The sequence below is a fragment of the Streptomyces sp. NPDC028298 genome (assembly GCF_055565895.1).
In genome coordinates this window covers 627,479-740,743 of record NZ_JBVHTL010000004.1, presented here as the reverse complement: position 1 = coordinate 740,743, position 113,265 = coordinate 627,479, and the positions used below count along the sequence as shown (strand labels likewise).

The window sequence follows — 113,265 nt, the reverse complement described above, 5'->3', positions numbered from 1 at the left end:
GCACGATGTCGCCCTCGGTGAACCGCAGCACCTCGATGCGGTCGGTGCCCAGGAAGGTGACCGCGGCCCGCGCGTCGGGTTCGCCCAGCGCGGAGCGCAAACGGGCCTCGACCAGAGGAAGAACATCAGCCATGAACCGAGCATAGGCGGCGTCAATTGCGCCACGGCGCACCGGACCCCGGTCAACAACGCGCAAAGCGGGGCCTTGACGTATCGGTGCGCTGATACTCTTGGCCGCTGGTCGGAGCAGTGCATGACTGAGGGCCCCCAGACCCTCTTGGCACTGCGGGAGTTGCTCCCGTACTCCGGCGCACTGAGACTGATCCGACTCCCCTTCGGAGGGAGCCGGACTCCCCCGCGGGGGATGGACCGTCCCTCACGGGGGACCGACCGGAGGAGGTGGGGCTGCAATGGATCGAAGTCGATCGTGCAGTACCACCCGCTCTTCCGGTCGCTGAGTACGTAGCTGGTTCAGCCGGGCCTTCGGCCCTGCCGGCTGCCGCCCCCCGCAATCGTGTGCACACGTGTCAGCGTCGCCCGGTGCACCACGGAAGAGCGCTTCGTTTCCGCCTGATCTGTCCGATCTGAACCCCTGATCTGTCCGATCTGAATCAACAGCGAAGCTGCCACCGCGACGGTGCGGTGCTCCCCGCTTTGTGGACGTGCCAAACATCCGCAGTCAGGACGTCCCCATTCCGGGTAGTTCCAACCGTCGCCGGCCGCCTCCGCCGCGAGAAGGAGCCTGCCATGTCGATGATCCGTGACCTGCGTGCCGCGGTCCGCCCCCGTCCCTCCCTGCGCAAGGACAGTGGCTCGTACGACACCACCCGCGACCCCGCCACTCCGTCGGCCGTGGTCGACTGCGCCGTCTACCGCGACGGCGCCCGGGTCGAGACGCGCACACCGCTCACGCCGCAGGAGGCCATGCGCCAGGTGCGGCGCGACGGCGGCTTCGTGTGGATCGGCCTGCACGAGCCCACCGAGGACGAATTCGCCGGTATCGCCCGCGAGTTCGGGCTGCACCCGCTGGCCGTCGAGGACGCCGTCCAGGCCCACCAGCGGCCCAAGCTGGAGCGCTACGACGACTCCCTGTTCACCGTCTTCAAGACCATCCACTACGTCGAGCACGACCGGCTGACGGCGACCAGCGAGATCGTCGAGACCGGCGAGGTCATGTGCTTCACCGGCGGGGACTTCTTCATCACCGTCCGGCACGGCGGGCAGGGCTCGCTGCGCGCGCTGCGGCACCGCCTCCAGGACGACCCCGAGCTGCTCGCCAAGGGCCCCTCGGCGGTGCTGCACGCGATCGCCGACCATGTCGTCGACGGCTACATCGCGGTCGCGGACGCCGTCCAGGACGACATCGACGAGGTCGAGACCGAGGTGTTCTCGCCGGGCCGCAAGGGCACCCCGCGCGGCACCGACGCCGGGCAGATCTACCAGCTCAAGCGCGAGGTGCTGGAGTTCAAGCGGGCGGTGTCGCCGCTGCTGCGGCCCATGCAGCTCCTGAGCGAGCGCCCGATGCGGCTCATCGACCCCGACATCCAGAAGTACTTCCGTGACGTCGCCGACCACCTCGCGCGCGTCCAGGAGCAGGTCCTCGGCTTCGACGAACTGCTCAACTCGATCCTCCAGGCGAACCTCGCCCAGGCCTCCGTGGCGCAGAACGAGGACATGCGCAAGATCACCTCGTGGGCCGCGATCGTCGCCGTACCGACGATGGTGTGCGGTGTGTACGGCATGAACTTCGAGCACATGCCCGAGCTGCACGCGCGCTACGGCTACCCGGTGGTCATGGGCATCACGGTCGGCCTGTGTCTGTCCATCCACCGCATCCTGAAGCGCAACGGCTGGCTGTAGCGGGGGCCGGCCGTGGCGGGGGCTGGATAGTCTGGGCGCCATGACGCAAGAGCTGCTCGACCAGGCCCTCGTCGAGGAGGCCACCAAGAAGTCCGGGCTGATCTGGGTGCGGGGCGACGGTGAGCCCTCGGCGGCCGGTCCGGGCCAGGAGGTGCCCACCCGCGCCCTGTGGCACGTGTGGCACGACGGCGCGGCCTGCCTGGTCGGCGACGGGCCCGGCGAGCAGCCGCTGCCGGGGCTGGCCGACGGAGGCCACGCCGTCGTCACCGTACGCAGCAAGGACAAGGGCGGGCGGCTCGTCACCTGGTCCGCCACGGTCGTGGAGCTCGCCGCGCACAGCCCCGCGTGGGAGGCGGCCGTCGGGGAGCTCAAGGGCAAGCGGCTGAACGCCCCGGACGGCGAGGCGATGCCGGAGCGGTGGGCGCGCGAATGCCGGGTGGTGCGTCTGGAACCGACGGGCGCGACCGCCGGTCTGCCCGAGGGCTCGCTCGCCGAGCCGCCGCTGCCGACCCCGGCGACGACCCGCCTGCCGGTTCCGGCGGCGCTGCCCCGCCTCCTGCTGAAGCGGCGCCGGCGCGGATAGCCGCACCGCCCGGCCTCCAGGTCACCTCCCGCTCGCGCGACGCGAGCGGCCGGAGCCTGTCGCCCGGCCGGGCCGGGTCACGACGAGGGGAGCTGCTGCCCGTAGTCGACCGTGTCCTTCTTCGGCGGTTCCGCGAGCGGGAAGTCCTTGCCCCAGTCGGTCAGCCGGAGGGTGCCCGCGTTGCCCGCGCGCCCGAGCAGGACCGGGTACGGGGTGCCCTTGAGGGAGACGTCCAGGGTGCCGCCCGCGCCCTTGTCGCCGGAGATGCGGATCGTGCGGACGCCCTCCTGCTCGTGGTGTCCGTCCTTGGCGAGCGTGCCGTGCAGCGCGAGCAGCCCGTCGAGCAGGACGTCCTTGTCGGTGAAGCCGCTGAAGCGCTTGTACACGGGATCGCCGGTCGGCACCTTCACGTACATGCCCTCCAGCTTGTCCGCCGCCGCGGTGTCCGACGACTTGCCGTCGCTCTCGCCGTCCTCGTGGGCCCAGAACTCGGCGTCCGCCTTGAGGAAGAGGTGCTTGCCGACCCGCAGCAGCCGGAACCCGGCCCCCTTGGAGGTGACCGAACCGGTGCCGCCGTCGGGCTTCAGGCGCATGTCGAGGGTGTACGTGGTGCCGCCCGAGACGACGGTCCCGGAGAGCCGCACGGTCGACGCCTTCCCGGCCGCCGACTTCGCCTTCGCCTGGATGGCGGCGGCGGACAATTTGCCGACCCCGTTCGTGCCCGCGTCCGGATCCTCGCTGCCGCACCCCGTCAGACCCGTCGCTGTCACGGCCAGTGCGCACATCGCGGCCACCGTCAGGGCTCTGCGGGAACGGCCCTGGGGAATTGCGGTCACAGGTGGGGCTGCCTCTCGTGCGCGGTCCTCAAACGGCGTACGGCAGCGTACCGGTGCGGCACCCGTCCGGCGGAGGCAGTCCGTCCGGACCGCCCACCAGGGCGTACCCGACCGGGACGGGCTAGCCTGAAGCCCACCCGAGCGGACAGACCGGCACAGAACGCATCGAAGCGAAGGAGGCCCGGGCATGGCCGCAGCCGCCCCCCGGATCTTCGTCTCGCACCTGTCCGGCGTCGCCGTCTTCGACCCGAACGGCGACCAGGTGGGCCGTGTGCGGGACCTCGTCGCCATGCTCCGCGTCGGACGCCGGCCGCCGCGCATGCTCGGCCTCGTCGTCGAGCTGTCCACGCGCCGCCGCATCTTCCTGCCCATGACCCGGGTGACCGGCATCGAGTCCGGCCAGGTCATCACGACCGGCGTCCTGAACGTGCGCCGCTTCGAACAGCGGCCCACCGAACGGCTCGTGTTCGGCGAGCTGCTCGACCGGCTCGTGACCCTGGTCGAGACGGGTGAGGAGGTGACGGTCCTGGACGTGTCGATCCAGCAGCTCCCGGCCCGCAGGGAGTGGGAGATCGGCCGGGTCTTCGTGCGCAAGGGCCGCGCCGGCGCCTTCCGGCGCGCCAAGGGCGAGACGATGACGGTCGACTGGTCCTCCGTCACCGGCTTCTCCCTGGAGGAGCACGGACAGGGCGCGGAGAGCCTCCTCGCCACCTTCGAGCAGCTCCGGCCCGCCGACCTCGCGAACGTCCTGCACCACCTGTCGCCCAAGCGGCGCGGCGAGGTGGCCGCGGCGCTCGACGACGACCGTCTCGCCGACGTGCTGGAGGAACTGCCCGAGGACGACCAGATCGAGATCCTCGGCAAGCTCAAGGAGGAGCGGGCGGCGGACGTCCTGGAGGCGATGGACCCCGACGACGCGGCCGACCTGCTGGCCGAGCTGCCCACCGAGGACGTCGAGCGGCTGCTGACGCTGATGCGGCCCGGCGAGGCGGCGGACGTCCGGCGGCTCATGGCCTACGCGGAGCGGACGGCGGGCGGGCTGATGACCACCGAGCCCATCGTGCTGCGCCCCGACGCGACCATCGCCGACGCGCTCGCCCGGGTCCGCAACCCCGACCTCTCCCCCGCGCTCGCCGCCCAGGTGTACGTGTGCCGCCCGCCGGACGAGACACCGACGGGCAAGTACCTGGGGGCGGTCCACTTCCAGCGGCTGCTGCGCGATCCGCCTCCCACCCTGGTCGGCTCGCTCGTCGACGACGACCTCCAGCCGCTGGCCCCGGAGGACGAGCTGCCGGTGGTCGCCGGGTTCTTCGCCACGTACGACATGGTCGCGGCCCCCGTCGTCGACGAGAGCGGCTCACTGCTCGGGGCGGTGACCGTGGACGACGTACTGGACCACATGCTCCCCGAGGACTGGCGGGAGACGGAGTTCCACCTCGACGAGGGCGTGCACGAGAGCATGCACGCGGAGACCCACGAGGACCACCACCACGAGGACCACCACGAGGGACGCCATGGCGCCCGACCGTGAGACCCGTGAGCGGGCCGCCACGGGGGCGACGGCCGCCCCACGCCCGCGCACCCGGCTCGACCAGCCGAAGCCGCAGCGGCTGAGACTGCTGCCCGAGTGGGACCCGGAGGCCTTCGGGCGGCTCTCCGAGCGCATCGCCCGCTTCCTCGGCACCGGACGGTTCATCGTCTGGATGACGGTCGTCATCATCGTGTGGGTCGTCTGGAACATCTTCGCGCCGAGCGACCTGCGCTTCGACAACTACCCGTTCATCTTCCTGACCCTGATGCTGTCGCTCCAGGCCTCCTACGCCGCCCCGCTGATCCTGCTCGCGCAGAACCGGCAGGACGACCGCGACCGGGTCAACCTCGAACAGGACCGCAAGCAGAACGAGCGGTCCATCGCCGACACCGAATACCTCACCCGCGAGATCGCCGCCCTGCGGATGGGCCTGGGCGAGGTCGCCACCCGCGACTGGATCCGCAACGAACTCCAGGACCTGGTCAAGGAGCTGGAGGACCGCCATTCCGACGGCCACGGGGACGAGCGGGTCGTATTCCCGGCGGATCGGTCGCAGGGACGTGACGTAGACGACCGGTGACAGGGCTTTCCGGGGCACATGGGTCGCGCCGTACCATCGTCCCTATGGCTACGGAAGACGCGGTGCGTGAAGCACTGGCGACGGTGAACGACCCCGAGATCAACCGACCCATCACCGAACTGGGGATGGTCAAATCGGTGGAGATCGGTGCGGATGGCGTGGTCGCGGTCGCCGTGTACCTGACGGTCTCCGGCTGCCCCATGCGCGACACGATCACCCAGCGGGTGACGGAGGCGGTCTCGCGGGTCGAGGGCGTCACGCGGGTCGACGTCGAACTCGACGTGATGAGCGACGAACAGCGCCGTGAGCTGGCGACCGCGCTGAAGGGCGGTACCGCCGAGCGCGAGGTGCCCTTCGCCAAGCCCGGCTCGCTCACCCGCGTCTACGCCGTCGCCTCCGGCAAGGGAGGCGTCGGCAAGTCCTCGGTCACGGTGAACCTGGCGGCCGCGATGGCCGCCGACGGGCTCAAGGTCGGTGTCGTGGACGCCGACATCTACGGCCACTCGGTGCCGCGCATGCTCGGCGCGGAGGGCCGGCCGACCCAGGTCGAGAACATGATCATGCCGCCGTCCGCGCACGGCGTGAAGGTCATCTCCATCGGCATGTTCACCCCGGGCAACGCGCCGGTGGTCTGGCGCGGCCCGATGCTCCACCGCGCGCTCCAGCAATTCCTGGCGGACGTGTACTGGGGCGACCTGGACGTCCTGCTCCTGGACCTCCCGCCGGGCACCGGCGACATCGCGATCTCCGTCGCCCAGCTCGTCCCGAACGCCGAGATCCTGGTCGTCACGACCCCGCAGCAGGCGGCGGCCGAGGTGGCGGAGCGGGCCGGCTCCATCGCCGTGCAGACCCACCAGAAGATCGTGGGCGTGGTCGAGAACATGTCGGGGCTGCCCTGCCCGCACTGCGACGAGATGGTCGACGTGTTCGGCACCGGTGGCGGCCAGTCGGTCGCCGACGGTCTGACCCGCACCACCGGAGCGACCGTCCCGGTCCTCGGCTCCATCCCGATCGACGTGCGGCTGCGCGAGGGCGGCGACGAGGGCAAGCCGGTCGTCCTGACCGACCCCGACTCCCCCGCCGGCTCGGCCCTGCGCGCCATCGCGGGCAAGCTGGGCGGCCGCCAGCGCGGCCTGTCGGGCATGTCGCTGGGCATCACCCCGCGCAACAAGTTCTAGGGTTCCCGGGCTTCTCGTACGAGGGAGGGGGCGCCGTCCGACACGGACGGCGCCCCCTCCCTCGTACGGACCCGAGGTCCTAGGCGTAGGACCCGATGTCCTTGATCACCGCGAAGCCGAGCCCGTACGCGCTCATCCCCCGCCCGTAGGCGCCCACGTGGACGCCTTCCTGGGTGGAACCCGCGAGGACCCAGCCGAACTCGGACTCGCGGTAGTGGAAGGGCGTGGGAACGCCGTCCACGGGCAGCGACAGGGTCGACCAGTCCGGGCCGTCCAGGTCGTCGGCCAGCACCCACGCGGTCTCGGTCTGCTGGTCGAGCCAGTCGTCGCGCAGGGTGTGGTCCATCTGGCCGGGCCAGGTGAAGGACAGCAGCCCCACACCGGCCAGCCACGCCGCCGAGGACACCGAGGTGGCCTCCAGCAGCCCTGTACCGTCCGCGCTGCGCCGTACGGGGCTGGCGGCGACGGTGACGACCACCGCGAACCGCTCCTTGTCCTCGCCCGGCTCGGGGCGCACCGAGGGCTCGTCCCCGTGTCCGACGGAACCGTGCTCGACCATTCCGTCCGCGGAGGTGCCCACCTGCATCAGCCAGCGCGGCCCCGTGAAGGCCTCGTCGAGGCCGTACCAGGGGAAGGGCGCCAGCAGGTAGCCGTCGACCGTACGCCGGGCGGAGGGGACCTGTTGGCCACCCTCCGCGGCCGGCGCCTGCGCGCCTACCCGACTTGTCGTCTCCATTGCCGGACGCCTCCTCGCTCTCGTCGGACCGGGCGGCCCACCCCCCTCGGGCGACCTTGTCGGTCCGCACAACAACTGGGCAGCATAGCCACCCTGCTCGGAGCAGCGCTGAAAGCGCCCGGCGCGTAAGGCGCCCGAACGGCGTATTCGGACCGCGCGGGGCCCGTCCGCGGCCGGTGGAGGAACACGTTCCGGGGCCGCGTGCGCCCGCCTCCGGGCAGGGCTTCGCACCTCAGGAAGGTCATGGGTGCCCGGCCGCCGGCGCTCCCGCGCGACGGGCCGCCCCGCGGTACTCCGTACGGATCAGACGGTGCCGTACGGGGGTCGGGGGGCGTCCTACGGGGGCCGGACGGGGTCGTACAAGGATCAGGTGGCGTCGGCGTCGTACGGCGGGCGCTCGTCGCCGTCGAGCTTCTCGCGCTTCTTCGTCATGTCGACGGAGCCGCCGGAGGCGGACGCCGAGGAGTCGGACTCGCGGCTGTGCACCGCGTCCGTGACCTCGGCCATCTCCTTCTTCAGGTCGAAGCCGTTGCGGATCTCCTTGAGCCCCAGCTCGTCGTTGTCGAGCTGCTTGCGTATGAACGTCTTGGGGTTGAGATCCTCGAACTCGAAGTCCTTGAACTCCGGACCGAGTTCGTCGCGGATGTCCGCCTTGGCGCTCTCCGAGAACTCGCGGATCTTGCGGATCGTGCGCGAGACGTCCTGAATCATCTTCGGGAGCTTGTCGGGACCGAAGACGAGCACGGCCAGGACGACGAGCGTCACCAGCTCAAGCGGTCCTACGTCATTGAACACCTGTAGCTCCTCGCGATGCCCTCGGTCCTCGGCCCTCGGGAGTCTTCCGTGGTCCGGGCCGCCTCCAACCGTACCCGTCGATCCCGTCCGTCCGGAACTGTCCCGGGGCTCCCGCCTTCGGGTACGGCGCGGGTTTTCCTCGATGTTTGCCGTCCGGAGCTGGGACGTCGTGCTCGACTGTGAGGTTCGTGTCACTCGCGGGCCGGACGCCGGCGCCCCTCAGCCGCCGTCCGCCGAACCGAGGACCAGGGTGATCGTCCGGTCCGCGCCGCCGCGCCTGACGGTCAGCCGGAGGTGGTCCCCGGGCCGGTGGGCGCGGGTCTTCACGATGAGTTCCTCACCGGAGTGGACCCGCGTGCCGTCGACCTCGGTGATGACGTCACCGGCCCTGATGCCCGCCTTGGCGCCGGGGCCGCCGGCCGTGACGGGAGCACCGCCCCCGGCGGCCTTCGTGCCGACCCGGGCTCCGTCGCCCGAGTAGTTCATGTCGAGCGTGACACCGATCACAGGGTGGGTGGCCCTGCCGGTGTTGATGAGCTCCTCGGCGACCCGCTTGGCCTGGTTCACGGGGATGGCGAAGCCGAGCCCTATGGAACCCGCCTGGCCGGTCCCCAGGTCGGAGCCGCTGTCGGCGGAACGGATGGCGCTGTTGATGCCGATGACACGGGCCCGGGAGTCGAGCAGCGGGCCGCCCGAGTTGCCGGGGTTGATCGGCGCGTCGGTCTGGAGCGCGTCCACGTACGAGACGTCGCTGCCGTCGCCCTTCTCGCCGCCCGCCGTGATGGGCCGGTCCTTGGCGCTGATGATCCCGGAGGTGACCGTGTTGGCGAGGTCGAAGGGCGCGCCGATGGCGACGACGGGGTCGCCGACCTGGACGCTGTCGGAGTTGCCGAGCGGCATCGGGGCCAGGCCGCGGACTCCGGAAACCTTGACCACGGCGAGGTCGTAGCCGCTGTCGTGTCCGACGACCCGGGCCTTCGCGGTCTGGCCGCCGCTGAACGTCACGGTGATCGTGCCGTTGCCGCCGGCGGGGGCGATCACGTGGTTGTTGGTGAGGATGTGTCCCTCGCCGTCGAGCACGAAGCCGGTACCGGTGCCGTCCTCCTCGCTGCCGTGCACGTGCAGGGTGACGACGCTGGGCAGCGCGTGGGCCGCGATCCCGGCGACGCTGTCCGGGGCGCGCCCCGGGGCCTCCTTGGTGGCCTGCGGCAGCTCGATGTCCGTCAGCCCCCCGTTCCGCTCCAGATAGGCCCCCACGACGCCGCCCACGCCGCCGGAGGCCAGCGCGAGCACGACGGCGGCGAGCGTCAGGGACTTCCTCGCCCTCCCGCGCCGCTGCGCCACGGTGGACACGGCGGCACCGGTCTGCTGGAAGGGTCCGCTCCGCTGGAGATGCCCGTACTGCTCCGGGGACCCGGGCGGGACGGCCCAGGGGTCGTAGTTCCGCCAGGGATCGGGGGTGTCGGCCTCGACCGGCTCGACGGGCACGTCGGAGCCGAGCGGGGCCGGAGGGACCGCGGGTTCGGCGGGGTGCTGGACCGGTGGGGCGGACTCGGCCCCGTCCTGGGCGCCGGCTCGGGACACGGGGACAGGGACGGTGGGCGGCCCGGCCTGGGCGGGAACGGGAACGCGCGCGGGCCGCTCCAGCTCGTAGTCGCCCCCGGCGTCACCACCACGGGCCTCTCCCGCCTGCGGCTGCGACTCCTGCACACTCGACGTGTCGTCGGTGACCGCCCGGGGGGCGTCTCCCCCGTACGGCTGCGGCTCCGGCGCGCTCGGCGTGGCGCCCGCCTCGTCCGCCCCGTGGGCGCCTTGCGGGTGCGGTGCGGGGGTGGGCGGCTTCGTGTCGGTCGCGGGCGGCGGGGCGGTGGGGTGCGGATCTGTGGGGTGAGCCGGTGCGGTGTCCGTTTCCTCGGCCTCGGGCCGGGGTCGACTCCACCACTTCGTCTTCGTGGGCCTGCCCTCGTTCATGCTCTCCCCACACCCGGCCCGCGGCACGACACGCCGACGGCCACCACAAAGTCGTCGCCTCCGCGTCCGTGATCCCTCCCGCGGACGCGGCTCACCCCGGATTCAACCAGGTTCCCGGGCCGACGCGCAGAGGACGGTGTCAGTGGGCGTTACGAGGGGTGGGGGACGGGGACGAAGTGGGGGACGGTGTCGCGGCGGGCGCGGCGAGCAGCCCCGGCGCCCGGGTCGGCGTGAGCGGCTGGACGTCGGTGAGGGGACGTATGAGCGGGGACATCGCGGCGGCACCGGCGACCACCGGTGTCGTCAGTGTGTGCACGGCGTCCTGGGCGCGGCCCGCCGGAGCGGGGACTCCGGGCAGCAGCGGGGCGGACACCGAGGTCGGCGCCACCTGACCGGTCCCGAGCGACCGCTCGCCCTGGGCGAGCAGCGGTCCGGTGGACCGGCGGCGCTGCGACTCGGGAGTCGAGGTCGCGCCCGCGCCCTGGGACCGGGACGGCGTGACGTTGCTCCCGGCGCCGGCTCCTCCGCGCGCGTCCGTGTCCCCGGGCATGCCGGTGGTCACGCCGCCGAGCGCGACGGCCGCGAGCGAGACCGCGCCCGCGGCGACGAACGCGAACCGCAGCCCGCGCGACGCGGACCGGTCGGCCTCGTGACGGCTGACGTCGTGGATGCGGAAGCCGCGCCCCGGAGCGGGAGGCAGTACGTCGGCGTGCGGTCCGCCCGGCACGTACCCGAAGGTCCCGCCGCGCAGTCCGAAGCCGCCGGGCAGTCCTGAGCCCGTGGAGCCGCCGGGCAGTCCGCCGCCGAAGCTGCCGCCGTTCAGGCGCGGGCTGTCGGAGTCGCCTCCCCCGGGGAGTCCCTGGAGGCGGGCGAGGAAGCTCTCGGAGGGCGGCGGCGGGGCCACTTCCGCGAAGACGTTCTTCAGTCGGCGCTGGGCGTCGGCCTCGGCCTTGCACTTGGCGCAGGTGGCGAGGTGGGCCAGGACGCGGTCGCGCGACTCATGACCGAGCTCTCCGTCCACCAGGGCGGAAAGTCGGTCTCCGAGGTGCTGCTCGGCAGGGGTGGGACGGGTTCCACTCACGCGGTCGCGCCCCCTCCCCCCAGCACGGGCACTCGGGCCGCGAACGAGCGACGCTCGGCGCGGGCCTCGGGAGACCGGTGTGCCAGGGCCTTGCGAAGCTGGGAGCGGCCGCGGTGGATCCGGGAACGGACCGTGCCGAGCTTGACGCCCAGGGTCGCGGCGATCTCCTCGTAGGACAGTCCCTCGATGTCGCAGAGGACGACGGCGGCGCGGAACTCCGGCGCGAGGGTGTCCAGCGCCTGCTGGACGTCGGCGTCGAAGTGCGCGTCGTTGAAGACCTGCTGCGGGGAGGGCTCACGGCTGGGCAGCCGCTCGGCCGCGTCGTCGCCGAGGGCGTCGAAGCGGATGCGCTGCTTGCGCCGGACCATGTCGAGGAAGAGGTTCGTGGTGATGCGGTGGAGCCAGCCCTCGAAGGTGCCGGGCGTGTAGGTCGACAGCGAGCGGAAGACGCGGACGAAGACCTCCTGGGTGAGGTCCTCCGCGTCGTGCTGGTTGCCCGTGAGGCGGTAGGCGAGACGGTAGACGCGACCGCTGTGCGTGCTGACGATCTCCTCCCAGGTGGGCGGAGTCCACGCCTGCGCCTCCGCGTCGGTGGTGAACGTCGCGGTCTGCGCGGGGGCAGCAACGGGGAGCTGGTCGGCGTTGTCGGTCACGGATTTCGGCTCACCGGTCGATCTGAGCAGGCGCCGCAGCATTCCTCCCCGATCCACAGGCGCAGCCGCACCTCCCCTGTCGGCTCTGGTGGTGTCCAGTGGAGCCCCTACCATAGCCACCTCGCCCGTTAGCTCCGGATAAGCGGTTTTACGGGAATTTGATACGGGCTCATATGGGTGCGCCGGTGTCCGCCCGCGTCCCCGCTCCGTGTACCGACTCATCGACTTCCCCCCGCTCGGTTCTCCCACCCCTCTAAACGCCCGGTCCCATCCGCAGGTTCCCAACACCAACGGATACAGTCACGCCCAGGCAACCACGGGGACAGGAGAGGGTCATTACCGGCAACCGGCAGACGAGCTGGGCGGCGTTCGCCGACGCCTTTGTCGCCGAGGACGAGGCGCTGCGCTGGGCCCGGGACCGGGCCCACGAGGTCGGCCTGCGCTCGGTGACACCCGGCACGGGTGCCGCGCTGCGCATGCTCGCCGCCACCCTGGACGCGAAGGCGGTCGCCGAGATCGGTACCGGGACCGGCGTCTCCGGGATTCATCTTCTGCACGGCATGCGGCCGGACGGGGTACTGACCACCGTGGATCCGGAGCCGGAGCGCCAGCAGTTCGCCCGCCAGGCCTTCCGCGCCGCCGGGTTCGCCAGCAACCGGGCGCGCTTCATCCCGGGCCGCGCGCTGGACGTCCTGCCCCGTCTCGCGGACGCCGGATACGACCTGGTGTTCTGCGACGGCGACCGGCTGGAGAGCCTGGACTACCTCGCTGAATCGTTGCGCCTGCTGCGCCCGGGCGGGCTCGTCGCCTTCGAGGGCGTCTTCGCGGACGGCCGCACCGTGGACTCGGGGCCGCAGCCGGTCGAGGTGAGCCGGCTGCGCGAACTGCTGCGCGCGGTGCGCGAGAGCCAGGAGCTGGTGCCCTCCCTGCTGCCGGTGGGCGACGGCCTGCTGTGCGCGGTCAAGCGCTGACCCGCCCGTTCCCGCCGAGCGCCGACCAGCCTGCTCTCGCAGAGCGCTGACCTGCGTTTTCTCGCGGGTCGGGGCTGTGCGGCGGTCTCGTACGACCGTGGAAATGCGGCTTCCCCGGCACCATGTGCGGTACCGGGGAAGCCGAAAGAGCTAAGGGTCGCGTTCCGCGTCAGCCGACGACCTTCTTGAGGGCGTCGCCGAGCGCGTCGGCCTCGTCAGGGGTCAGCTCGACGACGAGCCGACCGCCGCCTTCGAGCGGAACGCGCATGACGATGCCCCGCCCCTCCTTGGTCACCTCGAGCGGGCCATCGCCCGTCCGCGGCTTCATGGCCGCCATGCTCGTTCCCCTTCCTGAAACCAGCTCATCGTCGCCGACGGCCCCCTCGGAGGGCACGCACGTCCTCTCATAGGACACACGTCACCGGCATCGAACACATTGCTTCCAGGCCATTATCTCGCATCTCAGGACCCGATGACCAACATCAGTCGGCATCGCTTGCGCAACGCGCTTGAGCAAAACCACCCAATTCGGCGATGTGGCTGCGATACTGCGCCGCCGCATCGGCCTTCGTGGCACGGAATTCTTTGATGCAGGTCACATGCATGCCCCGCGCCACGGCCGGTGATCTCCGCCATGCTGTCATCGGACACAGGACGTACCGGCCGGTACGACGAGCCGCGACCCCCGGAAGGGACCCACCATGGCCGACACCGTGCTCTACGAGGTGAGCGACGGACTCGCGACGATCACACTGAACCGCCCCGAGGCGATGAACGCGATGAACGTCGAGACCAAGGTCGCCTTCCGGGACGCGGCGCAGGCGGCCGCGGGGGACGACGCCGTACGGGCCATCCTGCTGACCGCGGCCGGTGACCGGGCGTTCTGCGTCGGCCAGGACCTCAAGGAGCACATCGGGCTGCTGGCCGCCGACCGGGAGTCGGGGTCGGGCGGGACGATGAGTACCGTCCGCGAGCACTACAACCCCATCGTGCGGGCGCTGGTCGGCGCCGCGAAGCCCGTGGTGGCCGGGGTCAACGGAGTCGCCGCCGGGGCCGGGTTCGGGTTCGCGCTGGCCGCGGACTACCGCGTCGTCGCCGACACGGCCGCCTTCAACACGTCCTTCGCCGGTGTCGCGCTGACCGCCGACTCGGGCATCTCCTGGACGCTGCCGCGGGTGATCGGCCCGAGCCGTGCCGCCGATCTGCTCCTCTTCCCGCGCAGCATCAGCGCCCAGGAGGCGTACGAGCTGGGCATCGCGAACCGGCTGGTTCCGGCCGCCGAGGTGCGGGCCGAGGCGGAGAAGGTGGCGCGGGCCCTGGCCTCCGGGCCGACGCTGGCCTATGCCGCCCTCAAGGAGTCCCTCGCGTTCGGGCTGACCCACTCGCTGGAGGAGACCCTGGAGAAGGAGGACGAGCTCCAGGGGCGGGCCGGTGCCTCCGAGGACCACGCCATCGCGGTCCAGGCGTTCGTGAACAAGGAGAAGCCCAAGTACCTGGGGCGCTGAACCTCCGGGGGTTCGCCGCGGACCGCGCGTGCGGCCCGCGGCGGCCGCCTCCGCGCCCGTGCGGGCGTCACGTGGTCAGCGGGCGTCGCGCACCGCGCAGTCGGCCAGGTGGTCGTTCACCAGGCCGCACGCCTGCATCAGCGCGTACGCCGTCGTCGGGCCCACGAAGCGGATGCCGCGCTTCTTGAGCGCCTTGGACAGCGCGGTCGACTCGTCGGTGACCGCCGGCACGTCGGAGAGGTTCTCGGGGGCCGGACGCGAGGTGTGGTCGGGGGCGAAGGACCAGACGAGCTCGTCCAGCTCGCCCGGGGCCCACGCGGCCAGCACGCGCGCGTTGGCGACGGTCGCCCGGATCTTGGCGCCGTTGCGGATGATCCCCGGGTCGGCGAGCAGGCGCTCCTCGTCGGCCTCCGTGAACATCGCGACCTTGGCGATCTCGAAGTCCGCGAAGGCCGCGCGGAAGCCGGAGCGGCGGCGCAGGATCGTGATCCACGACAGCCCCGACTGGAAGGCCTCCAGGCACAGCCGCTCGTACAGGGCGTCGTCGCCGCGGACGGGCCTGCCCCACTCCTCGTCGTGATACGCCACGTAGTCCTCGGTGGACAGCGCCCAGGGGCAGCGCAGCAGTCCGTCGGGGCCGGCCAGCGCGCCGCTCACCGCTCGTCCTCGGGGTGCTTGCGCAGCGAGGTGGTGCCGCCCGCCGCGCGGGCCCCGGCGAGCGCCGCCTCCAGATCGGCGATCCGGGCGTCCCGCTCGCCGATCTCGGCCCCGAGACGGCCCAGGGCGTCGTCCACGTCCGCCATGCGGTAGCCGCGCACGGTGACGGCGAAACGCAGGGCGTCCACGTCGCCCTTGTGCACCGGGCGGTCGTACGGCAGCGGATCGTGCAGCCGCTCGGGCTCGGCGTCGGGAAGGGGCGCGTTCTCACCGCCGCCCACCACGGACAGGGTCACCGCGGCGACCACGACGGCGAGGGCGACGACCAGGAACAAGAACATGAACATCGCTGAGGTCCCCACGCTCTGAGGCCGGCGCGGGTCGCGTCGGCGCGAAAGTACTGGTGCTGGCGAAAGCAGTCTGACGCTGGAAGTGTCAGGCTCCGATCGTGCCATGCGAGTGTGACAGTTAAGGTCGCAGGCGGCTTATCGGTGCGACTGACTGGGAGAGGTCACAGGGGATGCTCAGGCTGGGCAGGCGCGAATTCGACGCGCACGAGCCGGTGATCATGGCGATCGTGAACCGGACCCCGGACTCCTTCTACGACCAGGGGGCCACCTTCCGCGACGAGCCGGCTCTCGCGCGCGTGGAGCAGGCGGTGTCCGAGGGGGCCGCGATCATCGACATCGGCGGGGTCAAGGCCGGTCCGGGCGAGGAGGTCACCGCCGAGGAGGAGGCGCGGCGGACGGTCGGCTTCGTCGCCGAGGTGCGCCGCCGCTTCCCGGACGTGGTCATCAGCGTCGACACCTGGCGGCACGAGGTCGGCGAGGCGGTCTGCGAGGCCGGCGCCGACCTGCTCAACGACGCCTGGGGCGGGGTCGATCCCCGGCTGGCCGAGGTGGCCGCCCGGTACGGGGTCGGGCTCGTGTGCACGCACGCCGGGGAGTCCGAGCCGCGCACGCGTCCGCACCGGATCGCCTACGGGGACGTGATGGCCGACATCCTGCGGGTCACGCTCGGCCTGGCGGAGCGGGCGGTCGCCCTCGGCGTGCCGCGCGAGTCGGTGCTCATCGATCCCGGACACGACTTCGGGAAGAACACCCGGCACAGCCTGGAGGCGACGCGGCGGCTCGGGGAGATGGTCTCCACCGGGTGGCCGGTTCTGGTCTCCCTCTCCAACAAGGACTTCGTCGGCGAGACGCTCGACAAGCCGGTCAAGGAGCGGGTCGTCGGGACCCTGGCGACGACCGCGGTCTCGGCGTGGCTGGGGGCGCAGGTGTACCGCGTCCACGAGGTCGCGGAGACCCGTCAGGTGCTGGACATGGTGGCGTCGATCGCCGGACACCGGCCGCCGGCGGTGGCCCGGCGCGGGCTGGCGTAGCGGACGGGGTGGGGGTACGGCTGCCGTACCCCCACCCCGTGAACGGCTAGGGCGTGTCCGCGTCGCCGGGCAGGCGAGACTTTGCGGACACGACCTAGCGGCCGGCTTCCTTCGACATGAGGGCCACCGCTTCGTCCACGTCGTCGGTCACGTGGAACAGCATCAGGTCCTTCTCCGCCGCCTTGCCCTGGGCGACGAGGGTGTTCCTGAGCCAGTCCACCAGGCCGCCCCAGTACTCCGTGCCGAACAGCACGATGGGGAAGCGGGTGACCTTCTGGGTCTGGACCAGGGTGAGCGCCTCGAAGAGCTCGTCCAGGGTGCCGAGGCCGCCGGGCAGGACCACGAACCCCTGCGCGTACTTGACGAACATCATCTTGCGCACGAAGAAGTAGCGGAAGTTCAGGCCGATGTCGACGTACGGGTTCAGCCCCTGCTCGAAGGGCAGCTCGATGCCCAGCCCGACGGAGATGCCCTTCGCCTCCAGGGCACCCTTGTTCGCCGCCTCCATGGCACCCGGACCGCCACCGGTGATCACCGCGAACCCGGCGTCCACCAGGCCGCGGCCGAGCGCGACCCCCGCCTCGTACTCGGCCGAGTCGACCGGGGTCCGCGCCGAGCCGAACACGCTGATCGCGGCCGGGAGTTCGGCGAGGGTGCCGAAGCCTTCGATGAACTCCGACTGGATGCGCAGAACACGCCAGGGATCGGTGTGCACCCAGTCCGAAGGACCGCCCGCGTCCAGCAGCCGCTGATCCGTGGTGCTCGCCTGCACCTGGTCCCGCCTGCGCAGCACCGGGCCCAGCCGCTGCTCCTCAGGTGGCCGCTTCTTGCCCCTCGGGTCTCCAGTAGCCATGTCCACTCCCTCCGCGTACGGATCTCCCCCGCCCCGGCCGAAACCGGTGCGGGGGAAGGTCGTTCCGCCCCAGCGTAGATCTCCGCTGGTTACGGCGGGGGGACGTGGGCATGTCCGCCGTGAACAGCCGACGGGTACGGGGCGCTCCTCAGGCGGTGAGCCAGTCGCGCAGCCGCTGTTCGCCCGCCAGGATCTTGGCCGTGTCCACGCGCTCGTCCCGCTTGTGGGCCAGGTGCGGATTGCCGGGGCCGTAGTTGACCGCCGGGATGCCGAGACCGCTGAAACGGGAGACGTCCGTCCAGCCGTACTTGGGCTGCGGGGTGCCCCCCACCGCCTCGATGAACGCGGCGGCGGCCGGGTGGGACAGGCCGGGCAGGGCGGCACCGCTGTGGTCGTCGACGACGAACTCCGCCACGCCGCAGTCGGCGAAGACCTCGCGGACGTGCTCGATCGCCTCCTCCTCGGTGCGGTCGGGCGCGTAGCGGAAGTTGACGGTGACGACGCACTCGTCGGGGATGACGTTGCCGGCGACCCCGCCGGAGATGTTCACCGCGTTCAGGCCCTCGCGGTACTCCAGACCGTCGATCACCGGGTAGCGCGGCTCGTACGCGGCCAGCGCGGCCAGGATCGGGGAGGCCGCGTGGATCGCGTTCGAACCCATCCAGCTCCGGGCCGAGTGGGCCCGTTCGCCCTTGGTCTTCAGCAGGACCCGCAGCGTGCCCTGGCAGCCGCCCTCGACCTGTCCGTCCGAGGGCTCCAGGAGGACCGCGAAGTCGCCCCGCAGCCACTCGGGGTGCGCCTCGGCCACGTGCTTCAGCCCGTTCAGATCGGCCGCGACCTCCTCGTTGTCGTAGAAGACGAAGGTGAGGTCCCGGTTCGGCTCGGGGACGGTGGCCGCGATACGGAGCTGGACGGCGACGCCCGACTTCATGTCGCAGGTGCCGCAGCCCCACAGCACGCCGTCCTCGTCGAGGCGGGAGGGCACGTTGCCGGCGATCGGCACGGTGTCGATGTGACCGGCCAGGACGACCCGCTCGGCGCGGCCCAGGTTCGTGCGGGCCACGACGTTGTTGCCGTGGCGGTCGACCGTCAGGTGCGGCAGCGCGCGCAGGGCCGTCTCGACGGCGTCCGCGAGCGGCTTCTCGGCGCCGCTCTCCGAGCGGAAGTCGACGAGCCGGGCGGTGAGCTCCGCCGCGTCCAGGGTGAGGTCAAGAGGGGTGTCGGCCATGGCCTCGACCCTAGCGCGCCCGGTCCTGGGGTACCGAAAGCAGCCGGATGCGGTCGTATCCCCCGGCGCCGCCGACGTTGTCCACAGCCCCAGGGTCCGCCCACAGCGCTCTCCAGTACCTTGTACGCGTGTCTGAGCCGTCCCCCACTCCTGTCCGGCGACGCCGCCGTCGCCTCCTGCGTTACGGCGGGGCCCTCGTGGTCCTCCTCGCGGTCGCCGGTTACCTCGGCGTGCAGTACCTCACCGGCGGCGTGGGCGCGCCGCGGTGCAAGGTCGTCTCCGCGAACGGCGACGGCGCGTCGTACGAGTTCACTCCCGAACAGGCGGTGAACGCGGCGACGATCTCGGCGATCGGCACCTCGCGCGGCATGCCCGAGCGCGCGGTGGCCATCGCCCTCGCGACGGCGCTCCAGGAGTCGGGGCTGCGCAACATCCGGCACGGCGACCGGGACTCCCTCGGTCTGTTCCAGCAGCGCCCGTCGCAGGGCTGGGGCACGGAGAAACAGATCATGGACCCGACGTACGCGGCGGGCATCTTCTACGAGCATCTGGCCAAGGTGCCCGGGTACTCCCGGCTGCCGCTCACGGTGGCCGCGCAGCGGGTGCAGCACAGCGGCTTCCCGCAGGCGTACGCCAAGCACGAGCCGGACGCCACGCTGCTCGCCGCCGCCCTGACCGGCCGCGCGGCGGCCACGCTGACCTGTCAGGGGCGCCCGGCCGCGACCACTCCGGCGGGCGGCCCGGAGCCGGTGCGCGCCGCGCTGGCACGGGACTTCGGGCGGGACGTGTTCCAGGAGGCGGGTGCCACGGTGGACGCCGCGGGTTCCTCCGCCGCACCGGCACCGGCCGCGTCACGGTCCGCGGTCGCCTCGGACTCCCCGGTCTCCACGGCTTCCGCCGCCGCCTCGGCCTCTCCGGCCCCCGTCGCCACAAAGACCGCCGACCGCACGGTGACCGTCCCCGTGCGCGAGGGGTCCGGATCCGGGACCACGGCGCTCCGCCGCGGCTGGGAGGTGGCGCACTGGGCCGTCGCCAACTCCTCGGCCCTGCACATCGACCGGGTGTCGTACGCGGGGCGCGAGTGGACCGCGGGGACCGCGGAGGGCTCGTGGCGCACGGCCGACGACAAGAGCGGCGCGGAGGCGGAGGACGCCGCCGCCGAGGTCCGGATCGTCACCGGGCAGTAGTGCGGTCCCTCACCCCTGGGGAGGACGCGGACTCCGGGGGCCGGCGATGTGCGCGCGCTTTCGGGCACTCACTCCCCGGCGCGTGGAAACCCTTGGGAGCAAAGGGCCGTGGCGACTCCACGAGCCCTTGGGCCGGGCATCGTTTGCCCGTTTTTATCCACAACCGATAATGCGACGCATTACCAACTCTTTGCGGCGGGCCACCGCAACCTTCGCGGACTTCGAGCGGTAGTCACTGCGTCCGAGCCCGGAACGATCACCTCCCGATCGACCCGGCCGATCGACCCGGCCGATCGACTCGGCCGATCGGCTCCGGCCGGACGCTTCCCGTTCCCTTCCGTCTAAGGAGCACCATGTCCCTCTCCCTGACCCACCGGATCGCCCGTGTCGCGCTGCTCGTCGCGGCCGGAGCGGCACCCGTGGTCGGCGCGGCCGGCTCCGCGAGCGCGGCCGTCGACCTGCCGGCCGCCCCCGGCCTCGGCGGGCTGACCGCCCTGGACGGGGCGAACGTCAGCCACACCCTCGACGGAGCCACGCACCACGTCACCGGGATCGCCGACACGTCCGGCGGTGCGGCGGTCAAGAAGTCCCTCCCGGCCGCGGGCAAGGCCGGCGGCAAGGCCGCCAAGAAGGCGACGCCCGCCGCGCAGAAGGTGGCCGGTGACGTCGCGGGGCAGGCCGGCGGCCTGCTCGGTGACACCACGAAGGCCGCGTCCGGCGGCGGCCTGCCGACGGACGCCGTCACGAAGGGCGGCCTGCCGACGGACGCCGTGACCAAGGGCGGCCTGCCGACGGGACAGCTCCCGCTGAAGGGCCTGCCGCTCGGCTAGATCCCGCCGCCGGGCCGCGGTCAGCGGTCCGGACGGGCCGTACGGCCACGGGGGTCCGGGGAACACGCTTCCCCGGACCCCCGTTCCGCTGTCCGCGACGGTGCGCGGCAGGACGGCCGGACTACCGCAGCCGCTCCACGGCCGCCGCCACCCGCTCGTCCGAGGCCGTGAGCGCCACGCGGACGAACCGCTCGCCCGCCTCGCCGTAGAAGTCGCCGGGGGCCACCAGGATGCCCAGCTCGGCCAGGTGGGCCACCGTGGACCAGCAGGACTCGTCCCGGGTCGCCCACAGGTACAGGCTCGCCTCGCTGTGCTCGATCCGGAAGCCGTGGCCCAGGAGGGCGTCACGCAGGACGGTGCGGCGGGCCGCGTAGCGCTCGCGCTGCTCCCGGACGTGCGTGTCGTCCGACAGCGCGGCGACCACGGCGGCCTGGGTCGGCGCGGAGGTCATCATGCCGCCGTGCTTGCGGATCGCGAGGAGCTCGCCCAGCACGGCCGGGTCGCCCGCGAGGAACGCGGCGCGGTAGCCGGCCAGGTTCGAGCGCTTGGACAGCGAGTGGACCGAGACGATCCCCTCGTAGGAGCCGCCGCACACGTCGGGGTGCAGCACCGAGACCGGGTCGGCCTCCCAGCCCAGCTCGATGTAGCACTCGTCGGAGAAGACGAGGACACCGTGCTCGCGGGCCCAGGCGACGATCCGGGTGAGCTCCGCGGCGGACAGCACCCTGCCGGTCGGGTTCGACGGGGAGTTCAGCCACAGCAGCTTCAGGCCCGTCGGGTCCAGCTCGGTCGGGTCGTCGTAGACCACGTGCTCCGCCCGCGCGAGCCGCGCGCCGACCTCGTACGTCGGATAGGCCAGGCGGGGGTAGGCGACCTTGTCTCCGGGGCCGAGGCCGAGCTGGGTCGGCAGCCAGGCGACCAGTTCCTTGGAGCCGACGATCGGCAGGACATGGCGGTGGGTGACGTCCCGCGCGCCGAGCCGTCGCTCCACCCAGCCCGTGAGCGCGTCCCGCAGCTCGGGCGTGCCCCACACCGTGGGATAACCGGGCGAGTCCGCGGCCGCGACCAGAGCTTTCTGGATCAGCTCGGGCACCGGGTCGACCGGCGTGCCGACGGACAGGTCGACGATGCCGCCCGGGTGAGCTGCGGCGGTCGCCTTGAAGGGCTCCAGCTTGTCCCAGGGGAAGACGGGAAGCCGGTCGGAGACTGCGGACACGGGATCAGGCTCACTTTCTCGTACGGACGCCCCGTACACGCGGGTACGGGCCGCGGCACGGACGCTTCACGTGGCGGGCACCGCAAACGCCTCGGTCCCGTACGGCGACCGGAGTGATCAGGCCGTACGGGACCGAGGCGGCGCGCATGCGGGCCGCTTACTGGTTCTGCGGCGGCAGCGCGGCGACGAAGGGGTGGTCGCGCTCGATCAGGCCGAGCTTGCTGGCGCCGCCGGGCGAGCCGAGCTCGTCGAAGAACTCGACGTTCGCCTTGTAGTAGTCCTTCCACTCCTCCGGAGTGTCGTCCTCGTAGAAGATCGCCTCGACCGGGCACACCGGCTCACAGGCTCCGCAGTCGACGCATTCGTCCGGGTGGATGTACAAGGACCGGGAGCCCTCGTAGATGCAGTCGACCGGGCACTCCTCGATGCACGCCTTGTCCTTGACGTCGACACAAGGCTGCGCGATGACGTAGGTCACGCTGTCGTTCCTCCTCGATAGGGCGCTGGCGGGCCTGTCGTAGGCTCCGCCGCCTGGCGCGCGGGAGCGCGGCGTAGTCGATGCCCGCCCCTAGTATCTCCGTTCCTGGGCATGATCCGAACAGGAGGGGTGAACTGACCTGTGGAATTCTCTGCAGCCGGCCGCCTGGAGGTCCGCGTCACCGCTGCTGACGTGGGAAAACGTATCTCGGTACGGCGCCTGACCGACGATGGAGACACGGTGGAGAAGTTCACCGATACGGTCGGTGTTCTCACATCATGGGACGACGGTGTGCTGCTGATCACACGGCGGACCGGCGAACAGGTCCGGATCGCGGAGTCCTCCCTGGTCGCGGCCAAGGTCGTGCCGTCCGCCCCGGCCCGTCGCCGCGGCCCCGCCGCGTCCTACCAGGAACTGGCGCGTGTCGCCGCGCGGGCCTGGCCGCCGGTGGAGAGCGAGCCGCTCGGCGACTGGGAGCTGCGGGCGGCCGGCGGTTTCACCCGGCGCGCCAATTCCGTGCTGCCGCTGGGCGACCCGGGCGTGCCGCTCGACCGTGCGCTCACGTACGTACGGGACTGGTACGCGGCCCGTGACCTGCCCGCCTTCGTCCAGACGGCCACGGGCGCCGAGGGCACGCAGGAACTGCTCTGCGCCGAGCTGGAGGCACGTGGCTGGACGCGCGAGGTGACCGCCGAGCTGTGGACCGGCGCGCTCGCGCCGGTCGCGGACCGGGAGGCACCCGGGGTGACGCTCTCCCGCACGGCCGACGAGGCGTGGCTCGGCCGCTATCAGCGCAAGGGCGTCGGCGAGGTGGCCCTGAAGGTGCTGGGCGGCGGCCCCTCGGTGTGGTTCGCGACGGTTCCCGGTGCCGGGGGCGCGGCTCCGGCGGCGATCGGGCGGTGTGTCGTCGACGGCCGCTGGGCCGGTTTCGCCGCCGTGGAGGTCGATCCCGGCCTGCGCCGCCGCGGCCTCGCCACCGCCGTCATGGCCGCCCTGGCCGGCCGGGCCCTGGAGGAGGGCGCCTCGGCGGCCTGGCTCCAGGTGGAGGCGGACAACGCCGGGGCGCGGGAGCTGTACGCCCGCATGGGCTTCGCCCCGCACCACGCCTACCACCACTACCGGTGGCCGTCCGGCCCGGTCGCACAGGCCGGCCCGGGGAGCGCCGGTGCGGACGCCTCGCCGGGGACGGGCGGCGCGCCGGGCGAGACCGGTGCGGGTGGCGCGCCGTATCGATCGACGTGACCGGGCACGAGTGGGCTATGCGTTCCCCTCAGCCCCCCGGGCCCGGCCGGGCCGACGAGGTACGGCGCCGGTTCGCCGACGAGGCGCGGGCCGAGCGGCCCGACCTGGCGGAGCTGTGCCTCCTGGTCGGCGCCGCGGCGGACGGGACCCTGGACGACGCCGGGACGGACGCCGCGCAGATCCTCCTGGACGAGCTGGCAGGCCGGCTGCCCTTCCGTCCGGGCGGCCCCCGGGCCTGGGCGACCGCCCTGGCCGAACTCCTCGGCGGGCGCCTGGGGTACCGGGGCACGCCGGGCGACTACCAGCGGCTGGAGTCCTCCCTGCTGCACGCGGTGCTGCGCCGGCGGCGCGGGCTGCCCATCCTGCTCTCGGTGGTGTGGATGGAGGTCGCGCGGCGGGCCGGGGCGCCGGTGTACGGGGTCGCGCTGCCCGGCCACTTCGTGGTGGGCTTCGGACCGCCCGAGGAGCAGGTGCTCGCGGACCCGTTCGACGGCGGGCGCGTCCTGACCGGCTCCGACGCGCAGCTCCTCGTCGCGGGCGCGACCGGCGCCCCGCTCGACCCGTCGATGCTCGCCCCCGCCGACCGGCTCGACGTCGTCCTGCGCGTCCTGAACAACATCCGGGCCTGGGCCGCCGCGCGGCCGGAGCGCTCCGACGTGGCCCTGTGGTCGGTGGAACTCTCCCTGCTGCTGCCCTCGCACCCGGCGCGGCTGCGCTACGAGCGGGCTCAACTCCTCGTCCAGCGGGGAGACTTCCTGACGGGCGCCGCCGAACTCGACGCCTACGCGGACGTGGTGGCCGCGGTCGACGAACCGGCCGCGTCCCGGGTCCGCCAACAGGCCCACGCGGCACGGGCGATGCTCAACTGAGGCACACCCGCCGCGCCGCTCACAGCCAGCCCTTCTCCCGCGCGATCCGTACCGCCTCCGCGCGGTTGCGTACCGCGAGCTTCTGGATCGCGGTCGAGAGGTAGTTGCGGACGGTGCCCTGGGAGAGGTGGAGGGCCTTGGCCAGTTCGGCGTTGGTGGAGCCGTCGGCGGCGACGCGGAGGACCTCGCGTTCGCGGTCGGTCAGGGGGTTGGCGCCCTCGGCGAGCGCGGCCGCCGCCAGGGTGGGGTCGATGACCCGCTCGCCGTCCAGCACCTTGCGTACGGCCGCGGCGAGTTGGGCGGCGGGGGCGTCCTTGACGAGGAAGGCGTCGGCGCCGGACTCCATGGCGCTGCGCAGATAGCCGGGGCGGCCGAAGGTCGTGAGGATGAGCAGCTTGACGCCCGGGAGCTCCTTGTGGACCTCGGCCGCCGCCTCTATGCCCGTCATGCCCGGCATCTCGATGTCGAGGAGCGCCACGTCCACGTCGTGGGCGCGGGCCGCCGCCAGCACCTCGTCGCCGCGCGCGACCTGGGCGACCACCTCGATGTCCGGCTCCAGTCCCAGCAGGGCGGCCAGCGCCTCGCGGACCATCGACTGGTCCTCGGCGAGCAGGACCTTGATCGTGCGGCTCATGCACCGGATCCTACGGGGTCGTCCCCCGCGCCCGCAGGGACCCGGCCGCCCTCCAGGGGTGCCCGTGCCACCAGCCGGAATCCGTGCCGGACGCGCCCCGCCTCCATCGATCCGCCCGCCTTCTCCAGGCGTTCGGTCAGCCCGGTCAGGCCGTTGCCGGGTGCGGCGGACGAGGTGCCGCCCGACCCGTCGTCCTCCACCGAGAGTTCGAGCACGGGACCGTCCAGGGTCTGGCGGCGGACGAGGTGCACGGTGCAGCGCCGGGCGCCGCTGTGCCGTACGACGTTGGTGACCGCCTCGCGCAGCGCCCAGGCCAGCGCGGACTCGGTCTCCTCGGGGACGCCGTCGAGGTCGGGTTCGGCGGGCAGGTCGGCGATCACGTCGGCCGCGGTCAACGCGACCTGGGCACCCGCGAGTTCCCCGGCCAGCCGGGGCCTGCGGTAGCCGGTGACGGCCTCGCGCACGTCGACCAGGGCCTGGCGGCTGACCTGTTCGATGTCGGCGACCTGCTGGGCCGCCTTGTCGGGATGGTCGGGGAGCATCCGCCCGGCCAGCTCGCTCTTCAGCGTGATCAGCGACAGCGAGTGGCCGAGCAGGTCGTGCAGGTCGCGGGCGAGCCGCAGCCGCTCCTCGTTGGCGGCGAGCTGGGCGACGGTGGCCCGCGCCTTGCGCAGCTCCACCGTCGTACGGACCAACTGCCGTACGCCGGTCATCGCGAAGCCGATCAGGACGACGAGCAGGACCAGGTTGCGCGCGTCCTCCTCGCCGCCGTGCAGGCCGACGAGCAGCATCACGACGGCGGTCAGCGGGATCGTCCAGTAGGAGACGCGCAGCGGGAACGTCGTCCCGCAGGCGACCGAGACGTACACGAACAGGCCGAGCCAGGGCGCGCCGAGGGTCAGACACAGGGCGACGGCCAGCACGCCCAGGGCGAACACCATGAGCGTGACGGCCAGGGTGCCCGTGAAGGCCTTGCCCATGTGCCGGAAGACCAGCGTCAGATAGACGGCGACGAAGGCCGCGAGGCCCACCCAGCCGGCCGCGGTGGCCCCGGGCGTGTGGTCGCCCGAGACGAGGTCGTGGACCGGCGAGCTGAGGAACACCAGCCAGATGACGATCCAGACCGACTTGCGCAGGGCCTCGCGGAGGTTGCGCGGGGACTCCCCCATCCTCACGATCCGGTCCGTGCGGGCCGCGTCGGGCAGCGGGTCTTCCGTCATGGCGTTCACGCCTTCAGCGTGTCCTTCCGGTACAGCCAGGCCGCGCCGCCCGCGAAGAGGGCGAAGGACACGGCGAGGATGGCGACGTCCTTCGCGTGCGGGGCGTTCCCCAGTTCGATGGCCTGCCCCAGGGCAGCGTACGCGTGGGTGGGGAGCCATTTGGCTATGTTCTGGAGCCAGTCGGGGAACGTCGTCGTGGGCATCCACAGGCCGCCGAGCATCGACAGACCGAAGTAGACGATCATCGTGATCGGCCGGACCGCGTCTCCGCTGGCCATGTAGCCGATGGCGACGCCGAGCGCGGCGAAGACCAGGCTGCCGGCCCAGATCACGCCGGTGAGCGCGCCCCACTGCCAGGTGTCCAGACGTACGTCCTTCACCACCGCGGCGACCACGAAGACGATCACGATCGACGGCAGGCTGATCACGGCGGCGCTGGCCGTCTTGGCGAACACGTAGCCGCGGCCGGGCAGCGGGGTGAGCCTCAACTGCCGTACCCAGCCACTCTCCCGCTCCTTGGCGATGCGCTCGCTGTTGCCCATGAGGACGGCGGTCAGGGCGCCGAAGGAGGCCATGGAGACCATGAAGAAGGTCGGCAGGGTCAGGCCGGTGCCGTCGACCTTCGTGGTGCTGTCGGCGCTGCCCGCGATCAGCAGGAACAGGGCCGAGGGATAGATGACCGAGAAGAACAGGAACTTGCGGTTGCGCAGGGCGCGGGTGATCTCCAGCTTGATGAGACTGTTCACTTGGACGTGGCCCCCTCGGCGGCGGTGCTGGTGCCCTCCTGGGCCCCGGCGGCGGTGAGCGTGGCCTCTTCGGCCTCGGTGATGGCGACGAAGGCCTGCTCGAGACCGAGCCCGGCGACTTCGAGGTTGCGGGGGTAGACGCCGAGCCCGTACAGCGCGTGGACGGTGGCGTCGGCGTCGGAGGACTGGATGCGGACGGTCTGCCCGGACCCCGCGGCGGAGCCGCTCGTGGACACCGTGACCGAGGTGAGGAAGGGCAGCGCGCGCAGCGCGGCCTCGTCGACCGGGCCCTCCAGGTCGAAGGAGACGCGGCGCGCTCCCGCCTTGGCCTTGATCTCGGCGGCGGTGCCGTCGGCCAGCAGCCGTCCGCGGTGCAGGACGAGCACGCGGTCGGCGATGGCGTCGGCCTCTTCCAGGTAGTGCGTGGCGAACAGGACCGTACGGCCCTGGTCGGCCTGTTCGCGCATGGTGGCCCAGAAGGCCTGCCGGGCGGAGACGTCCATGCCGGTGGTGGGCTCGTCCAGGACGATGAGGTCGCTGTCGCCGGCCGTGGCGAGGGCGAAGCGGACGCGCTGCGCCTGGCCGCCGGAGAGCTTGTTGACCTTGCGGTCGGCGATCTGGGCGATGCCCGCGCGGGCGAGGACCTCGCTCGCCGGGTACGGCCTCGGGTGCAGGTCGCAGGCGAGCTTGACCAGTTCACCGACGGTGACCTCGTCCATCAGCCCGCCGCTCTGGAGCATGGCGCCCACCCGGCCGGCGACGATCGCCTCGCGCGGGCCGGTGTCGAACACGCGCACGGTGCCGCTGTCGGCGTTCTTGAGGCCGAGCAGCAGGTCGAGCGTGGTCGACTTGCCCGCGCCGTTGGGGCCCAGCAGGGCGACGGTCTCACCGGGATGGAGTTCGAGCGTCAGTCCGTCCACGGCCCGGACGTTCCCGTAGCTCTTGGTCACCGATTCGAACCGGACCACCGATGTGGTGGTGGTCGCCGCAGTCGTTGTCATGCCGTCCATCGTGGTCGACAGGGGGGAGCGCGCGGCAGTGTGGTGTGTCCTGAGCGGCGGATGACAGATGTCATACGGCGGCGCGAACCACCGTCATGTCCGCCCGGCCCGGACCGGGTCGGCGGACCGCCGCGGACGCCGCCGGATCGGCGGGCCCGGACGACGCGAGGGCGCCCGGCCGGTGGGGTTCCGGCCGGGCGCCCTCGACGCGTGGGCTGGGCCCCTCAGGTGGGGTTCGTGGAGATGGTGATGATGCGGTCGGCGGCCGTCTTCCCGACGAGCGCCCTGCCGACGGCCGAGGCGACGTCCTGCGGGCTGACGGCCTTCTGGCTGCCGTCGCCCTTGGTGATCGTCACCCCGTCGAAGGCGTGCCCGTACAGCTCCTCGAGCGCCTTGAGGTCGTAGTGCTCGACGAGCTTGCCCTGGATCGGCTGGACGCTCAGGAACTTCCAGATGGACTTCTGCGGGCTGAAGGAGACCGCGTGGGCCGCGTCCGTCCGGACGGTGATGTTCGCGGACATGGCGACGTTCGCGAACGTCGACATCTTCCGGTCCACCTCGGCCTTGCTGATCGTCGGCTGGCGGGTCGTGGTGGCGACCTTCACCGGCGCGGCCGTGTTGCTCTCCACCTGGGCGCGGTACGCGTCCTGGACGGCCTGGAGCGAGGGTTCGACGTCGATGCCCTTGCCGGCCTTGCCGTAGACCGGGACGGCCTTGCCGGCCTGGAACTTGATCGTGCCGTCGCTCGCCGAGCCCGAGCCGCTCGCGGCGCGCTCCAGGGCGGCCTGCAGCTTCTCCTTGTCGACCGGCATGACGGGGTCCACCACACGCCCCTGCCCGAACAGCGAGCCGATCACGGAGATCGGGTTGTAGTCGCTGGTGGCGGCGGCACGGACGGTGGCCTGGCTGTCGAGCTGGAGTCCGGCCTGGTCGGGCTTGAGCTGGACCGTGTCACCGTCGACGGACAGCGTGAGCGGCTTGTTCATGCGGGTGCCGAGGGCGTCGTCGAGCTTCTGGACGGCGTCGTCGCGGGTGCCGCCGCCGATGTCGACGCCGAGCACGGTGGTGCCCTTGGGCACGTCCGAGTGGTTCATGAGCAGGCCGGCGCCGTAGGCACCGCCGACGAGGACCACGACGAGGACGCCGAGCAGCGCGGGCTTGTTGCGGCCCTTCTTCTTCGCCGGCTTCGCGGGGGCGGAGGGCTGCCGCACGGGCTCGGGGAGCTTCGGCGGGGTGTGCGACCGGGCGCCCTCGGGCTCCCCGTCGTAGGCGAAGTTCTGGCTGGGCGACACGACGGGCATGCCGCTGGTCAGCGTGTGTCCGGAGACGTTGTCCGCGGGGGCGCCGTAGGCACCGGGGCCCGGGTCGGGCGCCGGCTTCTGCGGGGTGAGGATCGCGGTGTCGTCGCTGAGACCGCCGCTGAGGCCGCCGCGCGCGCCGGAGTATCCCGCGCCGGTGTTGCGGTTGCCGGGGGCCGGGTCGGGCCGGGCGGCCAGGCTGCCGGGGGCCGCGCCCGCGCCGGCCGGGGGCCGCAGCGGGCCGTCTCCGGTGGCGGGACCGCCGGTGGGACCGGCCGGGCCGCCGCGGCCGCTCTCGGAGAAGTACGGGAGGTCGTCGCGGCGCGGTTCGCCGGATCCCGCGGGCGTGCCGGACGCGCCGGGCGTGCCGTTCGCGCCGGGTGACCCGATGGCCGGGAACGAGCCGGTGTCGCGCAGTGCCCCGGAGACGTCGAAGGAGCCGGTGCCGCCGCCGTGACCCGGGGCCACGGGTCCGGCGCCGGTGGCGCCGGGGAGCGGGGCACCGTTCGTGCCGCCGGGCCGTCCGCCGGTGATGCCCAGCGGACCCGCCCCGGTGGACGGCGCCGGCCGTCCCGTGGCGGGCGTGGGCCCGGCGGGCAGGGCGCCGGCGGGAGCCGAACCGCCCGGCAGGCCCGCGCCGTTGGTCGAGCCGCCCTTGGGGGGCGTGCCGGCCCTGCGGGGCGCGAACCAGTCGCTCGTCTTCTCCTCGGCGGGCGCGCTCTGTTCCACGGGCGCGGTCGCGGGGGCGGACGGGGCCGCGGCGGTGGCCGCCGGACCGGAGGCGCCCGCGGGCGAACTCGTGCCCTGCGGTGCCGGTGTGGCGCCTCCCGCGCTCTCGCCGCTGTCGGGCGAGGCGTCGGTGTCGGCGACGGGTGTACGGACGACCACGGGCGGGATGGGCCGCGATCCGGGGATGTTGATCCGGATCCGTGTCGTCAGCGTTGTCTCGGTCTTGCGCTCCTCCGTCGGCTTGCCGGCGGCCGAACGGCCCGCGTCGGCACCGTTCTCGGAAGCCGCGGGGGTGCCGTACGGCGGCGTCCCCGACGGGTACGCGGCTCCACCGCGCCCGTTGGGCCCGGAGGACGAACTGTCAGTTTCACGACTCAAGGCAGGTTCTCCCGGTTGGCTCCGCCGCCCGTTTACTCGACCTCATCTCGGGCAGCTCGGCGGCGCGCACCACCATACTGGCCATGTCCGGCCCGCAAACCTCGACCGTGCAGGAATCTCGCGCGGGACCCGCACGGGACCGACACGGCGAAGTGGTACGTCACTTGCCAAGTCGGGCGCCGGAAGGGCCTGGTTGCCGCCCCTGGCCCAGAGTGGCGCACATCACAGCCACGGCCATGCCTCCGAGCAGGAAGAGATACGAGACGACTCCCGCGCCGAAGAGGAAGTCCCCTTCCGGGCGGCTGGCGGTGAGCAGGACGACGGCGACCATCCAGCCGGCCGCGGGGGCGACGGCTCCGGCCCGGGTGCCCGCCGCCCGGGCGCCACCCAGGAAGAGTCCGGCGGCGCCCGCCAGGGCGAGCAGCAGCCCGAACGGGAACCAGCCCGGCTGCACCAAGGCTCCGGCGACGCCGACCACGGCACCGAGCAGGAAGAGCCCCAGGTAGGCGGCGATCCGCCCGCCCGAGGGGGGCTTCAGCGGCTGGGCGAGCAGGCTTCCCCCGCCGCGCTGTCCGTTCGAGCTCATCGTGGATCCGTCCCTCGCGCGGTCGTGCCGGTCCCCTCGAAGAGGTCGCGCTCGCGCGCCGCGGGGCGCGAGGCGCCGGCCAGTTCGTAGTACTCGGTAGTGAAGAGCGGCTGGGCCAGCTGGTTCGAGAGGACGAACCAGGGGCCGTCCACGGTGATCTGGGTGGCGTGCGCCCGCATCGCGGCGGCCTTCGCCGCGGCGTACGCCGTGCCGTCGATCTCGGTGGTGACGCTCGCCTCGTCGACCACGCCCGGTACGTCGTCGACGGCGGCCGTCCGGTCGAACGGCAGCCCGGGGAGGGCCTCGCGGAGGCGGGCGAACGCCTCTTCGGCGACCGGGCGCGGCACCCGGTTCCAGTAGGTCTTGGCGATCCGCCAGGCGCCGCCGAGGTCCGGGCGGTGGGCGGGATCCGCGGCCAGTTCCGCGGCGCGCACGGCCACGCGGTGGGCCTGGATGTGGTCGGGGTGCCCGTACCCGCCGTCGGGGTCGTAGGTGACGAGCACCTGGGGGCGCACCTCGCGGATCACCTCGACGAGGTGGTCGGCGGCGGCGTCCACGTCCGCGGCCCAGAAGGCGCCGGGGCGGTGGTTCTGCTCGGCGCCCATCATCCCGGAGTCGCGGAACCGCCCGGGGCCGCCCAGGAAGCGGTGGTCGGTGACGCCCAGTTCCTTCATGGCGGCGCTCAGCTCGCCGGTGCGGTAGGGGCCGAGTCCGCCCTCGCGGTCGGGGGCGAGATGGGCCAGTTCGGGCGGGATGACCTCGCCCTCCTCGCCGAGGGTGCAGGTCACCAGCGTCACCTGGGCGCCCTCGGCCGCGTACCGGGCCATGGTCGCGCCGTTGTTGATCGACTCGTCGTCCGGGTGCGCGTGCACCAGGAGCAGACGCCGGTCGGGCAGTTCCGTCATGGAACCCACCCTACGAGGCCCTGGTCCCCCGCCGACCGGCGGCGCGGGCCGGCCCGTTTCGGGGAGGCCGGACGGGGCAGACGGGGAGCGGGAGCCGGACGCCCTCCCCGCCCACGGCCCCGGGAGCGGTCAGAACTTGATGCTGCCGATCATGCCCGCGATGTTGGTGGTCAGATCGCTGATGGTGGGCGCGATGGTCGAGGAGGCGAGATAGAAGCCGAGCAGCATGCAGACGACCGCGTGCCCGCCTTTCAGTCCTGACTTCTTGATCAGAAGAAAGACGATGATCGCCAGCAGCACCACCGCCGAAATCGAGAGTGCCACGGCGGCTCACCTCCAAAGTTCCCAGGGACTTGGGGTCCGGTACGGGGTCGGACACGAGGGGTCGGTACATCCAAACAGCAGCCAGCAGGTTCCTACCCACGCAGCGCTAGTGATCATAACTATCCGTACGCGCGCATCGATCGGCGCACGGCCGCACAAGGGGGCGCATGGCCAATATGGTCGAGGCATGACGACCGAGCCTCTCTCCTTCCCGCGCCGGTACGCCCGCACCCAGCGGTTCAGCTCCGGCGCGCCGCGCGCGTTCACCGTGTCCCCGGACGGTTCCCGCGTGGTGTTCCTGCGCTCCCCCTCCGGCACGGAGCGGGCGAACCAACTGTGGGTGCTGGACGTGCCCGAGGGCCGTGAGCGCGTCGTGGCCGACCCCGCGGCCCTGCTCGGCGGAGCCACCGAGCGCCTGTCCCCCGAGGAGCGGGCGCGCCGCGAGCGCAGCCGCGAGGGCGGCGCGGGCATCGTCGGATATGCCACCGACGCAGCCGCCGAGTTGGCCTCTTTCACCTTGTCAGGGCGGCTGTTCACGGCCGAGCTGCGGGCCGGTACCGCGCGTGAACTCCGCGTCCCCGGGCCGGTGATCGACCCGCGCCCCTCCCCGGACGGCACGCTCGTGGCGTACGTGTCCGGGGGCGCCCTGCGCGTCGTCGGGGCCGAGGGCGAGGGCGACCGGGCCGTCGCGGAGCCGGAGCCGGCCGCGGGCCCCGGGACTGTTTCCTATGGACTGGCCGAGTTCATCGCGGCCGAGGAGATGGGGCGTTCGCGCGGCTTCTGGTGGTCGCCCGAAGGGGACCGGCTGCTCGTCGCGCGGGTCGACGACACGCCCGTACAGCGCTGGTGGATCTCCGATCCGGCGCACCCGGAAGCCGATCCGCAGCGGGTCGCCTATCCGGTGGCGGGCAGCGCCAACGCCGAGGTGCGGCTCTTCGTGTTCGGGCTCGACGGGGTGCGCACCGAGGTGTCCTGGGACCGGGCGCGCTACCCGTATCTGGCACATGTGCACTGGTCAGCCGCGGGGGCACCGTTGCTTCTGGTGCAGGCGAGGGATCAGCGCAGCCAGCTCTTCCTGGCCGTGGACCCCGATTCCGGGGCGACCCGGATGGTGCACGCGGACGAAGATCCAACTTGGCTTGATCTTTTCCCCGGGGTGCCGTGCTGGAGCCCCGGCGGACAGCTCGTGCGGATCGCCGACGAGGGCGGCGCGCGGGTCCTGGCGTTCGGCGAACGCCCGCTGACAGGAGCGCAGTTGCACGTGCGGGCGGTGCTCGACGTGTCGGCCGACGACGTGCTGGTCTCGGCCTCGGCGGGCGAGGGAGCGAGTTCCCCCGAAACGGGTGAAGTCCATGTGTACCGGGTGAACGAACTCGGCCTGGAGCGCGTCTCGCAGGAGCCCGGCGTGCACTCGGCCGTGCGCGCCGGGGGCGTGACGGTGCTCGTGTCGTCGGTGCTCGACCAGCCGGGTGCCCAGGTGCAGGTGCTGCGCGACGGGAAGCGACTCGCGATCATCCCCTCGTACGCCGAAGATCCCGGTTTGACCCCGCGCGTGACGCTCACACAGGGGGGCGCACAGAAAATCCCATGCGCCGTGCTTATGCCGACCGACTACGACGGTGACACTCCCCTGCCCGTCCTCCTGGACCCCTACGGCGGTCCGCACGGCCCCCGGGTGCTGGCCGCCCACAACGCGCACCTCACCTCGCAGTGGTTCGCCGACCAGGGTTTCGCGGTGGTCGTCGCCGACGGCCGCGGCACCCCGGGGCGCTCCCCCGCCTGGGAGAAGGCGATCCGCGACGACCTGACGCTGTCCCTCGACGACCAGGTGGAGGCGCTGCACGGTCTCGCGGAACGGTTCCCGCTCGACCTGTCCCGGGTCGCGATCCGCGGCTGGTCGTACGGCGGCTGGCTCGCGGGGCTCGCCGTGCTGCGCCGCCCCGACGTCTTCCACGCGGGCATCGCGGGCGCCCCGGTCGCGGACTGGCGGCTGTACGACACCCACTACACGGAGCGCTACCTCGGCGACCCGGCGGCCGACCCGGCCGTGTACGCGAAGAGTTCGCTGGTCACCGACGAGGGACTGGCCGAGCCCGCGGACACGCACCGGCCGCTGATGATCGTGCACGGCCTCGCGGACGACAACGTGGTGGTGGCGCACGCCCTGCGGCTCTCCTCCGCCCTGCTCGCCGCCGGCCGCCCGCACGAGGTGCTGCCCCTGTCGGGGGTCACCCACATGACCCCGCAGGAGACGGTCGCCGAGAACCTGCTCCTGCTCCAGGTGGACTTCCTGAAGCGCTCCCTCGGTCTGGACTGAGCACCGACCGCCCCCACCGAGCGGGCGCAAAAGTACGAGCCGGGGTGACATGGCGACACCCCGGCTCGTTCACGGCACCCGCACGGCCGTACGGTGTTCACCCTGCCGCGTCCGTATATCGGTACCGCTTCCGTCAAGTTGCCTGCGTGTTAACGAAGTTTGCCCATGTTTGTGACGCTATGGCGTTCCGTCGGACGGCTCCTCGGGCGGCACGACCTGCTTCTCCTCCGCGAAGTGACAGGCCGAGTCGTGGGCGGCCGGTCCCTCGACGAGCCGGAACTCGGCCGGCACCGCGAGCAGCGGCACCTCCAACATGCAGCGTTCCTGTGCCTTCCAGCAGCGCGTGCGGAACCGGCAGCCGGACGGGATGTTCGCGGGCGAGGGCACGTCGCCGTGCAGGATGATCCGCTCCCGGTGCTCCCGGGCCTCCGGGTCCGGCACGGGCACCGCGGACAGCAGCGCCTGCGTGTAGGGGTGGGTGGGATGGTCGTAGATCTCGACGTCCTTGCCGGTCTCCACGATCCGCCCGAGATACATCACCCCGACCCGGTCGGAGATGTGCCGCACGATCGACAGGTCGTGCGCGATGAAGACGTAGCTGAGGTCGAACTCGGCCTGGAGCCGGTCCAGCAGGTTGATCACCTGCGCCTGCACGGAGACGTCGAGCGCGGAGACCGGTTCGTCGGCCACGATGATCTCGGGCCGCAGCGCCAGGCCCCGCGCGATGCCGATGCGCTGGCGCTGGCCGCCGGAGAACTGGTGCGGATAGCGGTTGATGTACTCCGGGTTGAGCCCGACCACGTCCAGCAGGTCCTGGACCCGGCGCCGCCGGTCGCCCTTCGGCGCGACCTCGGGGTGGATGTCGTAGGGCTCCCCGATGATGTCGCCGACGGTCATGCGCGGGTTGAGCGAGGTGTACGGGTCCTGGAACACCATCTGGATGTTGCGGCGCACCGCCTTGAGCGCCTTGCCGGACAGCTTGGTGATGTCCTCGCCCTTGTACTTGATCGCGCCCTCGGTCGGCCGCTCCAGGTTGACCAGCATCTTGGCGACGGTGGACTTCCCGCAGCCGGACTCGCCGACGATGCCGAGGGTCTCGCCGCGGTCGAGGTGGAAGTCGACCCCGTCGACCGCCTTGACGGCCCCGATCTGCTTCCTGAACAGGATCCCCTGGGTGAGCGGGAAGTGCTTGACCAGTCCACTGACCTCCAGCAGCGGCTCAGTTGCGGCTTGAGTCATCGAGGCACTCCCTCCAGAAGAAGCAGGCGCTCCCGCGGTTCTCGTCGACGGCGGCGAGCGGCGGCACCTCGGTGCGGCAGATGTCCTGGGCCATCGGGCAGCGCGGGTTGAAGGCGCAGCCCGGCGGGATGTGCATCAGGTTGGGCGGCAGTCCCTTGATGGCGTACAGCTCCTGGCCCTTCTGGTCGAGCCGGGGGATCGAGTCGAGGAGACCCTTGGTGTACGGGTGGGCGGGCGCCTTGTAGATGTCGTGGACCGGGGCGGTCTCGACGATCCGGCCCGCGTACATCACCGCGATCTTGTCGGCGACGTCCGCGACCACGCCGAGGTCGTGGGTGATGAGGATGAGCCCCATGTTGAGCTCGCGCTGGAGTTCGGCGAGCAGGTCCATGACCTGGGCCTGCACGGTGACGTCGAGCGCGGTGGTCGGTTCGTCGGCGATGATCAGCGCGGGTTCCAGGGCCAGCGCCATGGCGATCATGATGCGCTGGCGCATACCGCCAGAGAACTGGTGCGGATAGTCCCGCACCCGCTCGGCGGCACCCGGGATGCGCACGTGCTCCATCAGCTCGATCGCCTTGGCGCGGGCTTCCTTGCGCGACATCCCCCGGTGCACGGTGAACATCTCGCCGAGCTGGTCACCGACGTTGATCACGGGGTTCAGGGACGACAGCGCGTCCTGGAAGATCATCGCCATCTCGGCGCCGCGGACCTTGCGCCGCTCCTCCTCCTTGAACTTCAGCAGGTCCTTGCCCTGGAAGAGGATCTCGCCGCCGGTGATCTTCCCGGGCGGGATGTCGAGGATGCCCATGATCGCCTGGGCGGTCACCGACTTGCCGGAGCCGGACTCGCCGAGCACGGCGAGCGTCTCGCCCTCGTCGACGCTGTACGTGACGCCGTTGACGGCCTTGGCGACCCCGTCCCTGGTCCTGAACTCCACCTGCAGATCGCGCACTTCGAGGAGCACGGCTCTCACCTCAGCTTCGGGTCGAGGGCGTCGCGCACCGCGTCGCCGAGCATGATGAACGCGAGCACGGTGATCGCGAGCGCGCCGGCCGGCCACAGCAGCATGTGCGGTGCCTGGCGGATGTACGCGGAGGCCGAGGAGATGTCGATGCCCCAGCTCACCGTCGGGGGCTTGAGACCGACACCCAGGTACGACAGCGTCGCCTCCAGCGAGATGTACGTGCCGAGCGCGATGGTCGCGACGACGATCACCGGGGCGACCGCGTTCGGGGTGATGTGCCGGAGCATCATCCGGGAGTTGGAGGCGCCGAGCGCCCGCGCCGCGTGGACGTAGTCGTTCTCCTTGGTGGTGATGACGGAGCCGCGCGCGATCCGGGAGACCTGCGGCCAGCCGAGCAGCACCATGAACCCGACGACCGGCCAGATCGTGTTGCTGGTCACCACGGAGAGCAGGACCAGACCGCCGAGCACGACGGGGATCGCGAAGAAGATGTCGGTGATCCGGGACAGGACCGAGTCGCCGACCCCGCCGAAGAAGCCGGCCAGCCCGCCGAGGAACGAGCCGAGGAGCGCGACCCCGATCGTGGCGAGGACGCCGACGCTGATGGAGACGCGGGTCCCGTAGACGGTCCGCGTGTAGACGTCGCAGCCCTGTCCGTCGTAGCCGAAGGGGTGTCCGGGCTGCGAGCCCTCCTGCGCCTTGGAGAGGTCGCACTTGAGGGGGGACTGGTCGGTGATCAGCGAGGGCCAGATCGAGATGACGACCAGGAAGAGGATGACGAGTCCGGAGATGATGAAGACCGGGTTGCGGCGCAGGTCCCGCCAGGCGTCGGACCACAGGGAGCGCGGCTTCTCCTTCGGCCCCGTCCCCTCCGGTCCGCCCGGGGTCTTCTCCAGGGTCTCCGCTTCGCTCGATCCGAGGTCCATGGGGCCGCCGAAGCCGGTCGGAGCGATGGCCAGGTCCTCCGGCGGCGGACCTTCGGGGCCGTGGTGGAATTCCTCTTCCTCGTACGGCGGCTGCTCAGGCATAGCGGATCCTCGGGTCGAGTACGGCGTACAGCAGGTCGACGAGCAGATTGGCGACCACGAAGACGAGGACGAGGATGGTCACGAAGCCGACGACGGTCTGGGTGCTCTGGCGCACGATCCCTTGGTAGAGGTAGTAGCCGACACCGTGGATGTTGAAGATCCGCTCGGTGACGATCGCGCCGCCCATGAGCGCGCCGATGTCGGTGCCGATGAAGGTGACCACGGGGATCAGGGAGTTGCGCAGCAGGTGCCGGATGGTGACGCGGCGCCGCGGCAGGCCCTTGGCGACGGCCGTACGGACGTAGTCGGACCGCTTGTTCTCCGCGATGGAGGTCCGGGTCAGACGGGTCACGTACGCGAGGGAGACCGAGGCCAGCACCAGGCCCGGCACGATCAGCTCGCCGAAGGTGGCGTCCCCGGAGACCGACGGCTTGATCCAGCCCCATTTGATACCGAGCAGGAGCTGGGCCAGCAGACCGGTGACGAAGGTCGGCACCGCGATGACGACGAGGGTGAGCAGCAGGACGCCGGTGTCGACGGGCCGGCCGCGGCGCAGACCGGTGATGACACCGAGCGTGATGCCGATGACGATCTCGAAGAAGATCGCGACGATCGTCAGTCGGATGGTGACCGGGAAGGCGGTCGCCATCAGGTCGGTGACCGGCTGCCCGTCGAACGCGGTGCCGAAGTCACCGGTGAAGATGCCCTTCAGGTACAGCAGGTACTGGACGAAGACGTTCTTGTCGAGGTTGAACTCCTCGCGCAGCTGGGCGGCCGTGGCGGGGTCGCACTGCCGGTCGCCGCACAGGCCCGCGATGGGGTCGCCCATCACGTTCACCATCAGGAAGATGAGCAGCGTGGCGCCGAAGAAGACCGGGATCATCTGCAGCAGACGCCGGATGACGTACCGTCCCATGAGTGCTCCGGGGAGAGAGGGGCGGACCCGCCGTGGCGGGCCCGCCGTGGCGGCTCAGTTGACGGTGATCTCGTTGTAGACGGGCACGCTGAACTGGTTCAGGGCCACGTTCGAGACCTTGTCCGAGTAGCCGGCGCTGCCGTTCTGGTACCAGAGCGGGATGGCGGCCATGTTGTCCCGTACGACCTCTTCGGACTGCTGGAAGAGCTTGATGGCCTTGCTCGTGTCGGTCTCCGCGTTCGCCTGGTTGACCAGGCTGTCGAACTGCTTGTTGGACCACTGGCCGTCGTTGGAGGAGGCGTTCGTGTAGTACAGCGGCTGGAGGAAGTTCTGGATCAGCGGGTAGTCCATCTGCCAGCCGGCCCGGAACGGACCGGGCATCTTGTGCTGCCCGATCTGGTTGCGGAAGTCGGCGAAGGTGCCGACCGGGTTGCCGACGCAGGCCTTCTCGTTGCCGAGGGCGTTGTTGATCGAGTTGCAGACGGCGTCGATCCACTCCTTGTGGGAGCCGGTGTCCGCGTTGTACGTGATCTTGACCTGGCCACCGGGCAGACCGCCGCCCTCCTGGACCATCTTCTTGGCCTCGGACGGGTTGTAGTCGCAGTACTTGCCGCACAGGCCTTCCTGGAAGCCGCCCTTCTCGCCGAGCACCGGTGAGGTCCAGTCGCTCGCGGGCGTGCGCGTCTTCTGGAAGATGGTGTCGGTGATCTGCTGGCGGTTGATCGCCATGGACAGTCCCTGGCGGACCTTGGTGGCGCCGCTGGTGTTCCACTTCGGGTCGTAGAACGGGAAGGCGAGCGTCTGGATGATGCCGGCCGGGGTGTTGATGTACCGGCCGTTCAGGTCGCTCTTGGCGTTCTTGAGCTGGGCCGCGGGCACGTCGTCGACGAGGTCGAGGTTGCCGGCCAGCAGGTCGTTGTAGGCGGTGTTGTTGTCCGTGTAGACCTTGAGGGTCACACCGTCGTTCTTCGCCGGGTCGTCCCCGGGGTAGTCGGCCCACTTCGTCAGGGACATCTGGGAGCCCTTGGCGTAGCTGTTGATCGTGTACGGGCCGTTGCCGACGGGCTTCGCGACCCAGGCGGCGTGGTCGCTGAAGAACGACTTGGGCAGCGGCGAGAAGGCCGCGTAGCCGAGGGTGTCCGGGAACGTCGAGAACTTCTGGGTCAGCTTGACGGTGAACGTGTTCGTTCCGGTCACCTTGAGCCCGGACAGGGTGTCGGCGGTCTGCTTGCCCGTGTCGGGGTGCGTCTTGTCGTAGCCCTCGATGTAGCCGAAGAAGTACGCGTTCTTCTGGTTGTTCTTCAGGCTGGCGCCGTAGTTCCAGGCGTCGACGAAGGACTGCGCGGTGACGGCCTCGCCGTTGCTGAACTTCCAGCCGTCCTTGACCGTGATCGTGAAGTTCTGCGAGTCGGTGGTCTCGATGCTCTTGGCGAGCATGTCCTCGGCGGCGCCGGTCTTGGCGTTGTACCGCTTCAGCCCGCGGAAGATCATGTCGAGGACCTTGCCGCCCTGCACCTCGTTGGTGTTGGACGGCTCCAGCGGGTTCTGCGGGTCGCCCCAGGAAGCGCTGACGGTGCCGGAACCGCTGCCGCCGCCGCTGTCACCCCCTCCCCCTCCGCAGGCGGACGCCGCCAGGACTACCGCCGCCGCGCATGCGGCCCATTTGGCGTGCGTGGCTCCACGCATGGAGTGCCTCCTCGAGAGTGCGCTGTGCCGCCGGCGCCGGGGTCGGGCTCGGACGTCCGGTTCCAGCGCGGTGTGCCTTTAGGGCCCAATATCTTCCTATATAGGGCAGATCGCACATTTACCCCACCCTTCCGAGTGGCGATCCATCCGGAAGGAGGCGTTCCGGACACTCCGTCAAATGATCTTGACCGTCCTCGCAGACGATCTTGACCTTCCACGCAACAGATCTTCGCCGTTCGATGCGGAACTGTTGATTCCAGTGCACGAGATGTACGCATTCCGAGACTACGGCGTCCGGATAACGAACTCATTGCCCGTTTCGCCCTGTTAGTCCGAATCCGGACACAGAACGGCCACAGTGCGCTACACGCGTAGTTACGCTCAGGTCAATCAGAGGTAAAGAAAGTAAAGAGAAGACCAAGGCGACCGAGATTTTATTGACCTTGCATGAATTGCGTTGAAAAAGTCCGGCGTAGCCCGTAGGGAGCGCCCTGCGGAGCCCTTGACCCCCTCGGGCCTGGAGCATCATGACCCCCCCTACTCCATCCGCGGCCGCCCCACTTGAGGTGACCGACGAGACCGGCAAGACCCCGGCTTCGTCTTCCACCCACAAGGGCTCGGAAAGTCGCTCCCCCGGACGACTCGCCTGGACGCGCTTCAAGCGCGACCGCACCGGTGTCGTCTCCGCGTACATCGTGGTCTTCTTCTTCGTCATCGCGATCTGCGCGCCGCTGATAGCCAAGCTGTACGGGAAGAACCCGTACGAGCAGTACGGCCAGGAGACCGACGGCCTGCTCAACGACTTCGCCTTCCCGGTGAAGCCCAACGGCGGCATCGACGGCAGCTTCTGGTTCGGCATCGAGCCCCAGCTCGGACGTGACGTCTTCACGTTCCTGCTGTACGGCATCCGCACGTCGCTGATGATCGCGACCGCCGCCACGCTGCTGACCACGGTGGTCGGTGTCGTGATCGGCATCACCGCGGGGTACCTCGGCGGCAAGACGGACTACTTCGTCGGCCGGGTGATCGACATTCTGCTGTCGTTCCCGTCGACGCTGTTCTTCATCGCCTTCATGCCGGTCGTCTACGCGCTCTTCGTGCCCTTCAACGAAGAGGTCCCGACCTGGCTGCGGGCCACCTGCCTGATCCTCGTCCTCTCCGCCTTCGGCTGGGCCTCCATCGCGCGTCTGCTGCGCGGTCAGGTACTCGGCCTGCGGGAGCGCGAGTTCGTCGAGGCGGCGAAGGTGACCGGCGCGTCCTCGCGCCGCATCGTCTTCAAGGAACTTCTGCCCAACCTCTGGACACCGATCCTGATCCAGTCGACCCTCATGCTGCCGGCCTACGTCACGGCCGAAGCGGGTCTCGCCTTCCTCGGCGTCGGTATCCAGGACCCGACCCCGGACTGGGGCGTCATGATCCAGCGTGGTGCCGGCTTCTACACGGAAGACATCACCTTCATGATCTTCCCGGGCGTCTCGATGATCATCTTCGTCCTCGCCTTCAACCTGCTCGGAGACTCGGTCCGCGACGCACTCGACCCGAAGTCCAAGCGCTGACTTCCACCCCCAGTACCGGTCATAGCCGTCCGGCTGGTTACCCGTCTCACATTCACCCACCACTAGGCAGGTAAGCCATGTCCTTTTCCCGCAGAAACTTCCTGATAGCCACTGGTGTGGCCGCCGGTGCCACCACGGTTCTGAGCGCCTGCAGCAGCGGCAACGGCGGCGGGAGCGGCAGCAACAAGGCCCCGTCCGTGGCGAAGGCCAAGGCTGCCGAGATCCTGGTCGGCACCAAGGCCGACTCCACCGGTCCGGCCCCCGAGGTCGCCGGCGCGGTCAAGGGCGGCACGATCTACACCCTCGACCAGATCGACTGGGACCACCTGGACCCGGCGCAGCTCTACTCCTCGTACGAGGGCGCCTGCTCGGTCCTGTTCCTGCGCGGCCTGACCGGCTACAAGGTCGACTCCAAGGGCGGCACCACCCTCGTGGGTGACCTCGCCACGGACGCCGGCACCGCGGCCGACGGCGGCAAGACCTGGTCCTTCACGCTGAAGGACAACGTGAAGTGGGAGGACGGCTCCGACGTCACGATCGAGGACGTGCGCCACACCTTCGAGCGCCTCTTCGCCTCCTTCGTCACCCAGGGTCCCCGTTACCCGCAGGGCTGGCTCATCGGCGGCGACAAGTACAAGGGCCCCTACGGCGGCAAGCACCTCGACTCCATCGAGGTCAGCGGCAAGACCATCACGTTCAAGCTGAAGGAGGCCCACGCCGACTTCAACTTCATGGTGGCCATGCGCGGCTTCTCCATCGTGCCCAAGAAGCACGACACCAAGGAGAAGTACGACAAGCACCCGCTGTCCTGCGCCCCGTACAAGATCGAGAGCCGCAGCATCGGCAAGGGCGCGACGCTGGTCCGCAACGAGCACTGGGTCGCCGAGACGGACCCGCTGCGCAACGCGTACCCGGACAAGTTCGTCTTCCAGTTCGGCTTCCAGCCGCTGGCCTCCACGGACCGCTACATCGCGGACAACGGCAACGACCAGTTCACGCTGTCGCTGCTCAACGAGGTCGCCCCGGAGCGCATCCAGAAGGTCATGACGGACCCGACGCTCAAGAAGCGCGTCCTGACCCAGGTCGACACCACCTGCTACTACTTCGCGATCAACACCAAGCGCATCACCGACGTCAAGGTGCGCCAGGCGCTCAACTTCGCGTGGCCCTCGAAGCAGCTCCAGCAGATCCGTGGTGGCTCGCTCTCCACGGCGACCGCGACCACGATCATCAGCCCCCTCACCCCGGGCCACAAGGACTTCGACCTCTACGAGAAGAAGACCAAGCCCATGGGTGACCCCGAGAAGGCCAAGTCCCTTCTCAAGGAGGCCGGCAAGTCGGGCCAGCGCATCGTCGTCGCGATGCAGCAGTCGGACAACGCCGTGAAGCAGGCCGTCGCGATCAAGACCGCGCTGACCAAGGCCGGCTTCACCCCGGTCGTGAAGCAGGTCGACAAGACCTCCTTCTACAGCCAGATCGGCCAGCTCGACAACGAGTACGACATGTTCGCCGCGGGCTGGGGCCCGGACTGGCCGGCCGGTTACGCCGTCATCCAGCCCTGCTTCGACAGCAGCCAGATCGCCGACGGTGGCGTCAACTGGCCGCAGCTCAAGGACGCGAGCGTGGACAAGGCGATCGCCGCCGCCACGATCGAGCCCGACGCGAAGAAGGCCGCCACGATGTGGGGCGACATCGACGAGCAGATCATGCAGCTCGCCGCCGTGGTTCCGGACTACAACCCGATCCGCAACTACTTCCACGGCTCCAAGGTCGGCGGCGTGATCTACGACTCCGGCAACACCTGCATCGCGCTGGGCAAGGTCTACGCCGCGAAGGCCTGATCCAGCTCCGGGGCGGCGGCACCCGTGCCGCCGCCCCGGTACCTCTCCACCCCCTCGTACCTCTCCCCACACTCCCGGCGACGGCGCCCCGTCCGGAAAGTCACGCCACATGTTCCGTTTTCTAGTCCGCCGAATCCTCGGCGCACTTGTGATTCTGCTGATCATCAGCGCCGTCACCTTCATGCTCTTCTACGCGATCCCGCGTGACCCTGCCCGCATGGCGTGCGGCAAGGTCTGCACCAAGGACCTCCTGGAGCAGGTCAGGGTGAACCTCGGGATCGCCGATCCGCTGCCGGTGCAGTACTGGCACTGGCTGGAGGGCATCTTCGCCGGGCGTGACTACGGCGGCCTGGGCAACTGCAACGCCCCGTGCCTCGGCTTCTCGTTCACCAACCGTGAGCCGGTCCTGGGCACGATCATGGACCGCCTGCCGACGACGCTCTCCCTCGCGCTCGGCGCCGCGGTCTTCTTCCTCATCATCGGTGTCGGCACCGGCATGATCGCCGCGGTCAAGCAGGGCAAGGCCGCCGACAAGATCGCCAGCTCGTTCTCGCTGATCGGCTCCTCGCTCCAGATCTACTTCGTCGGCTACATCGCGATGTACTTCCTGGTCCAGCAGCTCGGCATCCTCGAGCAGCCCTCGTACACGCCGTTCACCGACGACCCCGCGGCCTGGGCCGGCGGTCTGCTGCTGCCCTGGCTGACGCTGTCGATCATCTTCACCGCGAACTACACCCGTATGACCCGCTCCCAGCTCGTGGAACAGCTCAGCGAGGACTACGTGCGTACGGCGCGCGCCAAGGGTCTGTCCCGGCGCTCGGTGTTCTTCCGCTTCGCCTGGCGCGGCGCGATGGGTCCGATCGTCACGATCTTCGGCATCGACCTGGGCACGCTCATCGGCGGCGCCATCATCACCGAGTCGGTCTTCAGCCTCCAGGGCATCGGCAAGCTCGCCGTGAACGCCGTCGACGCGAACGACCTGCCGATGCTGCTGGCCGTGACCATGGTGGCCTCCGGCGCGATCGTGTTCTTCAACATCGTCGTCGACGCCGTCTACGCCTTCATCGACCCGCGGATCCGGCTCGCCTGACCCCGGCGCCCCCGCGCCGCTCACCCGCCGACCGCAAGCTACCCCCTCGCATCACCCCCCAGGAGCGTCCCCGTGACGAGCACCGATCAGCAGCCCTTCCTGTCCGTCAGGGATCTGAAGGTCCACTTCTCCACCGAGGACGGCGTCGTCAAGGCCGTCGACGGTCTCACCTTCGACCTGGCCAAGGGCAAGACGCTCGGCATCGTGGGCGAGTCGGGTTCGGGCAAGTCCGTCACGAACCTGACGATCCTCGGTCTGCACGACCGTGAGCGCACGGCCATCGACGGCGAGATCCTGCTCGACGGCAAGGAGCTGCTGACCGCCTCCGAGCGGGAGATGGAGCGGCTGCGCGGCAACAAGATGTCGATGATCTTCCAGGACGCGCTGGCCTCGCTGTCGCCGTACCACACCATCGGCCGGCAGATCGGCGAGACGTACCGCAAGCACACCGGCGCCTCCAAGAAGGAGGCCCGGCTGCGGGCGATCGAGATGCTGCGGCGCGTGGGCATCCCGCAGCCGGACGTCCGGGTGGACGACTACCCGCACCAGTTCTCCGGCGGTATGCGCCAGCGCGCGATGATCGCCATGGCGCTGGTCTGCGACCCCGAGCTGCTCATCGCGGACGAGCCGACCACCGCGCTCGACGTCACCGTCCAGGCCCAGATCATGGACCTGCTCAAGGACCTCCAGCAGGAGTTCGGCACCGCCATCATCTTCATCACCCACGACCTCGGCGTCATCGCGGACATCGCGGACGACGTGCTGGTGATGTACGGCGGCCGGTGCGTGGAGCGGGGCACCAAGAAGGAGGTGCTGCGCGCGCCGCAGCACCCCTACACCTGGGGCCTGCTGGGCTCCATGCCGAGCCTGGACGGCCCGGTCGACGTGCCGCTGTCGCCGATCCCCGGCTCGCCGCCCTCGCTCCTCAACCCGCCGTCGGGCTGCCGCTTCCACCCGCGGTGCACCTTCGCGGAGAAGGTCACGGACGGCCGCTGCTCCAGCGAGCAGCCGCTGCTCCAGGTCACGGACGGGCGCGGTGCCGCCTGCCACCTCACGGCGGACCAGCGCCGCGACTTCTTCGCCGACTTCGCCGCGACGCGGTCGCACTGACGTAACTGAGACGGGACTTCACGATCATGAGCAACACGAACCCCCTCCTGGACGTCACCGGACTGACCAAGCACTTCCCGGTGATGGGCGGCTTCCCCTTCAAGCGGAAGATCGGCGCGGTCCAGGCCGTGGACGGTCTGGACTTCCAGGTCGCCGAGGGCGAGAGCCTCGGTCTGGTCGGCGAGTCCGGCTGCGGCAAGTCGACGACGGGCCGGCTGGTCACGCGTCTGCTGGAGCCCACGGGCGGCAGCATCAAGTACCGCGGCCAGGACATCACGCACGCCGACCGCAAGCAGCTCGCGCCGGTGCGCTCCGAGATCCAGATGATCTTCCAGGACCCGTACGCCTCGCTGAACCCGCGGCAGACGGTCGGCAAGATCATCTCGGGTCCGATGGAGATCAACGGGATCAAGACGCCCGGCGGCTACGAGAAGCGTGTCCGTGAGCTGCTGGAGACGGTCGGTCTCAACCCCGAGCACTACAACCGCTTCCCGCACGAGTTCTCCGGCGGTCAGCGCCAGCGCATCGGGGTGGCCCGCGCACTCGCCCTGGAGCCGAAGCTGATCGTCGCGGACGAGCCGGTCTCGGCGCTCGACGTCTCCATCCAGGCGCAGGTCGTGAACCTGCTCCAGGACCTCCAGCGGGACCTGGGCATCGCGTTCCTGTTCATCGCGCACGACCTCGCGATCGTGCGGCACTTCTCGCAGCGCGTCGCGGTGATGTACCTCGGCAAGATCGTCGAGATCGCCAACCGCGAGGACCTGTACGACAACCCGCGTCACCCGTACACCCGCGCGCTGATGTCCGCCGTCCCCGAGGCGACCGCGGACGACGCCCCGGCCCGTGAGCGCATCCTGCTCAAGGGTGACGTCCCCTCGCCGCTCAACCCGCCGTCGGGCTGCCGGTTCCGCACCCGCTGCTGGAAGGCGACGGAGAAGTGCGCGACCGAGGCTCCGCCGCTGGTGCAGATCTCGGGCAGCAACGACGGTCACCTGACGGCGTGCCACTACCCGGAGACTACGGAGACCGTCCCGGCCCCGCGTCTCGCGAAGGACTCCGAGGCGGCGGTCTGACACACCCCTTTTCGTCAGCCGCCACCTTCAGGAACCGTCTTTCCCGGCCCATTGACCCGAGCCCGTGAACGCCGGTTCCAGGGGAACGAAGGCCCGCACTTCCCCGTGCGGGCCTTCTCGCGTTCCGGGTCCGGCCGGGACACGCCCTAGGACTTGTCCGTCAGCTCCAGGTCCCCGCGCTCCATGCAGAATTCGTTGCCCTCGGGGTCCGCGAGGACGACCCAGCCGCTCCCGTCGGGGCGGATGTGGTCGGCGACGCGGCGGGCGCCCAGGGAGACGGCGTGTTCGACCTCGTCGTCGCGGGTGCGGCCGTGCGGGGTCAGGTCGAGGTGGACGCGGTTCTTGGCCGCCTTGCCCTCGGGAACCCGTACGAACAGAAGCGTCGGGCCGCCGGACGGGTCCTCCAGGACCGCCTCCGGGTCACCGGGCTTGTCGTCGTCGTGGAGCGGCCGGCCGAGCAACCGGCTCCAGAACAGACCGACTTCGTAGGGATCACCGGTGCAGTCGAAGGTGATCGTACGGATGGTGGGGTGCGGTACCCGCGCGTCTCCCATGGTCTAGCCTCCCGTCCGGCCGTCGGCCAGTTCGCGCAGGATGTCGAGGTGGCCGTTGTGGCGGGCCGTCTCCTCCACGAGGTGGAGGACGATCCAGCGGAGGTCGACGTGGGTGCCGTCGCGACCGGCCCTCTTGGCCTTGGTGTCGAGGTCGTGCTCGGCCACCAACGTGCGGTAGCGGGCGCTCTGTTCCTCGTACTCGTCGAGAAGCTGCGCGAGCGGGAAGTCGACGGCGATGCGCATCTCGCGGTCGGGGTCCTCGTCCGTCCAGGGCCCCTCGTCCTCCTCGCCCTGGAAGACCACCTGGAACCAGTAGTACTCGACCCAGCGCAGATGGTTGATCAGCCCGCTCAGGGTCATGAGCGGCGACCCGGGCAGCGGCGCCTTGCGGGCGTCCTCGGCCGAGACGTCCTCGCACTTGGCGCGGGCGGTGGCCCGGGCGTAGTCGAGGAAGGTGGCCAACTGGGAACGCTCGTCCCAGTCACGGGGCATGTCCGTACGTGTCTGTGAAGTCATCGGGGTGAAGCATCCCGGCCGGGGCCGTTCGATGTCGAGCGATTAACGCTCCCCTACTCCTCCTGCCGGGCCACGAGTTCGGCCTCGAAGCCGTCCTGGTCCTCCAGGTAGGCGGCGTAGTGGGCGGGACCGCCCGCGTGGGGATGGGCCTCGGGGAACAGCAGGGTCCAGCCGTGGTCCGGGGCCTCGGTGACCAGGGTGTCGAGTTCGGCGCGGCCCGGGACGTGGAAGGCGAGGTGGTTCAGGCCCGGGCGCAGCCGGTCGTGGCGGTCTGCGGTCAGGGCCGGGGACTGCTCGAAGACCAGGTAGGTCTCCCCCAGCCGCCAGCTCCGGCCGTCCGGCCAGTCCTGGTAGGGCGTGTAGCCGAGCCGCCCCAGGAGCCAGCCCCAGGAGCGTACGGCCCGTCCCAGGTCCGGTACCCACAGCTCGATGTGATGCAGCATCTCGTCCCGATCCTCGTCGGCGGTGTCGGAGCCCGGCACACCCCGGCTCCCGTTCCCCGTCCCTCCAACCTGCCATTCTTTCCCCTCACGTTGCTCACCCGTTCCTTTCCGATCAGTGGTTTCGTGAGACCGCCGCGGCTGACAGACTGCTGTGATGGCTGACCGATCGTTCAGTGACGTCTCACTCGCCGCCTTGTACGACGCGCTGAATCCATGGGGTCCGAGCGACGACTTCTACCTGGATCTGGTGATGTCCGCGCGGTCCGTGCTCGACGTCGGATGCGGGACGGGACGCCTGTTGGCGCGTGCCCGGAAGGCCGGTCACGCGGGGCGGCTGTGCGGGCTGGATCCCGCCGCGGCCATGCTGGTGCAGGCGCGCGGGCAGGCGGACGTCGAGTGGGTGCTCGGCGACCTCGGATCGGTGCGCTGGGAGCGGGAGTTCGACCTCGTCGTGATGACCGGGCACGCGTTCCAGGTGCTCGTCGGCGACGAGGAGGTGCGCTCCGCGCTGGCCGCCGTGCGCCAGGCCCTGGGCGACGGCGGGCGGTTCGTCTTCGAGACCCGCAATCCCGCCGTCCGGGCGTGGGAGGGGTGGCGGCCCGAGCGGGCCCGCGAGGTGCGCGACGAGCACGGGGACCCCGTACGGGTGCGGCACGAGGTCGAGACGCCGGTGCTCGGGGACCGGGTGACGTTCAGCGAGACCTTCGAGCACCCGGACTGGGAGCGGCCGCGGGTCAGCCGCAGCACCCTGCGCTTCCTGGGCGCGGACGCCGTGCGGAGGTTCCTCGGCGAGGCCGGGCTCGCCGTGCACGAGCAGTACGGCGACTGGGGACGCCGGCCGCTCGCCCCCACCGCCCCCGAGATCATCACGGTCGCGGGCCGGGCCTGACCGCACCGCCGGCCCGCCGGGCTGTGACGGCCCCTTGCCCGCGACGGCGGCCCCCGCGCGCGGTACGGGCTCCCCTTCCGGCCGGACGCGCCCCACGGCCCGCGTACGGGAGAGGGGCCCGCGCGTCCGGCGCGGGCCCCTCCTCCGTACGGCAGGCCGTCCTAGCCGGCCTCGGGGGCGTCCTCCAGGGCCGCCAGGGCCGGGTCCAGGACGATGTCCTCGTCCCGGGCCTCGGTGGTCGGCTCCTCCGGGAAGTGGCACGCCGTCAGGTGGCCCTCACGGTTGCCCGCGATCCGGACCAGCGGCGGCTCCTCGCTCGCGCACTTGTCCTGTGCCTTCCAGCAGCGGGTGCGGAAGCGGCAGCCGGAGGGCGGGGCGATGGGCGACGGCACGTCGCCCGCGAGGCGGATGCGTTCCCGCGGCGGCTTGTCGGTCTCCTCCAGTTCGACCTCGGGGACCGCGGAGAGCAAGGCGTGGGTGTAGGGGTGCCGGGGCCGGGTGTAGATGGAGTCCCGGTCGCCGACCTCGATCACCTTGCCGAGGTACATGACGGCGACGCGCTGCGAGAAGTGCCGTACCACCGCGAGGTCGTGGGCGATGAACAGGAACGCGATGCCCAGTTCCCGCTGCACGTCCTGGAGGAGGTTGACGACCTGCGCCTGGATGGAGACGTCCAGGGCGGAGACCGGCTCGTCGGCGACGATCAGCTTCGGCTCGGACGCCAGCGCGCGGGCGACCCCGATGCGCTGGCGCTGACCGCCGGAGAACTCGTGCGGGAAGCGGTTGTAGTGCTCGGGGTTCAGACCGACGATCTCCAGCAGCTCACGCACGCGCTTCTCGCGGCCGCCCGCCGGATTGATCCCGTTGATCTCCATCGGCGCGGAGATGATCTTGCCGACCGTCTGCCGCGGGTTCAGCGACGAGTACGGGTCCTGGAAGATCATCTGGATCTCGGAGCGCACCGGCGCGAGCTGCTTGCGGCCGGCGTGGCTGATGTCCTGTCCGCGGTACGAGATGGTGCCGCCCGTCGGCTCCAGCAGACGGGTGATCAGGCGTCCGGTCGTGGACTTGCCGCAGCCCGACTCCCCCACCAGGCCGAAGCTCTCGCCCACGTGGACCGTCAGGTCGATGCCGTCCACGGCCTGCACCGCGCCGATGGTCCGTCTGATCGGGAAACCGCCCTTGACCGGGAAGTGTTTGACCAGGTTCTCGACCACGAGCAGCGGCTCGTCGGAGCTGTCACCGCCTGCGGAGCGCGGGGCGGGCAGCGTGGCCGCGCCCGCCGTGACGTCCTTCTCGACGTCTTCCTTCGCGACGTCTTCCTTCATCTCGCTGTTCTCCCTACCGCAGCCGGGGCTTGATCTGCTCGATGAAAATGGTCCGCTTCTGCTCGGCCGTGAGGTGGCACGCGCCGCCCCGGCCCGCCGGCAGCAGCGGGAGTTCGTCCACGCAGCGCGCGCCCCCGACCTCGCCCTGGAAGGTGCAGCGGGGGTGGAACCGGCAGCCCGACGGCGGCCGCAGCAGGGAGGGCGGCGCGCCGGGGATGGGCGCCAGCGGCGTGCCGAGGTCCGAGTCCAGCCGCGGCATCGAGTTCAGCAGGCCCCAGGTGTAGGGGTGCTGGGGCGAGCGCAGCACCTCGTTCACCGTGCCGCGTTCCACCGCCCCGCCCGCGTACATCACCATGATGTCGTCGGCCATGTCCGCGATGACGCCCAGGTCGTGCGTGATGAAGATGATGGCCGAGCCGAACTCCTGCTGGAGGTTCTTCAGGAGGTCGAGGATCTGGGCCTGCACGGTGACGTCGAGCGCGGTGGTCGGCTCGTCCGCGATCAGCAGGTCGGGGTCGCAGACCAGCGCCATCGCGATCATCGCGCGCTGGCGCATACCGCCGGAGAACTGGTGCGGATAGTCCTTCGCCCGTTCCTTGGGGTTGGGGATGCCGACCTTGCCGAGCATCTCCACCGCGCGGTCCCAGGCGGCCTTCTTCGAGGCCCCGGTGTGCTTCCAGAACGGCTCGGCGATCTGCCGGCCCACCGTGTAGTAGGGGGAGAGCGCCGTCAGCGGGTCCTGGAAGATCATGGCGGCCTTGTTGCCGCGCACCTTCTCCAACTCCGACTCGCGGGCGGTGATCAGCTCCTGCCCGTCGAGCACGATCTCGCCCTCGATGGTGGTGAACATCGGGTTGTGCAGGCCGAGGATCGTCAGGTTGGTCACCGACTTGCCGGAGCCCGACTCCCCCACGATGCCGAGGGTCTTGCCCCGTTCGAGGTCGAAGGAGAGCCCGTCGACGGCCTTGACGACGCCGTCCTCGGTCTTGAACCGGACGTACAGGTCGCGCACCGAGAGGAAGGCACCCGAGTCCGCCGGGGTGCCGGCGCCCGATTCCTTGGTCAGAGTGGTCACGGAGTGCTCCTAGGACAGCCGCACGCGCGGGTCGATGAAGGCGTAGCAGGCATCCACGATGATGTTGAACAGCAGGATCATGGCGGCGGAGAAGAGCATCACGCCCAGCAGCAGCGGAAGGTCGCTGAAGAAGACCGATTCCACGGCGAGTTTGCCGAGGCCGGGGAGTCCGAAGGTGTACTCGGTGATGATCGCGCCGCCCAGCAGCGAGCCGAGGTCGATGCCGAAGATGGTGACGATGGGGATCAGCGATCCGCGCCAGGCGTAGCGGAAGAAGACGTACTTGCGCGACATGCCCTTGGCGCGGGCGGTGCGGACGTGTTCCTCCTGGAGCTGCTCGATCATCGACGAGCGCGCCATACGGGTGTACTGCGAGGCGAAGATCGTGGACAGGATCACCCAGGGGATGATCAGTCCGGTGAACCAGCTCACCGGGTCCGCCGTGAAGTCGTTGTAGGCGGGCTTGTCGAAGAGGTGGCTCTGGTAGACGAGGGCGGCCAGCGCCAGGGGGCCGAGGAAGTAGATCTGCATCGAGCTGAGCACCATCGCGCCGGCGGTCACCGTCTTGTCCACGAGCGTTCCGCGCTTCCACGCGGCGAGCATGCCGGTGCCCAGACCCACGATGAGGAAGCAGACCGCGGCACCCAGCGTCAGCGACACCGTGGTGGGCAGGCGGTCCATCAGCGTGCCCCAGACCTCTTCATTGGTGTGGTACGAGTACCCGAAACAGGGCGCGGGGCACGGACCCTGGTCGAAGCCGTTGCTGCCCAGCACGAGGTTGTGCAGGAAGATCCAGTACTGCTCCGGGATCGACTTGTCGAGGCCGAGCACGTGATGGATGTTCGCGAGGTTGGCAGGCGTGCATGTCTTGCCGCACATCAGCAGACCCGGGTCCCTCGGCATCCCGAAGAACAGCAGGAACGCGACGATACTCAGCAGGAAGAGAATGACGGCGGCGCCGAGTGTCCGGCGAATGAGGAAGCGCAGCATGGCAGGGGCAGCTCTCAGACGTCAGCGGGCCCGACGGGGCCCGGCGCGTCCGCCTCGCTGAGCGGTGAGCGCGCCGGGCCCCGTCAGAGCGACGGTTACTTGACGAACAGGCGACGCGGGTCGACGCCACCGATCACGTCGTCGTAGACCAGGCCGCCGACCTTGGAACCGGCGATCTGGGTCTGCTTGTAGTAGCCGGTCGGGACGACGTTGACGACGTCCTTGACCAGGTACTGGTCGACCTTCTCCCACTCGGCAGCGGCCTTGACCGGGTCGGTGATCTTGTTGATGCGGTCGATGTCCGCGTTCACCTTGGGGTCGTTGACCTGCGAGTAGTTCTGCGCGCCGTCGGCGATCGCGCGGCCGTCGTACAGCGGCGGGATCACGGTCGAGGCGGACGGCCAGTCGGCACCCCACGCGGTGTGGAAGATGTCGTAGTTGTTGTCCAGCTTGCTGACCTGGTCGTAGTAGGTCTCGGCCGGGATCTCCTGGCGCTGGACGTCGAACCCGGCCTTCTTCAGACCCTCGGCCATGGCGGTGGAGTACTGCTGGCCCTCGGGGGTGTTGATGTAGCCGAAGGTCAGCTTCATGCCGACCTTGCCGGCCTCCTTCAGCAGGGCCTTGGCCTTGACCGGGTCACCGGCGGGCTTCTTGATCTTGCCGTGCGGGTCGAAGGCGGCGTCGTAGCCGCTGACCGTCGGGCTGATGAGGCCGCCGGCGACCTGCATCGCGTCGGTGCCGCCGTAGGCGCGCACGAACGGCGTGATCGGCAGGGCGTAGGCGATGGCCTCGCGGATCTTCTTGTCCTTGAGCGCCGGGTGGCTCAGGTTGATGTTCATCTGACCGACGTAGGGCTGGAAGCCCGAGACCGTGCGGGACTTCATCTTCGGGTCGGCGAGGACCTTGGAGAGGTTGCCCGCGTCGACCTGGTTGTTGAAGCTGATGCCGGCCTGGTCGGCTCCGGTGTCGGCCAGCAGCGTCTTGGTGGACGTCTCGTACTGCTGGTTGAACGTGATGTTGAACTTGTCCACGTACTGGTGACGGATCGGGTCCGTCTTCGGGTCCCAGTTGGTGTTCTTCACCAGGACCATCGACTTGCCGGACTTGAACGACTGGATCTTGTACGGACCGGTCGTCACGGGCGCCCGGTCGTACTTCGTCTTGGTGTCGCCCTTCTCGGAGACGATCGCGTAGCCCGCCATGGCGAGGGCGTACGGAAGGTCGGGGTGCGACGTCTTGAACTTGAAGACGATCGTCTTGTCGTCCGGCGTCTGCAGGATGCTGTCCGGCAGGTGCTTGCCCTTGTAGGGGCCGTCCTTCAGCAGCTTGCGGTAGTCCGCGCCCGGGGTGTCGGCCAGCCACTGCTGGACGTAGGGCGGGCCCTGGTTGATGAACGAGGCGAACATGCGCTCGAAGGTGTGGCGGACGTCCTTGGACGTGATCGCCGTACCGTTCTCGAACTTGATGCCGTCCTTGAGCGTGTACTTCCAGGTCTTGCCGCCGTCCGTCGTGGTGCCGGAGTCGGTGGCGAGGTCGCCGACGATCTCGTGCTTGGAGCCGTCGTCGCTCGTGGCCTTGTACCCGGTCAGACCACGGTGGAGCAGCGTGGCGAGGGAGCCCTCGTCGGAGACGTAGATCTGGCCCGGGTCCAGGTGCGCGTAGCTGTCACGCTGGAGGACCTCCATCGTGCCGCCGCTCTTCGCGCCCGGTACCTCGGCCGCGGGACCGGTGGAGTCGGCCGCGTTGCCGAACTTGATCGACTGCTGCTGCCGCTGCGCGTTCTCCTTGTCCTTGTTGCTGTCGTTCCCCTTGTCGCTGCCGCCCTTGCTGCAACCGGTGAGCACGAGAGCTCCCGCCGCGAGCACTGAGATTGCGGCGTATGCGTGGCGTCCGCCCCTACTCATCACTCAGATTCCTACCCATCTGTTGTCACCGGTGCGAACAAGTGCACCTGTGGTGCCGTTGAGTTGCGGTCTGCGGTCTTCGAACCAGTGATCTGACATTGAGGTGCTGTGGAGGTGCCGTTCGAGATCGGGGCGAAGGCGCCCACAACTCTGCGGTCAGCGAGCCGTCTTGGGATCGAAGGCGTCCCTGACCGAATCCCCGAGCAGGTTGAACGCGACGACGAAGATGATCATCGAGACGCCCGGGAAGAACATGTAGGTGATGTCGTTCTGGAGCACGAGTTCCGTCGAGGCCTTGGAGAACATCTGTCCCCAGTCGGGCGTCGGTTCGACGATTCCGACGCCGAGGAACGACAGACCGGCCTCGATCGTCACGAAGTTCGGGAGCAGGTAGGTGGTCTGCACGAGGAGCGGTGTCACCACGTTGGGCAGGACCTCCTTGCGGATGATCCGCCACGGGGACGCCCCGCTCACCTTCGCCGCTTCGATGAACTCCCGTTCGCGCAGGGACAGTGAGGTTCCCCGTAGGATGCGGCCGAGGCTCATCCAGCCGAGGAACCACTGGACGACGATCAGCGCGACCACGCGCACGTAGGTCGGTGTCTCGTCGCGCGGACTCACGAAGAGCGAGACCACGACCGGCATGCTCGCGATGAAGAAGAGCTGCGAGGGGAAGGCCAGCAGGAAGTCGATGACGCGGCTGATGGCGTAGTCGGCCCTGCCGCCGACGTAGCCCGCGGTGACGCCCAGCAGGATGCCGGTGATCACGACGGTGACCGTCACCGCCACGGAGATCATCAGCGAGGTCCGGATGCCGAAGATCAGCTTGGTGAAGACGTCGTAGCCGTTGCCCGGCTCCAGGCCGAACCAGAACTCGCTGCTGATACCGCCGTTGGGCTGGAGCGGCACGCCGGCGCTGTCGAAGAGCTCCGGGCGCTCGTCCGCGTACACCGTGTACGGGTTCTTGCCGTACAGCTTGGCGATCAGCGGGGCGAGCAGCCCGATCAGGAAGAAGAACCCCACGACGTAGGCGGAGATGACCCCCGAGCGGTCCCGTTTGAACCGGGTCCACATCAACTGGCCGGGAGACCGGCCGACGAGCTGCTCGCCCTCGGGTTTCGTGGTCGCCGCCTGCCCGCCGTGCACGACGACCGGTTCCGCGCCGTCCTCAGTCTCGATAGGACTCGTCACAATTCGCCCATTCCGCAAGTGTGGGTGTGCCGTACCCGGCCACGCCGGTCCGCCGGAGCGGAACAGGCCGTGCCGAGTCGGCGGCCGTCACCTGGCGTGCCCGGCCACCGTTCGGTTCAGAAGAGACGTCGATCGCCCGATGTCGCCCGGAAGTCCCAGCGGGACGCGCGTAGTTGAAACCACGTCACGGTCCGTCGGGCCGGACACAGGCGCCGGCCCCCGCGTCAGTACGCGGTGGCGCGGATCAGGGCTCGGAACTCCGCGCCGTCGTCGCGGACCGCGGGGGACGATGTGACCCACAGGGCGTTGATGACACCGCACATGGGTACCTCCTCATGACTCAACCGGTGCACGGACAGGAGGGGTACTGGTCGACCTCCGACACCCCTGACGGAGGATCAAGTACCCCACTGTGCTCGTGAGTCGGCGCTGTCCCCACAGCGCATGACCCATTGACCCGAGCGTTACGCGGCTAACTATGTGACATGAGCCAGATAACCGACCACAGCCTTTAGGTCTCGGTTCCATCACAGCTGCCGCGTACATCTTCCAAAATCTGGACAAAATGATCTGCGGGAGAAGCCCCCGAAACGGACGTGTTACATGCCTATCGGTCTGGACGCACCGCATTTCGGACACGGGAGGGCGGAAAACGGGTGGCAAAAAAGCCCGGGTGCCCCCATGCGGGGGCACCCGGGCTCAGGTTGCCGGTGGATCAGCCGGCCGGGCCTGACGGATCAGGCCGGCGGGACCGGTGGATCAGCCGTGCTTGGCGCGGCTCGCGGTGCGGCCGCGCTCCTTCTGGTCGAGGACGACCTTGCGGATGCGAACGGCCTCCGGGGTCACCTCGACGCACTCGTCGTCGCGGCAGAACTCGAGCGACTGCTCCAGGGAGAGCTTGCGCGGCGGGACGATCGCCTCGAACGTGTCGGCCGAGGCCGACCGCATGTTCGTGAGCTTCTTCTCCTTGGTGATGTTCACGTCCATGTCGTCCGAGCGCGAGTTCTCGCCGACGATCATGCCCTCGTACACCTCGGTGCCGGGGTCGGTGAACAGCACACCGCGCTCCTGGAGGTTCGTCATCGCGAACGCGGTGACGGCACCCGCGCGGTCGGCGACCAGCGAACCGTTGTTACGGGTCGTCAGGGTGCCGAACCACGGCTCGTGGCCCTCGTGGATGGAGTGGGCGATGCCCGTACCGCGCGTACCCGTCAGGAACTCGGTACGGAAGCCGATGAGGCCGCGGGACGGGACGACGAACTCCAGGCGGACCCAGCCGGAGCCGTGGTTCGACATGTTGTCCATCCGGCCCTTGCGGACACCCATGAGCTGCGTGACCGCGCCCATGTGCTCCTCGGGCACGTCGATCGTCATGCGCTCGACGGGCTCGTGGACCTTGCCGTCGATGACCTGGGTGACCACCTGGGGCTTGCCGATGGTCAGCTCGAAGCCCTCGCGGCGCATCTGCTCGACCAGGATGGCGAGCGCGAGCTCACCGCGGCCCTGGACCTCCCAGGCGTCCGGGCGCTCGGTGTCCAGCACGCGCAGCGAGACGTTACCGACCAGCTCGCGGTCGAGGCGGTCCTTGACCTGGCGGGCGGTGACCTTGCGGTCCTTGACCGCGGACTTGGCGTCCGCGCCCTTGCCCGTGCCGCCGCGGCCGACCAGCGGCGAGGTGTTCGTGCCGATGGTCATGGAGATCGCCGGCTCGTCGACCGTGATGAGCGGCAGCGCGATCGGGTTCTCGGGGTCGGCGAGGGTCTCACCGATCATGATGTCCGGGATACCGGCGACGGCGCAGATGTCACCGGGGCCGGCCACCTCGGCGGGCTTGCGGGTGAGCGCCTCGGTCATCAGCAGCTCGGTGATGCGCACGTTGGACATCGTGCCGTCGCGCTTGATCCACGTGACGGTCTGGCCCTTGCGCAGCTCGCCCTGCTCGACGCGCAGCAGCGCGATACGGCCGAGGAAGTTGTCGGCGTCCAGGTTGGTCACGTGGGCCTGGAGCGGCGCGGACTCGTCGTAGGACGGGGCCGGGACGGACTCCAGGATCGTCGTGAAGAACGGCTCCAGGTTGTCGCTGTCGGCCGGGACGGTGCCGTCCTGGGGCTTGGTCAGCGAGGCGACGCCGTCACGCGCGCAGGCGTAGACGATCGGGAACTCGATCTGGTCCTCGTCGGCGTCCAGGTCGAGGAAGAGGTCGTACGCCTCGTTCACGACCTCGTCGATGCGCGAGTCCGGACGGTCCGTCTTGTTGATGCACAGGATGACGGGCAGGCGGGCCTGCAGCGCCTTGCGCAGCACGAAGCGGGTCTGGGGCAGCGGGCCCTCGGAGGCGTCGACCAGCAGGACGACCGCGTCCACCATCGACAGACCGCGCTCGACCTCACCACCGAAGTCGGCGTGGCCGGGGGTGTCGATGATGTTGATCGTGATGGCGTCGCCGCCATCCTTCGGGTGGTACTTGACCGCCGTGTTCTTCGCCAGGATCGTGATGCCCTTCTCACGTTCCAGGTCGTTCGAGTCCATCATGCGGTCGTCCAGCGACTCTGCGGCGTGCGCGGCGAAGGCACCGGCCTGCTTGAGCATGGCGTCGACCAGAGTGGTCTTGCCGTGGTCGACGTGGGCGACGATGGCGACGTTGCGGATGTCGTGGCGCGTGGCCATAGTGAGGCGCTTCTCCCGGAGTGAGTGGACGGCCTCCGCATCCGCGGGGCCACTGCCGGGCTGAACACGCCACGGCCTTACCCCATGGTACGTGGCCTTGACAGAAGCGGCCTCCGCAGGGCCACCGGGGGCAGGGGGGACCGGGCCCGCCACAGGACGGGCCCGGATCGTTCACCCGCAGGTCACCGGCTCTTCGACGGGCTCGCCGAGGGCTTCGCGCCCTTCTTCAGGAAGCCCATGTCCTCGTACACCGGGGTCTGGAATCCGAAGGCCCCGGTGTTCGCCAGCCCGACGCGGGCGGCGGCGAGCTGGGGGCGCTGGTAGAGGGGGATGGAACCGGCGGCGGCCCAGATGCGGGCGTCCGCCTTGCGGACCAGGGAGCGTTCCTCGTCCTCGTCCAGGGTGGAGAGTGCCTGGTCGAAGAGCTGATCGACCTGGTCCGTGCCGACGCGGGTGTAGTTCTGCTCGACGCTCAGCGAGCCGTCGGCCGCCGGCACGGGCTTGGCGTAGATCGGACGGGCGTCGGTGGCGGGGAAGGCGGAGGCGGGCCACGAGTAGAGCGCGAGGTCGTAGTCGCCCGAGGCGATGTGGTCCTTGAAGTAGCTCTCGTCCGAGACCTTCGTGATGTCGGTGCGGACACCGACGCGCTGGAGCATCCGCGCGATCCGGTCGGCCACGAGCCGCAGGGACTCCGAGCCCGCGCCCGAGGGCACCACGAAGCGCAGCGCCAGGGGCTTGCCGTCCTTGGCGAGGACGTTGGACGCCGCGCCCGCCGGAGCCGCCGTCCCCTTCCCCGGAGCGGCCGTCCCCTGGGGCGCGTACGCCCCCGGAAGCCCGCCCTGGCCGGCGTACTGGCGGCCGTCCAGGTGCCGGGCGGCCTGCTCGTCCGTGTGGGCGCCCTGCCGCACGCCGGTCTGCTGCTCCTGCTTCCTCGCGTGGTCCTTGGGGTCCTGGGCGGGGCCCCGGCCCACGCCGGAGGGCTTGTCGTCGTCGCCGAGGACGTACGTCCCGCCCCCGCCCGGCCTGCCGTCCTCGGAGCCGTCGCCCTTCTTGCCCTTGGACCCGGCCGCCTTCTCCGTCTTCTTCTGCTCCGTGATCGGACCGCCCGGTACCCACCCGGCGTCCGCGAGGAGCGCCCGCGCCTCGGCGGCGTCCTGGTTGCCGAGGGCGCCGCTGCTGTCGGCGTACGCGGCCTGGCCGGCGAGGGCGAGGTGGCTGCCGACCGGTTCGGCGGGCAGACCGAGCGGCCGCAGGACGGCCTGGGCGAGTTCCTTGCGGTTCAGGGCACGCGCCACCGCGCGGCGGACGCGCTCGTCGGCGAGGGGGCCCTCGGAGCCGTTGAGGGCGAGCTGCGTGTAGGCGGGTTCGAGGGACTTGCGGACCACGAAGCCGCTCAGTCCCGACCCCTCGGAGGCCTTCGTCGCGCCGGCCCCGCTGCCCTTGGTTCCCGCATCGCCCTTCTCGCTCTCGTCGTCCTGTTCGCCGTCGTCGGTCTTCTTCTGCCGGGCGCTCTTCTCGGCCGCCCTCTCGCTCTTGTCGCTGTCCTCGTCCTTGTTGCCCTTCTGAGCCGCCTTCTCGCTCTTGTCGGCCTTCTCGCTCTTCTCGTGCTCGGCGCTCTTCCCGGTCTTCTCGTGCTCGGCGCTCTCGTCCTTGTCGCTCTTGTCGCTCTTGTCGTCCGCCGCGTTCTTCCCGTCCTCCTCCTCGGACTCGCTCTTCTCGTCCTTCGTGCCGGAGGTGGCCTTGGCGCTCTTGCCGCTCTTCTCGCTCTTCTCGCTCGTCGCGGAGGCCCCCTGCAACGGCGCGCCGTCCTTGTGCCGGGCGGCGAGGGTGACGCGCTCGGCCTCGGCGGGGTCGATCTCGGCCAGGTCGAGCCTGTCGTCGGCGAGCGCCTCGGCCCGCTTGTCCCGGGCGACGGCCACCAGGTCGATCTCGTCGAGCTTGCTGGGACGGCCCCACCAGCGGGCGCTGCGCGTGAGGCGGACCTGGCCGGACTTGCGGTCGACCGTCTTCACCGCGAAGGGCCCCGCGGTGACCTTGAGCTTGCGCCGCGCGCCGTCGTTGAAGGAGTCCGCGGTCCCCATGACGTCCTTCGGGTACAGCGGCGAGAACAGCGCCTTCCAGTCGGCGTAGGGCCGGCTGAAGGTGACGCGGACCTCCAGGTTGTTCTTGCCCCGCTCGATCTTCTCGATCCGGTCGTAGCCGGCGTTCCGCGCCGTCCAGTACGCGGAGTCCTTGCCGGACAGGGCGCGCCACTGGGCGGCGAAGTCCGCGGCGCCGATCTCGCGACCGTCGCTCCACACGGCCTGCTGGTTGAGCTTGTACAGCACGACCTGCTTGGGCGAGGTGCCCACGACCTTCGCGGACTCCAGGTAGTCGGAGTCGATCTGCGGCCGGCCGTTCGCGTCGAGCCGGTACATCGACGGCAGGACGGCGCCGGCGACACGGGTGGTCGCGGCGTCGGCGTCCGACTGGAACGCGTTCAGCGTCTCCGGCACGGCGTCCACGGCCCAGCGCAGCGTGCCGCCGTCGGCGATCTGGTCACGGGACGCGGGCGCGATGTCCTGCACGGCCACGGGTCTGTCCGCCTCGTCGTCCGCACTGCACGCGGCGAGGGCGGGTACCGCGAGCGCGCCCGCGGTGAGAAATGCGGCCGAGCGCATCACCGCGCGCAGTCCGACGCCTTCGTGGGACATCACTGCAACCTCCGGGGGACGCTCCGCCGCGGGAGCTGGTCCGTTTCTGGTCCCGTTCGGCGGTATTAGTGAGTTGATCCGATCTACGTGCCAACTGAAGAGCAGAGCGGCAAGGGGAAGGCGGCGACACGGCGACGGGGCCGGGTAACCCCACTCGTGCGGCGCAATCCGGCCGCATCGGGCCCCGTCCGAAGTGCCGCCGGGCCCGCGGCGCCGGTCCGCATCCGGAATGGCGCCGGAGGCGGGCGCGCGGGCGCGGAGCCCGGCGGCGTGCACGGGGAACACGGCGCCGGCGCGCTGTTCCCCGTGCCGTCCGGCCTGCCGGGCGGCCCTCCGGACCGCTCCCGGGCGCGCGCGGAATTCGACCGGCGCGCGAGCGGAACGGGCGGCGCGCGCCAGTCGTTCTGGAGCGCGGCGGTCTTCAATCCGTGCACACGCCTTCACACGGGACCTTGTGACGCGCAACACTCGCAGGCGCATGAACGTTGCCGCCTGAAGGCCGCGGGGCCCACGGAAGTGAGGGCAAGTCATGTCCGTGCACGACGACCTGACGTCAGTCCAGCGCTGCCTCGACGATCTGCAGCGGTCGGTGCGGCGCCTGGAACAGCAGATGGGCACCGGTCTGGAGATGCGCCGCGTGCGCGCCGACGCCGACCACCTGCGCGAGAGCCTCGCGCTGCTGCGCGAGGCCGCCGGACCCTCCCCCAGGCGCCCCACCGGGCCCGGGCCGGCGGTGTCCGCCTCCGACAGGCTGCCCGACCTGGTGACCGTCTCCGACACCCCGTACGACAGCTCCTTGTGGACCGATTCCGACGACGAGGGTCTCGGCGCGCACCACGGTCCCTCCCACTAGCGCCCGCGACACCGGCGCACCCCCGAACCCGACCGGAGTGCGAAGTTGGCCACTGGTACGGAACCTCATCTGAACAGCGGCGGTGTACGAACGGGTACGCGCGCCGCGATCGCCGCCCCGCATCTGCGGACCGACCGCTGGTGGCTGGCGCCCGCCGCCACCGCGGCCGGGTTGCTGGCCTTCGTCGTGTACTCGACGTGGCGGGCCTTCTCGGACACGCACTACTACGCGGCGCCCTACGTCTCGCCGTTCTACTCGCCCTGTCTGGCCGAGCGGTGCGGGACGATGCGCTCCGGCCCGAACGCGGACCTGTTCGGGAGCTGGTGGGGCATCTCCCCCGCGATCATCATCCTGATCTTCCCGCTCGGCTTCCGGCTGACCTGCTACTACTACCGCAAGGCCTACTACCGGGGCTTCTGGGCGAGCCCGCCGGCCTGCGCGGTGGCCGAGCCGCACAAGAAGTACACCGGCGAGACCCGCTTCCCGCTGATCCTGCAGAACATCCACCGGTACTTCTTCTACGCGGCCCTCGTCGTCGCCGGCATCCTCACGTACGACACCGTGCTCTCCTTCCGCGACGAGCACTACGCCTGGGGCCACATGGGCCTCGGCACGCTGGTGTTCCTGGTCAACATCACGCTGATCTGGGCGTACACCCTCTCCTGCCACTCCTGCCGGCACATCGTCGGCGGAAAGCTCAAGCACTTCTCCAAGCATCCCGTGCGGTACCGGATGTGGCAGTGGGTCGGGAAGCTGAACGCCCGTCACATGCTGCTGGCCTGGGCGTCGTTGGTGAGCGTCGCGCTCGCCGACTTCTACGTGTACCTGGTCGCGTCCGGCGCCTTCGACGATCCGCGCTTCTTCTAGATTGGGTGGAGCCCTCTGATGTCCGTGGTCGACCGACAGGAGTGGGACGTCGTCGTGGTCGGTGCCGGCGGCGCCGGACTGCGTGCCGCGATCGAGGCACGCGAGCGCGGCGCCCGTACGGCGGTGATCTGCAAGTCGCTGTTCGGCAAGGCCCACACGGTGATGGCCGAGGGCGGCATCGCGGCCGCCATGGGCAACGTGAACTCGGGCGACAACTGGCAGGTCCACTTCCGCGACACCATGCGCGGCGGCAAGTTCCTCAACCAGTGGCGGATGGCCGAGCTGCACGCCCGCGAGGCACCGGACCGGGTCTGGGAGCTGGAGACCTGGGGCGCCCTGTTCGACCGGACGAAGGACGGCCGGATATCGCAGCGCAACTTCGGCGGCCACGAGTACCCGCGCCTCGCCCACGTGGGCGACCGCACCGGCCTCGAACTGATCCGCACGCTCCAGCAGAAGATCGTGTCCCTCCAGCAGGAGGACATGCGGGAGACCGGTGACTACGAATCTCGCCTGAAGATCTATCAGGAGTGCACCGTCACACGGATATTGAAGGACGGACAGCGGGTCTCGGGGACCTTCTGCTACGAGCGGGAGTCGGGGCGCTTCTTCGTCCTGGAGGCCCCCTCCGTGGTGATCGCCACCGGTGGCATCGGCAAGTCCTTCAAGGTGACGTCCAACTCGTGGGAGTACACGGGCGACGGGCACGCGCTGGCGCTGCTCGCCGGGGCGCCGCTGCTGAACATGGAGTTCGTGCAGTTCCATCCGACCGGCATGGTCTGGCCGCCGTCGGTCAAGGGCATCCTCGTCACCGAGTCGGTGCGTGGTGACGGCGGGGTGCTGCGCAACTCCGAGGGCAAGCGGTTCATGTTCGACTACATCCCCGACGTCTTCAAGGAGAAGTACGCGCAGTCGGAGGAGGAGGGCGACCGCTGGTACGAGGACCCGGACCACAACCGGCGTCCTCCGGAGCTGCTGCCGCGCGACGAGGTGGCGCGGGCCATCAACTCCGAGGTCAAGGCCGGTCGCGGATCACCGCACGGCGGTGTCTTCCTCGACGTGTCCACCCGGATGCCCGCCGAGGTGATCCGGCGCCGGCTCCCCTCGATGTACCACCAGTTCAAGGAGCTGGCCGACGTGGACATCACGGCGGAGGCCATGGAGGTCGGGCCCACCTGCCACTACGTGATGGGCGGCATCGCGGTCGACTCGGACACGGCGGCGGCACGCGGGGTGCCCGGACTGTTCGCGGCCGGCGAGGTCGCGGGCGGCATGCACGGTTCCAACCGGCTCGGCGGCAACTCGCTCTCCGACCTTCTGGTGTTCGGGCGCAGGGCCGGCTGGCACGCGGCGGAGTACGCGGCCGGTCTCACCGGGGAGGACACACGACCGCCGGTGGACGACGCCCAGGTCGACGAGGCCGCCGCGGAGGCGCTGCGGCCCTTCTCCGCCGAGGGCCCCGAGTCCGTCCCCGCCGCGTCCCCCGGCGGCCCGCCCGCCGTCGCCTCGCGGCCGCCCGAGAATCCGTACACCCTGCACCAGGAACTCCAGCAGGCCATGAACGACCTGGTCGGCATCATCCGCCGCGAGGCCGAGATGGAGCAGGCCCTGGAGAAGCTCGCCGAGCTGCGGGTACGGGCACGCCGCGCCGGGGTGGAGGGCCACCGTCAGTTCAACCCGGGCTGGCACCTCTCCCTGGACCTCAGGAACATGCTCCTGGTCAGCGAGTGCGTCGCCCGGGCGGCGCTGGAGCGCGCCGAGTCGCGGGGCGGCCACACCCGCGAGGACCACCCGGCGATGGAACGTTCCTGGCGCCGGATCAACCTGCTGTGCCGGCTCACCGACCCGACCGGCGGGCTGGCCGCCACCGACCCGGTGGCCGGACAGATCGACCTGGTGAACGAGACCACCCAGCCCATCCGCCCCGACCTGCTCGCCCTCTTCGAGAAGGAGGAGCTGGTCAAGTACCTCGCCGAAGAGGAGCTGTACGAGTGAGCAGCTACGAGGCCCGCTTCAAGGTGTGGCGCGGAGACGTGAAGGGCGGTGGCCTGCAGGACTTCGGGGTCGAGGTCAACGAGGGCGAGGTCGTCCTCGACATCATCCACCGGCTCCAGGCGACCCAGGCCCCCGACCTCGCCGTGCGCTGGAACTGCAAGGCGGGCAAGTGCGGTTCGTGCTCGGCGGAGATCAACGGCAGGCCCCGGCTGATGTGCATGACGCGGATGTCGGTGTTCACCCAAGAGGAGACGATCACCGTCACCCCGCTGCGCGCCTTCCCGGTCGTCCGGGACCTGGTGACCGACGTCGGCTTCAACTACGACAAGGCGCGTCAGGTCCCGGCCTTCGTCCCGCCCGCCGGGGTCGGGCCGGGCGAGTACCGGATGATGCAGGAGGACGTGGACCGGTCGCAGGAGTTCCGCAAGTGCATCGAGTGCTTCCTGTGCCAGGACACCTGTCATGTGGTGCGTGACCACGAGGAGAACAAGCCCGCGTTCGCCGGTCCGCGCTTCCTGATGCGGGTGGCGGAGCTGGACATGCATCCGCTGGACGCGGCGGCGGAGTCCGGGCTGGACCGCAAGGCCACGGCCCAGGACGAGCACGGTCTCGGCTACTGCAACATCACCAAGTGCTGCACGGAGGTCTGCCCCGAGGGCATCAAGATCACGGACAACGCGCTGATCCCCTTGAAGGAGCGGGCGGTCGACCGCAAGTACGACCCGCTCGTGTGGCTGGGATCGAAGATCGGCCGGCGGAGTACGTAGACCCGGGCTCGGGCGGGGCGGGGACGGCTCGCCGTCCCCGGTCCGCGCGCGGCGCCGTCACTGTCCTTCGGGGTCCGGCGGGGCCACGGGGCGCCGCCCCGGGTACTGCCCCATCATCTGGACCACCTGGCTCGCGATGAACAGGCCCATCCCGCCCAGGGCGTACGGCGTGAACTCGGCGTCGGGTTCCTGGAACGGCCCGAGGAAGATGAACAGGGACCATCCGACGGCCCCCGCCAGCGCGCCCCAGCCCCACAGCTTCGGGCGCACGACCCTGCGCCGCACCCACGGCGGGATCCAGTACCGCGTCAGGGCCGCGATCCCGATTCCGGCCTGCGCGACGACGATCAGTGCGGCGAACCCGACGAAGTACCAGTGCATCGAACCCCCACTCCCCCGCGTGCCGAACAGGGGCACGCGCCGCGATCATCGCACGCGGGACCCGGGCCGTCATCACATGGTGGGGCTTCCCGCGGCGAAGGCGCGGCAGGCCGCCCCGGGCCCGAGGGCGCCCGCGGGAACGGCCCCCGCGCCCCTCCCGTACACCCCGACACCTCTCGTACCCCAACTGCCCCCAACTCCTCGTATACCGGTCGCGGAGCCGCTCGAACGGCCATACGCTCCCAAATGTGACGTCGCCCCTGAGCCGCAGCCGGTCGCGCCGGGTCCCGTCGCACATAGCCGTGCGGGTGGCGCATGCCGTGCTCGGGGGGCTGGTCGCGATGGGCTGGCTGGTGCTGCCGCTGGCGCGGGCGGGAGCCGACACCCCGGTGGTCCGGACGCGGGACACGGACGTCGCCGCCCGGCCGGTCACGACCGCGCAGGACGGCACGACGACCGGTGATCTCGTGCCGCCCCTGGTCGCGGCCGGCGCCGCGGGCGCGCTGGCGGCGTACGGATACGGGCGCCGCAGACGGCGGGCGACGACCCGGACGACACCCGGCGGCGACACAGAGCTCACCCCTCTGCACGAACTCGACGATGAGGCGCGGCGGTTGCTCGTCGAGACCGACGACTGCGTCCGCGTCGGGGTCGAGGAGCTCGCGCTCGCCGCGGACCGGTCGGCGGGCGACGCGATCGAGCCGTACGTCTACGACCTGAGGCACGCGGAGGCCGCTCTCGCCGCGGCCTTCCGGCTGCGCCAGCGCCTCGACGAGACGGAGGGCACCGGCGTGGACCCGGCCCGGGACGACAGCGACCGCAGGGAGGCCCTGGAGGAGATCGTCGCCCACTGCCGGGACGCCGGGGAGCGGCTGGACGCGGCGGCGCCGGGGTTCGACCAGATCCGGGCCCTGGAGCGCAACGCGGTGGCCGCCCTGGAATCCGCCGAGGCCCGCTTCCGGGAGGTCGCGGCGCGTATCCGCGGCGCCGAGGCGACCCTCGCGGAGCTTCACGAGCGGTACGCCCCCGCCGCCTCGCTCGCGGTCGCCGGTGACGCCGAACAGGCCAAGGACCGCCTTCTGTTCACCACCTCTCATCTCAACCAGGCACGGCAGTACGCGGACCGGGGCGACGGCGCGAAGGCCGCGGCCCATCTGCGCGCGGCGGAGGGGGCGTTGGGGCAGGCCCTCGACCTGGCGAACGGCGTGGAGCGGCTGGCGGCGGAACTGGACTCGGCGGCGGCCGGGCTGCCCGCGGCCCTGACGGCGGCGGAGGACTCGTGGAACACGGCCCGGGCGCTCCCGGCGGAGGCCCGTGCCGGACTCGTCGGGCGGCTGGGGCACCTGGAGGTGGTGCTCTCCGCGGTGCGTCACGAGACGGCCGCCGGCCCCCACGATCCGCTGGACGCGCTGCGCCGGGTGACGGAGGCCGCGGCGGGCCTGGCCGGGGCGGTCGGCGGTGACGTCCCCGAGGGACACGGGCAGGCGCTGCTGCCCGCGCGCAGCGCGCTCGCCGGGGCCGCGTGCTTCATCGGCACCCACGGCGGGGTGGTGGGCAGTGAGGCGCGGACCCGGCTGGCGGAGGCGCGCCGGCTGCTCGGGCCGGGGACCGTCCCGCTCTCCGAGGCGCTGAAGGCCGACGACCTGGCCCGTGAGGCGCGCCGGCTCGCCGAACGGGACGTACGGGCGTACGGCAATCCCTCCGGCGGCCGCGGCGGCGCCGGAGCGGGCGGCGCGGTGCTCGGCGGGATCCTGCTGAGCGACGGCGAGGGCGGCCCGATGAGCTACGGCGGCCCTCGCACCCGGGGCCGCCGGGGAGCGTTCTTCACCTGACCCCGCGGGTCGGCACCCCCGGCCGGCCCTCAGAACAGGCTCAGCAGTGCTTCCGCCGGGTCCGTGAGGCTGGTCTCGCCGTCCGGGAGGGGGAGTTCGAACCACACGGTCTTTCCGCGCGGGGTGCGCCGGGAGCCCCAGCCCGCGGAGAGGAGGCCGACGAGCTGGAGGCCCCGCCCGCCCTCGTCGGTGTCGCGGGCCCGGCGGCGGCGCGGCTGGACGAGTCCGGCGTCCCAGACCTCGCAGACGAGGGTGCGGTCGAGGAGCAGCCGCAGCCTGATCTCGCCCTCGCCGTAGCGCAGGGCGTTCGTCACCAGTTCGCTGACGAGCAGTTCCGTCGTGTCGACGAGCGGCTCCAGGTCCCAGGCGACGAGCTGGGTGCGGGTGTACTCGCGGGCCCGTCCCACGCTGCGCGGCTCACGCGGCAGGGTCCAGTCGCCGACGGAATCGGCGGGCAGCCCCTGGACACGCGCCATCAGCAGGGCGATGTCGTCCTCGCCGTGGTGGGTGTCGAGGGTGTTGAGGACGTGGTCGCAGACGTCCTCCAGCGGCCGGGAGGGGTCGGTGAGGGCGCCGACGAACGCCTGCAGTCCCTCGTCGAGGGGGTGGTCGCGCGATTCGACCAGTCCATCCGTGTAGAGCGCCAGCAGGGCGCCTTCGGGGAGTTCGACCTCCACCTCCTCGAAGGGCTCGCCGCCCACCCCGAGCGGCATCCCGGGCGGCACGTCCAGCATCAGCGCGCTCTCGCCGGGCTCGACCAGTACGGGCGGCAGGTGGCCCGCGTTGGCGAAGGTGCACCGGCGGGTCACGGAGTCGTAGACGGCGTACACGCAGGTCGCCAGGTACACCTCGGAGAGGTCGGCGTCGCGGGGCTGACGGGCCGTCCGGGTGGCCTGCTGGACCCCTCCGGGCGTGCCGAGGCCGCGCGCGATCTCGTCCAGCGCCGAGAGCACCTCGGCGGGTTCGAGGTCGAGCAGCGCCAAGGTGCGTACCGCGGTGCGCAGTTCGCCCATCGCCACGGCGGCGCGCAGCCCGCGTCCCATCACGTCGCCCACCACGAGCGCCGTGCGGTGCCCGGGGAGTTCGATGACGTCGAACCAGTCGCCGCCGACCTCCGTCGCCGCGTTGCCCGGCAGATAGCGGCACGCGATGTCGAGGCCGGAGGCCTCGGGGTCGCCCGGGGGCAGCAGGGACCGCTGAAGGATGAGGGCGCGTTCGTGCTCACGGCGGTACAGACGCGCGTTGTCGATGCAGACGGCCGCGCGGGCGGCCAGCTCCACGGCCAGCGCGCGGTCGCGCTCCCCGAACGGCTCGCTGCCCTTCGTGCGGGAGAACTGGGCGAGTCCCACGACCGTGTCGTGGGCGACCATCGGGACCGCGAGCGTCGACTGGATGAGGCCGCCGTCGTCGGCGGGTATCTGCTGCGGCCGGGCGGTGCGCAGGGCGTCCGCGCAGGGCGAGTTGAACGGAAAGTGGTGGACCGCGCCGACGGCCACGGGCGCCGGACCGCCGGCGAAGGGCGCGTCGGAGACGGCGCTGGCGAAGGCCACCCGGCGGAGTTCGGCGCTGCCGTCCGCGAGTCCGGGCGGAGTCTCGTCGCCGGCGAGCAGCCCCTGGTAGAGGTCGACCGTCGCGAGGTCGCAGAAGCCCGGGACCACGACGTCCAGGAGTTCGCGCGCGGTGGTCTCCAGGTCGAGGGAGTTGCCTATGCGGGCGCCCGCCTCGTTCAGCAGGGCGAGGTTGCGCCGGGCTGCGGCCGCTTCGCGGGCTGCGGCGCGGCGGGAGGTGATGTCGGTTCCGAGCCACGCGATACCGATGGGGCGGCCGCTGCCGCTGTGCACGCGGTAGAGGTTGATGGACCAGTGACGGCGCTCGTCGGAGCCGGGGACCTGACCGGTGACGTGCATGTCCGTGATGGACTCGCCGGTCTCAAGGACCCGGCGCAGAACCGCCGTCACCCGCTCGGCCTCGGCGCGCGGAAGGTAGTCGTGGACGCCCTTGCCGCGGTGGTCGTCGACGCTGCCGCCGAAGATCGAGGCGAATCGCTGGTTGGCTCGCCGGACCTGGAGGTCCGTGTCGATCAGCAGGAACCCGAAAGGAGATTGACCGAAAATCGCCTGCGAGGCGGCCAGGTCCGTCTCGATCGTCCGCAGGGTACGGACGTCCACCACGATGCATACGGCGGCTCGCTCGCCGTGCTCGGTGGTCGTCGGCATCACGTAGACCTCGGCGAGGCCCTCCCTGCCCCCGGAGTCCTCGGAGCCCTCGTCGGCGTCCTCGGCGGCGGGTGTGCGGAACGGCACGAGCCCGGTCCACTCGCGGCCGTCCAGGATCTCCGCCATCTTCCGCTGACCGAACTCGCGCCGGTCCTCGCTGACGAACGCCTCGATGGGGTCAATGCCGACGGCCCGTTCCGCCGGGATGCCGAAGATCTGCTCGGCCCGCAGGCTCCACTGGTCGACGAGCCCGTCCGCGCCGATGGAGAAGGAGGCGGCCTTGATGTAGTCGTAGATCGAACCGGGCGGACTGCTCTGCCACATGGCGTCCCCCGGCGCTTCGCCGGTCTCGCCCGTCCCGTCGCTCCGGTCGCCGTCCGGACCGGCGACCGCGGCCCCCGCCGCGTGGTCCGTGCCGTCGGCGGCGTCGGCCGCGCGCTCCGTGGCCGCGTCCCCCTCGGCGGCGGCGTCCGACGCGTCCTCCGTGGTCGCGTCCGCCGTGCCGTCGGGAACCGGGCGCGCGTCATCGCCCGCCGCATCGGCCCTCGCGCCGCCCGACGGGTCCTCGGACTCCGTGGCCTTCGCTGGTATCTCGCTCACGCGAACCGTCCCCTCCAGCTCACCGCGTCCGGCACCGGTCACCGGGGGCGGCTGCCCGCAGTATCCAGCACTACGGTGCCGCGCGACACGGTGTTCACGATCACAGCACGGTCCCGATGGTTTTTGGACCGGCCGCGACATACTCCCAGTCTTCTAACCAGGTGGCACCCCGTCGAACCACACAACGCGACACGGGTCGGGAGCGTGATCCGGCCGCGCGCCGCGCGGGCGCGCCGGCCCCGGTGTCTCAGTCAGGCACGGCCAGCTCGAACCAGACCGTCTTGCCGTTGTCCGCGGGCCACGTGCCCCAGCGCCGGCACGAGCCGGCCAGGAGCTGGAGTCCGCGGCCGCTCTCGTCGGAGGTGTCGGCGGACCGTTCCCGGGGCGGGTCCGGCAGCGGGTCGGAGACCTCGACGCGCAGAGCGCCCGGCACGTCCTCGGGACGTACGAGACGGACGCCGATCGGTCCCGTGGCATGGCGGAGCGAGTTCGTCACCAGTTCGCTGACCAGGAGCGCGGTGATGTCGCCGAGGGATTCGAGATCCCAGTCGCGGAGCTGCCCCCGGACGACGGCGCGGGCGGTGCGGACGGCACCGGGCTCCGCGGGAAAGGTCCACTCGGCGCAGTAGCCGTCAGTGTCGATCAAGCCGATCACTTCCCAGACCAGAAACCCCACCCCTGCCCGGTTTCGGGGGGTTAAGGGGCACATACCCGGTATCGGTGGAGCTTTACCGCGCCCGGGGCACACTATGGCGCGAACGGCGCACGAGGAGGCACTCGGGTCGTCAGGCGCCCGGATCGAGCCACGGGAGTGCGCCCTTGACCGCCGGCACGTCCTGGTCCAGCCAGTCCACGTCCCAGATCTCCTCGGCGCTCAGCCAGCGCAGTTGGTCGTGGTCCTCCAGGGGCTCCGGTTCGGCCGAGCCGGGCAGCAGCCGGGCGGCCCACACCACCAGGACGTATCCCGGCTTCAGCGGCCACTCCCCGGGGACGCGCTCCAGCGCCCGCGTGTCGATGCCGAGCTCCTCGCGCAGCTCGCGCACGAGGGCGCGTTCGGGGGTCTCACCGGGTTCGACCTTGCCGCCCGGAAGCTCCCAGCGGCCGGCGAGGTCGGGGGGCGCACTGCGGCGGGCGGCGAGCAGACGTCCGCCGCGCACGAGGGCGCCCGCGACCACCACGATCCGTTCCGTCATGCGCCGGAGCCTACGGGAGCGGGACGAGGTCCGGCTCCCGGTGGATCAGCGGGTTCCGTTCGGCCCGATCCGCTCGACCCAGTAGAGCTGTTTGTGCCCGCGGTCGTCGAGGCTGTCCGCGATCTTCTGGGCCTCGGCCCTGGTCGCGTACCTGCCCACGCGATAGCGATTGCCGTTGTCGTCCTGCCGTATGACGAGCCAGGGAAGCGTGATCGTGCTGTCGTTCATAGCGCCCCTCCACTTCCCGCCCCGGGCCCCCGTCGAACCCCGCATTCCATCGAAACCGCAATCCGCATATGCCCGAGCGTACGCCTTACCTTCACGCAGCGAACACGGGTTTACACAAAGAGGTACGCAACCGGCCAGTAAGGAGCTTCGACCCGGGGGGCGCACGCCGTCGAACACGCCGCCCACGACTCCTCGCGCGCCCGCGAACAGGGCGAAGTCGTTCCCGGGTCCCCCACTTGAGAAAGGCCAGATTCCAACCGGGCTCAGCCGCGGCCCGGGTGACGCGCGGTCACTTCACGGGCAGGTGGTAGGCGATGCGGTAGCGGTCCGCCGGGACCACCACGTCCGCCGTCTCGACGGGGCGGCCCGAGGCGTAGAAGGTGCGCTGGATGACGACGACCACATGTCCGGGCACGCCGCCCAGCGCCAGGAGTTCCTCGGCGAGTCCGGGGCGCGCGCCCACTTCCTCGGTGACGTTGTCCACGATCACGTCGATGGCCGCCATGCGCTCGACGACTCCCATGCCGCCGAGCGGGCCCTCCTCGGGGAGCATCACCGGCGTGCGCCCGGTCACGGCGAGCGGCTCCCAGGACGTGGAGAGCATCATCGCCTCTCCGCCGTCGCGGTAGACGTAGTTCGTGCACATCACGCGGTCGCCGGGCTGGATGGCCAGCCGCTCGGCGATCGCGCCGCTCGCCTCGACCTGACGGCTGCGGGACTCCCAGGTGCCGCGCACCGCGAAGTCGGCCTGCTCCTGACGGAAGGGGGTGGCGCCGCTGTCCGGCCGGTATCCGGAGCGGGCCACGCGGCGCGGCACCGGACGCTCGCGGACGTACGTGCCCGAGCCGGAGCGGCCCTCGACCAGGCCCTCGGCCATCAGCACCTTGCGCGCCTCCAGGGCGACGGTGTCCGAGACCCCGTACTCCTCGCGGATCCTGGCCTGCGAGGGGAGCCGGGTGTGCGGTGGCAGCGAGCCGTCGACGATCTTCTTGCGGAGATCACCCGCGACGCGCAGATACGCCGGCTGCTCACCGAATGTCACTTAGCCGCTCCCATCAGGTTGTACAGACAGCAACAGCGTGGCAACCGTGGGTTGTGCCATGCAAGCGAAGGCCAGAGAATCACTCGAAGTGATGACGCGCGCCTTTGAGGGCATTACGCAGGCACTTTCTCCCCACTGTGGCTGCCGTCACACCTCGATCCCGGGACCGTCTTCGCCGCCGCTACCGGCGCCCCCTCCGTCGTCGTACACGGGCGGGGTGGTGGCGAGCCCCAGAGCCTTGCGGGTGGTGACCGTCTTCTCGGGGTCGATGAGCTTCAGGGCCTTCTCGTAGTGGTCGGAGAAGGTGTCCGCGTCCGGCGCCCGCGCGGCCTTGTCCCACTCCTTCGCCGAGCGCTCCAGGTCCTTGGCCAGGGCCGCGACGAGCTTGGCGGCCTCCGGCGAGAACCTGTGCGCGGGCAGCCCGTCCGCCTCCCAGGCCAGCGCCTCCGAGACGTGGCCCGCCCACTCCTTGTAGGCGGGCAGGTCGTCGTCGATGTACTCGGTGTCGGGTATCGCGTCCAGCGCGTTGTCGATGGCCGCCGCCGAGCTCAGATACGAGTACTGGTCGGGGTCCAGCGTGAGCTGGTCGTTGCGCAGGGAGCCCGTCAGGCCGGCCTCGTCGTCGGTGTTCCCGAACAGACAGCTCACCTCGCGGTCGCCGACGCGCCAGCTCTGCGCCGTCGGCGTGAAGGAGTACACGGCCACGTCCGCCGGGACGGCCCAGGAGTCCATCGCGTAGGTGTTCCGGAGCAGATAGCACCGCCGGTCGGCCTCGTCGGCCGCCTCGTCCTGGCCCGGGTAGTCGCCCTCGGACATCTCGAACTCCGCGAACACCTCGGCGTCGTGCTCACGCGTGCACGGCACCTCGTCGACGTCGATCGTCACACCCTTCAAGGAGCCGCCCGCGGTGTCGAAGCACTCGCCCACCTCCAGCGAGAACGCCGAGCCTCCCGAGTCGCCGGCCGCGTCCTCGAAGCCCTCCCAGAAATCGCGGGCTCCCCCGGTGGCGACCATGAGCGCGAGCAGCACGACACCGATCGACGACATCACCATGCCGGCCACCGCCATGCCCTTGCCGCGCTCGCCGCGCCGTTTGATCTGGACGAGCGCCACGATCCCGAGCACCAGCCCGACGGCGGGAAGGAGGCAGAGGATGCCGAGGACCAGCGCCGCGATCGCGAGCCCGTTGAACGGGACGGGCCGGTTGTACGGGGAGTAGCCCTGCCCCCAGGGCTGGTACGGCCCCGCGTAGGGGGCCTGCGGGGGCTGCTGGAACGGGCCCTCCGGGGAGGGATACCGGGGATACGGCGGGGTCCCCGGCGGCGGGTACTGCCCTTCGGGCTGCTGCGGTCCGGGCGGCGGGGGTATGGCCACGGTTTCCCTTGCTCCTCATCCATCCGTGATGGAACGCGCGTACGACTGCCGAATGGCTGGGCGCATCGTACGCACGGCACGGGCGGAGCGGTGACGGAGGCCGACCGGACGGTGACCGGGGCGCGGACGGGGGCCGTGACAGGCGTCGTGACAGGGGCCGGCCGGGCGCCGGCCGGAGCGCGGACGGGGCCGCGACAGGGACCCACCGGACAACGGCAGGAGCACGGGCGAGGGCCATGACGGGGCCGGCCGGGCGACGGCCGGAGCGCGGACGGGGCCGCGACAAGGGACCCACCGGACAACGGCCGGAGCACGGACAGGGCCGCGACAGGGATCGACCGGACGACGGCCGGAGCACGGACGTGGCCGGGCCCTCGGGAACGCCGCGCCCCGCGGTCGCGCGTCTAACCTGCACCCATGACTGCACTGCCGGACTGCTTCTGCCCGACGGACGGCACGCGCGTCCCCGCCGGCTCGCTCGCCTGGTGCTGCCCGGTCTGCCGCGGCCCGCTCGACCTGGACTTCTCGCCGACACCGGCTCCCCTGGCGTCCCTGACCGGCCGGGTGAACTCGCTGTGGCGGTACGCGGAGTGCCTGCCGCTCGCCGCGCCCACGGTCAGCCTCGGCGAGGGCCGTACCCCGCTGGTCCCGCTGCGCGAGGGCGTGCTCGCCAAGCTCGACTTCCTGATGCCGACGCTGTCGTTCAAGGACCGCGGGGCCGTGCTGCTGGCCGAGCTGGCGCTGCGGCTCGGACCCCGGCAGGTGCTCGCGGACAGCAGCGGCAACGCGGGCACGGCCGTCGCCGCCTACTGCGCCCGGGCCGGGCTGCCGTGCACGGTGTACGTCCCCGAGGGCACCTCGGCGAAGAAGCTGGAGCAGATCGAGGCGCACGGGGCACGGCTGCGGGTGGTCGACGGCGACCGCGAGGCGACGGCACGCGCGGCCCGTGAGGCGGCCGACGAGGACGGCGTGTTCTACGCCTCGCACGTCTTCAACCCGTACTTCCTGCACGGCACGAAGACGTACGTCCACGAGCTCTGGGAGGACCTGGGCGGCCGCCTGCCGGACGCCGTCGTGGTGCCGGTCGGCAACGGCACGCTGCTCCTCGGTGCCGCCCTCGCCGTGGCCGAGCTGCACGCGGCGGGGCTGATCGACAAGAGGCCGGCCCTGTACGCCGTCCAGTCCGCCGCGGTCGCCCCGCTGGCCCGCGCCTGGTCCGAGGGCGCGGACGACCTCGTCGGCGTCACTCCGATGGCGCCCACGTTCGCCGAGGGCATCGCGATCCCGCACCCGCTGCGGGCCCGCCAGATCCTGAGCGCGGTTCGCGCCTCCGGGGGCGCCTTCCTGACGGTGACGGAGGACCAGATCCGTCACGCGCAGACGGACCTCGCGGGACGCGGCCTGTACGTGGAGTCGACGGGCGTGGCCTGCTGGGCGGCGGTCCGCGAGGGCGCGCTCGGCCGCCGGGAGGCGGTGGTGCCGCTGTGCGGCGCCGGCGTGAAGACGGGCCTGGCCCGGCCCTGAACGCCCTCGGGATTCAGCGACTCCCGTACCCCACCCGCCGTACGCCGCTCACAAAGGCCAGGCGGCCAGCAGGTCCCCCTTAGTAACCACCCTCGCCCAGTTCCTCACGGGAGACGCCGGGTCGTCCACGGGGGACACCGGTCCACGGTGTACGAGACCTGACCGCTCCCCGACCCCACGTCACACCATTCGGCACCCGTCCGGCACGGGGACGGCGAAGGGGCCGGACTCGACAGAGTCCGACCCCTTTCCGGCTCGCACGTTCGACTCGGCCGCCGACGTGCGGGCATGCACGACTACACGTTGAAGCGGAACTCCACCACGTCGCCGTCCTGCATGACGTACTCCTTGCCCTCCATGCGGGCCTTGCCCTTGGCGCGGGCCTCGGCGACCGAGCCGGTCTCGACCAGGTCGGCGAAGGAGATGACCTCGGCCTTGATGAAGCCCTTCTGGAAGTCGGTGTGGATCACACCGGCGGCCTCGGGGGCCGTCGCGCCCTTCTTGATGGTCCAGGCGCGGGATTCCTTCGGGCCGGCCGTCAGGTAGGTCTGCAGGCCGAGGGTGTTGAAGCCGACGCGGGCCAGCGTGGCCAGGCCCGGCTCCTCGGCGCCCACCGACTCCAGGAGCTCCAGGGCGTCCTCCTCGTCCAGCTCGGCGAGGTCCTGCTCCAGCTTGGCGTTGAGGAAGATCGCCTCGGCGGGGGCGACCAGGGCGCGCTGCTCGGCCTTGAAGTCCTCGTCGACCAGCTCGTCCTCGTCCACGTTGAAGACGTAGAGGAACGGCTTGGTCGTGAGCAGGTGCAGGTCGTGCAGCAGTTCCTCGTTGCCGGAGCCCTGGACGATGCCCGCGGAGAACAGGGTGTCGCCCTTCTCCAGGATCTCCTTGGCCGCCTCGACCGCCGCGACCTTGGGCGCGATGTCCTTCTTGATGCGCGACTCCTTCTGGAGGCGCGGCAGGACCTTCTCGATCGTCTGGAGGTCGGCGAGGATCAGCTCGGTGTTGATCGTCTCGATGTCGTCCTTGGGCGAGACCTTGCCGTCGACGTGCACGACGTTCTCGTCCTTGAACGCACGGATGACCTGGCAGATCGCGTCCGACTCACGGATGTTGGCGAGGAACTTGTTGCCCAGGCCCTCGCCCTCGCTCGCGCCGCGCACGATGCCCGCGATGTCGACGAAGTCGACGGTCGCCGGCAGGACGCGCTGCGAGGAGAAGATCTCGGCCAGCTTGGTCAGACGCGGGTCGGGGACACCGACCACGCCGACGTTCGGCTCGATCGTGGCGAACGGGTAGTTGGCCGCGAGCACGTCGTTCTTGGTCAGGGCGTTGAACAGGGTCGACTTGCCGACATTGGGCAGACCGACGATTCCGATCGTGAGCGACACGTTGCGACTTCCCGTACGAGAGGATGGGCGAAGGGCCCTCCAGAAGAGCGGGCCGATCCACCAGTCTACGGCGTGGCCCGCCCCCCGCCCGCGAGGTATCGAACGCATGGCCAAGCTCTTTCCACGGCCTCGCCTTCGGCCGGTCTCCGGCGTGTCCGATGAGCCGTTCCACACATAAAACGACCTAAGTTGGTCCAGTGGAGCAACACAGGACGCGTCCCCCTCAGTACAGACCGCGACGCGGAGCACCTGTTCCGGCCCAGGCCGGACGGGCGGCGAACGGCGGTGTCCGACGGGACGGCCCGGTGGCGCGGCGACCCGTGCCCGCGGCGGCCGGGCAACCGCGCCGTTCCTCGCGTCCCCGGCTGACCGGGCTCGGGGGCGGCCTGTTCTGCGGCGCGTCGATGTTCGCGCTGGCCTGCCTGGACCACCTGCTGTTCGGCGGGTCGGCCACGGTCTACGGGGTGCTGTTCCTGCCCGTGTGCGTGCTGACCGCGCTGTGGGTGCGGCCCGGCGACCTGGTGACGGCCCCCGTGGTCCTGCCGATCGCCTTCGCCTGCGGGCTGCCGCCGATCACCGACGACGGCGGGGGCGGGCTCGGCGGGTTCTTCATGGGCCTGGTCACCACGCTGGCCCTGCAGGCGGGCTGGCTGTACGGGGGGACGCTGGCCGCGGTCCTCGTCGTGACGCTCCGCCGGATCCGTCTGATGTCGCGGCGCCGGGCCGCCCAGCGGCGCGAGCGGGCACGCGCCGTACCGCCCGGCAGACAGGCCCGCTGACGGCCCGTCGAAGGCCCGCGTACCCGACCGCCCGTCCGCCGCCCGTCCGCCCGCGGACAGGCGGGCTGACGGGCCTCGTACCGCTGTCCGTGGACGGCGGGCGGGCGGCCCTCGTCATGTCGGCCTGCGCCCTCTCCTGCCGTCGGGAGCGGTGTCGCCGCTAGCGGCCGATCTGCGCGGCCCGCATCGCCGCGCCCACGATCCCGGCGTTGTTCTGGAGCTGCGCCGGAACGATCTCCGCCTTGATGCCCTCGATCAGCGGCAGGAACTTCTCGGACTTGCGACTGACTCCGCCGCCGATGATGAACAGCTCGGGGGAGAACAGCATCTCGACATGGGCGAGGTACTTGGAGACACGGCGCGACCAGTGCTCCCAGGTCAGCTCGTGGTCGTCCTTGGCCTTGGTGGACGCCTTCTTCTCGGCGTCGTGGCCGTTCAGCTCCAGGTGCCCCAGCTCGGTGTTCGGGACCAGCTCGCCGTCCGTGAACACGGCGCTGCCGATGCCGGTGCCGAAGGTGAGCAGGATGACCGTGCCCCGGCGGCCCTTCCCGGCCCCGAACTCCATCTCCGCGACACCCGCCGCGTCGGCGTCGTTCAGCACGGTCACCGGCAGGCCGCCCAGCCGCTCGCCGAGCAGCGCGCCCGCGTCGGTGTCGATCCAGGACTTGTCGACGTTCGCCGCCGTACGGATGGTGGAACCGCCGGTCACCACACCGGGGAACGTGATCCCCACCGGGCCCGTCCAGCCGAAGTGGTCGACGACTTCCTTCACGCCGTCGGCCACCGCGTCGGGCGTCGCCGGGTGCGGGGTGAGCACCTTGCAGCGCTCCTCCGCGAGGTCCCCGCGGTCAAGGTCCACAGGGGCACCCTTGATCCCGGATCCGCCAATGTCCACACCGAAGATCTTCATGGCCCTACGTTACGACGTACGGCTGAATGTCACTTCCCGGACGGCCCACCCGTACGCGCCTCCACCAGAGCGGCCGCCTCCGCGCGCAGGTCGCGGCGCAGCTCCTTGGGGAGCGAGAACGTGATGGACTCCTCGGCGGCCTTGACGATCTCCACGTCCTCGAAGCCGCGCCCGGACAGGAACTCCAGGACCTGCTCGACGAGGACCTCGGGGACGGAGGCGCCGGAGGTGACACCGACCGTGGTCACGCCCTCCAGCCAGGCCTCGTCGATCTCCTCGGCGAAGTCCACCAGGTAGGCGGCGCGGGCGCCGGCCAGCTTGGCTACCTCGACCAGCCGGACCGAGTTCGAGGAGTTGCGCGATCCGACCACGATGACCAGCTCGGCCTCCGCACCCATCTGCTTCACGGCGAGCTGGCGGTTCTGCGTGGCGTAGCAGATGTCGTCGCTCGGCGGCGAGATGAGGAGCGGGAACTTCTCCTTGAGGGCGTCGACCGTCTCCATCGTCTCGTCGACGGAGAGGGTGGTCTGGGAGAGCCAGACGACCCGGGAGGGGTCGCGGACCTCGACCTTGGCGACGTCCTCGGGGCCGTCGACCAGGGTGATGTGGTCGGGCGCCTCGCCGGAGGTGCCGATGACCTCCTCGTGGCCCTCGTGCCCGATGAGGAGGATGTCGAAGTCGTCGTTGGCGAAACGGACGGCTTCCTTGTGGACCTTGGTGACCAGCGGGCACGTCGCGTCGATGGTGGCGAGCTTGCCGGCGGCGGCCTCGTCGTGGACGACGGGGGCGACGCCGTGCGCCGAGAACATGACGATGGACCCCTCGGGGACCTCCGCCGTCTGCTCGACGAAGATCGCGCCCTTCTTCTCCAGCGTCTGCACGACGTACTTGTTGTGGACGATCTCGTGACGGACGTAGATCGGGGCCCCGTACTGCTCGAGGGCCTTCTCGACGGCGATCACGGCGCGGTCCACGCCCGCGCAGTAGCCACGGGGGGCGGCGAGCAGGACACGGCGGCCAGGCGAAGCGGTCATGCCCCCATCGTAAGGCCGCGTCCGGCGGGTCGGGGATCGCCTCCTCGGAGAGACTGTGGACAGCCGCTGGGGGTGGGACCAGGCGATTCCCGGGAGGCACGATGTCCGAAGCACCGGCCACCGCCGAGGCGGACCCCGCCGGGCGGGGGCTGCGCCGCAGCCTCGGCTTCCGGGACCTGGTCGTCTACGGCCTGCTGTTCATCGCGCCGATGGCACCGGTCGGGATCTTCGGGACGCTGGACGCGAGGTCGCACGGGGCGGTCGCGCTGGTGTACGTCGTCGCGACGGCCGCCATGGCGTTCACCGCCTTCAGCTACGCCCAGATGGTCCGGGTGGTCCCCCAGGCCGGTTCGGTGTTCGCCTACGCGCGCGCGGGGCTCGGCCCGGCGGCCGGGTTCGTCGCCGGGTGGATGGTGATGCTGGACTATCTGCTCATCCCGGCGGTGGCCTATCTGTTCTCCGGGATCGCGATGAACGCGCTGGTCCCGGAGGTGTCCCGGTGGGTGTGGACCACGCTCGCCGTCCTCGTCACGACGTCCCTCAATCTCCTGGGGGTCCGCACCGCGGCGCGCGTCGGCTTCCTGGTGCTCGCGACGGAGATCGTGGTCCTCGTCGTCTTCGTCGTGGCGGCGGCCGTGGTGCTCGCGCGCGACGGCGCGCACCGCGACTGGCTGTCCCCGCTGTCGGGTGACGGCACGCAGGGCGCGTTCGCGCTGTCGGCCGTGCTCGGCGCCGTCTCGGTCGCCGTCCTGTCCTTCCTGGGCTTCGACGCGATCGCCTCCTTCGCCGAGGAGGTCACGGGCGGTTCGGAGAAGGTGGCCCGCGCGGTGCTGTTCTGTCTCGTGCTCGCGGGTGTGCTGTTCGTGGCGCAGACCTATCTGGCGGCGCTGCTGGAGCCGCTGCCGTCCGCGCGGCTCGCCGCCGACCCCGCGCTCCAGGGGCCGGCGTTCTACGACGCCGTGGACGCCGCCGTCGGCTCGTGGCTGCACAACCTGGTCGCCGTGAGCAAGGCGGTCGGCGCGGCCTTCGCGGCGCTGGCCGGGCAGGCCGCGGCCGGGCGGATCGTCTTCGCGATGGCCCGCGACCGGCGGCTGCCGCGGGCCCTGGCGCGGACCGGGTCCGGGGTGCCGCGCGCGGCACTGCTGTGCGCGGCGGTGATCACGACGGTCGCCGCCGTCTGGGCGGCGCGCCGCGACGACGGCCTGGACAAGCTGGTCTCGGTGGTCGACATCGGCGCGCTGACCGCGTTCACGCTGCTGCACGCGTCGGTGGTGGGCTGGTTCGCCGTACGGCATCTGGGCGGGCCCGTGGTGTGGTGGCGGCACGTGCTCCTGCCCGTACTGGGGGCCGCGATCACCGTCGCGGTGATCGCCGAGGCGTCGGGAACGGCCCAGGTGACGGGCATCGTGTGGCTGGCGGCGGGGCTGGTGGTGCTGTTCGCCCAACGGGGGCGGGCTGGGGCCGCGACGGGGTAGTCCCCGACCGGGGGCAGCACCCCACCCGACGGGGGCCGGACCGTGCACGGCCAGGGGCCGGACCGCTGCGGACGGCCGCGAGCCGCGGCCGACGGCCTCGAACCGTGGCGGACCGCACGGGCGTTGTCGGTGGGGCCCACTACGCTCGGGCGCATGGCTCTCAACACGTCCGCGGACGCTCCGCTGCCCGTCGGCGAGGTGTCACGGCTCATCGGGGGATGGATCGACCGGCTCGGCGCGGTGTGGGTCGAGGGGCAGATCACCCAGTTGTCGCGGCGCCCCGGCGCGGGCGTCGTCTTCCTGACGCTGCGCGACCCGTCGTACGACATCTCGGTGAGCGTGACCTGCTACCGACAGGTCTTCGACGCGGTCTCCGACGTCGTGAGCGAGGGCGCCCGGGTAGTCGTCCTGGCCAAACCGGAGTGGTACGCGCCGCGCGGGCAGCTCTCCCTGCGCGCCACCGAGATCAAACCGGTGGGAGTGGGAGAGCTTCTGGCCCGTCTCGAACAGCTCAAGAAGTCGCTGGCGGCCGAGGGGCTGTTCGCGGCGGAGCGCAAGAAGGCGCTGCCGTTCCTGCCGCAGCTCATCGGGCTGGTGTGCGGGCGCGCGTCGGCGGCCGAGCGTGACGTGCTGGAGAACGCGCGGCACCGCTGGCCCGCCGTCCGCTTCGAGGTGCGCAACGTCGCCGTGCAGGGTGTCCACGCCGTACCGCAGGTCGTGCAGGCGGTGAAGGAGCTGGACGCCCTCGAAGAGGTCGACGTGATCGTGGTGGCGCGCGGCGGCGGCAGCGTGGAGGACCTGCTGCCGTTCTCCGACGAACAGCTCGTCCGCGCGGTCGCGGCCTGCCGTACGCCGGTCGTGTCGGCGATCGGGCACGAGCCGGACAGCCCGCTGCTCGACCTCGTGGCGGACCTGCGGGCCTCCACACCGACGGACGCCGCCAAGAAGGTCGTGCCGGACGTCGGCGAGGAGTACGAGCGGGTGCGGTTCCTGCGGGACCGGGCGCGGCGCTGCGTCCAGTCGTTCATCGACCGCGAGGAGCGCGGCCTCGCGCACGCGCTGGCCCGGCCCTCGATGGAGGATCCGCACCGGATGATCGACGAGCGGGCGGACCAGGTGTCCGCCCTGCTCGACCGGGGGCGGCGCACCCTCGGGCATCTGCTGGACCGCGCGGACTCGGAGCTGACGCACACCCACGCGCGCGTGGTGGCCCTCTCCCCCGCGGCGACCCTCCAGCGGGGGTACGCGGTGCTGCAGCGGGCCGACGGTCATGTGGTCCGGGACCCGGCCGAGGTGGCGGCGGACGAGACGCTGCGGGCGCGGGTCGCCGAGGGTGAATTCACGGTTCGAGTCGATGCATAGGGTGGGCGCATGACCAGCAAGGTGGACGAGGCGCTCGGGTACGAGCAGGCACGGGACGAGCTGATCGAGGTCGTACGCCGTCTGGAGGCGGGCGGTACGACCCTGGAGGAGTCCCTGGCGCTCTGGGAGCGCGGCGAGGAGCTGGCCAAGGTGTGCCGGCGCTGGCTGGAGGGCGCTCGGGCCCGTCTGGACGCGGCCCTGGCCGAGGAGTCCGCGGAGGGGGAAGGCGCCGAGGGCGCCGGTTCCGGATCCGAGTGAGGTCCGGCGCCTGCTCGAGGTGACGTGCGGTGCCGCGACTCCGGGTGACGAGCGGCCCCACGTCCTCGTGACGGGCGCGTCCGGGGCGGGGTGACGTCCTTCTCCGATTCCGAGTGGCTCCAGCGGGGCCCGTGAGACGGCGGGCCCCCTTTTTTTCGATGCCTCCGCCTGTGAAGCGGATCACCACGCCCCGCTTTTGGTTGAACTTTAAACCTCCTCGACGTACTGTCGTACTCGCCAACAGATCCCCCCGGATCCACCGCACATACCGAGAAGGTTCTTCATGTCTCTCGTCCTTGACCCCACCGCTCAGGACCTGCTGTTCCGCGAGGCCCGCACGGCGAACACCTTCACCGACGAGCCGGTGACCGACGAGCAGGTCCAGGCGATCTACGACCTGGTCAAGTACGGCCCGACCGCCTTCAACCAGTCGCCGCTGCGCATCACCCTGGTCCGCTCCCCCGAGGCCCGCGAGCGTCTCGTGCAGCACCTCGCCGAGGGCAACCAGGCGAAGACCGCCGCCGCCCCGCTGGTCGCGATCCTCTCCGCGGACAACGAGTTCCACGAGGAACTGCCGGCGCTGCTTCCCCACTTCCCCGCCGCCAAGGACATGTTCTTCTCCGAGCGCCCGGTCCGTGAGAGCGCCGCCGCGATGAACGCCGCGCTCCAGGCCGCGTACTTCATCATCGGCGTCCGCGCCGCCGGCCTCGCCGCGGGCCCGATGACCGGCGCCGACCTCGCCGGCGTCCAGAAGGAGTTCCTGGACGACGACCACACCCCGCTGATGATCGTCAACATCGGCAAGCCGGGCGAGGACGCCTGGTTCCCGCGCTCCCCGCGCCTCGAGGCCGACCAGGTCATCACGACCGTCTGACCGACGGCACCAGCGAACGAGAAGGGCCCCCGGCGCGCCGCCGGGGGCCCTTCTGCATGCCTTGGGGGTTCTGCGCGGCCGTACCGGTCGCCGCTAGGAGGTCTTCAGGGACTCCGCCATCTTCACCAGCGTGCCGAACGACCCGGTGCCGGTCACCACCGTCGTGGAACCCTTGCCCTCCAGGACGAGGGCGTCGTAGTGGTCGCCCTCGTAGCGCCGCCAGGTCCGGTCGCCGATGCGCTCGGTGGCCTTCGTCTGCCGCGCGCCCTGGCTCGCCGTGTCGATGAACACCGCCGGCCGCTGAGTGGACTGCTCGACCGCCACGTACTGACCGTCGGGGGCACGGAAGCCCAGATGCCAGGCGTCGAACTCGCTGCCGTCGTACCGCACCGAGGTCGCCTTCCACGCCGACGGCAGACCCTCGGGCGCCGCCACGGGATAGCTCGCCGCACGGCGAGCCGTCAGCAGCTCGACCTGATAGTCGACACGCTTGAGATCGGGCTCGGAGTCGTCATGCGGAATGAAGATGTAGATGACACCCGCCATGAGCGAGATGAGGCCCAGGGAAAGAATCATGTCCCGGACCGACTGCTTGCCTTTCATACCTGCCACGCCCCTATCGTCGCAGGTGCCCTGGCCTGCTCATCCGTGGGCCCCCCTGCTCATTTTGCAAGCCTGGCGATAGAGTCGGGGCACACCCTCATCCGGCCGTCGTCGTATCAGAAAGGTGCGTGTCGATGACCGAACATCATCTGCCCTCCGAACTCGAAGTCCCGTCGGAAGCCCCCGACCGCAACCTCGCCCTCGAACTGGTGCGTGTCACCGAGGCCGCCGCGATGGCCGCGGGCCGCTGGGTCGGCCGGGGCGACAAGAACGGCGCCGACGGCGCCGCCGTCCGCGCCATGCGCACCCTCGTCTCCACCGTCTCGATGAACGGCGTCGTCGTCATCGGCGAGGGGGAGAAGGACGAGGCCCCGATGCTCTTCAACGGGGAGCGCGTGGGCGACGGGACCGGTCCCGAGTGCGACATCGCCGTCGACCCGATCGACGGGACCACGCTCACCGCCAAGGGCATGACGAACGCGATCGCCGTGCTCGCGGCCGCCGACCGCGGCACCATGTTCGACCCGTCCGCGGTCTTCTACATGGACAAGCTGGTCACCGGCCCCGAGGCCGCCGACTTCGTCGACATCAACGCGTCCGTGGCGGTGAACATCCGCCGGGTCGCCAAGGCCAAGCGGGTCACGCCCGAGGACGTCACGGTGGTCATCCTCGACCGCCCGCGTCACGACGGGATCATCAAGGAGATCCGGGAGACCGGCGCGCGCATCAAGCTGATCTCCGACGGCGACGTCGCGGGCTCCATCCTCGCGCTGCGCGAGGGAACCGGCATCGACCTGCTGCTCGGCATCGGCGGCACGCCCGAGGGCATCATCTCGGCCTGTGCCGTCAAGTGCCTCGGCGGCACCATCCAGGGCAAGCTGTGGCCGAAGGACGACGAGGAGCGGCAGCGGGCGATCGACGCCGGTCACGACCTCGACCGCGTCCTGACCACGAACGACCTGGTCTCCGGCGAGAACGTCTTCTTCGTCGCGACCGGGATCACCGACGGCGAGCTGCTGCGCGGGGTGCGCTACCGCTCCGAGACGGCGACGACCGAGTCGATCGTGATGCGCTCCAAGTCGGGCACGGTCCGCCAGATCCGGTCCGAGCACCGGCTGAGCAAGCTGCGTGCGTACAGCGCGATCGACTTCGACCGCGCCAAGTAGGACCACCGGCCCTGCCGGCCGGGCGCCCACACGGCGCGAAAGGGGCGCCCCTTGTGCGGAGGGGCGCCCCTTTTCCGTGTCGGCGCCGCGGGCAGGTCCACGCGCCCCGGGCGGGACGCCCCTGGGGGTGTCGCCGCCCTGGGGTCCCGCCTTCCCGGGTGGGTCAGCCGGCCGCGGCTATCGTGCCGCGGGCGGCCTTCTTCAGTTCCAGGTCGCGGCGGCGCCGCCTGGCGAGCACGACGCGGCGCTCGGCGGCGGTCAGTCCGCCCCAGACGCCGTACGGCTCGGGTTGCAGCAACGCGTGTTCGCGGCACTCGACCATGACCGGACAGCGGGCGCAGACGCGCTTGGCCGCCTCCTCACGGGAGAGACGTGAAGCGGTCGGCTCCTTGGAGGGAGCGAAGAACAGGCCGGCTTCGTCACGCCTGCACACCGCCTCCGTGTGCCATGGCGCTTCCTGATCCCTGTCCCGCACGGGCGCCCGCTGGGCCGGAACGGCAGCTACCTGCAGGGACTGATGCGGCGGTTGCAGCACGGTCTACTCCTGACGACGGCTTCGCGAGCGTGCCGGGCACCGGGGAAGTTCCACAGCGCCCTCCAAGAGACGATGCAGCAAGCCCTACCCGCTGTGCGCGCGCCTATGCACTGCGTGCCGAAGCCCGGCCGTTCTCACGCGTGATCGATCGTCCGCCGCGGACCGACCGCATCCGCCGCCCGCATATTCACGAGCGTCAACGGTCGAGGTGCTTGCGCAAACTCCGGTCCAGCCGGTCCGCCACCCGCTCGTTCACCCGGCTGGTGACCCGGTCGAGGATGTCCGCGATGAGCTTGCCGCGCTTGGGCCGCGCCTCGACGTTCCCCAGGACGGCGAGGCCGTCGATGTAGACCACGGGGGCGTCGGGGTCCCCCGAGTCCAGCGTGTCCACCTCGAAGTTGCCGAGCACGCCACCGCCGCTGCCGCGCAGCGAGACGTTCTCCGGAACGAAGATCTCGACGTTGCCGAACACCGAGATCGCCTTGATCACGACCTGCTGGTACTCGAAGATCGCCTCGCTCAGGTCGATCTCGACATTGCCGAAGACCGAGTACGCGTGGATGCGCCGGCCCGCCCGCCAGCGGCCCTTGCGGACGGCGGAGCTGAAGACCGCCACCACGTTCTCGTCGGCCTCCGCCGGGATCGCGCCCTGGGTGGGGCGGTTCGGCGCCGAGGTGTACGCGGCGGACGCGCGGCCCGTGTGGGCGGCGGGCAGGTCGCGGACGAACCGGTCGAGCTCGCCGACCGTCTTGGTGGCCAGCACGCCCTCGACCCGCTCGGCGTGCTCCTCCGCGGTCAGGCGCCCCTCGGCGACCGCCTCGCGCAGGATGTCGGTGATCCGGTCGCGGTCGGCGTCCGAGGCGCGCAGCTCGGCCGGCTTCGCCGCCGTGGCGGCACTCGCGTCGGGGCTCTTTTGAAGGTCCACGGCGACAGCGTACCCAAACGCGATAGATCGCGACTACCCCTCACGCGCCACCCGCGGGAAACCCGTCCTCACCGGAACCCGTGGGTCCGGTGTCCGAACTGAGCCTTACCTCACAGCCTCGCCGTCCGTGTCAGGTTCTACGCTGGTGGACGCTGCCGATGACGGCCGGCCTCCGGCGAACGCGCCGTAGGGGTGCCCGAGGCGACCGAGCACCGCAAAGCCGACTGTCGAGTGAGGAATAGGCGAGATGCCTGAGTTCGCGTACACCGATCTGCTCCCCCAGGGAGAGGACACCACCCCGTACCGGCTGGTGACCTCCGAGGGTGTCTCCACCTTCGAGGCCGACGGGCGGACGTTCCTCAAGGTGGAGCCGGAGGCGCTGCGCAAGCTCGCCGCGGAGGCCATCCACGACATCCAGCACTACCTGCGCCCGGCGCACCTGGCCCAGCTCCGCCGCATCATCGACGACCCGGAGGCCTCGGCGAACGACAAGTTCGTCGCCCTGGACCTGCTGAAGAACGCGAACATCGCCGCCGCGGGCGTCCTGCCCATGTGCCAGGACACCGGCACGGCGATCGTCATGGGCAAGCGCGGCCAGAACGTGCTCACCGAGGGCGGCGACGAGGCGGCCCTCTCGCGCGGCATCTACGACGCGTACAAGAACCTGAACCTGCGCTATTCGCAGATGGCCCCGCTGACCATGTGGGACGAGAAGAACACCGGCTCGAACCTGCCGGCGCAGATCGAGCTGTACGCCACCGACGGCGGCGCCTACAAGTTCCTGTTCATGGCCAAGGGCGGCGGCTCGGCCAACAAGTCGTTCCTCTACCAGGAGACGAAGGCGGTCCTCAACGAGGGCTCCATGATGAAGTTCCTGGAGGAGAAGATCCGCTCGCTGGGGACGGCCGCCTGCCCGCCGTACCACCTGGCGATCGTCGTCGGCGGCACGAGCGCCGAGTACGCGCTGAAGACCGCGAAGTACGCCTCCGCGCACTACCTGGACGAGATCCCCTCCGAGGGCTCCGAGCTCGGCCACGGCTTCCGGGACAAGGAGCTGGAGGAGAAGGTCTTCGAGCTGACCCAGAAGATCGGCATCGGCGCGCAGTTCGGCGGCAAGTACTTCTGCCACGACGTCCGCGTGGTGCGCCTGCCCCGGCACGGCGCGTCCTGCCCGGTCGCGATCGCGGTCTCCTGCTCGGCCGACCGCCAGGCCGTCGCGAAGATCACCGCCGAGGGCGTCTTCCTGGAGCAGCTCGAGACCGACCCCGCGCGCTTCCTGCCGGAGACCACGGACGAGCACCTGGACGAGGCCGGTGACGTCGTCAGGATCGACCTGAACCAGCCGATGGACGACATCCTCGCCGAGCTGACGAAGTACCCGGTCAAGACCCGCCTCTCGCTCTCCGGCCCGCTCGTGGTGGCGCGCGACATCGCGCACGCCAAGATCAAGGAGCGGCTGGACGCGGGCGAGGAGATGCCGCAGTACCTGAAGGACCACCCCGTGTACTACGCGGGCCCGGCCAAGACCCCCGAGGGCTACGCGTCCGGTTCCTTCGGTCCGACCACGGCCGGCCGCATGGACTCCTACGTCGAGCAGTTCCAGGCGGCGGGCGGCTCCAAGGTGATGCTCGCCAAGGGCAACCGCAGCAAGCAGGTCACCGACGCGTGCGACGCGCACGGCGGGTTCTACCTCGGCTCCATCGGCGGTCCGGCCGCCCGTCTGGCCCAGGACTGCATCAAGAAGGTCGAGGTCGTCGAGTACGAGGAGCTCGGCATGGAGGCCGTCTGGAAGATCGAGGTCGAGGACTTCCCGGCCTTCGTCGTCGTCGACGACAAGGGCAACGACTTCTTCCAGGACCCCGCCCCCGCCCCGACCTTCACCACGATCCCGGTGCGCGGCCCCGGACTGGCGTAGTGCGGCCCCGTACGGCGTCCACCCCGCGAGGTGGACGCCGTACGGGTGACGCGCGCCGGGCGGGAACACCGGCGGGCTCCGGGATGCTGTCCCCCATGGAGGTGTCACCAATGGCGGATGGCCAGGGCGAAGGCGCGTACCGGATCGAGCACGACTCCATGGGCGAGGTGCGGGTGCCCGCGGAGGCGAAGTGGCGGGCGCAGACGCAGCGCGCCGTGCAGAACTTCCCCGTCTCGGGGCAGCGCCTGGAGCGCGCGCACATCGAGGCGCTCGCCCGGATCAAGGGGGCCGCCGCGAAGGTGAACGGCGAGCTGGGCGTGATCGGCGAGGATGCCGCGAAGGCGATCCAGGAAGCGGCCGCTGAGGTCGCCGAGGGGCGCTGGGACGCGCACTTCCCGGTCGACGTCTTCCAGACGGGCTCGGGCACCTCCTCCAACATGAACGCCAACGAGGTCATCGCGACGCTGGCGGGCGAGCGGCTGGGCAGGGACGTCCACCCCAACGACGAGGTGAACGCGTCGCAGTCGAGCAACGACGTGTTCCCGTCCTCCATCCACATCGCCGCGACCGCCGCCGTCACCCGCGATCTGGTGCCCGCGCTGGAGCATCTCGCCGCCTCGCTGGAGCGCAAGGCGCGGGAGTTCGCCGATGTCGTGAAGTCGGGGCGCACGCACCTCATGGACGCGACGCCGGTGACGCTCGGCCAGGAGTTCGGCGGGTACGCGGCCCAGGTGCGGTACGGGGTCGAACGGCTGGAGGCCTCGCTGCCGCGGCTGGCCGAACTGCCGCTCGGCGGCACGGCCGTGGGGACGGGGATCAACACCCCGCCCGGGTTCTCCGCCGCGGTGATCACGGAGGTGGCACGGACGACCGGCCTGCCGCTGACCGAGGCCCGCGACCACTTCGAGGCGCAGGGGGCGCGCGACGGGATCGTGGAGACGAGCGGTCAGCTCCGGACCATCGCCGTCGGACTGACGAAGATCGCGAACGATCTGCGGTGGATGGCCTCCGGACCGCGCACCGGACTGGCCGAGATCAGCCTCCCGGACCTCCAGCCCGGCTCCTCGATCATGCCCGGCAAGGTGAACCCGGTGATTCCCGAGGCGGTGCTGATGGTCGCCGCGCAGGTCACGGGGAACGACGCGACCGTCGCCGCCGCGGGCGCGGCCGGGAACTTCGAGCTGAACGTCATGCTGCCGGTGATCGCGAAGAACGTGCTGGAGTCGGTCCGGCTGCTCGCGAACGTCTCCCGGCTGCTCGCCGACCGCACGGTCGACGGGATCGTGGCGCACCGCGAGCGGGCCCGGGAGTACGCGGAGTCGTCGCCGTCCGTGGTGACGCCGCTGAACAGGTACATCGGGTACGAGGAGGCCGCCAAGGTCGCGAAGAAGGCGCTGGCGGAGCGCAAGACGATCCGCCGGGTGGTGCTGGAGTCGGGGTACGTGGAGCGCGGGGACCTGACCGAGGAGCAGTTGGACGAGGCCCTGGATGTCCTGCGGATGACGCACCCGTAACGGACGGCGCCCGCGAGAAACGCCTGATGACGGCTCCGTAACAGCGGGTTCCCGATGGCGTGAACCGTGACGCTTGCCGCAGCGTCGTATGCCCCGGGCACCTAATATCTGGTCATGGCAGAGGGTGGAGCGGTGAGACGAGCGGAAGCGGACGGGCGGGCGGCGTACTGGGAGCCCGGACAACCGATCCTGTGGCGGTACCGGGAGAACGGCGGCGACAGTGTCCACATCTGCCGGCCCGTGACGGTCGTACGCGACGACGCCGACCTGCTCGCGGTGTGGATGGCGCCGGACACGGAATGCGTCAAGCCCGTGCTCGCCGACGGCTCGCCGGTGCACGCAGAACCGCTGGAGTCGCGCTACACGAAGCCTCGCGCGGTGCGGCGCGGCCGCTGGTCGGGGACCGGTGTGCTGAAGCTGGCGCGTCCGGGCGAGGCCTGGTCGGTGTGGCTGTTCTGGGAACAGGGCTGGCGTTTCAAGAACTGGTACGTGAACCTGGAGGCTCCGCTGGTCCGTTGGGCGGGCGGGGTGGACTCCGAGGACCACTTCCTCGACATCTCGGTGCACCCGGACCGCAGTTGGCGCTGGCTCGACGAGGACGAATTCGCCATGGCGCAACGGGCCGGTCTGATGGATGCTCAACTGGCTGCACGAGTGAGGGAAGCGGGGTGGTCGGCGGTGGAGGTGATCCGTGCCTGGGGCGCGCCGTTCTCGGACGGCTGGCAGCACTGGAGGCCGGATCCGGGCTGGCCGGTTCCCGTTCTGCCGGATGACTGGGACCGTACGCCCGCGCACGTGTCCTCATGAGACCCTTGATGCGCCCCCGTGGTACAACCGTAGGATCGTCTTCCGCAAGGGCACACGGCAGCGACAACTCCCGCAGGATGAGCCGGGCTTGACCATATGTCACCGAGGGGCGGCAAGACGTGAGCGAGGGGTACGAGGCGTACGGCGGCGTGGCCGGCCAGAGACCGGTCGCACCGCGCGGACCCGCCACGACGGCCGCACGGACCGGGGCTTCGGTCACCGCCCCGCCGCGGACGGGGGCCGTTTTCGGCCGTGGGCGAGCCGTATCGTGCCGGGCCGCGGCCGTTCGCGCCGCGGGTTCCGGCCCTGACGACACGCAGAATCCGTTCCTGGGGCACACATTCCGGGTATCGGGGCTGCGGGAAGAACTGTGCGCTCGGCGCGCAGCCCCGGACGGATGGACTCGACACGCGTGACGGAGCACCCCACCTCGCACGAGCGCCGGCAGAGCGGCGCGCCCGCCCCCGCGGACCCTCGCGGGGCGCTCCTGCGTACCTCGGAGCCGCCGTCCCAGCTCCCGGGTTCCGGCGCGTTACCGGTACAGGCCCGCACGGGTGACGCACCGAGGGGTTCGGGTGCGTCCAAGCCGCGCGGCAAGCGCGGCAAGACCGGCGGCCAGGTGTCCGACACCGGCGTGACCGCGTCCTCGGGCACGGACGTGCCCTCGTCCTCGCCGGCCCCCTCCGGGTCCGGCTCCGAGCACTCGCAGCCCTCGGTGACCGAGCCCGACACCCACCGCCCCCGGCCCGCGCCGGAGGGCATTCCGATCCAGCCGGACGCCGAGCAGGGCCGTGCCTCGCGGACCTCCGGGGCCAAGGAGCGCCGTACGGGTCAGGGTGTCCCGCACGGCGGACCGATGCCGATGCGCCGGGACGGGGACCGGCTGCGCTTCGTGGGCGCCGCGACCCGGCGGATCGCCCGGGGCATCGACCTCGACGAGATCGTGATGGGGCTGTGCCGGGCGACCGTGCCGACCTTCTCCGACGCGATCCTCGTCTATCTGCGCGACCCGCTGCCGGTCGGCGACGAGCGGCCGACGGGGCCCCTCGTGCTGCGCCTGCGGCGCACGGACCGCATCCCCGAGGAGCGGGACACCGAGAGCGGTTTCCTGCCCGCGCTGCGGCCCGAGCCCAGCGAGCTGTCGGCGATGACGGCCGAGCTGTGCGAGGTGCGCCCCGGCGGCGCCCTCGCCGAGGTGCTGCGCGGGGTGCGGCCGGTGTTCGCGGACGCGCCCGCCGCCCGGGCCGCGCTGCCCGAACTGCTCGGCGACGATCTGCCGGTGCCCGGCGGGCAGCGCGCGATCCTCGCCCCGCTGCGCGGCCGGCGCCGGGTGATCGGGGCGGCGCTGTTCCTGCGCCGGCCGGAGCGGCTCGCCTTCGAGGCGGACGATCTGCTGGTCGCCGCGCAGCTCGCCACGCACAGCGCGCTGGGCATCGACAAGGCGGTGCTGTACGGCCGTGAGGCGTACATCGCCGACGAGCTGCAGCGCACGATGCTGCCCGAGACGCTGCCGCGGCCCACCGGGGTGCGCCTCGCGTCCCGTTATCTGCCGGCCGCGGAGACGGCCCGGGTGGGCGGCGACTGGTACGACGCGATCCCGCTGCCGGGCAGCCGGGTGGCGCTGGTCGTCGGTGACGTGATGGGCCACTCCATGACGTCGGCGGCGATCATGGGCCAGCTCCGGACGACGGCGCAGACCCTCGCGGGGCTGGACCTGCCGCCGCAGGAGGTGCTGCACCATCTCGACGAGCAGGCGCAGCGGCTCGGCACCGACCGCATGGCGACCTGCCTGTACGCCGTCTACGACCCGGTGTCGCACCGGATCACGATCGCCAACGCGGGCCATCCGCCGCCGGTGCTGCTGCATCTGGGCGGGCGGGCCGAGGTGCTGCGGGTGCCGCCGGGCGCCCCCATCGGCGTGGGCGGGGTCGACTTCGAGGCGGTGGAGCTGGACGCGCCGGCCGGGGCGACGCTCCTGCTGTACACGGACGGCCTGGTCGAGTCACGGCTCCGCGACGTCTGGACCGGCATAGAACAGCTCCGGGAGAAGCTCGCGGCGGTGGCCGCGCTGACCGGACCGGATCATCCGCCGCCGCTGGAAGCGCTGTGCGACGAGGTGCTCGACATGCTCGGCCCGGGCGACCGGGACGACGACATCGCGCTGCTCGCCGCACGGTTCGACGGGATCGCGCCGAGCGATGTCGCGTACTGGTTCCTGGAGCCGGAGGACGCGGCGCCCGGCCGCGCCCGGCGCCTGGCCCGGCGGGCACTGGCCCGCTGGGGCATGGAGGACATGACCGACGCGGTGGAGCTGCTGGTCAGCGAGGTCGTGACGAACGCGGTGCGGTACGCGTCGCGGCCGGTGACGCTGCGGCTGCTGCGGACGGACGTCCTGCGCTGCGAGGTCGGTGACGACGTGCCCCAGCTTCCGCGGCTGCGGCAGGCGCGGGCCACGGACGAGGGCGGTCGCGGGCTGTTCCTGGTGAACCGGCTGGCGCGGCGGTGGGGGGCGACCCGGCTGAGTACGGGAAAGGTCGTCTGGTTCGAGTTGAACCGGAACTGACCGGGTACTCGTCCGGCCCCGCCCCGGTGGTCGGGTGCCCAGCGGCGCCCGTGCCGGTGTGCCGGGTGCCTCGTGGCATCCGGCCGGTGTCCGGTGACGCCCGGCACCCGCGCCGGTGTCCAGGTGCCCGTGACACCCGTACCGGTGCCTGTCGGACCGGCAGGTGCCGGGCCGTGGTCCGTGTTGCCGACATGGTGTCGGCAGCGTTGACTGCTGGGGTGGGCGAAGCGACCTGACGACCTCATCTCCGACGGGAGGACGCTCGTGACGCAGGCATCCCGGAAGGCTCCGTACACCACGAACAACGTCGGGATTCCGGTGGAGAGCGACGAACACTCGCTCACCGTCGGCCCCGACGGCCCGATCCTGCTCCAGGACCACTACCTCATCGAGAAGATGGCGCAGTTCAACCGGGAGCGGGTGCCCGAGCGCGTGGTGCACGCCAAGGGCAGTGGCGCGTACGGCTTCTTCGAAGTGACCAACGACGTCAGCCAGTTCACGAAGGCCGACCTGTTCCAGCCCGGCAGGCGCACCGACATGCTGGCGCGCTTCTCGACCGTCGCGGGCGAGCAGGGCTCCCCCGACACGTGGCGCGACCCGCGCGGCTTCGCGCTGAAGTTCTACACCGAGCACGGCAATTACGACATGGTGGGCAACAACACCCCGGTCTTCTTCGTCCGTGACACGATCAAGTTCCAGGACTTCATCCGCTCGCAGAAGCGCCACCCGGTGACGGGGCTGCGCGACCACGACATGCAGTGGGACTTCTGGACGCTCTCGCCCGAGTCCGCGCATCAGGTGACCTGGCTGATGGGCGACCGGGGCATCCCGAGGACGTACCGCCACATGAACGGCTACAGCTCCCACACCTACATGTGGATCAACGGCGGCGGTGAACGGTTCTGGGTGAAGTACCACTTCAAGACCGACCAGGGCATCGACTTCCTCACCCAGGCGGAGGCCGACGAGCTGGCGGGGACGGACCCGGACCGGCACCGCCGTGACCTGTTCGAGTCGATCGAGTCCGGGGACGCGCCGAGCTGGACGCTGAAGGTCCAGATCATGCCGTTCGAGGACGCGGCGGACTACCGGTTCAACCCGTTCGACCTGACGAAGGTCTGGCCGCACGGGGACTACCCGCTGATCGACGTGGGACGCATGGTCCTGGACCGCAATCCCGAGGACTACTTCGTCCACATCGAGCAGGCCGCCTTCGAGCCCTCGAACATGGTGCCCGGCGTCGGCCCCTCGCCGGACAAGATGCTGCTGGGCCGGCTGTTCTCGTACCCCGACACCCACCGGTACCGGATCGGCCCCAACTACAGCCAGCTCCCGCCCAACCGGCCGCACGCCCCGGTGAACTCGTACGCCAAGGACGGCGCGATGCGCTACGAGCCGTCGAAGGCGGCCCGCCCGTACGCGCCGAACTCCTACGGCGGCCCCGCGGCCGACTACGACGGCCGCTTCGGCGACCCCGCGAGCTGGCAGACAGCCGGTGAGCTGGTGCGCGAGGCGTACAAGCCGCACCGCGAGGACGACGACTTCGGGCAGGCGGGCACGATGGTCCGCGAGGTGCTGGACGAGACGGCCCGGGACCGGCTGGTGGACAACGTGAGCGGCCATCTCCAGGCCGGTGTCACCCGTCCGGTGCTGGAGCGCGCCTTCCAGTACTGGCGCAACGTGGACAAGGAGACCGGCGACCGCATCGCGCGCGCCGTCGACGAAGGCTGAGGGCGCCCGGGAGCCGCGAGGGCTCGGAAACCCCGGCCACGGCCTCGAAAAGGCGAGAAGGAGGGCACCCGGAGATCCGGGTGCCCTCCTCGCGCGTCAGGACGCGGGCGCCGCTACTGACCCGACCGGTCGAACGGATTCGTCAGGGCGCCGCCGTCCGTGGCCGGCGGGCTCGTCGGTGTGGACGGGCTCGTCGTCGTCGGCTCGGTCGTCGTCGGCTCGTCCGTGGGGGTCGGCGGAGCGCTCGTGGTGGGCGGCTCCGTCGTCGGCTCCTCGGTCGTCGGGGTCGACGACGGCGTGCTGGACGGCGACCGGGTGGCGGTGGGCAGGTCGGTCGGCGCCACCGCGGCGCCCGAGGTGGTGTTCAGGTCGAACTTGGTGACCTTGCCCGCCATCGCCTCGAACGTGTAGGCCGCCCAGATCTTCGCCGGGTAGCCACCGCCGTTGACGCGGCCGCCCTCCAGGTAGAGACCCGTGGCGCCCTTCATGGAGACCTGGGCGTGGCTCTTCGCGTCCTCGCCGAACAGCAGGACCGAGGTGACCAGGTTCGGCGTGTAGCCGGTGAACCAGGCCGACTTGTTGTTGTCGGACGTACCGGTCTTGCCGGCCACCTGCTGGCCGTCACGGGCCGGGTTGTTGCGCACCGAGACCCGCGCCGTACCGTCGTCGACCACGCCGGTCAGCACCGAGGTGACCGTGTCGGCGGCCTCCTCGCTGATGGCCTGCTCGCCGATCGGGTCCGGCATCTTGACCGTGGTGTCCTTGTGCTCGGCCGTGGCGACGAGCGCCGGAGTGACCTTCTTGCCGTGGTTGTCGAGCGTGGCGTACGCGCCCGCCATCTCCAGCGGGCTCGCGCCCATGGAGCCGAGGGTCTGCGCGGGCACCGCCTGGAGGCCCTTGGTGTTCATGCCGAGCTTGCCCGCGACCTTCAGCACCTCGTCCATGCCGACGTCGACGCCCATCTGCGCGAAGACGGAGTTGATGGACTTGTTCATCGCGGTCTGCACGGTGACGGGGCCGTAGCTGGCCTCGTCCTCGTTCGGCGGCGCGAAGCCGATGTCGCTGCCGACGACCGGACGGCGGTTGGTGCCGTCGTAGACCGTGTTCGCGGTGATCGGCTGCCCGGAACGCGTCTTGGCCTGCTGGTCGAGTGCGGCCGCGAAGATCATCGGCTTGAACGTCGACGCGGCCTGGTAGTCGCGGCGGGTCGCGTTGTTGAAGTAGTGCTTGAAGTAGTCCGTGCCGCCGTACATCGCGAGGATCTTGCCGGTCTTCGGGTCGACCGACACGGCACCGGCCTGGATGTTGGCGTCGACCTTGCGCTTCTTCGGGTCCAGCTTGCTGGTGAGCTGCTGCTTGACGGTCTTCTCCAGCAGCGCCTGCTTCTTCGGGTCCACGTTCAGCGTGATGGTCCAGCCGCCCGCGGTGAGCAACGCCTTGGCGTCGTCCAGGTCCTCGGCGGTGCCCTGGGCGACGAGCTGCTTGGCCACCTCGTTGTTGGCCGCCTCCACCAGGTAGCCGGTCTGGCCCTCCATGCCCGGCGCGCCCTTGGGCTCCTTGGGGACCGGGAACTTCATGCCGGCGCGCTTGCCCGCGTCGAGCCAGTGCATCTCGACCATGTTGTCGAGGGTGTAGTTCCAGCGGGCCTCGACAAGCTTCTTGCCGGTCTTCGAGGCGACCGCCCAGTCGTACTGGCTCGGGGCCTGGAGCAGCGAGGCGAGGTAGGCGCCCTGCGCGACGTTCAGGTCCTGGGCGTCGACCTGGTAGTAGGCCTGCGCCGCGGCCTGGATGCCGTAGGCGTTGCGGCCGTAGTAGCTGGTGTTGATGTAGCCCGCGAGAATGTCGTCCTTGGTCTTCTTGCGGTCCACCTTCAGCGAGATGACCATTTCCTTCAGCTTGCGCGTGACGGTCTGGTCCTGGCTGAGGTAGTAGTTCTTGACGTACTGCTGGGTGATCGTCGATCCACCCTGCTTGCCCTTGCCGGACAGGGTGTTGATCAGGCCTCGAGCGGTGCCCTTCAGGTCGATGCCCGAGTCGCCGTAGAAGGTCTTGTTCTCGGCGGCGACGAACGTCTTCTGGACGCTCTTGGGCACCTTGGCCAGGTCGACTATCTCGCGGTTGACCTTGCCGCTGCGCCCGAGCATCGAGCCGTCGCTGTACTGGTAGATGTTGCTCTGGCGCTTGGCGGCCGCGTTGCCCTCGGGCACCGGGACGATCATGTAGAGCACGATGAAGCCGGCCATGCCGAGCAGGCAGAAGCCGAGGAACGTGCCGAGGATCGTCTTCCAGTTCACGAACCGGCGTATGCCGGTACGGCGGGGCTTGCCGGCGGCCTTCGCGCCGCCCGCCGCGCCCGCCGATTCGTGCCCGGACGAGCGCTGGGGCGCCGCGCGGCGGCCCTGCGCCTGCCGCGCTCGTCTCTCTTCAGCTCGTCCCATGGGTCGATCCGCTCCGCTTCATTCTCGTGTGGCACACAAGTTCGCCGGTCAGGTCAGCTCAGCAAACTAACACCGCGCGCTATGACAAAGGGGCGCCGATCCGGTCTTTTCCGGACGTGACAATCAGCACGCCATGGGCACCGCCTCACTGATTCCGACGTGCGGAAGGGCCGGAAGGTTGCCGGGGCGGGGGAAAGTGAGACGACCGACAACGGGCGTCCGGTGCGCGGACCGGGTCCCCGCCGGGCCGCGCGCTCCCGGGTCGCGGGAGGGCGGGCGCCCGGGGCCACGGGGCGCCGTCCCGCGCGAGGGAGGGCGCGCACAGGGGGTGCGCACAGAGCGGCCGGACGGTTCCAGAACCGTGACAATCGGCCCTGACCAGCGCGCTTCCCGCGCCGGGCGGCTTCCTCGGTCGACCTATACGCGCTGCGTATACATGCCGTGTATACGCCGTGTGTAGAGTGCTCGGCATGTCCATCGGTCACACCCTTCTAGGGCTCCTGGAGTCCGGGCCGCGCCACGGTTACGACCTGAAGCGGGCCTTCGACGAGAAATTCGGTCACGACCGGCCTCTGCACTACGGCCAGGTCTACTCGACGATGTCGCGGCTGCTGAAGAACGGGCTCGTCGAGATCGACGGGATCGAGGCGGGCGACGGGCCCGAGCGCAAGCGGTACGCGATCACGGAGGCCGGCGTCACCGACGTGCAGCGCTGGCTCGCGACGCCGGAGACGCCCGAGCCGTACCTCCAGTCGACCCTGTACACGAAGGTCGTCCTCGCGCTGCTGACCCACCGGGACGCGAGCGAGCTCCTCGACACCCAGCGCTCGGAGCACCTGCGGATGATGCGCATGCTGACCGAGCGCAAGCGCAAGGGCGACCTGGCCGACCAGCTCATCTGCGACCACGCCCTCTTCCACCTGGAGGCGGATCTGCGGTGGCTGGAGCTGACGGCCGCGCGCCTCGACCGGCTCGCCGAGGCGGTGACGGCCCGATGACCACCTCCGCCCCTCCCGCCGGCTCCCTGCTCACCGCCTCCGAGCTGCGCAAGACCTACGGTCCGACCACCGCGCTGGACGGTGCCGGCTTCTCCATCCACCCCGGCGAGGTCGTCGCCGTGATGGGCCCCTCCGGCTCCGGCAAGTCCACCCTGCTCCACTGCCTCGCCGGCATCGTCACGCCCGACTCCGGCTCGATCACGTACGACGGCCGCGAGATGGCGACGATGAACGACGCCCAGCGCAGTGCGCTGCGCCGCTCGGAGTTCGGGTTCGTCTTCCAGTTCGGCCAGCTCGTACCGGAGCTGAGCTGTGTCGAGAACGTCGCGCTGCCGCTGCGGCTGAACGGCACGGGCCGCAAGGAGGCCGAACGCACCGCGCTGTCGTGGATGGAACGCCTCGAGGTGGACGACCTCAAGGACAAGCGGCCCGGCGAGGTCTCCGGAGGACAGGGCCAGCGCGTGGCCGTCGCCCGTTCGCTGGTCACCAGTCCCCGGGTGCTGTTCGCCGACGAGCCGACCGGGGCGCTCGACTCCCTCAACGGCGAGCGCGTGATGGAGCTGCTGACGGACGCCGCCCGTTCGACCAACGCCGCCGTCGTGCTCGTCACGCACGAGGCGCGCGTGGCCGCGTACTCGGACCGAGAGGTCGTCGTACGCGACGGCAGGTCCAGGGACATGGAGCGGATCGTATGAGTGCCCGCCAGTGGACCCGCGACCTCGCCATGGGCGCCAGGTTCGCGGTGACCGGGGGCCGCGAGGCCTGGGTGCGGGTCCTGCTGACGGCCGTCGGGGTCGGGCTCGGGGTGGCGCTGCTGCTGCTCACGACCGCGCTGCCGAGCGCGCTGGCCTCCCGGCACGACCGGGAGAGCGCCCGCGGCGACATCACGTACAGCGGGACGGTCAGGAAGAAGTCGGACCGCACGCTGATCGTCGCGCACGTGGACACCGCCTTCCGCGACGAGGACGTACGGGGCCGGCTGCTGCAGCCCGAGGGCTCCCGGGCCCCGCTGCCGCCGGGCGTGTCCGCGTTCCCCGCGGCCGGTGACATGGTCGTGTCGCCCGCCCTCGACCGGCTGCTGAAGTCCCCCGACGGCAAGCTGCTGCGCGAGCGCCTGGACTACCGCGTCACCGGCACGATCGCCGACGCCGGACTGGTCGGTCCGCACGAACTCGCCTTCTACGCGGGCTCGAAGGACCTCACCGCGACCGCCGTCGGCAGCGGCCGGGTCGAGCGCATCGACGTCTTCGGCTCCCCCGGGCAGTCCGAGGCCATGGACCCCGTCCTGGTGCTGCTCGTACTGATCGTCTTCGTCGTGCTGCTGATGCCGGTCGGCGTGTTCATCGCCGCCGCCGTCCGGTTCGGCGGTGAGCGGCGCGACCGCCGGCTCGCGGCCCTGCGGCTGGTCGGCGCGGACGGGCGGATGACCCGGCGGATCGCCGCCGGCGAGGCGCTGGCCGGCGCGCTGCTGGGCCTGGTCCTCGGCGCGGGGTTCTTCCTGGTCGGACGTCAGGTCGCGGGTCTGATCATGGTGTTCAGGATCAGCGTCTTCCCGGCCGACCTCGATCCCTCGCCCGCGCTGGTGGCGCTGGTGGCCCTCGCGGTCCCGTCCGCCGCGGTCGCGGTGACGCTCCTGGCGCTGCGCGGTGTCGTCATCGAGCCGCTCGGCGTGGTGCGCACCGCGCGGCCCTCGCGGCGCCGGCTGTGGTGGCGGCTGCTGCTGCCGCTGGGCGGCCTCGCGATGCTGTACCCGATGATCGGGCAGGGGCGGTCCAACGGGGACTTCAACCAGTACCTCGTCATCGGCGGCGTCCTGTTGCTGCTGGTCGGCATCACCGCGCTGCTGCCCTGGGTGGTCGAGGCGGTCGTCGCCCGGCTGAACTCCGGCGGCGTGGCCTGGCAACTGGCCATCCGCAGGCTTCAGTTGAGCAGCGGCTCGGCGGCCCGGCTGGTCAACGGCATCGCGGTGGCCGTGGCCGGCGCTATAGCCCTGCAGATGCTGTTCGCCGGGGTCGACGACGACTACACGAAGATCAGCAAGGAGGACCTCACCCGGGCCCAGATGTCCGTCGCCGTACCCGACGGGGTCTCCTCGGCCCGGGCGGTCCGGCAACTGTCCGGGACCAGGGGCGTCACCCACCTGACCGCCCTGGCGCGGACCGACGTGGGCGACGGGCGCGACGAACCGGAGAACACCACCACCGCGACGGTCGGCGACTGCGCGGCGCTGCGGGAGACGGCGGTGCTGCCCTCCTGCGAGAACGGTGACGTCTTCGCCGTCGAGAACGCCTCGTGGGACACCACCACCGCGAAGCTCGACAAGGCCGGCACCAGGCTCTACTTCGACCCCTCCTACGGCTCCTCCGACGAGGGCCGGGAGATCGCCTGGACGGTGCCGAAGGGGGTCAAGCGGGCCGGTCTGCGCAAGGACCCGTCCGGCAGCGAGCTCGGCGGCTTCCTCTTCACGCCCGGCGCGCTGCCCGAACGGGCCGCGTCCGCCACGCGCGCGACGGTCTACGTCCAGCTCGACGAGTCGGTGCCGGACGTCCTGGAACTGGTGCGCAACAGCGCCGCGAGGATCGGCCCCCTGACCGACGCCACCGTCTGGTCGGCGACGACCCAGTCCCGGAAGTTCACGTCCATCCGTACGGGCCTGTCCGTCGGCGCGGCCTGCGTCCTCGTGCTGATCGGCGCGAGTCTGCTCATCTCCCAGCTCGAACAGCTCCGCGAGCGCAAGAAACTGCTGTCGGCGCTGGTCGCCTTCGGCACCCGGCGCCGCACCCTGAGCATGTCGGTGCTGTGGCAGACCGCGATCCCGATCGCGCTGGGGCTCGGCCTCGCGGCCGTCGTCGGGCTCACCCTCGGCACGGTCCTGCTCAAGATGACGGGGACCTCGGTGAGCGTGGACTGGGCGAGCGTTCTGTCGATGACCGGGATCGGCGCGGGTGTCGTGCTCCTGGTGACCCTGCTCAGCCTGCCGCCGCTGATCCGGCTGATGCGGCCGGACGGGCTGCGCACGGAATAGGCCCCAAACCGACACGGACACGGGCGCGGCCGGACCGCGTCCGCTCCGCGCCCTCGGACGCGCCGCCGGTGGCCTCCCCGCCCGGGGAGGGCCACCGGTCCGCGTTCACATGCTGTACTCCTTCACCACGCGGCGGACCTGGGCGAAGAGCATCCCGACGTTCACCGCCTTGCGGCAGACGACGACGGCGACCACGTCCTGCTGGTCGCTCATCCGCACGAACAGATGCGTGAGGTTGTCGCTGTTGACCAGGATCTCCTGGAAGAAGTGCGACTCGGACTCGATGCCGCGGCGCTCCTTGAACACGTCCTCGATCATCTGGACCGTGCGCCCCTGGAACAGGTCGAGGGTCGCGCCCGCGAGCAGGTCCAGGACCTCCGGCGGATGGTTGTCGACGGTCTCGTAGCTCAGCAGCATCCCGGTCGACATGTCGACGGCTCCGGAGGCGACGCAGTCCGGGGCGTCGGTGCGCAGTGATTTGACCAGGCCCATGATCTGGTCGGAGAACCCGGGCGTCATTCGCTTGGTGGCCATGTCGTCATACCCCTTCGGTCGCGGTGTCGGTCACGGCTCCGACGAGGGCGTCGGGTGCCGCGGCGTGCGGATCGGGCTCGGCGGGTGTCCCGGCGAGCGGGTCGGGGCCGGTTCCGGTGAGGATCGAGCCGATGCGGCCGAGAGCCGGCCGGGTCAGCTCGTGGAGCCGTTCGAGGTCGATGCCCTCGTCGCCGAGGACGATCATCAGCGCGGTGTCGCCGACCGCGTAGAAGGCCGCGAGGCCCTGACTGCCGTAGGTCACGGTCTGGCGGAACGCGCCCCTGCCGGTCACCGCGGTCGCGCGGCGGGCGATGCCGAGTCCCGCGGCGGCGATCGCGGCGAGGCTCTCCGGGTCGATCATGTCGGCGGTGTCGGCCGCGATGAGCATTCCGTCGGCGGCCGCCACCGCCGTGTCGGTGATTCCGGGCACCTGTTCCCGGAGTTCCCTCATTTCCCTGGCCAGTGCCTCGTGATTCATGCGTTGAACTCCCTGATGACGGTGCGCATTCGATCGTTGACAGGCATGTCGGTTCTACGTTCCTGAGTCCGGGGTCCAGATCCTGTGGCGCAGCCGGAAGAATCCTTTCCAGCTCGCTCCGGCCCTTTCGGGGGCGAGGGTCTCCGCTATTCCGCTCGCGCCGGGCTCACGGCGGGGCAGCGACGGGGCGTGCGCGCCGGGCTCCCTGCGGGGCAGGGCCGGAGCGATCGCGGGGGGTGGCGGGCCGGGGTCCGGCCGACGCTCGGGTGCCGCGGGGTCCGGGCCGGCGGGGTCCGATGCCGCGGGGTCCGGTGGGGCGGGGTCCCGTGCCGTCTCCTCCCCTGCGGCCACCACTGAGGACAGGGCGGAGAACACCTCGGGGTCCAGGGCGGGCGGGGCTCCGGCGGGCCGCTGGCGGAGCGCCCCGGTGGGCAGGTCCCGCACGGTGACGCGGACGGCGGAGTCGGACTCCGCCGGCAGTTCCAGCAGCCCCTCGCCGAGCATGCGGGCCATCCCCACGGTGACGGTGTAGGCGCCGAGCCCGGTCGCGAAGGCGATGTCGCGGGCGGTCCTGCGGCCGTCGGCCTGGGCCAGCAGCTCCTTGTGCGGTGGCGGGAGCTGCTCACGTATCTCGTCCGGCACCGCGGCCGGCACGGGGCGTTCCCGATCCGGCCGTACGGGCCGCGGCAGGGCGGCGACGGCCGCCAGCTTCCTCGCCGCGTCCTGGAGCAGCCGCCCGGGGGCCTCTCCGAGGGCGACCGGCGCGTACGGCTCGAAGGCGGCGTCGAGCGGGTCGCACGCCTCCACGTCACCGGCCACGACGGCGAACGCCGCGTCCTGCATCGCCATCATGCAGACGACCCGGAGCTGCGCGGCCCCCGCGTATCCGTGCGCGATCAGTCCGGCCTCGGGCCACCGGGTACCGCCGGACTCGCGGAGCAGTTCGGCCCACTGCTCGCCGCTGACCCGGCCCGAGCGCAGCAGCCGCGCCTCGGCTCCCGGGGCGCCGGGACTTTCGACGGCGACGACGGCGCCGTCACGCAGATGGAAAACTCCCCCGGGTTTTCCGGACACCCGCAGTTTCCCCGTCGCCCGCGTGTTCTGGCATTCGCTCAGCGCGTGCGACAGCAGGTCGTATCCGACCCTGCCAAGGGAATCCCGAATGCCCGACATCACTCCCCTTGGAACTTCCGGCACTTCGCACAGACGCCTGACGAATCACCCTGAGGGGGTATGTGTATCAGCCGGGGTGGATATCCCAGCGAGAGTCGCACTACCTGACGGAACTTGAAATTTCCCGGCTGTCACGGGACGTCATCGGTCGCCCGATTGACCGACTCTGTACGGCGGTTCAGGCGTCCGCGCCCAACACCCGGACGGGCAGGGGGCGCAGCGCCTCGCGCAGGGCCTCCGCGAGTTCGTGGTACTCCGTGCTCCGCGCGGCACCCGACCGCATCGCGAGCGCGATCCGCCGGGTGGGGGCCGGGTCCGCGAAGTACCCGGTGAGGAGCTGATCGCTGCGGGTCGTCTCCACCTTGACGGCGGTACGGGGCAGCAGGGTCACCCCGAGACCGCCGGCGACGAGCTGGACGAGGGTCGACAGGCCCGCGGCGGTGGTGGTCACGGGGGCGTCGGCGCGCCCGGCCTCACGGCAGATGTCCAGGGCCTGGTCGCGCAGGCAGTGGCCCTCGTCGAGCAGCAGCAGCCGCAGTTCGCGCAGCGCCTCGCGCGAAATGCCCTCCCGTCCGCCGAGCCCGTGGCCGAGCGGGGTCACCAGCACGAAGTCCTCGTCGAACAGCGGGAGTTCGACGACACCGGGGAGACCGAGGGGGACCGCGAGCAGCAGCAGGTCGAGCCGGCCGACCGTCAGCCCCTCCAGCAGGCTGGCGGTCTGCTCCTCGTGCACCTGGAGGTCGAGGTCGGGGTAGCGGTCGTGGACGAGACGCAGGACGGTCGGCAGGAGGTAGGGGGCGACGGTGGGGATGACCCCCAGGCGCAGGGCTCCGGTGAACGGCGCCCGGACGGCCGCCGCCTCCTCCATCAGTGCGCCGACCTCGGCCAGTACGGCCTTGGCGCGTACGGCGAGGCGCTCCCCCGCGGGCGACAGGAGCACTTTGCGGGTCGTACGCTCCAGGAGGGTCACCCCGAGGGTGTCCTCCAGCGTGGAGACGGCACCGGACAGCGCGGGCTGGCTCATGCCGATCGCGGCGGCCGCGTCCCGGAAGTGGAGATGCTCGGCGACGGCGGTGAAAGCGCGAAGCTGCGCGAGGCTGGGGGTACGGCGCCCGCCGCCCTTGCCGCCCGTCCTGCCGGTGGGGCTCGCCATGGCCGTCCTCGTCCTTCCGGGCCCGTTCACCGGGCGTCACTGATAGCCGTAGTCGATCAACACGACCAAGTGTAGCTATTTCCCGAATCAATACCGGCTGTGCCACGATCAAGGCCGTCCACCCCCCTAGGGAAACGCCCCCAAAAAGGGCTACCCCTTGCTGCTAGGAGAGTTTGTGCTCACTGTCGGTGACCAGTTCCCCACGTTCGACCTGACCGCCTGTGTCTCGCTGGAGAAGGGCAAGGAGTTCGAGCAGATCGACCACAAGACCTACGAGGGCAAGTGGAAGATCGTCTTCGCGTGGCCCAAGGACTTCACCTTCGTGTGCCCCACCGAGATCGCGGCGTTCGGCAAGCTGAACGACGAGTTCGCCGACCGTGACGCGCAGGTGCTGGGCTTCTCCGGCGACTCGGAGTTCGTGCACCACGCCTGGCGCAAGGACCACGACGACCTGCGTGACCTGCCCTTCCCGATGATGGCCGACTCGAAGCACGAGCTCATGCGCGACCTCGGCATCGAGGGCGAGGACGGCTTCGCCAAGCGTGCCGTCTTCATCGTCGACCAGAACAACGAGATCCAGTTCTCCATGGTGACCGCCGGCTCCGTCGGCCGTAACCCCAAGGAGGTCCTGCGGGTCCTGGACGCTCTCCAGACGGACGAGCTCTGCCCGTGCAACTGGACCAAGGGCGAGACCACCCTCGACCCGGTCGCCCTGCTGGCCGGTGAGTGACCTTCCATGGCTCTCGACGAACTGAAGTCCGCCATACCGGACTACGCCAAGGACCTGCGCCTGAACCTCGGTTCGGTGATCGGCAACAGCGACCTGCCGCAGCAGCAGCTCTGGGGCACGGTGCTGGCCTGCGCCATCGCCTCGCGGTCCCCGCGCGTGCTGCGTGAGCTGGAGCCCGAGGCCAAGGCCCAGTTGTCGCCCGAGGCGTACACGGCCGCCAAGTCGGCCGCCGCGATCATGGCGATGAACAACGTCTTCTACCGGACCCGGCACCTGCTGTCGGACCCGGAGTACGGGACGATGCGCGCCGGTCTGCGGATGAACGTCATCGGCAACCCGGGTGTGGAGAAGGTCGACTTCGAGCTGTGGTCGCTCGCCGTCTCCGCGATCAACGGCTGCGGCCAGTGCCTCGACTCCCACGAGCAGGTGCTCCGCAAGGCCGGCGTCGACCGGGAGACGATCCAGGAGGCGTTCAAGATCGCGGCCGTGCTCCAGGCCGTCGCCGCCACGCTGGACGCCGAGGCGCACCTCGCCGTGTAGGACCGACACACGGACACAGGGCCCCGCCCACCATCACGGTGGGCGGGGCCCTGTGCGTTCCCTGCGAGGCCGCCGGGGCGTGCCGCCTGGCGTCGTGGGGCGGGCCGACGCCGCGGACGGGTCCCGGAGCGGGCTCTAGGAGGTCGGCCGGTGGGCCGGGGAGGCGTCCACGGCGGTGGCGCCGCGGGGTTCGGGGGTGTCCCGCAGCTCCGCCTCACCGGCGTACGAACGCAGGTACGCGACCACCGTGTTGGTCACCGCGACCAGCGGGACCGCGACGACCGCTCCGCCGATGCCGGCGATCATGCCGCCGGCGGCGACCGAGAGGACCACGGCCAGGGGATGGACGCGGACCGCGCGCCCGAGGATGAAGGGCTGGAGGATGTGGCCCTCGATCTGCTGGACGGCGAGGACCACCACGAGGGTCATGACGGCGACGAAGACGCCCTGGGTCACCAGCGCGACCACCACCGCCAGCGCCCCGGAGATCACCGCGCCCACCAGCGGGATGAACGCGCCGAGGAAGATGAAGACGGCGAGCGGCACGGCCATGGGCACCTTGAGGATGTAGATGCCGAGGCCGATGAAGATCGCGTCGATCATCGCGACTATCACCGTGCCGCGGACGTAGGCGGTGAGCGTGCGCCACGCGCGCGGGCCCGCGCCGGCGACCCCCGTCCGGGCGGCGGCCGGGACGAGCTTGAGCGACCACTCCCAGATCCGCTTGCCGTCGTAGAGCAGGAAGAGGGTCGAGAACATCGTGAGCAGGATGCCGGTGAGGGCCTCCACGATCACCGTCACACCCTGAAGACCCGCCGAGGTGATCTGGTCCGTGTTCGCCCCGATCGCCTCACGGAGGTTCTTGGCGATCTCGTTGATCTGCTTGTCGGTGACGTGGAACGGGCCCTTGAGGAGCCACTTGCGCAGCTCGTCGATGCCGTCCTGGATCTGGTTGGAGAGGTTGTCGATGTTCTCCTGGACCTGCCAGACCACGAACCAGCCGATCAGCCCCATGATGACGAAGCCGAGGATCGCGGTGAGCGCGGTGGCGAGCCCGCGCGGCACCCGGTGCCGCGTCAGCCGGGCCACCGTGGGCTGGAGCAGCGCGGTGATGAGCAGCGCGGCCACGAAGGCGAGCACGACGAGCTGTACGGCGCTGATGACCCGCATCAGCACCCAGACGGTGCCCGCGAGGATGAGCAGCCGCCAGCCCGCCTCGGCGGCGACACGCACTCCCCACGGCACGGCGAGGGCGGGGTCGGGACGGTGGGGGTGCGGCGCGTGCGCGAGCGCCGCGGCCTGCTCCTCGGAGGGGCGCTGGACCGGGAGCGTGGAGGCGTCGGCGTCCGCCGGGCCGTCGGGTGTACCGGAGGGCGCGGGAGTCTTCGCCTGGGGGCCGGGTGCGTCGAGGGGGGCGGACCGGTCGGAGCCGTCCTCGCCGTCGAGCGGGCCCCGCGACTCGAGTTCGACCTCGGCGCGGCGTTCGTCCAACCGCTCTCCCAGCTCGGTGAGTCCGGCGCCGATCCGGCCGAGCCATCCTGGTACACGCGACATGATGCGTCCTCTTCCCCCGCCGCTCCCCACCACTCCCCCTGGAGTCGTCGGGTCCGACCGTACATGGCCGGAGCCCCTCCCCGTAGGACGGGGAGGGGCTCCGCAAGGTTGAGCCGCCGGCGTACGGCGTGGAACTCAGTACCAGCTGTTGGCCTGCCAGAACGACCAGGCCTCACAGGGGCTGCCGTACCGGCTGTTCATGTAGTTCAGGCCCCACTTGATCTGGGTGGCCGGGTTGGTCTGCCAGTCGGAACCGGCCGAGGCGTACTTGCCCGCGGGCAGGGCCTGGAAGAGACCGTACGCACCGGAGGAGGCGTTGACGGCGTGGTAGTTCCAGCTCGACTCGTGGTTCACGATGTTGCTGAAGCACTGGAACTGACCGCTCGGCACCATCTGAGCCGCCATCGCCTGGATCTGGGCGACGGTGTACGAGGACTTGACCGAGAAGCTGGAGGCGTCGCGCGTCGCGGAGCGGCTGGCCGCTTCCTCCGCCGCCTTGCGCTCCTTGGCTTCCTTCTCCGCCTTCGCAGCAGCCTTCTGCTTCGCGACGGCGTCGTCGGCCGCCTGCTTGCGGGCGGCCGCCTCCGCGTCCTTCTTGGCGCTCGCGTCGGCGGCGATGGCCTGGGCATCGGCCTGCTGCGTCAGGGAAGCGGTCTGCACCTGGGCCTGCTGGCCGGCAGGTATGTCTGCGAGGAGAGTCGAGTCGCTCGCCGTCGCCTCGGCATCGTTCGAGGGCTGGGCGACGCTGCCCGAGGCAACTCCGACCACGCTTCCGACAGCGGTGACCGCGGTGGCCGAAGCCACTGCGAATCCCCGGACCGAAATCCGGCTCACACGGTTTCCTTCCAGCATCGCCCGTTTAGGTGACCCTCGCGGACGCAATCGTGCCCCTCGGCGCTGGCCTCCCAACTGCGGGGTCACGGGGAGACACGGGCCCGGTGGGCAACTCCCGCTGAGGGAGCGCCACGTGGTGCGCGGGCGGCATACGACGGCTCTATGGAGTTCTGAGGTTCCGGTGTTCTGTGCCGCTGGGGGTACAGGTGTGTCGTATGCGGGGCCTGACAGGAGTGAGACTCTAGCCGTTACCCGGCGCCGCTCGGCAATTCCGTGTCGCGTGTGAAAGCTCACACCCCGTTTGCCTCGGCTGTTTCGCGGAAACACCAGCGCAGCAAGACGCCGCCCGGCTAGGCTCTTCGCCTTTGCCGGACGGCGCCAACCAGCGTGTATGCACCACCCTTTGAGCAGGTGGGGCAGCCTGGATCAGATCTGCCCGTCCTCCAGCATTTCGGTCACGAGTGCCGCAATCTGGGACCTCTCGGAACGATTCAGCGTGACGTGCGCGAAGAGCGGATGGCCCTTCAACTTCTCTACGACGGCGACCACTCCGTCGTAGCGCCCGACGCGCAGATTGTCCCTTTGTGCCACGTCATGGGTCAGAACGACCCGCGAATTGGCGCCGATACGGGACAGAACGGTCAACAGGACGTTCCGTTCCAGGGACTGGGCCTCGTCCACGATCACGAACGCGTCGTGGAGCGAGCGGCCGCGGATGTGCGTGAGCGGCAGGACCTCCAGCATGCCGCGCGCGGTGACCTCCTCGATGACCTCGCGGCTGGTGACCGCGGAGAGCGTGTCGAAGACCGCCTGGGCCCAGGGGCTCATCTTCTCGGACTCGGAGCCGGGCAGATAGCCGAGCTCCTGCCCGCCCACCGCGTACAGCGGCCGGAAGACCATCACCTTCTGGTGCTGGCGGCGTTCCAGGACGGCCTCCAGGCCCGCGCACAGCGCGAGCGCGGACTTGCCGGTGCCGGCCCGGCCGCCCATCGACACGATCCCGACGTCCGGGTCGAGCAGCAGATCGAGCGCGATGCGCTGCTCCGCGCTGCGGCCCTTGATGCCGAAGGCCTCGCGGTCGCCGCGCACGAGCCGGACGTTGCCCTCGGCCGTGACACGGCCGAGGGCCTTGCCGCGCTCCGACTGGATCGTCAGTCCCGTGTGCACCGGCAGGCCGGCGGCTTCGGGGACGTAGGCGTGCCCCTCCTCGAAGAGGATGTCCACCTGTTCGCCGGACAGGGCCAGTTCGGACATGCCGGTCCAACCGGACGAGCCCGTGATGGCGAGCTCCGCGCGGTACTCCTCGGCGAGGAGACCCACCGAGGACGCCTTGATCCTGAGCGGCAGGTCCTTCGAGACGACGGTGACGTCGTATCCCTCGGCCTGCAGGTTGCGGGCGACCGCGAGGATGCGGGAGTCGTTGTCCCCCAGGCGGTACCCGCTGGGCAGGACGCTGGGGTCCGAGTGGTTGAGCTCGACGCGTACCGTCCCGCCGAGGTCCCCGACGGGGATCGGGGAGTCGAGGCGGCCGTGCCGGACCCGGAACTCGTCGAGCAGGCGCAGCGCCTGCCGGGCGAAGTAGCCGAGTTCGGGATGGTGCCGCTTGGCCTCCAGCTCCGTGACCACGACGATCGGCAGCACGACTTCGTGCTCGTCGAAGCGGCTCAGGGCATTCGGGTCGGCCAGCAGGACGCTGGTGTCGAGAACATAGGTGCGCCGGTCTGGATTACGGCGCTTTGTGCTGGTCACCACGGAAGGACGTACCCCCTCGGATGAGGTCGGGGAGCGACGAAGGAGATCTGGACCGGTTCGCGGCACCGATGCACGGGCCGAAAACCGGCCCTCCGCCTCGTCCGTGCTGACCGCACGATCGCGCTGGTGCAAAGGGCCTCCCGGGCGGACGGCCCCGTGCCGTCCGCTGAGATACGACACCCGTGGTTCGGGCGTCGACCTGCAAGGCTTATGCCCTCGAACGAGCCAAGCCATGCCAGGGCACATGACGGCGCGTTCGTTAACTCCCGATGACGTGCGTCCCTCCCGGGCACCCCGAAGTACGCGGGATGCCCGGTGTTTCAGCCTCCGTAGCGGCGGTGTCGCGCCGCGTAGTCGCGCAGGGCGCGCAGGAAGTCGACCTTGCGGAAGGCCGGCCAGAAGACTTCGCAGAAGTAGTACTCGGAGTGGGCGGTCTGCCAGAGCATGAATCCGGACAGCCGCTGCTCGCCGCTGGTGCGGATCACCAGGTCGGGGTCGGGCTGGGCACCGGTGTAGAGGTGCTTGCCGATGAGGTCGACGTCGACGCGGTCGGCGAGGTCCTCCATCGAGGTCCCCTTGTCCGCGGCGTCGAGGATCATCGAGCGCACGGCGTCGGCGATCTCCTGGCGGCCGCCGTAGCCGATGGCGACGTTCACGACTATGCCCTCGACGTGCGCGGTGGCCTCCTCGGCCTCCTTGAGCGCCGACTGCATCGGGGAGGGCAGGATGTCCCGCGTCCCGACGTGGTGCACCCGCCAGCGGCCGTCGGCCGCCAGGGTGCGCACGACGCCCTCGATGATGCCGAGGAGCGGACCGAGCTCCTCCTGCGGGCGGTCGAAGTTGTCGGTGGACAGCAGCCACAGGGTGACGACCTCGACATCGGTCTCCGCGCACCAGCCGAGGAACTCCTCGATCTTGTCCGCTCCGGCCCGGTGTCCCTGGGCGGTCGTCGAACCGGCGGCCTTCGCCCAGCGGCGGTTGCCGTCCATGATGACGCCGATGTGCTTGGGCACCTGGTCGTGGTCGAGGTGGCCTTCCACCCTGCGTGCATAGAACCTGACCAGCAGACGGCGCAGGTTGTCGCGCAAGGTCACGTGTTGTCAGCCCCTCCGTGCGGATCGGACAGCCGCGCCCGAGCACAGTCCCTGTCCATATGGCGGTCCCCCGGGGCGAAGCCTACCCCTGCGCAACGCGAGGCCTGCCGAGGGGCCTGTGCACCCTGACATAGGTTCGTCCCCATGAACGACCCCACTCTGTACCGTGCCGCAACGGAGCGGTACGACTCGATGGAATACCGGCGTACGGGCCGCAGCGGGCTCAAACTGCCCGCGATCTCGCTCGGTCTGTGGCACAACTTCGGCGACGACCGCTCGCTCGACTCCCAGCGCGCGATCCTGCGCCGCGCCTTCGATCTCGGCGTCACCCATTTCGACCTCGCCAACAACTACGGACCGCCGCCCGGCTCGGCGGAACTGAACTTCGGCAGGCTGCTGAAGGAGGATTTCGCGCCCTACCGGGACGAGCTGGTCATCTCGACCAAGGCGGGCTACGACATGTGGCCCGGTCCGTACGGCGAGTGGGGCAGCCGCAAGTACCTGCTGTCCTCGCTGGACCAGTCGCTGCGGCGGATGGGCCTCGACCACGTCGACATCTTCTACTCGCACCGCTTCGACCCGGACACCCCGCTGGAGGAGACGATGGGCGCGCTGGCGTCCGCCGTCCAGCAGGGCAAGGCGCTGTACGTCGGCGTCTCCTCCTACAGCAGCGAGCAGACGGCGGAGGCGGCCCGGATCCTGACCGGGATGGGCGTCCGTCCGCTGATCCACCAGCCCTCGTACTCGATGCTCAACCGCTGGACCGAGGACGACGGACTGCTCGACACGCTGGAGGCGGCCGGCATGGGCTGCATCTCCTTCGCGCCGCTCGCGCAGGGTCTGCTGACGGGGAAGTACCTCCAGGGCATCCCGGAGGGCTCGCGCGCCACCCAGGGCAAGTCGCTGGACCCGGGGCTGCTGAGCGACGAGGTCGTGCGCCGGCTGAACGGGCTGAACGACATCGCGGCCCGGCGCGGCCAGTCGCTCGCCCAGCTCGCGCTCTCCTGGGTGCTGCGCGACCAGCGGATGACCTCCGCCCTCATCGGCGCGTCCAGCGTGCGCCAGCTCGAGGAGAACCTGGAGGCACTGGCGACCCCGCGGCTCACCGACGAGGAGCTGAGGGAGATCGACACGTTCGC

Annotated in this window: 102 protein-coding genes (2 of these 102 only partly in view); 42 read left to right on the top strand and 60 right to left on the bottom strand. The window is 70.8% G+C overall.

Annotation, left to right across the window (positions count from 1 at the left end; translation table 11 throughout):
• On the bottom strand, window positions 1-133 hold the beginning of the coding sequence (locus ACZ4TO_RS22295; RefSeq protein ID WP_382787701.1) for a suppressor of fused domain protein. 452 nt of this gene lie to the left of the window's left edge; 133 of the gene's 585 nt are visible here — the first part of the coding sequence; its start codon is at window positions 131-133; its stop codon lies off the left edge, out of view.
• Window positions 134-747: 614 nt separating this feature from the next.
• Here ACZ4TO_RS22295 and ACZ4TO_RS22290 point away from each other — a divergent pair.
• Together ACZ4TO_RS22290 and ACZ4TO_RS22285 are read left to right on the top strand one after the other, a co-directional pair.
• Window positions 748-1,860, top strand: coding sequence for a magnesium and cobalt transport protein CorA (locus ACZ4TO_RS22290; RefSeq protein WP_382787703.1), 1,113 nt, complete (start codon window positions 748-750; stop codon window positions 1,858-1,860).
• Window positions 1,861-1,900: 40 nt separating this feature from the next.
• Complete coding sequence (locus ACZ4TO_RS22285) at window positions 1,901-2,443, top strand: hypothetical protein (protein ID WP_385043293.1); 543 nt, start codon at window positions 1,901-1,903, stop codon at window positions 2,441-2,443.
• A 77-nt stretch (window positions 2,444-2,520) separates the two neighbouring features.
• Here the strand turns inward: ACZ4TO_RS22285 and ACZ4TO_RS22280 are convergent, their stop codons facing one another.
• The gene (locus ACZ4TO_RS22280; RefSeq protein ID WP_382787707.1) at window positions 2,521-3,279 is read right to left on the bottom strand and encodes a hypothetical protein; all 759 of its coding nucleotides are present in this window, start codon (window positions 3,277-3,279) and stop codon (window positions 2,521-2,523) included.
• A gap of 187 nt (window positions 3,280-3,466) precedes the next feature.
• Between ACZ4TO_RS22280 and ACZ4TO_RS22275 the strand changes: the two genes are divergently transcribed.
• From ACZ4TO_RS22275 to ACZ4TO_RS22265, 3 genes are read left to right on the top strand one after another with little or no spacing between them, the layout of a single operon-like run.
• On the top strand, window positions 3,467-4,810 hold the full coding sequence (locus ACZ4TO_RS22275; RefSeq protein ID WP_382787709.1) for a magnesium transporter MgtE N-terminal domain-containing protein: 1,344 nt from the start codon (window positions 3,467-3,469) through the stop codon (window positions 4,808-4,810).
• Window positions 4,794-5,390, top strand: a complete 597-nt coding sequence (locus ACZ4TO_RS22270; protein WP_382787711.1) for a DUF1003 domain-containing protein — start codon at window positions 4,794-4,796, stop codon at window positions 5,388-5,390. The genes ACZ4TO_RS22275 and ACZ4TO_RS22270 overlap by 17 nt, the downstream gene beginning before the upstream one ends.
• A 44-nt stretch (window positions 5,391-5,434) precedes the next feature.
• Window positions 5,435-6,568 carry an Mrp/NBP35 family ATP-binding protein gene (locus ACZ4TO_RS22265; RefSeq protein WP_382787713.1) on the top strand — a complete coding sequence of 378 codons (1,134 nt, stop codon included), beginning with the start codon at window positions 5,435-5,437 and terminating at the stop codon, window positions 6,566-6,568.
• Between the two features lie 79 nt (window positions 6,569-6,647).
• On the opposite strand, the gene ACZ4TO_RS22260 is transcribed toward ACZ4TO_RS22265, so the two are convergent.
• The 5 genes from ACZ4TO_RS22260 to sigE all read right to left on the bottom strand — a co-directional run bounded on the left by ACZ4TO_RS22260 (window position 6,648) and on the right by sigE (window position 11,846).
• A complete protein-coding gene (locus tag ACZ4TO_RS22260; RefSeq protein ID WP_382787715.1) occupies window positions 6,648-7,304 on the bottom strand; it encodes a hypothetical protein in 657 nt (218 codons plus the stop codon).
• A 366-nt stretch (window positions 7,305-7,670) separates the two neighbouring features.
• On the bottom strand, window positions 7,671-8,099 hold the full coding sequence (locus ACZ4TO_RS22255; RefSeq protein ID WP_382787717.1) for a sec-independent translocase: 429 nt from the start codon (window positions 8,097-8,099) through the stop codon (window positions 7,671-7,673).
• Window positions 8,100-8,318: 219 nt separating this feature from the next.
• Window positions 8,319-10,070, bottom strand: coding sequence for a S1C family serine protease (locus tag ACZ4TO_RS22250; protein WP_468025027.1), 1,752 nt, complete (start codon window positions 10,068-10,070; stop codon window positions 8,319-8,321).
• 139 nt (window positions 10,071-10,209) lie between these two features.
• Window positions 10,210-11,151 (bottom strand): anti-sigma factor family protein, encoded by a 942-nt coding sequence (locus ACZ4TO_RS22245; RefSeq protein WP_382787720.1) that lies wholly within the window; start codon window positions 11,149-11,151, stop codon window positions 10,210-10,212.
• On the bottom strand, window positions 11,148-11,846 hold the full coding sequence (sigE, locus tag ACZ4TO_RS22240) for an RNA polymerase sigma factor SigE (protein WP_361688844.1): 699 nt from the start codon (window positions 11,844-11,846) through the stop codon (window positions 11,148-11,150). Before sigE ends, ACZ4TO_RS22245 begins: the two co-directional genes overlap by 4 nt.
• A 227-nt stretch (window positions 11,847-12,073) precedes the next feature.
• On the opposite strand from sigE, the gene ACZ4TO_RS22235 reads away from it, so the two are divergent.
• Entirely contained in the window at window positions 12,074-12,775 is a 702-nt protein-coding gene (locus ACZ4TO_RS22235) for an O-methyltransferase (protein WP_468025065.1), read from the top strand.
• Between the two features lie 169 nt (window positions 12,776-12,944).
• Here ACZ4TO_RS22235 and ACZ4TO_RS22230 read toward each other — a convergent pair whose 3' ends face one another.
• Window positions 12,945-13,112 carry a DUF3117 domain-containing protein gene (locus ACZ4TO_RS22230; RefSeq protein WP_003966491.1) on the bottom strand — a complete coding sequence of 56 codons (168 nt, stop codon included), beginning with the start codon at window positions 13,110-13,112 and terminating at the stop codon, window positions 12,945-12,947.
• 145 nt (window positions 13,113-13,257) lie between these two features.
• Entirely contained in the window at window positions 13,258-13,392 is a 135-nt protein-coding gene (locus tag ACZ4TO_RS22225; protein WP_382787723.1) for a hypothetical protein, read from the bottom strand.
• 84 nt (window positions 13,393-13,476) lie between these two features.
• On the opposite strand from ACZ4TO_RS22225, the gene chcB reads away from it, so the two are divergent.
• A complete protein-coding gene (chcB, locus tag ACZ4TO_RS22220; RefSeq protein WP_382787725.1) occupies window positions 13,477-14,280 on the top strand; it encodes a 2-cyclohexenylcarbonyl CoA isomerase in 804 nt (267 codons plus the stop codon).
• A gap of 75 nt (window positions 14,281-14,355) precedes the next feature.
• Here the strand turns inward: chcB and ACZ4TO_RS22215 are convergent, their stop codons facing one another.
• A complete protein-coding gene (locus ACZ4TO_RS22215; protein ID WP_385043301.1) occupies window positions 14,356-14,937 on the bottom strand; it encodes a DNA-3-methyladenine glycosylase I in 582 nt (193 codons plus the stop codon).
• Window positions 14,934-15,284 (bottom strand): DivIVA domain-containing protein, encoded by a 351-nt coding sequence (locus ACZ4TO_RS22210; protein ID WP_382787729.1) that lies wholly within the window; start codon window positions 15,282-15,284, stop codon window positions 14,934-14,936. The genes ACZ4TO_RS22215 and ACZ4TO_RS22210 overlap by 4 nt, the downstream gene beginning before the upstream one ends.
• Window positions 15,285-15,457: 173 nt before the next feature.
• On the opposite strand from ACZ4TO_RS22210, the gene folP reads away from it, so the two are divergent.
• A complete protein-coding gene (gene folP, locus ACZ4TO_RS22205; RefSeq protein ID WP_468025026.1) occupies window positions 15,458-16,318 on the top strand; it encodes a dihydropteroate synthase in 861 nt (286 codons plus the stop codon).
• A gap of 94 nt (window positions 16,319-16,412) precedes the next feature.
• On the opposite strand, the gene ACZ4TO_RS22200 is transcribed toward folP, so the two are convergent.
• Window positions 16,413-17,171: an LOG family protein gene (locus ACZ4TO_RS22200; RefSeq protein WP_385043305.1), complete on the bottom strand. Its 759-nt coding sequence runs from the start codon at window positions 17,169-17,171 to the stop codon at window positions 16,413-16,415.
• 148 nt (window positions 17,172-17,319) lie between these two features.
• Window positions 17,320-18,399, bottom strand: a complete 1,080-nt coding sequence (dapE, locus tag ACZ4TO_RS22195; protein ID WP_382787735.1) for a succinyl-diaminopimelate desuccinylase — start codon at window positions 18,397-18,399, stop codon at window positions 17,320-17,322.
• A 128-nt stretch (window positions 18,400-18,527) separates the two neighbouring features.
• Between dapE and ACZ4TO_RS22190 the strand changes: the two genes are divergently transcribed.
• Complete coding sequence (locus ACZ4TO_RS22190; protein WP_468025025.1) at window positions 18,528-19,586, top strand: VldE C-terminal domain-containing protein; 1,059 nt, start codon at window positions 18,528-18,530, stop codon at window positions 19,584-19,586.
• A 353-nt stretch (window positions 19,587-19,939) separates the two neighbouring features.
• On the top strand, window positions 19,940-20,416 hold the full coding sequence (locus ACZ4TO_RS22185) for an ATP-binding protein (protein WP_382787739.1): 477 nt from the start codon (window positions 19,940-19,942) through the stop codon (window positions 20,414-20,416).
• Window positions 20,417-20,537: 121 nt separating this feature from the next.
• On the opposite strand, the gene ACZ4TO_RS22180 is transcribed toward ACZ4TO_RS22185, so the two are convergent.
• On the bottom strand, window positions 20,538-21,632 hold the full coding sequence (locus ACZ4TO_RS22180; RefSeq protein WP_468025024.1) for a bifunctional succinyldiaminopimelate transaminase/glutamate-prephenate aminotransferase: 1,095 nt from the start codon (window positions 21,630-21,632) through the stop codon (window positions 20,538-20,540).
• A 157-nt stretch (window positions 21,633-21,789) separates the two neighbouring features.
• Window positions 21,790-22,110, bottom strand: coding sequence for a ferredoxin (fdxA, locus tag ACZ4TO_RS22175; RefSeq protein WP_019058397.1), 321 nt, complete (start codon window positions 22,108-22,110; stop codon window positions 21,790-21,792).
• Between the two features lie 141 nt (window positions 22,111-22,251).
• Between fdxA and ACZ4TO_RS22170 the strand changes: the two genes are divergently transcribed.
• Together ACZ4TO_RS22170 and ACZ4TO_RS22165 are read left to right on the top strand one after the other, a co-directional pair.
• Window positions 22,252-23,352 (top strand): GNAT family N-acetyltransferase, encoded by a 1,101-nt coding sequence (locus tag ACZ4TO_RS22170; RefSeq protein WP_468025023.1) that lies wholly within the window; start codon window positions 22,252-22,254, stop codon window positions 23,350-23,352.
• Window positions 23,353-23,369: 17 nt separating this feature from the next.
• Window positions 23,370-24,221 carry a transglutaminase family protein gene (locus tag ACZ4TO_RS22165; RefSeq protein WP_468025022.1) on the top strand — a complete coding sequence of 284 codons (852 nt, stop codon included), beginning with the start codon at window positions 23,370-23,372 and terminating at the stop codon, window positions 24,219-24,221.
• 19 nt (window positions 24,222-24,240) lie between these two features.
• Here the strand turns inward: ACZ4TO_RS22165 and ACZ4TO_RS22160 are convergent, their stop codons facing one another.
• The 8 genes from ACZ4TO_RS22160 to ACZ4TO_RS22125 form a co-directional block, all read right to left on the bottom strand.
• Window positions 24,241-24,855, bottom strand: coding sequence for a response regulator (locus tag ACZ4TO_RS22160; protein WP_382787747.1), 615 nt, complete (start codon window positions 24,853-24,855; stop codon window positions 24,241-24,243).
• Entirely contained in the window at window positions 24,852-26,075 is a 1,224-nt protein-coding gene (locus ACZ4TO_RS22155; RefSeq protein ID WP_468025064.1) for a sensor histidine kinase, read from the bottom strand. Before ACZ4TO_RS22155 ends, ACZ4TO_RS22160 begins: the two co-directional genes overlap by 4 nt.
• Window positions 26,076-26,080: 5 nt before the next feature.
• Complete coding sequence (locus ACZ4TO_RS22150; RefSeq protein WP_382787749.1) at window positions 26,081-26,821, bottom strand: ABC transporter permease; 741 nt, start codon at window positions 26,819-26,821, stop codon at window positions 26,081-26,083.
• Window positions 26,818-27,822 (bottom strand): ABC transporter ATP-binding protein, encoded by a 1,005-nt coding sequence (locus tag ACZ4TO_RS22145; RefSeq protein ID WP_468025021.1) that lies wholly within the window; start codon window positions 27,820-27,822, stop codon window positions 26,818-26,820. The genes ACZ4TO_RS22150 and ACZ4TO_RS22145 overlap by 4 nt, the downstream gene beginning before the upstream one ends.
• A 224-nt stretch (window positions 27,823-28,046) precedes the next feature.
• The gene (locus ACZ4TO_RS22140; RefSeq protein WP_468025020.1) at window positions 28,047-30,227 is read right to left on the bottom strand and encodes a peptidoglycan binding domain-containing protein; all 2,181 of its coding nucleotides are present in this window, start codon (window positions 30,225-30,227) and stop codon (window positions 28,047-28,049) included.
• Window positions 30,228-30,387: 160 nt separating this feature from the next.
• Window positions 30,388-30,813, bottom strand: coding sequence for a DUF6113 family protein (locus ACZ4TO_RS22135; RefSeq protein ID WP_382787755.1), 426 nt, complete (start codon window positions 30,811-30,813; stop codon window positions 30,388-30,390).
• Window positions 30,810-31,718: an N-acetyl-1-D-myo-inositol-2-amino-2-deoxy-alpha-D-glucopyranoside deacetylase gene (gene mshB, locus ACZ4TO_RS22130; RefSeq protein WP_468025019.1), complete on the bottom strand. Its 909-nt coding sequence runs from the start codon at window positions 31,716-31,718 to the stop codon at window positions 30,810-30,812. The genes ACZ4TO_RS22135 and mshB overlap by 4 nt, the downstream gene beginning before the upstream one ends.
• A gap of 129 nt (window positions 31,719-31,847) precedes the next feature.
• Complete coding sequence (locus ACZ4TO_RS22125) at window positions 31,848-32,042, bottom strand: hypothetical protein (protein ID WP_037620693.1); 195 nt, start codon at window positions 32,040-32,042, stop codon at window positions 31,848-31,850.
• Between the two features lie 187 nt (window positions 32,043-32,229).
• On the opposite strand from ACZ4TO_RS22125, the gene ACZ4TO_RS22120 reads away from it, so the two are divergent.
• On the top strand, window positions 32,230-34,359 hold the full coding sequence (locus ACZ4TO_RS22120) for a S9 family peptidase (protein ID WP_382787759.1): 2,130 nt from the start codon (window positions 32,230-32,232) through the stop codon (window positions 34,357-34,359).
• A gap of 177 nt (window positions 34,360-34,536) precedes the next feature.
• Here ACZ4TO_RS22120 and ACZ4TO_RS22115 read toward each other — a convergent pair whose 3' ends face one another.
• The 5 genes from ACZ4TO_RS22115 to ACZ4TO_RS22095 are packed head-to-tail and all read right to left on the bottom strand — an operon-like array spanning window position 34,537 to window position 40,195.
• Window positions 34,537-35,598, bottom strand: a complete 1,062-nt coding sequence (locus ACZ4TO_RS22115) for an ABC transporter ATP-binding protein (protein ID WP_468025018.1) — start codon at window positions 35,596-35,598, stop codon at window positions 34,537-34,539.
• Entirely contained in the window at window positions 35,579-36,565 is a 987-nt protein-coding gene (locus ACZ4TO_RS22110; RefSeq protein ID WP_382787763.1) for an ABC transporter ATP-binding protein, read from the bottom strand. The genes ACZ4TO_RS22115 and ACZ4TO_RS22110 overlap by 20 nt, the downstream gene beginning before the upstream one ends.
• A 5-nt stretch (window positions 36,566-36,570) precedes the next feature.
• Window positions 36,571-37,593 (bottom strand): ABC transporter permease, encoded by a 1,023-nt coding sequence (locus tag ACZ4TO_RS22105; protein WP_468025017.1) that lies wholly within the window; start codon window positions 37,591-37,593, stop codon window positions 36,571-36,573.
• The gene (locus ACZ4TO_RS22100; RefSeq protein WP_382787767.1) at window positions 37,586-38,509 is read right to left on the bottom strand and encodes an ABC transporter permease; all 924 of its coding nucleotides are present in this window, start codon (window positions 38,507-38,509) and stop codon (window positions 37,586-37,588) included. Before ACZ4TO_RS22100 ends, ACZ4TO_RS22105 begins: the two co-directional genes overlap by 8 nt.
• A gap of 54 nt (window positions 38,510-38,563) precedes the next feature.
• Window positions 38,564-40,195, bottom strand: coding sequence for a peptide ABC transporter substrate-binding protein (locus tag ACZ4TO_RS22095; RefSeq protein ID WP_382787768.1), 1,632 nt, complete (start codon window positions 40,193-40,195; stop codon window positions 38,564-38,566).
• A 527-nt stretch (window positions 40,196-40,722) separates the two neighbouring features.
• On the opposite strand from ACZ4TO_RS22095, the gene ACZ4TO_RS22090 reads away from it, so the two are divergent.
• From ACZ4TO_RS22090 to ACZ4TO_RS22070, 5 genes are all read left to right on the top strand, one after another.
• Window positions 40,723-41,751, top strand: a complete 1,029-nt coding sequence (locus ACZ4TO_RS22090; RefSeq protein WP_382787770.1) for an ABC transporter permease — start codon at window positions 40,723-40,725, stop codon at window positions 41,749-41,751.
• A gap of 77 nt (window positions 41,752-41,828) precedes the next feature.
• Entirely contained in the window at window positions 41,829-43,592 is a 1,764-nt protein-coding gene (locus ACZ4TO_RS22085) for an ABC transporter substrate-binding protein (RefSeq protein WP_468025016.1), read from the top strand.
• Between the two features lie 109 nt (window positions 43,593-43,701).
• Window positions 43,702-44,682 (top strand): ABC transporter permease, encoded by a 981-nt coding sequence (locus ACZ4TO_RS22080; RefSeq protein ID WP_468025015.1) that lies wholly within the window; start codon window positions 43,702-43,704, stop codon window positions 44,680-44,682.
• A gap of 72 nt (window positions 44,683-44,754) precedes the next feature.
• Complete coding sequence (locus ACZ4TO_RS22075; RefSeq protein WP_385043330.1) at window positions 44,755-45,792, top strand: ABC transporter ATP-binding protein; 1,038 nt, start codon at window positions 44,755-44,757, stop codon at window positions 45,790-45,792.
• A gap of 26 nt (window positions 45,793-45,818) precedes the next feature.
• Window positions 45,819-46,865, top strand: a complete 1,047-nt coding sequence (locus tag ACZ4TO_RS22070) for an ABC transporter ATP-binding protein (protein ID WP_468025014.1) — start codon at window positions 45,819-45,821, stop codon at window positions 46,863-46,865.
• A gap of 146 nt (window positions 46,866-47,011) precedes the next feature.
• On the opposite strand, the gene ACZ4TO_RS22065 is transcribed toward ACZ4TO_RS22070, so the two are convergent.
• From ACZ4TO_RS22065 to ACZ4TO_RS22055, 3 genes are read right to left on the bottom strand one after another with little or no spacing between them, the layout of a single operon-like run.
• On the bottom strand, window positions 47,012-47,419 hold the full coding sequence (locus ACZ4TO_RS22065) for a VOC family protein (protein ID WP_382787780.1): 408 nt from the start codon (window positions 47,417-47,419) through the stop codon (window positions 47,012-47,014).
• Between the two features lie 3 nt (window positions 47,420-47,422).
• On the bottom strand, window positions 47,423-47,935 hold the full coding sequence (locus ACZ4TO_RS22060; RefSeq protein WP_382787782.1) for a DinB family protein: 513 nt from the start codon (window positions 47,933-47,935) through the stop codon (window positions 47,423-47,425).
• A gap of 53 nt (window positions 47,936-47,988) precedes the next feature.
• Window positions 47,989-48,378 (bottom strand): VOC family protein, encoded by a 390-nt coding sequence (locus tag ACZ4TO_RS22055; protein ID WP_382787784.1) that lies wholly within the window; start codon window positions 48,376-48,378, stop codon window positions 47,989-47,991.
• Window positions 48,379-48,532: 154 nt separating this feature from the next.
• On the opposite strand from ACZ4TO_RS22055, the gene ACZ4TO_RS22050 reads away from it, so the two are divergent.
• The gene (locus ACZ4TO_RS22050; RefSeq protein WP_468025013.1) at window positions 48,533-49,267 is read left to right on the top strand and encodes a class I SAM-dependent methyltransferase; all 735 of its coding nucleotides are present in this window, start codon (window positions 48,533-48,535) and stop codon (window positions 49,265-49,267) included.
• Window positions 49,268-49,428: 161 nt separating this feature from the next.
• Here the strand turns inward: ACZ4TO_RS22050 and ACZ4TO_RS22045 are convergent, their stop codons facing one another.
• The 7 genes from ACZ4TO_RS22045 to ACZ4TO_RS22015 all read right to left on the bottom strand — a co-directional run bounded on the left by ACZ4TO_RS22045 (window position 49,429) and on the right by ACZ4TO_RS22015 (window position 61,115).
• The gene (locus ACZ4TO_RS22045; RefSeq protein ID WP_385043339.1) at window positions 49,429-50,595 is read right to left on the bottom strand and encodes an ABC transporter ATP-binding protein; all 1,167 of its coding nucleotides are present in this window, start codon (window positions 50,593-50,595) and stop codon (window positions 49,429-49,431) included.
• Window positions 50,596-50,608: 13 nt separating this feature from the next.
• Window positions 50,609-51,670, bottom strand: a complete 1,062-nt coding sequence (locus tag ACZ4TO_RS22040) for an ABC transporter ATP-binding protein (protein ID WP_382787790.1) — start codon at window positions 51,668-51,670, stop codon at window positions 50,609-50,611.
• A 9-nt stretch (window positions 51,671-51,679) separates the two neighbouring features.
• Window positions 51,680-52,660 (bottom strand): ABC transporter permease, encoded by a 981-nt coding sequence (locus ACZ4TO_RS22035; protein ID WP_382787792.1) that lies wholly within the window; start codon window positions 52,658-52,660, stop codon window positions 51,680-51,682.
• A 95-nt stretch (window positions 52,661-52,755) separates the two neighbouring features.
• Complete coding sequence (locus ACZ4TO_RS22030) at window positions 52,756-54,564, bottom strand: ABC transporter substrate-binding protein (protein ID WP_382787794.1); 1,809 nt, start codon at window positions 54,562-54,564, stop codon at window positions 52,756-52,758.
• 156 nt (window positions 54,565-54,720) lie between these two features.
• The gene (locus tag ACZ4TO_RS22025; RefSeq protein ID WP_382787797.1) at window positions 54,721-55,755 is read right to left on the bottom strand and encodes an ABC transporter permease; all 1,035 of its coding nucleotides are present in this window, start codon (window positions 55,753-55,755) and stop codon (window positions 54,721-54,723) included.
• A gap of 759 nt (window positions 55,756-56,514) precedes the next feature.
• The gene (typA, locus tag ACZ4TO_RS22020) at window positions 56,515-58,422 is read right to left on the bottom strand and encodes a translational GTPase TypA (RefSeq protein ID WP_382787799.1); all 1,908 of its coding nucleotides are present in this window, start codon (window positions 58,420-58,422) and stop codon (window positions 56,515-56,517) included.
• Window positions 58,423-58,604: 182 nt separating this feature from the next.
• The gene (locus ACZ4TO_RS22015) at window positions 58,605-61,115 is read right to left on the bottom strand and encodes an ABC transporter family substrate-binding protein (RefSeq protein WP_382787801.1); all 2,511 of its coding nucleotides are present in this window, start codon (window positions 61,113-61,115) and stop codon (window positions 58,605-58,607) included.
• Window positions 61,116-61,644: 529 nt separating this feature from the next.
• Here ACZ4TO_RS22015 and ACZ4TO_RS22010 point away from each other — a divergent pair.
• The 4 genes from ACZ4TO_RS22010 to ACZ4TO_RS21995 are packed head-to-tail and all read left to right on the top strand — an operon-like array spanning window position 61,645 to window position 65,597.
• Entirely contained in the window at window positions 61,645-61,968 is a 324-nt protein-coding gene (locus tag ACZ4TO_RS22010; RefSeq protein WP_355760583.1) for a hypothetical protein, read from the top strand.
• A gap of 45 nt (window positions 61,969-62,013) precedes the next feature.
• On the top strand, window positions 62,014-62,835 hold the full coding sequence (locus ACZ4TO_RS22005; protein WP_468025012.1) for a hypothetical protein: 822 nt from the start codon (window positions 62,014-62,016) through the stop codon (window positions 62,833-62,835).
• A gap of 18 nt (window positions 62,836-62,853) precedes the next feature.
• Complete coding sequence (locus tag ACZ4TO_RS22000) at window positions 62,854-64,830, top strand: fumarate reductase/succinate dehydrogenase flavoprotein subunit (RefSeq protein WP_468025011.1); 1,977 nt, start codon at window positions 62,854-62,856, stop codon at window positions 64,828-64,830.
• Window positions 64,827-65,597 (top strand): succinate dehydrogenase/fumarate reductase iron-sulfur subunit, encoded by a 771-nt coding sequence (locus ACZ4TO_RS21995; RefSeq protein WP_468025010.1) that lies wholly within the window; start codon window positions 64,827-64,829, stop codon window positions 65,595-65,597. Before ACZ4TO_RS22000 ends, ACZ4TO_RS21995 begins: the two co-directional genes overlap by 4 nt.
• A 57-nt stretch (window positions 65,598-65,654) precedes the next feature.
• Here ACZ4TO_RS21995 and ACZ4TO_RS21990 read toward each other — a convergent pair whose 3' ends face one another.
• Complete coding sequence (locus ACZ4TO_RS21990) at window positions 65,655-65,978, bottom strand: hypothetical protein (protein WP_468025009.1); 324 nt, start codon at window positions 65,976-65,978, stop codon at window positions 65,655-65,657.
• 248 nt (window positions 65,979-66,226) lie between these two features.
• Between ACZ4TO_RS21990 and ACZ4TO_RS21985 the strand changes: the two genes are divergently transcribed.
• Window positions 66,227-67,810 (top strand): hypothetical protein, encoded by a 1,584-nt coding sequence (locus ACZ4TO_RS21985; protein WP_468025008.1) that lies wholly within the window; start codon window positions 66,227-66,229, stop codon window positions 67,808-67,810.
• Between the two features lie 29 nt (window positions 67,811-67,839).
• Here the strand turns inward: ACZ4TO_RS21985 and ACZ4TO_RS21980 are convergent, their stop codons facing one another.
• The 6 genes from ACZ4TO_RS21980 to ACZ4TO_RS21955 form a co-directional block, all read right to left on the bottom strand.
• Entirely contained in the window at window positions 67,840-70,626 is a 2,787-nt protein-coding gene (locus ACZ4TO_RS21980; protein ID WP_468025007.1) for a SpoIIE family protein phosphatase, read from the bottom strand.
• Between the two features lie 247 nt (window positions 70,627-70,873).
• Window positions 70,874-71,335, bottom strand: a complete 462-nt coding sequence (locus ACZ4TO_RS21975) for an ATP-binding protein (RefSeq protein ID WP_382787815.1) — start codon at window positions 71,333-71,335, stop codon at window positions 70,874-70,876.
• Between the two features lie 76 nt (window positions 71,336-71,411).
• Window positions 71,412-71,819, bottom strand: coding sequence for a (deoxy)nucleoside triphosphate pyrophosphohydrolase (locus ACZ4TO_RS21970; RefSeq protein WP_382787817.1), 408 nt, complete (start codon window positions 71,817-71,819; stop codon window positions 71,412-71,414).
• Between the two features lie 45 nt (window positions 71,820-71,864).
• On the bottom strand, window positions 71,865-72,047 hold the full coding sequence (locus tag ACZ4TO_RS21965; RefSeq protein WP_382787819.1) for an SPOR domain-containing protein: 183 nt from the start codon (window positions 72,045-72,047) through the stop codon (window positions 71,865-71,867).
• A 289-nt stretch (window positions 72,048-72,336) separates the two neighbouring features.
• A complete protein-coding gene (locus tag ACZ4TO_RS21960; RefSeq protein WP_382787822.1) occupies window positions 72,337-73,089 on the bottom strand; it encodes a GntR family transcriptional regulator in 753 nt (250 codons plus the stop codon).
• A 147-nt stretch (window positions 73,090-73,236) separates the two neighbouring features.
• Entirely contained in the window at window positions 73,237-74,463 is a 1,227-nt protein-coding gene (locus ACZ4TO_RS21955) for a DUF4190 domain-containing protein (RefSeq protein WP_468025006.1), read from the bottom strand.
• Between the two features lie 417 nt (window positions 74,464-74,880).
• On the opposite strand from ACZ4TO_RS21955, the gene ACZ4TO_RS21950 reads away from it, so the two are divergent.
• Window positions 74,881-75,987: a threonine synthase gene (locus ACZ4TO_RS21950; protein ID WP_382787826.1), complete on the top strand. Its 1,107-nt coding sequence runs from the start codon at window positions 74,881-74,883 to the stop codon at window positions 75,985-75,987.
• A gap of 296 nt (window positions 75,988-76,283) precedes the next feature.
• On the opposite strand, the gene ychF is transcribed toward ACZ4TO_RS21950, so the two are convergent.
• Window positions 76,284-77,372, bottom strand: coding sequence for a redox-regulated ATPase YchF (gene ychF / locus ACZ4TO_RS21945; RefSeq protein WP_361685992.1), 1,089 nt, complete (start codon window positions 77,370-77,372; stop codon window positions 76,284-76,286).
• Window positions 77,373-77,677: 305 nt separating this feature from the next.
• On the opposite strand from ychF, the gene ACZ4TO_RS21940 reads away from it, so the two are divergent.
• On the top strand, window positions 77,678-78,151 hold the full coding sequence (locus ACZ4TO_RS21940; RefSeq protein ID WP_382787828.1) for a DUF6542 domain-containing protein: 474 nt from the start codon (window positions 77,678-77,680) through the stop codon (window positions 78,149-78,151).
• A 160-nt stretch (window positions 78,152-78,311) separates the two neighbouring features.
• Here ACZ4TO_RS21940 and ppgK read toward each other — a convergent pair whose 3' ends face one another.
• Both ppgK and ACZ4TO_RS21930 read right to left on the bottom strand, forming a co-directional pair.
• On the bottom strand, window positions 78,312-79,061 hold the full coding sequence (gene ppgK / locus ACZ4TO_RS21935) for a polyphosphate--glucose phosphotransferase (protein ID WP_382787830.1): 750 nt from the start codon (window positions 79,059-79,061) through the stop codon (window positions 78,312-78,314).
• 29 nt (window positions 79,062-79,090) lie between these two features.
• Window positions 79,091-80,095, bottom strand: a complete 1,005-nt coding sequence (locus tag ACZ4TO_RS21930) for a 4-hydroxy-3-methylbut-2-enyl diphosphate reductase (RefSeq protein ID WP_382787832.1) — start codon at window positions 80,093-80,095, stop codon at window positions 79,091-79,093.
• Between the two features lie 101 nt (window positions 80,096-80,196).
• On the opposite strand from ACZ4TO_RS21930, the gene ACZ4TO_RS21925 reads away from it, so the two are divergent.
• From ACZ4TO_RS21925 to ACZ4TO_RS21910, 4 genes are all read left to right on the top strand, one after another.
• The gene (locus ACZ4TO_RS21925; RefSeq protein WP_468025005.1) at window positions 80,197-81,570 is read left to right on the top strand and encodes an APC family permease; all 1,374 of its coding nucleotides are present in this window, start codon (window positions 80,197-80,199) and stop codon (window positions 81,568-81,570) included.
• 153 nt (window positions 81,571-81,723) lie between these two features.
• Window positions 81,724-82,932 (top strand): exodeoxyribonuclease VII large subunit, encoded by a 1,209-nt coding sequence (gene xseA / locus ACZ4TO_RS21920; RefSeq protein ID WP_382787836.1) that lies wholly within the window; start codon window positions 81,724-81,726, stop codon window positions 82,930-82,932.
• Window positions 82,933-82,941: 9 nt separating this feature from the next.
• Window positions 82,942-83,190 carry an exodeoxyribonuclease VII small subunit gene (locus ACZ4TO_RS21915; RefSeq protein WP_382787838.1) on the top strand — a complete coding sequence of 83 codons (249 nt, stop codon included), beginning with the start codon at window positions 82,942-82,944 and terminating at the stop codon, window positions 83,188-83,190.
• Between the two features lie 283 nt (window positions 83,191-83,473).
• On the top strand, window positions 83,474-84,064 hold the full coding sequence (locus ACZ4TO_RS21910; RefSeq protein WP_382787840.1) for a malonic semialdehyde reductase: 591 nt from the start codon (window positions 83,474-83,476) through the stop codon (window positions 84,062-84,064).
• A gap of 93 nt (window positions 84,065-84,157) precedes the next feature.
• Here the strand turns inward: ACZ4TO_RS21910 and ACZ4TO_RS21905 are convergent, their stop codons facing one another.
• Window positions 84,158-84,676, bottom strand: a complete 519-nt coding sequence (locus ACZ4TO_RS21905; RefSeq protein ID WP_382787842.1) for a DUF4245 domain-containing protein — start codon at window positions 84,674-84,676, stop codon at window positions 84,158-84,160.
• 125 nt (window positions 84,677-84,801) lie between these two features.
• On the opposite strand from ACZ4TO_RS21905, the gene glpX reads away from it, so the two are divergent.
• Window positions 84,802-85,833, top strand: coding sequence for a class II fructose-bisphosphatase (glpX, locus tag ACZ4TO_RS21900; protein ID WP_326785733.1), 1,032 nt, complete (start codon window positions 84,802-84,804; stop codon window positions 85,831-85,833).
• Window positions 85,834-85,996: 163 nt separating this feature from the next.
• On the opposite strand, the gene ACZ4TO_RS21895 is transcribed toward glpX, so the two are convergent.
• Together ACZ4TO_RS21895 and ACZ4TO_RS21890 are read right to left on the bottom strand one after the other, a co-directional pair.
• Window positions 85,997-86,368: a WhiB family transcriptional regulator gene (locus ACZ4TO_RS21895; protein WP_328671196.1), complete on the bottom strand. Its 372-nt coding sequence runs from the start codon at window positions 86,366-86,368 to the stop codon at window positions 85,997-85,999.
• 196 nt (window positions 86,369-86,564) lie between these two features.
• Window positions 86,565-87,293 (bottom strand): DUF1707 SHOCT-like domain-containing protein, encoded by a 729-nt coding sequence (locus ACZ4TO_RS21890; RefSeq protein ID WP_382787845.1) that lies wholly within the window; start codon window positions 87,291-87,293, stop codon window positions 86,565-86,567.
• Window positions 87,294-87,540: 247 nt separating this feature from the next.
• On the opposite strand from ACZ4TO_RS21890, the gene ACZ4TO_RS21885 reads away from it, so the two are divergent.
• The 5 genes from ACZ4TO_RS21885 to ACZ4TO_RS21865 all read left to right on the top strand — a co-directional run bounded on the left by ACZ4TO_RS21885 (window position 87,541) and on the right by ACZ4TO_RS21865 (window position 95,823).
• Window positions 87,541-89,208, top strand: coding sequence for a fumarate hydratase (locus ACZ4TO_RS21885; protein ID WP_382787847.1), 1,668 nt, complete (start codon window positions 87,541-87,543; stop codon window positions 89,206-89,208).
• Between the two features lie 110 nt (window positions 89,209-89,318).
• The gene (locus tag ACZ4TO_RS21880) at window positions 89,319-90,722 is read left to right on the top strand and encodes a class II fumarate hydratase (protein ID WP_468025004.1); all 1,404 of its coding nucleotides are present in this window, start codon (window positions 89,319-89,321) and stop codon (window positions 90,720-90,722) included.
• A 114-nt stretch (window positions 90,723-90,836) separates the two neighbouring features.
• The gene (gene fomD / locus ACZ4TO_RS21875; protein ID WP_382787851.1) at window positions 90,837-91,529 is read left to right on the top strand and encodes a cytidylyl-2-hydroxypropylphosphonate hydrolase; all 693 of its coding nucleotides are present in this window, start codon (window positions 90,837-90,839) and stop codon (window positions 91,527-91,529) included.
• A 412-nt stretch (window positions 91,530-91,941) separates the two neighbouring features.
• Window positions 91,942-94,092: a SpoIIE family protein phosphatase gene (locus tag ACZ4TO_RS21870; protein WP_382787853.1), complete on the top strand. Its 2,151-nt coding sequence runs from the start codon at window positions 91,942-91,944 to the stop codon at window positions 94,090-94,092.
• Between the two features lie 264 nt (window positions 94,093-94,356).
• A complete protein-coding gene (locus ACZ4TO_RS21865; protein WP_468025003.1) occupies window positions 94,357-95,823 on the top strand; it encodes a catalase in 1,467 nt (488 codons plus the stop codon).
• 113 nt (window positions 95,824-95,936) lie between these two features.
• Here the strand turns inward: ACZ4TO_RS21865 and ACZ4TO_RS21860 are convergent, their stop codons facing one another.
• On the bottom strand, window positions 95,937-98,261 hold the full coding sequence (locus ACZ4TO_RS21860) for a transglycosylase domain-containing protein (RefSeq protein WP_382787857.1): 2,325 nt from the start codon (window positions 98,259-98,261) through the stop codon (window positions 95,937-95,939).
• A 470-nt stretch (window positions 98,262-98,731) separates the two neighbouring features.
• On the opposite strand from ACZ4TO_RS21860, the gene ACZ4TO_RS21855 reads away from it, so the two are divergent.
• The 3 genes from ACZ4TO_RS21855 to ACZ4TO_RS21845 are packed head-to-tail and all read left to right on the top strand — an operon-like array spanning window position 98,732 to window position 102,284.
• Window positions 98,732-99,259 carry a PadR family transcriptional regulator gene (locus ACZ4TO_RS21855; protein WP_355760660.1) on the top strand — a complete coding sequence of 176 codons (528 nt, stop codon included), beginning with the start codon at window positions 98,732-98,734 and terminating at the stop codon, window positions 99,257-99,259.
• On the top strand, window positions 99,256-99,954 hold the full coding sequence (locus ACZ4TO_RS21850) for an ABC transporter ATP-binding protein (protein WP_385045443.1): 699 nt from the start codon (window positions 99,256-99,258) through the stop codon (window positions 99,952-99,954). Before ACZ4TO_RS21855 ends, ACZ4TO_RS21850 begins: the two co-directional genes overlap by 4 nt.
• Window positions 99,951-102,284 carry an ABC transporter permease gene (locus ACZ4TO_RS21845; RefSeq protein ID WP_468025002.1) on the top strand — a complete coding sequence of 778 codons (2,334 nt, stop codon included), beginning with the start codon at window positions 99,951-99,953 and terminating at the stop codon, window positions 102,282-102,284. Before ACZ4TO_RS21850 ends, ACZ4TO_RS21845 begins: the two co-directional genes overlap by 4 nt.
• Before the next feature lie 105 nt (window positions 102,285-102,389).
• Here the strand turns inward: ACZ4TO_RS21845 and ACZ4TO_RS21840 are convergent, their stop codons facing one another.
• The 4 genes from ACZ4TO_RS21840 to ACZ4TO_RS21825 form a co-directional block, all read right to left on the bottom strand.
• Complete coding sequence (locus ACZ4TO_RS21840; RefSeq protein ID WP_382787864.1) at window positions 102,390-102,818, bottom strand: hypothetical protein; 429 nt, start codon at window positions 102,816-102,818, stop codon at window positions 102,390-102,392.
• Window positions 102,819-102,822: 4 nt separating this feature from the next.
• Window positions 102,823-103,296 carry a roadblock/LC7 domain-containing protein gene (locus ACZ4TO_RS21835; RefSeq protein WP_382787866.1) on the bottom strand — a complete coding sequence of 158 codons (474 nt, stop codon included), beginning with the start codon at window positions 103,294-103,296 and terminating at the stop codon, window positions 102,823-102,825.
• A gap of 54 nt (window positions 103,297-103,350) precedes the next feature.
• Window positions 103,351-104,469 carry a MarR family transcriptional regulator gene (locus tag ACZ4TO_RS21830; protein ID WP_468025001.1) on the bottom strand — a complete coding sequence of 373 codons (1,119 nt, stop codon included), beginning with the start codon at window positions 104,467-104,469 and terminating at the stop codon, window positions 103,351-103,353.
• Window positions 104,470-104,647: 178 nt separating this feature from the next.
• Window positions 104,648-105,622 (bottom strand): LysR substrate-binding domain-containing protein, encoded by a 975-nt coding sequence (locus ACZ4TO_RS21825; protein WP_382787869.1) that lies wholly within the window; start codon window positions 105,620-105,622, stop codon window positions 104,648-104,650.
• A 175-nt stretch (window positions 105,623-105,797) separates the two neighbouring features.
• On the opposite strand from ACZ4TO_RS21825, the gene ACZ4TO_RS21820 reads away from it, so the two are divergent.
• Both ACZ4TO_RS21820 and ACZ4TO_RS21815 read left to right on the top strand, forming a co-directional pair.
• Entirely contained in the window at window positions 105,798-106,352 is a 555-nt protein-coding gene (locus ACZ4TO_RS21820; RefSeq protein ID WP_382787871.1) for a peroxiredoxin, read from the top strand.
• A 6-nt stretch (window positions 106,353-106,358) separates the two neighbouring features.
• Window positions 106,359-106,892, top strand: a complete 534-nt coding sequence (locus tag ACZ4TO_RS21815; protein WP_382787873.1) for an alkyl hydroperoxide reductase — start codon at window positions 106,359-106,361, stop codon at window positions 106,890-106,892.
• A 135-nt stretch (window positions 106,893-107,027) separates the two neighbouring features.
• On the opposite strand, the gene ACZ4TO_RS21810 is transcribed toward ACZ4TO_RS21815, so the two are convergent.
• From ACZ4TO_RS21810 to ACZ4TO_RS21795, 4 genes are all read right to left on the bottom strand, one after another.
• Window positions 107,028-108,446 carry an AI-2E family transporter gene (locus ACZ4TO_RS21810; protein WP_385045457.1) on the bottom strand — a complete coding sequence of 473 codons (1,419 nt, stop codon included), beginning with the start codon at window positions 108,444-108,446 and terminating at the stop codon, window positions 107,028-107,030.
• 135 nt (window positions 108,447-108,581) lie between these two features.
• Window positions 108,582-109,280 (bottom strand): aggregation-promoting factor C-terminal-like domain-containing protein, encoded by a 699-nt coding sequence (locus tag ACZ4TO_RS21805; protein ID WP_382787877.1) that lies wholly within the window; start codon window positions 109,278-109,280, stop codon window positions 108,582-108,584.
• Between the two features lie 426 nt (window positions 109,281-109,706).
• Window positions 109,707-111,032, bottom strand: a complete 1,326-nt coding sequence (locus tag ACZ4TO_RS21800) for a PhoH family protein (protein WP_382787879.1) — start codon at window positions 111,030-111,032, stop codon at window positions 109,707-109,709.
• A 320-nt stretch (window positions 111,033-111,352) separates the two neighbouring features.
• Window positions 111,353-112,126 carry an isoprenyl transferase gene (locus ACZ4TO_RS21795; protein WP_382787881.1) on the bottom strand — a complete coding sequence of 258 codons (774 nt, stop codon included), beginning with the start codon at window positions 112,124-112,126 and terminating at the stop codon, window positions 111,353-111,355.
• A gap of 144 nt (window positions 112,127-112,270) precedes the next feature.
• On the opposite strand from ACZ4TO_RS21795, the gene mgrA reads away from it, so the two are divergent.
• Window positions 112,271-113,265: the 5' portion of an L-glyceraldehyde 3-phosphate reductase gene (gene mgrA / locus ACZ4TO_RS21790; RefSeq protein WP_468025000.1), read on the top strand. It continues 43 nt past the right edge of the window; 995 of the gene's 1,038 nt are visible here — the first part of the coding sequence; the start codon lies at window positions 112,271-112,273; the stop codon falls past the right edge of the window.

Excerpts from the sequence above, each read along its gene's own strand:
- fomD (WP_382787851.1), top strand. The coding sequence starts at position 90,837 with ATGGCAGAGGGTGGAGCGGTGAGACGAGCGGAAGCGGACGGGCGGGCG.
- ACZ4TO_RS21930 (WP_382787832.1), bottom strand. The coding sequence starts at position 80,095 with ATGACCGCTTCGCCTGGCCGCCGTGTCCTGCTCGCCGCCCCCCGTGGC.
- ACZ4TO_RS22260 (WP_382787715.1), bottom strand. The coding sequence starts at position 7,304 with ATGGAGACGACAAGTCGGGTAGGCGCGCAGGCGCCGGCCGCGGAGGGT.
- ACZ4TO_RS22055 (WP_382787784.1), bottom strand. The coding sequence starts at position 48,378 with ATGCTGCATCACATCGAGCTGTGGGTACCGGACCTGGGACGGGCCGTA.
- dapE (WP_382787735.1), bottom strand. The coding sequence starts at position 18,399 with ATGGCCGACACCCCTCTTGACCTCACCCTGGACGCGGCGGAGCTCACC.
- ACZ4TO_RS21950 (WP_382787826.1), top strand. The coding sequence starts at position 74,881 with ATGACTGCACTGCCGGACTGCTTCTGCCCGACGGACGGCACGCGCGTC.
- ACZ4TO_RS22015 (WP_382787801.1), bottom strand. The coding sequence starts at position 61,115 with ATGTCCCACGAAGGCGTCGGACTGCGCGCGGTGATGCGCTCGGCCGCA.
- folP (WP_468025026.1), top strand. The coding sequence starts at position 15,458 with ATGCTCAGGCTGGGCAGGCGCGAATTCGACGCGCACGAGCCGGTGATC.
- ACZ4TO_RS22060 (WP_382787782.1), bottom strand. The coding sequence starts at position 47,935 with ATGACTTCACAGACACGTACGGACATGCCCCGTGACTGGGACGAGCGT.
- ACZ4TO_RS22160 (WP_382787747.1), bottom strand. The coding sequence starts at position 24,855 with ATGAGCCGCACGATCAAGGTCCTGCTCGCCGAGGACCAGTCGATGGTC.
- ACZ4TO_RS21925 (WP_468025005.1), top strand. The coding sequence starts at position 80,197 with ATGTCCGAAGCACCGGCCACCGCCGAGGCGGACCCCGCCGGGCGGGGG.
- xseA (WP_382787836.1), top strand. The coding sequence starts at position 81,724 with ATGGCTCTCAACACGTCCGCGGACGCTCCGCTGCCCGTCGGCGAGGTG.
- ACZ4TO_RS21860 (WP_382787857.1), bottom strand. The coding sequence starts at position 98,261 with ATGGGACGAGCTGAAGAGAGACGAGCGCGGCAGGCGCAGGGCCGCCGC.
- ACZ4TO_RS22185 (WP_382787739.1), top strand. The coding sequence starts at position 19,940 with ATGTCCCTCTCCCTGACCCACCGGATCGCCCGTGTCGCGCTGCTCGTC.
- ACZ4TO_RS22135 (WP_382787755.1), bottom strand. The coding sequence starts at position 30,813 with ATGAGCTCGAACGGACAGCGCGGCGGGGGAAGCCTGCTCGCCCAGCCG.
- ACZ4TO_RS21850 (WP_385045443.1), top strand. The coding sequence starts at position 99,256 with ATGACCACCTCCGCCCCTCCCGCCGGCTCCCTGCTCACCGCCTCCGAG.
- ACZ4TO_RS21990 (WP_468025009.1), bottom strand. The coding sequence starts at position 65,978 with ATGCACTGGTACTTCGTCGGGTTCGCCGCACTGATCGTCGTCGCGCAG.
- ACZ4TO_RS22085 (WP_468025016.1), top strand. The coding sequence starts at position 41,829 with ATGTCCTTTTCCCGCAGAAACTTCCTGATAGCCACTGGTGTGGCCGCC.
- ACZ4TO_RS22030 (WP_382787794.1), bottom strand. The coding sequence starts at position 54,564 with ATGAGTAGGGGCGGACGCCACGCATACGCCGCAATCTCAGTGCTCGCG.
- ACZ4TO_RS21970 (WP_382787817.1), bottom strand. The coding sequence starts at position 71,819 with ATGACGGAACGGATCGTGGTGGTCGCGGGCGCCCTCGTGCGCGGCGGA.
- ACZ4TO_RS22145 (WP_468025021.1), bottom strand. The coding sequence starts at position 27,822 with ATGACAACGACTGCGGCGACCACCACCACATCGGTGGTCCGGTTCGAA.
- chcB (WP_382787725.1), top strand. The coding sequence starts at position 13,477 with ATGGCCGACACCGTGCTCTACGAGGTGAGCGACGGACTCGCGACGATC.
- ACZ4TO_RS22105 (WP_468025017.1), bottom strand. The coding sequence starts at position 37,593 with ATGCCTGAGCAGCCGCCGTACGAGGAAGAGGAATTCCACCACGGCCCC.
- ACZ4TO_RS22285 (WP_385043293.1), top strand. The coding sequence starts at position 1,901 with ATGACGCAAGAGCTGCTCGACCAGGCCCTCGTCGAGGAGGCCACCAAG.
- ACZ4TO_RS22090 (WP_382787770.1), top strand. The coding sequence starts at position 40,723 with ATGACCCCCCCTACTCCATCCGCGGCCGCCCCACTTGAGGTGACCGAC.
- ACZ4TO_RS22095 (WP_382787768.1), bottom strand. The coding sequence starts at position 40,195 with ATGCGTGGAGCCACGCACGCCAAATGGGCCGCATGCGCGGCGGCGGTA.
- ACZ4TO_RS22080 (WP_468025015.1), top strand. The coding sequence starts at position 43,702 with ATGTTCCGTTTTCTAGTCCGCCGAATCCTCGGCGCACTTGTGATTCTG.
- ACZ4TO_RS22265 (WP_382787713.1), top strand. The coding sequence starts at position 5,435 with ATGGCTACGGAAGACGCGGTGCGTGAAGCACTGGCGACGGTGAACGAC.
- ppgK (WP_382787830.1), bottom strand. The coding sequence starts at position 79,061 with ATGAAGATCTTCGGTGTGGACATTGGCGGATCCGGGATCAAGGGTGCC.
- ACZ4TO_RS21885 (WP_382787847.1), top strand. The coding sequence starts at position 87,541 with ATGCCTGAGTTCGCGTACACCGATCTGCTCCCCCAGGGAGAGGACACC.
- glpX (WP_326785733.1), top strand. The coding sequence starts at position 84,802 with ATGACCGAACATCATCTGCCCTCCGAACTCGAAGTCCCGTCGGAAGCC.
- ACZ4TO_RS22250 (WP_468025027.1), bottom strand. The coding sequence starts at position 10,070 with ATGAACGAGGGCAGGCCCACGAAGACGAAGTGGTGGAGTCGACCCCGG.
- ACZ4TO_RS22035 (WP_382787792.1), bottom strand. The coding sequence starts at position 52,660 with ATGCTGCGCTTCCTCATTCGCCGGACACTCGGCGCCGCCGTCATTCTC.
- ACZ4TO_RS21855 (WP_355760660.1), top strand. The coding sequence starts at position 98,732 with ATGTCCATCGGTCACACCCTTCTAGGGCTCCTGGAGTCCGGGCCGCGC.
- ACZ4TO_RS22210 (WP_382787729.1), bottom strand. The coding sequence starts at position 15,284 with ATGTTCATGTTCTTGTTCCTGGTCGTCGCCCTCGCCGTCGTGGTCGCC.
- ACZ4TO_RS21910 (WP_382787840.1), top strand. The coding sequence starts at position 83,474 with ATGTCTCTCGTCCTTGACCCCACCGCTCAGGACCTGCTGTTCCGCGAG.
- ACZ4TO_RS21815 (WP_382787873.1), top strand. The coding sequence starts at position 106,359 with ATGGCTCTCGACGAACTGAAGTCCGCCATACCGGACTACGCCAAGGAC.
- ACZ4TO_RS21965 (WP_382787819.1), bottom strand. The coding sequence starts at position 72,047 with ATGAACGACAGCACGATCACGCTTCCCTGGCTCGTCATACGGCAGGAC.
- ACZ4TO_RS22050 (WP_468025013.1), top strand. The coding sequence starts at position 48,533 with ATGGCTGACCGATCGTTCAGTGACGTCTCACTCGCCGCCTTGTACGAC.
- ACZ4TO_RS22000 (WP_468025011.1), top strand. The coding sequence starts at position 62,854 with ATGTCCGTGGTCGACCGACAGGAGTGGGACGTCGTCGTGGTCGGTGCC.
- ACZ4TO_RS22230 (WP_003966491.1), bottom strand. The coding sequence starts at position 13,112 with ATGGCGGCCATGAAGCCGCGGACGGGCGATGGCCCGCTCGAGGTGACC.
- ACZ4TO_RS22070 (WP_468025014.1), top strand. The coding sequence starts at position 45,819 with ATGAGCAACACGAACCCCCTCCTGGACGTCACCGGACTGACCAAGCAC.
- ACZ4TO_RS22010 (WP_355760583.1), top strand. The coding sequence starts at position 61,645 with ATGTCCGTGCACGACGACCTGACGTCAGTCCAGCGCTGCCTCGACGAT.
- ACZ4TO_RS22065 (WP_382787780.1), bottom strand. The coding sequence starts at position 47,419 with ATGGGAGACGCGCGGGTACCGCACCCCACCATCCGTACGATCACCTTC.
- ACZ4TO_RS21810 (WP_385045457.1), bottom strand. The coding sequence starts at position 108,446 with ATGTCGCGTGTACCAGGATGGCTCGGCCGGATCGGCGCCGGACTCACC.
- ACZ4TO_RS21825 (WP_382787869.1), bottom strand. The coding sequence starts at position 105,622 with ATGGCGAGCCCCACCGGCAGGACGGGCGGCAAGGGCGGCGGGCGCCGT.
- ACZ4TO_RS22155 (WP_468025064.1), bottom strand. The coding sequence starts at position 26,075 with ATGACGGAAGACCCGCTGCCCGACGCGGCCCGCACGGACCGGATCGTG.
- ACZ4TO_RS21880 (WP_468025004.1), top strand. The coding sequence starts at position 89,319 with ATGGCGGATGGCCAGGGCGAAGGCGCGTACCGGATCGAGCACGACTCC.
- ACZ4TO_RS22165 (WP_468025022.1), top strand. The coding sequence starts at position 23,370 with ATGCGTTCCCCTCAGCCCCCCGGGCCCGGCCGGGCCGACGAGGTACGG.
- ACZ4TO_RS22270 (WP_382787711.1), top strand. The coding sequence starts at position 4,794 with ATGGCGCCCGACCGTGAGACCCGTGAGCGGGCCGCCACGGGGGCGACG.
- ACZ4TO_RS22290 (WP_382787703.1), top strand. The coding sequence starts at position 748 with ATGTCGATGATCCGTGACCTGCGTGCCGCGGTCCGCCCCCGTCCCTCC.
- ACZ4TO_RS21840 (WP_382787864.1), bottom strand. The coding sequence starts at position 102,818 with ATGGCCACCAAGCGAATGACGCCCGGGTTCTCCGACCAGATCATGGGC.
- ACZ4TO_RS21845 (WP_468025002.1), top strand. The coding sequence starts at position 99,951 with ATGAGTGCCCGCCAGTGGACCCGCGACCTCGCCATGGGCGCCAGGTTC.
- ACZ4TO_RS22115 (WP_468025018.1), bottom strand. The coding sequence starts at position 35,598 with ATGACTCAAGCCGCAACTGAGCCGCTGCTGGAGGTCAGTGGACTGGTC.
- ACZ4TO_RS22200 (WP_385043305.1), bottom strand. The coding sequence starts at position 17,171 with ATGGCTACTGGAGACCCGAGGGGCAAGAAGCGGCCACCTGAGGAGCAG.
- ACZ4TO_RS21915 (WP_382787838.1), top strand. The coding sequence starts at position 82,942 with ATGACCAGCAAGGTGGACGAGGCGCTCGGGTACGAGCAGGCACGGGAC.
- ACZ4TO_RS22100 (WP_382787767.1), bottom strand. The coding sequence starts at position 38,509 with ATGGGACGGTACGTCATCCGGCGTCTGCTGCAGATGATCCCGGTCTTC.
- typA (WP_382787799.1), bottom strand. The coding sequence starts at position 58,422 with ATGGCCACGCGCCACGACATCCGCAACGTCGCCATCGTCGCCCACGTC.
- ACZ4TO_RS22120 (WP_382787759.1), top strand. The coding sequence starts at position 32,230 with ATGACGACCGAGCCTCTCTCCTTCCCGCGCCGGTACGCCCGCACCCAG.
- ACZ4TO_RS21835 (WP_382787866.1), bottom strand. The coding sequence starts at position 103,296 with ATGAATCACGAGGCACTGGCCAGGGAAATGAGGGAACTCCGGGAACAG.
- ACZ4TO_RS22275 (WP_382787709.1), top strand. The coding sequence starts at position 3,467 with ATGGCCGCAGCCGCCCCCCGGATCTTCGTCTCGCACCTGTCCGGCGTC.
- ACZ4TO_RS21975 (WP_382787815.1), bottom strand. The coding sequence starts at position 71,335 with ATGTGCCCCTTAACCCCCCGAAACCGGGCAGGGGTGGGGTTTCTGGTC.
- mshB (WP_468025019.1), bottom strand. The coding sequence starts at position 31,718 with ATGACGGAACTGCCCGACCGGCGTCTGCTCCTGGTGCACGCGCACCCG.
- sigE (WP_361688844.1), bottom strand. The coding sequence starts at position 11,846 with ATGCTGCGGCGCCTGCTCAGATCGACCGGTGAGCCGAAATCCGTGACC.
- ACZ4TO_RS21830 (WP_468025001.1), bottom strand. The coding sequence starts at position 104,469 with ATGTCGGGCATTCGGGATTCCCTTGGCAGGGTCGGATACGACCTGCTG.
- ACZ4TO_RS22045 (WP_385043339.1), bottom strand. The coding sequence starts at position 50,595 with ATGAAGGAAGACGTCGCGAAGGAAGACGTCGAGAAGGACGTCACGGCG.